Below are 115,343 nucleotides of genomic sequence, written 5' to 3'. Positions count from 1 at the left end.
GTACCGCGTCGTCGTGATCACCGCGCGCGATCTGGGCGCTGGGGCGAATGAGCTGCGCACGCGGCTGACTCGGATGATGTGTCGCCCGTGAGATCCCGACTTGAGAGGGTGCGCGAGCGTTCGGATCGGGGCAAACCCGGATCTCAGCAAAGGTGGGGGGTCAGCCGAGGCGCTTGTCGACGTAGCACCAGCGCCAGCCCTCGCCGGGCTCGAAGGAGCGCATCACCGGGTGCCCGGAGTTGCGGAAGTGCCGGTCGGCGTGCGACCCGACCGAGGAGTCGCAGCACCCGACGTTGCCGCAGTTGAGGCACAGTCGAAGGTGCACCGGCTGAGTGCCCTCCCGGGCGCAGTCCGGGCAGCCCTCGGGCGTCTGCGGGTCGACCGCGACCGGCGCGGCCTCGAGGTGGTCGCACTCGAAGGTGCGCGACTCGGGGGTGAGCAGCAGCTCGCGTCGGATCTGCTGCGTACGGTCCTCAGAGACGGCGATGGTGGACTCCTCGACGTCCAGGTACTGCATCGCCTCGTCCAGCACCACGTGGTCCATCACACCCTTGTCGCGCATGTGCAGCACCTTGGCGCGTTCGGACTGCAGCATCTGCATCCGTAGCCGGCGGTAGGTCTGCGTCGGTGTCTCCACCTGCAGCCCGCCCCCGAGCCGCTCCCAGACCAGGTTCGCGCGCCGGTCACCCTGTTGACGCAGCTGCTGCACGATCTCGTCGGGCAGGTCGTCCTCCTCCTGCATGATCTCGCCGAGCCGTGCCCGTCCCGCGGTCACGGCCGCCTGGACGAGCTGGGCCTGTTGGAGCGCGTCCTCCCGCGGATCGGGCGCGTGCAGGCCGAGCCGCCCAGCAACCCAGCCGAGCGAGAAGCCCTGCAGCAGAAGCGTGCCCACGGTCACGACGAGGGCGGTGAAGATGATGGCGTCGCGCTCGGGGGTGTCCTCGGGCAGCAGGAACGCCGCGGCGATCGTCACCACGCCCCGCATGCCGGCCCAGGACGCGACCAGCGCCTCCCGCACGGTGAGCTGCGGTTGCTCGAAGTCCACGAAGCGGTTCACGAACTGCCAGATCGCCAGATAGATCGGGCGCAGGACTATCACGGTGATCAGCACCACGAGGCTGATGAGCACCACCTTGACCACGCCGAGCCGGGAATTGGTGATGCCGTTGATGATCGAGTAGACCTGCAGACCGATCAGCAGGAAGACGGTGTTCTCCAGCATGAACGTGATCGACGCCCAGTTGATCCGTTCGGAGACTCGCGACTGCGCGGTCTGGATCAGCGGCGCGTCATGGGCGAGCAGCAGGCCTGCCACCACGACGGCGACCACGCCCGACGCGTGGATCTCCTCGGCGGGCAGGTAGGCCACCCAGGGAGTGAGGAACGACAGGGCGACGCTGGTGATGGTGTCCTGGATGTGCTTGCGCACCTCGGCGATGACCCGGTAGGCGATGTACCCGACCAGCACCCCACCGACCGAGGCGAGGATGGCGTCCCAGGTGACGCCGTACCAGGTGAGGGTCGCGCCGCCGATGAGCAGCTTGGCGATGTTGACCGTGCTGAGCGCCGTGGCGTCGTTGAGGAGCGACTCACCTTCCAGGATGAGTACGACGCGGCGTGGCAGCCCGATGCGTCGGGCGATCGCCGTCGCCGCGACGGCGTCCGGCGGCGCCACGATCGCGCCGAGCGCCAGGGCTGCCGCGAACGGCACGTCCAGCAGCTTCCAGGCGACCAGGCCGACCCCGAAGGCGGTGAACAGCACCGCCAGGATCGACAACCCCAGGATCTGGCGTTTGTCCCGGCCGATGTCGACCAGCGACGTACTCGACGCCGCCGCGAAGAGCAGTGGTGGAAGGAACCCGAAGAGGATCAGCTCCGGGTCGATCTGGATCGGATGGACGCTGGGCAGCAGGGAGTACGCGGCGCCGACCGCGACCAGCAACAGCGGGGCCGACGTGCCGATGCGGCGGGCGATCGTCGCCACCACCACCACGGTGATCGCAATGAAGAAGACGGCGAAGGCGACATGCACGCCGTAAGTCTGTCAGGGGCGGGCGCGCGCCGACGCTGCGCTGGAAACCTCAGGAGGTCGTGCGCGCCGTCTCCGGTCCGCCGAGGGTGCCGAGCACGGCCTGCCGCAAGGTGTCCAGACCGACCCCGCCGATGTCCAGCGCCCGGCGGTGGAACGCCTTGAGGTCGAACGACGCACCGTCGCGGTCCTGAGCCTGCTGACGGAGCTGCAGCCAGATGCGCTCGCCGATCTTGTACGACGGCGCCTGCCCCGGCCAGCCCAGGTAGCGGTCGAGCTCGAAGCGCAGGAACCCCTCGGCCATGTCGCAGTGCGCGGTGAGGAACGCCCACGCCTTGTCGTAGGTCCAGTCGCCGCCGCCGACCTCGGCCGGTGCCGGGAACCCGCAGTGCACGCCGATGTCGAGGACGACGCGCGCCGCCCGCATCGACTGCGCGTCGTACATGCCCATGAGCGTGCCCGGGTCGTCGAGGTAGCCCAGCTCCTGCATGAGGCGCTCGGCGTACAGGGCCCAGCCCTCACCGTGTCCGGAGGTCCAGGCGTCCATCCGGCGCCAGGAGTTGAGCAGACCGGATCGGTACATGGTCTGCGCGACCTGCAGATGGTGACCCGGCGCGCCCTCGTGGTAGACGGTCGTGAGCTCCCGCCAGGTGCCGAACTGTTCGACGCCCTTCGGCACCGACCACCACATCCGCCCGGGTCGGGAGAAGTCCTCACTGGGCCCGGTGTAATAGATGCCGCCGGACTGGGTCGGAGCGATCATGCACTCGATGCGCCGCACCGGCTCCGGGATGTCGAAGTGCGTGCCACCGAGGTCGGCGATGGCCCGGTCGGCCTTGTCCTGCATCCACGACCGCAGCTCGGCGGTGCCGTGCAGCTGGTACGCCGGGTCCGCGTCGAGCGCGGCCATCGCCCCCTTGACCCCGGCCCCTGGCGCGATCCGCTCGGCGACCTTGCCCATCTCACCGGTGATCCGCGCCAGCTCCTCCTGGCCCCACGCGTAGGTCTCCTCCAGGTCGACGGTGGTCCCGAGGAAATGGCGCGAGTGCAGGGGATAGAGGTCGCGTCCGCACGCGTCGGCCTCGGCAGCCTTGGGCAGGATCTCCTCCTTCAGCCGCTCTCCCACGGCGGTGTACGCCCGTGCAGCCTCGCCGACCTGGTCGGCGATGGCCGGGTGCTCGGCGGCGTAGGTCGTGAAGTAGCCGTCCTGCGCGGTGTGGTCCTTGGTCTGCTGGATGCACGCCAGGACCTGGCGCCTCGGCGCCACCATCCCGCGGTCGGCGGCCGCGTGCAGCGACTCCAGCCACTGGTCGAGCGCCTGCGGGATCGCGCTCATCCGCGCACCGATGGTCGCCAGCTCCTCGGCGCTGTCGGTGCCCATCAGGTCGATGACGTCGCGCACCTCCTGCATCGGCGACGCGATGACGTTGAGCGACATCAGGGGCGTGCCGGCCTCGAACTCCTCGACCTCCAGCTGCAGTCGCTCGGTCATCGCGGCGATGGTCACCTGGTCGACCTCGTCGGTCGCGGTCGCGGTCGCCAGCGCCTCCAACGTGTGCCTGGCCTGGTCCGCGACCTCGGCACGACCGGCCGGTGAGAAGTCGTCCAGCCGGTCGTCGTACCCCGGCACACCGAGCTCGGTGGCGAGGATCGGGCTCAGCCGCATCGACGCGTCGTGGTGCGCCTCCGCAATGGCGTCGACCGTGGTGGGCGTGCGGGCGGATGTGTCCTCGCTCATCTGGCCAAGCTATCGCGCGGCACCGACGACGGCGTCCGGTTCGCCGCCGGCCCAGCCCTGAACACGATGCTCGCGACCTGCTGAACGGCGCGGCTCACGCGCGGGGGAGGCCCGAGCCCTTCCAGCCGCCGCCGGAGCGGCCGGTCCACCGCGACGGGGTGGGCGCCGGTAGCGGTGCGGCACTCCCGGCCGCCGCCAGCACGGCGACCACCGCAGCGATCTCCTCCGCGGTGGCGTTGCCCGAGATCACCTGCAGCGCAGGCGCTTTCGGTGTCTGCTCGCTGCTCACAGCGGGATGTTCCCGTGCTTCTTCGGCGGCAGCGTCTCCCGCTTGGTGCGTAGGGTGCGCAGTGCGCGGATGACGTAGCTGCGGGTGTAGCTCGGCGGGATGACGGAGTCGACGTAACCGCGTTCGGCCGCGAGGTAGGGATTCGCCAGGGCGTCCTCGTACTGCTGGATCAGCTCCTGGCGGGTGGTCTCCACGGCGTCCGGATCGTCCGGGTTGGCCTCGGCCGCAGCCCTGATCTGCTTGCGATAGAGGATGTTGGCGGCGCCCTGCGCACCCATCACGGCGATCTGCGCCGTCGGCCAGGCGAGGTTGACGTCGGCACCCAGGTGCTTGGAACCCATCACGTCGTACGCGCCGCCGTACGCCTTGCGGGTGATGACGGTGACGAGCGGGACGGTGGCCTCGGCGTACGCGTAGAGCAGCTTCGCGCCGCGGCGGATGATGCCTCCCCATTCCTGGTCGGTGCCGGGCAGGAAGCCGGGCACGTCCACGAAGGTCAGCACCGGCACGTTGAACGCGTCGCAGGTGCGCACGAAGCGCGCGGCTTTCTCGGAGGAGTTGATGTCGAGAGTGCCCGCGAGCTGCAGCGGCTGGTTGGCCACCACACCCACCGGGTGGCCCTCGACGCGCCCGAAGCCGGTGATGATGTTCGGCGCGAACAACGCTGAGGTCTCGAGGAACTCGCCGTCGTCGAGGACGTGCTCGATGACGGTGTGCATGTCGTAGGGCATGTTCGCCGAGTCGGGGATGAGCGTGTCGAGCTCGCGGTCGAAGTCGTCGACCTCCAGGTCGGGCGTCGCGTCGAAGACGACCGGCTCGTCCATGTTGTTCGAGGGCAGGAAGGACAACAGCTCCTTCACGTACGAGACCGCGTCCTCCTCGTCGGATGCCATGTAGTGCGCGACTCCGGAGCGGGTGTTGTGGCTGCGGGCACCGCCCAGCTCCTCCATGCCGACGTCCTCGCCGGTCACCGTCTTGATGACGTCCGGTCCGGTGACGAACATGTGCGAGGTCTGGTCGACCATCACGGTGAAGTCGGTGATGGCGGGGGAGTAGACGGCGCCGCCGGCGCACGGCCCCATGACCAGGGAGATCTGCGGTACGACGCCCGAGGAGTGCACGTTGCGGCGGAAGATCTCGGCGTAGAGCCCGAGCGCGACCACGCCCTCCTGGATGCGGGCGCCGCCGGAGTCGTTGATGCCGACGACCGGGCAGCCGATCTTCGCGGCCAGGTCCATCACCTTGACGATCTTCTCGCCGAAGACCTCGCCGAGGGATCCGCCGAACACCGTGAAGTCCTGGGAGAAGACGCACACGGGGCGGCCGTCCACGGTGCCGTGACCGGTCACGACGCCGTCGCCGTACGGGCGGTTCTTCTCCTGCCCGAAACTGGTCGACCGGTGCCGCGCCAGCTCGTCGAGCTCGATGAAGGAGCCCTCGTCCATCAGCAGGTCGATCCGCTCCCGGGCCGTCAGCTTGCCCTTGGCGTGCTGCTTCTCCACCGCCCGCGCCGAACCCGCGTGCACGGCTTCGTCGTTGCGCTGGTACAGGTCGGCGAGACGGCCCGCGGTGGTGTGCAGATCGGGCTGGTCGTGCTGGGAGGTTTCTCGGACGCGGGCCCCATCAGTCATGCGACCAGACTCTAGCCTTGTGGCCGTGAGCCCCGATCTGCGAGCCGACGTGCTGCGCGACGCCCTGGCGGCCACGGTGTGGCGTGAGGTCGCCGTGCACGACGAGGTCGCGTCGACCAACGACCTGCTGCTGGCCGACCCACGGCCGTGGCGGGTGGTGACCGCGAACCACCAGACCAGCGGGCGGGGCCGACTGGACCGCACCTGGGAGGCGCCGCCGGCCACCTCGATCGCGCTGTCGTGCACGTTGCCGCTGCCCGCCGACCAGGCCCGGTGGGGATGGGTGCCGCTGCTGGTGGGGGTCGCCGTACGCCGCGCCGTCGCGGACCTGGCGGGTGTGCAGCTCGCGTTGAAATGGCCCAACGACCTGCTGGCGCTGACCTCCCCGGACGCCGACTGGCGCAAGGTCGCGGGCATCCTCTGCACGGTCGCCGGAGGTGAGGCGCCGGTCGTCGTGGTGGGCATCGGGCTCAACGTGCACCAGGGCGCGGACCAGCTGCCGACGCAGGTCTCGACGTCGCTGCGCGAGTGCGGTGCCGACGTCGCACGGGAGGACCTGATCGCCTGCATCCTGCGCGAGCTCATCGTCGTCCAACGACAGTGGGCCACCTCCGCCCTCGACGACGACTACCGGTCCGCGTGCATCACGATCGGCCAGCAGGTGCGCCTGCAGACCGGCGCCGAGGGCCACCTCGTCGGCGACGCCGTCGGCGTCGATGCCGTGGGCCGCCTGTTGATCACCACGGAGGGTCAGACGACGGCGTACGCCGCGGGGGACGTCGTGCACGTGCGGCCTACGGACGGCACGCCGGCGCCCCCGACCGTCGAGTCACCCGCGGCCATTCCGCCGGTCGGGACGGCGGAGCTGGATCCGGCGGACTTCGTCGACGCCATCGAGGCGCGCCTCATGGGCCACCCCCGCTCGATGCGCCGCAGCGAGATCAGCCGCGCCTCGGGAATCTCCCAGGCCCAGACCGCCACCATGTGGCGCTCGCTGGGGTTCGCTCGCGCCCGCGACGACGAGGTGTTCTTCGGCGAGGCCGATCTGGAGGCGTTGCGCAGGTTCGACGCGCTGGTCCAGGACGGGCTGCTCGACAACCCCACGGCGCTCGCGCTGACGCGGGCCGTCGGACGGTCCACCGACCGGATGGCGATGTGGTCGTTGCAGTTGATCGCCGACATGGTGAGCGGCGACCGCGGTGGGATCGACAGCGACGTCGCCCAACGCACTGCGGCGCTCACCGTCGACCTCGCGGAGCGGATGTCGCCGCTGGTGGACTACGTCTGGCGGCGCAACCTGTCGGTGGCGATCTCGCGGATGATCGCCGACTCCGAGCCGGAGTCGCATGTGGGCATCGTGCGCACCGTCGGGTTCGCCGACCTGGTCAATTTCACCCAGTTGGTCCGTCGGTTGAGTGAGCGGGAGCTGGCACAGCTGGTGTTGCGCTTCGAGTCGCTGGCCTCCGACATCGTCGGCGCCCACGGCGGGGCGATCGTCAAGACGGTGGGCGACGAGGTGCTCTTCACCCACACCGCCGTCGAGGGCGCGGTGGACATCGCGTTCGACCTGCGCGCCGCCGCGGAGGCCGACGATCTGGTGCCCACGATGCGGGTGGGAATGGCGCGTGGCAGGGTGCTGGCGCGCCTCGGTGACGTCTACGGCACTACTGTCAACCGAGCCAGCAGGCTGACCGGTGCCGCGAAGCCTGGCAAGATCATGGTCGATCAAGAGGTCATGGACGGCCTACCCGACGGAGCCGCAGTGCGCGTGCGACGTCGTAAGAGGGTCGACCTGGCCGGCATCGGTTCGACCGACGCTTTCGTCATCGAACGACCTCCGCAATGAACGCAGAAGACGCAGATAGGGTCACTACATGACCAAGGTCCTACTGGCCGAGGACGATCCGACGATTTCCGATCCCCTGGCTCGCGCCTTGCGCCGCGAGGGGTACGACGTGATGGTGCGTGCCGACGGGGTGTCGGCGCTCGCCGCCGCATCGACCGGCCCCGATCTGGTGATCCTCGACCTCGGCCTGCCACAGATGGACGGCCTCGAAGTGTGCCGCCGGATCCGCTCCACCGGGATCGTGGTGCCGGTGCTGATCCTGACCGCGCGCGCGGACGAGGTCGACACGGTCGTCGGTCTGGACGCGGGCGCGGACGACTACGTGACCAAGCCCTTCCGCCTCGCCGAGCTCCTGGCGCGGGCCCGCGCGCTGCTGCGCCGTTCGAGCTCCGACGAGGGCCAGGGCGCCCGGGTGCGCATCGATGCCGCCGGACGACGCGCGTTCAGCGGTGATCGTGAGCTGCAGCTCACCGCCAAGGAGTTCGACCTGCTGCGGGTCCTGGTGCGCGAGGGCGGCAAGGTCGTCTCCCGCGAGGACCTGATGCGCGAGGTCTGGAACACCGTGTGGGTGGGCTCGACCAAGACCCTCGACATGCACGTGTCGGTCCTGCGGCGCAAGCTGGGTGACGACGCGACCGACCCCCGCTTCATCACCACCGTGAGAGGCGTGGGTTTCCGGTTCGAGACCGACGACGGCGACTTCTAGGTGACGCTGCAGAACCGCCTGGTCGGAGTCATCGTCCTCGCGGTCACCGTCCCCCTGGTGATCGTCGCGACCGTCGCCGCCATCGCGGCACCCGCCTGGTGGATCTCCCTGTTGGTGGTGGGAGTCGCCCTGGTGTTCGGCGTCGGCTCGGTGCTGCTGTCCGCCTCCCGCGTGGAGTCGGTGGTCGATCCCGTGCGCGAGCTCGCCGACCGCGCCGATCGCCTCGCGGGCGGTCCGATCACCTTCACCCCGCTACGTACGGGGATGGACGAGGTCGACCGGATCGCGGCCTTCTACGAGATGCGCTCGACCGAGCTCACCCGCATGCTTGCCGCCGAGCGTGAGTTCGCCTCGGATGCCAGCCACCAGCTGCGGACGCCGCTCACCGCGCTGCTCATGCGGCTGGAGGAGATCTCCTCGGCCGACGACCTCGGCGCCGCCCAGGAGGAGGCGCAGATCGGGATCGCGCAGGTCGAGCGGCTCACCCAGGTCGTCGACGAGCTGCTCGCGCGGTCCCGCGGCACTGTCGACGCACCCACGAACATCTCCCTGGACTCGGTCATCGCGGCGCTGCAACTGGAATGGCAGCCGGCGTTCGAGACCGCCCGACGCAGTGTGCTGGTGAGCGGGGAGCGCGGACTGCACGTGTCCGCGACCCGCGTGGGGCTCGCGCAGATCCTCGCGACCCTGCTCGAGAACGCTCTGATCCACGGCGCGGGCACCGTCGAGGTGCGTGCCCGGCGCAGCGGTCCGTCCGTCGTGGTCGAGATGAGCGACATGGGGATCGGCGTCGACCCCAACCTGGCGCCGCACATCTTCGAACGGCGGGTCACCACGGGTGGCACCGGCTTGGGGCTGGCCCTGGCGCGGGACCTCGCGGAGGTGAGCGGCGGCCGGCTCGAGTTGCGGAACGCTCAGCCGGCGGTCTTCGCGCTCTTCTTGTCGGCGGCCACGACGGACTGAGCAGGACCGTCGGGTACGTCCTGCGTCGCACCGTCGTCGGGAGACCCGCCCTCGGATCCCGCCTCGCCCTCACCGGTCACATCCGGCTCGTGGGCGAAGACGAACCGCCGGTACGCCCAGAAGCGGAACAGCGTGCCGAAACCGATTCCGATGAACGCCGCGAAGTTCAGCGCGAGCGTGCCGCGGGCGTGGAAGGCGTAGTGCGCCAGCGCGACCCATCCGGCGGAGACCGCCAACGCGATGCCGTTGACTACGAAGAACAGCACGACCTCGTGGTGCACCGGTCGGTTGCGACGGTGCCGGAAGGTCCAGTAGCGGTTGCCCAGCCACGCGAAGACGGTCGCGACGGCGCCGCTCACGATCTTGGCGGTGGTGACCTTGTGCTCCAGCTCGCCGTTGACCAGCAGGTTGAAGCCGCCGAGGTCGATCACGAACGAGATGAGGCCGATGACGCCGAACTTCGCCAGCTCGCGCCAGAGCACGTCGAGGGTCAGGCGTAGGCGTTGCAGCACCAGGGAAGGGTAAGCCTCTCGGCGGCGATCGTTACAGTGACGGCGTGGATCGACCCCTTCCTGCTCCCGGTGGTTTCCCGATCGTCGGCATCGTCGGCGGTGGACAGCTCGCCCGGATGTGCGCCGGTCCCGCTGTCGAGCTCGGCATCACCTTGTCCGTGCTCGCCGAGTCGACGCAGGCCGCGGCGGCGCTCGCGATCCCGTCGGCGCCCGTGGGCGCCGCGGACGACCTCGAGGCGGTGCGCGCGTTCGCGCGCGACTGCGACGTCGTGACGTTCGACCACGAGCAGGTGCCGCAGGAGGTGCTCGCGGCGCTCGTGGCCGACGGCGTCGTCGTACACCCGTCGCCGGAGGCTCTGGTGCACGCGCAGGACAAGCTGGTCATGCGGGATCGCCTCTCGCAGATGGGGATTCCGTGTCCCGCATGGGCGCAGGTCGACGACGTGGCGGCGTTGCGCGCGTTCGGTGACGCGCACGGGTGGCCCGTCGTGCTGAAGACCCCGCGCGGCGGGTACGACGGCAAGGGCGTGCGCGTCGTACGCGCCGCCGACGAAGCCGACGACTGGTTCGCGCACGGTGAGCCCCTGCTGGCCGAGGAGAGCGTCGACTTCGTCCGCGAGCTGGCGGTGCTGGTCGCCCGCAGCCCGTCCGGGCAGGCGTCCGTCTGGCCGGTCGTGCACACCGTGCAGACCGACGGCATCTGCACCTCGGTGGTCGCACCGGCCGCCGACCTCGACGAGGACCTCGCCGGAGAACTCGCGCGGACCGCCCTGCGGATCGCGGGGGAGCTGGGGGTGACGGGTGTGATGGCGGTCGAGGTCTTCGAGCTCGCGGACGGTGACGGACCGGCGTACGTCGTGAACGAACTGGCCATGCGACCGCACAACAGCGGGCACTGGACCCAGGACGGCAGCGTCACCAGTCAGTTCGAGCAGCACCTGCGGGCCGTGCTCGACCTACCGCTCGGTGCGGTGACACCCCGCTCGCCGTGGACCGTGATGACCAACGTGCTGGGCGGCGACCCGGAGCGGCACGGGCAGCTCTACCCGACGTACAAGCACCTGATGGCGCGCGACCCTGCGCTGCGGATCCATCTGTACGGCAAAAGTGTTCGCCTCGGCCGCAAGATCGGTCACGTCAACACGTACGGCACCGATCTCGCCGACGTGAGCGCCCGCGGCCGGCACGCCGCCGACTATCTGCAAGGGGTGATCGACGAATGAGCCCAGTGGTCGGCGTGGTGATGGGCAGCGACTCGGACTGGCCGGTGATGAGCGCGGCCGCGGAGGTGCTCGACCAGTTCGGCGTGGAGTACGAGGCCGATGTCGTTTCGGCCCACCGGATGCCGCACGAGATGGTGGCGTACGGCGAGCAGGCCGCCGATCGCGGGCTGCGGGTGATCATCGCCGGGGCCGGGGGAGCGGCGCACCTGCCGGGGATGCTGGCTTCCGTCACCACGCTGCCGGTGGTCGGGGTGCCGGTGCCGCTGAAGTACCTGGACGGGATGGATTCGCTGTTGTCGATCGTGCAGATGCCCGCGGGCGTTCCGGTCGCCACGGTCTCGATCGGGGGCGCGCGCAACGCGGGCCTGTTGGCGGTCCGCATCCTGGCGGCCGGCGACGGCGTCGAGGCGGGTCGGTTGCGCGCCGTGATGGCGACGTTCCAGGCGGATCTGAAGACCCAGGCGCAGGACAAGGGCGCGGCCCTCCGGTCGCGCCTGGCCGACGCTACTGACGAGTAGGATGAGCGCTGTGAGCGGCAACAAGGATTTCGACCTCTTCCGGATCAACGAGGACCACGAGGCGCTGCGCGAGGCGGTGCGCGACATCGCGGACGACAAGATCGCGCCGTACGCGGCCGAGGTCGACGCCGAGTCGCGCTTCCCGCGCGAGGCGCTGAAGGCGTTGGTCGCCTCCGACCTGCACGCGCCGCACATCGGTGAGGAGTACGGCGGCGCCGGAGCCGATGCGCTCGCAACCTGCATCGTCATCGAGGAGGTCGCCCGCGCGTGCGCGTCGTCCTCCCTGATCCCGGCGGTCAACAAGCTCGGCTCGATGCCGATCATCCTGGGTGCCTCGGACGAAGTGAAGAAGAAGTACCTGCCGCGGATCGCCTCCGGCGACGCGATGATCTCCTACGGCCTGTCCGAGCGGGAGGCCGGCTCGGACACCGCGTCGATGCGCTGCAAGGCGATCGCCGACGGCGACACGTACGTGCTCAACGGTCAGAAGTCCTGGATCACGAACGCCGGTGAATCGCAGCTCTACACAGTGCTCGCCGTGACCGACCCCGACGGCGAACGCGGTCGCAACATCTCGGCGTTCGTCGTGGAGAAGGACGACGAGGGCTTCGACTTCGGCGCCAAGGAGCGCAAGCTCGGCATCAAGGGCTCACCGACCCGGGAGCTGCACTTCGACGACGTACGGATCCCCGCCGACCGGATGATCGGAGCGCCCGGCGAGGGCCTGAAGATCGCGCTGCGCACCCTCGACCACACCCGCGTGACCATCGGTGCGCAGGCGGTCGGCATCGCGCAGGGCGCGCTCGACTACGCGCTCGGTTACGTCAAGGAGCGCACGCAGTTCGGCAAGGCCATCGCGGAGTTCCAGGGCCTGCAGTTCATGCTCGCCGACATGGCGATGAAGCTCGAGGCGGCCCGGCAGATGGTCTACGTCGCGGCGTCCAAGTCCGAGCGCGGTGACGCCGACCTGCCCTTCTTCGGTGCGGCGGCCAAGTGCTACGCCTCGGACGTCGCCATGGAGGTGACCACCGACGCCGTACAGCTGCTCGGCGGCGCCGGCTATGTGCAGGACCACCCGGTCGAGCGGATGATGCGCGACGCGAAGATCACCCAGATCTACGAGGGCACCAACCAGATCCAGCGCATGGTGATGGCGCGCCAGCTCCTCAAGCGCTGACCTCTTCGAAGTTCCTGAGCTGTGGGAACGAACGCGCTGTATAGAGCGCGTTCGTTCCCACAAGTCGTCTTACGATGCCCATCCACGCCGCCGTAGGGCGTCGGTGAGTTGTGCCATGAACGCAGCAGGCGAGGTGCGCAGCCCCAACACCGGAATGCGCAGCGTGCTGGTCCCCGCGAGCGCCATCGCGTTGTCGCGCAGGACGTCGTCGACCATCGCGAGGCCTTGTGAATGCTGGAACCCGTCGATCTCCACAGCCAGGTCGTAGTCGTCCCACGATGCATCGAGATAGATGCGCCCCGTCGGCCCCGGGCGCACTGCCTGTCGACTGGGTTCGGGCACTCCGTACCGGCGGCACAGGCGTCCGAAGTCGATCTCGGACAGGGCCTGCGCGCCGCCTCGTACATCAGCGACGACTTGGCGGATCACTCCGACACGGTGCACAGCGGGAGCGTCCTGCAGAGACTCGTCAAGTCGATCACCCGTGGTGAGTCGTTGCTGGACCACCATCGCCAGAATCGTGGTGGCCACCCGGTCGGTCGAGGCCCAGGACGCGGCATTGAGCGCAGCCCGCTCGACCTCCGCTCGAGGCGGGTCGCCCGTGCACCGGTAGTTCCGACATCGCAGTTGGTGGATGCGCACGCCGTCCACGGGTTTGACGCTGCTCCCGGCCGGCACGCTGACATGGGTGATGGGCTCCTCCCATCCGGTGAAACCCGCCGCGATCAGCGCCGTGACGCCATCGAGCCAGGCCGCACCACGCGTCTCCCACACCGCACGATGCCACGCGGCGCGATCGCCGCCACCCGATCGCAGCTGCACCGTGTGCCTTCCGGATGTCGTCCACCGGCCGGCCGCCACCTCGTAGCGGACGTCGTCGCGCGTCACGCCGAGAGCACGCAGTTGGGCGCGGTGACACACGCCGCCCTGTCGGGCAGCGAGGTCGGCGGTCACCGTCTCGCGGAAGCGCCGCCGGCTGGTCCCTGCGGGCGGTGGAGCCACCGAGGATTGGGTCATCCCCCAACTCTGGGGTCTCCCGGCCTACCGATGAACACAGCCAGAGCCGGTTGTGGACAGCGGATAGGGATGTGGACGGAGCGCGCGCTGGCACTTGTGGAGAGGTACGCGCTCTATAGCGCGCGCACCTTCCCACAAGTCGTACGGGCGCGGGGGCTAGGGGGCGACGTTGGGGGAGCGGTCGTTGTTGAGCGCGTCGAAGAGGGCCCGGGACCTGGTCTGGTCCCAGAGGACCGCCTCGCCCACGGAGGTCTGGTACGCGGCGTTCGCGATGGGGACCTGCACCGAGTTGCCGCCGCTGCCGATCTTCTTCAGCGTCCAGAGGATGCGCAGCGCGGTCCAGGAGTGCATGCCGTTCTCGACCGCCAGCCCCTGGGCCCCGGACTCGCCGACGTTCTTCAGCCGCCACGGCACCAGCAGGTTGCCCGGTGAGGCGACCTTCTTGGTGAGCGCGGCCAGGAATTCCCGCTGTCGCTTGACCCGGGCCAGGTCGCTCGTCGCGTCGACGTGCCGGGAGCGGACGTACCCGAGCGCGTTCGCGCCGCTCAGGTTCTGGCAGCCGGCGGGGAGGTTGATGTGCGCGTAGGTGTCGTTCATGGCCTTCGGCAGGCACATCTGCACCCCGCCCACGGAGTCCACGATCCCGGCGAACCCGCCGAAGCCGATCTCCATGTAGTGCTCGATGCGCAGACCGGTGACGTTCTCGACGGTCTGCACCAGCACCTTGGGCCCGAAAGCGAACGCCGCGTTGATCTTGTTCGCGCGGTGCCCGGGGATCTGCACGTAGGTGTCGCGGGGGATGCTCACCAGAGTGGGCTCGCCGCTGTCGGGCATGTGCAGCACCATGATGGAGTCGGTCCGCGAGCCGGTGATGTTCGAGCCGCCGGTACGCAGCGCCTTCGCCTGCGCCGAGGTGAGGCCGGCGCGACTGTCCGAGCCGACCAGGAGCACGTTCGTGCCCTTGCCCGCCGCGGGCTGGTTCCCCGTCGGAATGGCATCCACCCGCGCCACCTTGTGCCAGGCGGCGAGTCCGGCCCAGAGCAGCAGGCCGGCCCACAACGCGACCACGACGACGAACGCGGCCAGCACGCGCGGCCAACGGCGTCGCCGTCGGGGCGCTCGTCCGGCGGGACGCTGGGGCTGTGCCGGCCTGTTCGGCGGCTGGTCGTACCCGCCGCCGTCGTACCCGCGACCGCGACCGTCGTACGCGGATCCGCCGGCACGGGGGTCGGCGTAGGGACGAGCCGCCTGCGGACGGGCGGCCTGCGGACGGGCGGCCTGCGGACGGGCACCGGACCGGGGGCCGGTGGGCATCACCCGAGTGAAATCCCCGTCATCGCGCGACGGTCCTGCCGGGGGACGAGGACGACGCACCGGCAACGGCTGAGCGATGGTCTCGTCGCGACGCGGGCGACCGCTGCGACCGTCACGGCCGTCGCCTGCACGGCCGCGGCTGCCGTGGTCGAAGCGCTGCTGATCGTCGTCCGTCATCGGCAAAGGGTAACCGGGGGACCTTGGTGCGCCGTGTAACCTGGCGCCCGTGCAACCTGAGGATTCCCTGTCATTGCAAGGAATTTCAGTCGTGATGCCGATCCTGAACGAGGAACGCCACCTGGCGGAGTCGGTCGGCGCGATCCTCGACCAGAAGTGGGACGGGCCGCTGGAAGTGGTCCTCGCGCTGGGCCCGTCACAGGACCGCACCGACGAGGTGGCCGCGCAGCTGCAGGCCGCGGACGCCCGGGTGCGCACCGTCGCCAACCCGACCGGACGCACCCCCGACGCCCTCAACGCGGCCATCGGCGTCGCGTCGTACGACGTCGTGGCGAGGGTCGACGGGCACGGAATCCTCTCGCCCGGCTACCTCGAGACCGCCGTCACGACCCTGCAGGACACCGGCGCCGCCAACGTCGGCGGCATCATGGACGCCGAGGGCACGACCGACTTCGAGCGGGCCGTCGCCGTGGCGATGAAGAGCAAGATCGGCGTCGGCGGCGTGAAGTTCAAGCAGGGTGGCGCCGCGGGTCCGGCCGACACGGTCTACCTGGGGGTCTTCCGGCGGGACTGGCTGCGCCGGGTCGGCGGGTACGACCGGCGCTACATCCGCGCGCAGGACTGGGAGATGAACTTCCGCATCCGCCGCCAGGACGGCGTGGTGTGGTTCACCCCCGACCTGCGCGTCACCTACCGGCCGCGCGGCAGCTTCCGCGCCCTGTCGCGGCAGTACCGCGAGTACGGCCGCTGGCGCCGGGTCGTCGCCCGCGAGCACAAGGGCTCCATCAACGCCCGCTACCTCGCGCCCCCCGTCGCTCTCGCCGCCATCGCCGTCGGAACCATCGGCGGGTTGGCGTGGCGGCCGCTGTGGCTGGTGCCCGCGGCGTACGCCGGTGGCGTCACCGTCGGCGGCGTCGCGATCTCCCGCGGCTCCGCGGGCGCCGTGCGGGTGCTGGTGCCCGGCGTCCTCGCCACCATGCACCTGTCGTGGGGGTGGGGCTTCCTCACCAGCAGGGTGCGGCTTGCCGGCGACGTCCAGCGGACTTCCAGCGACGCCCCGGTAGCCTGACTCGCAGAATTCAGCCGGCGCCGCCGGACAGCCAGCTCAGCAAAGGAACCCATGTCGTTCGCGCAACGCCTCCGGCGTATCGTCGAGTACCGCGCGGTGCTCTGGACCCTGGTCAAACGCGACCTGCGGATCCGTTACGCCCGCAGTGTGCTCGGGTACCTGTGGACCCTGATCGACCCTCTCGCGATGACCTTGGTCTACTGGTTCGTCTTCGGGGTCATCTACGGGATCGGCACCGGCGCGAGCGCGGAGAGGCGCAGCGACGGCATCCCGTTCGTGGTCTTCCTGGTCGCCGGCGTGCTGGTCTGGAACTGGTTCAACAACTCGGTCAACGAGACCGCGCGGGCGCTCTACTCAGAGCGCCTGCTGGTCCGCTCCACGAACCTGCCGCGGGAGTTGTGGGTGATCCGGGTGGTGCTCTCCAAGGGCATCGAGCACCTGCTGTCCCTGCCGATCCTGGTGCTGTTCGTGGCCTTCTTCGCTGCCCGTCACGACATCGTCCTGAACTGGAAACTCGTCTACTGGATCCCGGCGCTGGTCCTCGAGCTCGTCCTGTGCATCGGCGTGGGCCTGGTGATGGCACCCGTGACGGCGCTGGTCGACGACTTCGTCCGCATCGTGCGGATCGTGCTGCGTATCGGCTTCTACCTGACGCCGATCGTGTACTCGCTCAACTACCTGCGCACCAGGGGCCAGCAGCCTCATGAGCACGCGCTGCTGGTCATCGCGCGCATGCTGGAGTTCAACCCCCTCTCGGCCATCAACGACATGTACCGGCAGGGGATGCTGGTGCGGGCGACCCCCGAGTACCGCATCTGGCTCATCGGCACGGTGATCAGTTTCGGATGGTTGTTCTTCGGCATGTGGGTCTTCGCCCGACTGGAAAAACCGATTTTGAAGGAGATCTGAGGTGTCGCTCCCCGCTGCCGACAAGGTCAAGTGGAAGTCCACGCCCGACCAGCCGGTCATCAGCGTCGACAACCTGGGCATCGAGTTCCTCACCGGTCGCAAACGGAACCTCTCGCTCCGCGAGATCGTCTTCCGCCGCGGCACGTCGTACAAGAAGGAGACGTTCTGGGGGCTGAAGAACATCTCCTTCACCGTCGGACGCGGTGAGGCGGTCGGCCTCGTCGGCAGCAACGGTGGTGGCAAGTCCACCCTGCTGAAGATGATCGCCGGCACGCTGCTGCCCGACGAGGGCGCGGTCAACGTCCGCGACGGAGTCGCGCCGCTGATCGAGCTCACGGGAGGTTTCATCGGCGAGCTGTCCGCGCGGGAGAACATCTACCTCACCGGCGGCCTGCACGGCATGAGCAAGGACGACATCGACGAGCGGTTCGACGACATCGTCGACTTCGCCGGACCGAAGGTGCGCTCCGGGCTCGACCTGCCCTACCGGCACTTCTCCTCCGGTATGCAGGTGCGGCTGGGTTTCGCGGTCATCACCTGTCTGGACGAGCCGATCATCCTGGTCGACGAGGTCCTGGCCGTCGGCGATGCGGCGTTCCGCGACAAGTGCTACCAGCGGATGGAGGGGCTGCTCGAACAGGGCCGCACCCTCTTCCTGGTCTCGCACTCCGAGGGCGACCTGCTGCGCTTCTGCACCCGCGGCATCTACCTCAGGGAGGGCCAGATGGTCGCCGACGGGTCGATGGAGGAGATCATGCAGCAGTACATGGAGGACCTCCTCGGCGTGCCGTGGATCCCGCCGTCGGAGCGCAACGCGGTGGACGCGCTGTTCAACCGTCGCGACCGCGAGGCCCCCGGCTACAAGGCCGACTGAGTCTCAGGCGCGGGCGAGCGGCGCTGCGGTCGCGGACCGTACGTCGTCCTCGCTCACGCCGGGCGCCAGCTCGATCAGCACGAGGCCCGCGGGTGTCACGTCGATGACGGCCAGGTCGGTGATGATGCGCTGCACCACACCCTTGCCGGTGAGCGGCAGGGTGCACTCGGGGAGGATCTTCGGCGAACCGTCGCGGGCCACGTGCTCCATGAGCACGATGACCTTCTTGGCCCCGTGCACCAGGTCCATGGCCCCGCCCATGCCCTTCACCATCTTGCCGGGGATCATCCAGTTGGCGATGTCGCCGCCCGCGGACACCTGCATGGCGCCGAGGATCGCCGCATCGACCTTGCCGCCGCGGATCATCCCGAAGCTGGTCGCCGAGTCGAAGATGGAGGCGCCGCGTCGCAGCGTGATGGTCTCCTTCCCCGCGTTGATCAGATCCGGGTCCTCCTGGCCCGCCACGGGGTAGGCGCCGACCCCGAGGACGCCGTTCTCGGACTGCAGCACCAATTCGGTGTCGTCGTCGACGTAGTTGGGCACCAGGGTCGGCAGCCCGATCCCGAGGTTGACGTAGTCGCCGTCGGACAATTCGCGCGCGGCCCGTGCCGCCATCTGCTCGCGGGTGAGTGCCATCAGCGACCGACCTCCTGGACCGTGCGCTTCTCGATGCGTTTGTCGTCCGCCTGCTCGGGGGTGAGTGCGAGCACCCGGTGCACGTAGATGCCGGGCAGATGCACGTCGTCCGGGGCGATCTCGCCGGGCTCGACGAGCTCCTCCACCTCGGCGATCGTGTGCCGGCCGGCCATCGCGGCGAGCGGGTTGAAGTTGCGGGCGCTCTCGTGGAAGACGAGGTTGCCGTGCCGGTCGCCGCGCCGCGCGCGCACCAGGGCCACATCGGTCACGATCGCCTCCTCGAGGACGAACGTGCGGGACTCGCCGTCGACCTCGAAGCGCCGGGTCTCCTTCGGCGGCGACGCCAGCGCGATGTCGCCGTGGGCGTCGTACCGCCAGGGCATGCCGCCGTCGGCGACCTGGGTGCCGACACCCGTCGCGGTGTAGAACGCGGGAATGCCGGCGCCGCCCGCGCGCAGTTTCTCCGCCAGGGTGCCCTGCGGTGTCAGCTCGACCTCCAGCTCGCCTTCGAGGTACTGCCGGGCGAACTCCTTGTTCTCACCGACGTACGACGCCGTCATCCGCCGGATTCGCTTCTCCCGCAGCAGGATCCCCAGCCCCCAATCGTCGACGCCGCAGTTGTTGGAGACGACCGACAGGTCGGTGACTCCCTTGGCGAGGAGTTCGGCGATGAGCACACTCGGGATGCCGCAGAGCCCGAATCCGCCCACGGCGATCGAGTTCCCGCTGACCACGCCGGCGACGGCGCGTGCTGCCGAGGAGACGACTTTGTCCATTTGCCGGACCTTACCGGTCGCCCTCACCGGGGTAGACGACACCGACGTCCCGGCGTGCCTGGTCCAGCAGTTCCATCACCCGCAGCGTGGCCGAGGGCGGCAGCAGCGGCGACTCGCTCGCACCGTCGGCGACGAGCTGTGCGAGATGCGCGGCCTCATACGCCATGGCCTGGTGACCGCGGATGGTCCCGCCGTCGTACGACGCGCTCTCCCCGTCTCGGGGCACCAGCGTGATCCGGGTCGGCTGGTAGAAATCGGGCTCCAGTTCGACGCGCGCCAGCGTGCCGCTGATGGAGGCGGTGGTCGGGGTACGCGCCGCCAACGTGGTGCTGAGGGTGGCGTACGCCGCGCCGCTGCGCAGGGTCATCGACACCTGCCGGTCGACGCCGGTGTCCGTCAGGTCGCCGGTCGCGGCGAGCTCGCGCTCCTCACCGGGCAGCGCAAAGTCCGCGAACGAGAGGGGATAGACGCCGAGGTCGAGCAGGGCGCCGCCGGCGAGTCCGGGTGCGAAGAGGCGGTGCGACGGATCGGGTGCGAACCACTGGCCGTGGTCGGCCAGCACAGTGGTCACCTCACCGAGGGCGCCGCCCTCCAGCAGCTGCCGGATGACATCGGTGCCGGGGAGGAAACGAGTCCACATGGCTTCCAGCGCAATGAGATTCGCTGCGCGGGCGGTGTCGAGCACCTCGCGCGCCTGCTCGGCGTCCTGGGTGAACGCCTTCTCCACCAGCACGTGCTTCCCGGCGTGCAGGGCGGCCATCGCGTCGGCATGGTGCTGCGAATGCGGTGACGCGATGTAGACGATGTCGACCGCGTCGTCCGCCAGCATCGCGTCGATCCCCTCGTACGCGCGAGGGATGTCCCAGGCGGCGGCGAACCGGTCGGCGGAGCCCTGGGACCGGGAGCCGACCGCCACCAGTTCCTGGCGGGTATGCCGACGGATCGCGTCCGCCATGGAGGCGGCGATGCCGCCGGTGGAGCTGATCGCCCATCGCAGCGGCGGGGCCTGCGACGGTTCGGGGGTACGGGGTGCGGGCAGCGATGCGGGGGTGCTCATGGGCGGGGCGCAGCTCCTTCGGTGGTGAGACGCCGGTCGACGTCCTCGGGTCGTACGTCGCGCAGCAGCACCACCGAGCCGTCGTCGGCCCAGACCGCTAGCGCCTCGCGCAGGGCGTGGGTGAGGTCGCCGGTGACCTGCACCCGCCGACGCAGGGCGCCGCCGACGACGACGAGGTCGGCGTACAAGGTGTCGTCCAGTGCCGGGTCGGCATCGACCGGCGTGCGGTAGGGCACGAACACGTCGCCGTACGAGGACAACTCGCGCGCCTCGTCGATCCCGCCCGCGGGTACGTCGCTCGTCGCCCGCCGGGCGAGCGCGGCCAGGGTGACGACGATCTCGGTCTCACCGGACCCGTCGGCCGTGATGCCGACGGCGATGTCGCTCGGCGCATCGGTGGTGGTCAGGTGCGCACCGACCGACCAGGCGGCCAGTGCCCAGTAGTAGGTGCGCCAGTGGTCGGCGGGCAGGTGCAGGGCCACCGTCGTGCCGGGGCCGGCGTCCAATTCGTCCTGCAGGAGGTTCGCCGCTTTGGACACCCAGTTGGCGAGTACCTTCCCGGACAGTTCGATCCGCTCGCCGGTGCCGTCGTCGTAACAGGTGATCCGGGGTGAGGTGGGGTCCGAACGCAACAGCCCGGTGAGGACCTCGGCGGGTGTCATGCGGTGTGCATCCCCTCGTCGACCTGCCGGATCTGGTCCGGCGACAGCGGTTCTCGCGCGCAGAGGTCGAGGTTGCGACGCAGTTGGGCGCGGTCCAGGGAGCCGACGGCGACCGCGGACACCTCGGGGTGGCCCAGGGCGTACGCCATCAGCAGGTCGTCGGCCCCGTCCCGGCCGAGCGAGTCGGCCAAGGCGACGATCCGGGGGTCGGTGATCAACCGGCCACCGGCGTACACGCTGCGGGCCAGGAGTTCGACGCGCGCTGAGCGAGCGGCGGCGCGCAGGTCCTCCGGCAGCGGCGCATCCGGGTGCACAGGAAGCTCGAGGAGCCCGATTCCTTTCAGCGACAGTGCTGCTCGCGCCTCTCCTGCCGAGCCGACGCTCACGCCGATCGCCGCGACGGTGCCCTCGTCGCGATAACGGGTCAATCGGGCCCAGACCTGAGGTCCGGCATCGACGAGACCGTCGATCAGGACCGCGGTGGCCGTTCGCCGCCCGATGGTCGCGAACGACCGCTCCAGCCCGGCTTCGGCCGCGGACGCGCCCCCACCGGCGAGCGGGTGCAGCCGGCTCACGACCTTCATCCGCTGCACCAGCTGAGGGTCGGCACAGGCCCGCAGGACGGCCTCGGCGGCGCCATCGGCGCGCCCCACCTCCACGTGGGTGACACCTCGCGCCACCGCGTCCGACAGCATCACCCGGGTCTCGGGTGCCGGGGACTCGGCGAGCCGGCTCCCGCCGTACACGAACGAACTGAGTCCGAGGGCCGACTCGCGTTCGGGGACGCTGACTCCCGCGGCGCTCACCTCCTTCGCCAGCAACTCCATGAGCTGCGTCCACGGGGCGGCGACCGGGTCGTCGACCTGTGCGAACAGGCGGCTGGCGCGGTCGAAGTCGTCGAGGGTGTCGACGGTGCACCGGAAGCGCTTCGGGTCGCCGGGGTTGGCAGCGGGTGCGAAGAGCAGCTCGCCGAGATGGCGGCGCAGCCACGGCGTCACGTGCTCGCGGTCGTATGGGTCGCTGGTGGCCTCGGCCGCCCGGCGCAGGTCCCGCACCCAGAATCCCTCGGCACCCAGACCCTCGGGGACCACGTCGATGTCGACCCGCCCGTAGTCGTCACCGGAGGCGTCCATGGCCGCGAGCAGTTCGTCGATGACGTCGGCGTCCATCACCGGGTTGTCACCGGTGAGGCGCACCACCCGGTCGTCCGGGTCGAGGTCGGACGTGGCGTGCACGAACCTGCCGAGCACGTCGTCCAGCTCCCCACGCATCACCGGGATACCGGCGGCGTGCAGGTGCTCGGCGATCCGGGTGTCGTAGTGCTCGTCGCTGGTGGCCACGACCACCTCGTGCCCACCGCGGCTCGCCCGACGCGCGACCAGCTCGACGAGGGGCATCCCCCCGATCGTCATCAGCGCCTTGCCGGGCAGTCGTGAAGAGTTCAGACGCGACTGGACGACCACTCTGGTGCGGGTCACGGGGAGCCTTCCGGTGCGGGGAGTTCGAGCGGGTAGCGGCTTGTCCGAAGGCTAACGGGCTGGGTGCAGGCGGTAGATCGTCACGTCCGTCTGATGGAACACTTGGTCCGCCAGGTCGGCCAACCTGGGGGAGACCGGGCCCGCGCCCGCGTCGGCGAAGAGCACGCGCACGCCGGCACGGTAGAGCCGGGCCAGTCCCTCCGGCGTGGGAGCGGTGAAGGCGCCGTCGTTGAGGCGCAGCCGAGCCTGGTCGAAGAACGGTTGCCGCGCGTAGGAGATCTGTGGTGTGCCCGGGGGCCGTACGGCGGTCGCCGTCGCCTCCGCCTGGTCGGTGTAGCCCCAGGACTCGACGTACGCCTGGTGCGCACCGAGCCCGGTCACCCAGAACGCCCGGGAGTCGCAATGCACCCTGGTCGGCGTCGGCTGGCAGTGCACGTTGGTGGCGATCGTCTCGTCGGCCGCGACGTGCAACCGCAGCCAGGTCGTCCCGGCGATCTCGCCCGCGGTGAGCTGGGCGGGATCGGTGACAGGGGGCGGTCCCGGCAGTCGACTCGCAGCGATGATCGAGCTCGGGATCAGGGTGGCGCTGAGGATCACGACGGCCACGAACATCCGCGGAGCCGCCGCGCGGGAGCTACGGCTCAGCAGCAGGGCGACCAGGATTCCGAGCGCGACGAGGACGATGACCACCACGATCGCGCTCCGAGTGACGTCGTGACCCGTCGTCGCGCGCATCGGCCCGACCCGGCGCAATGCGTACGGCGCGACCGTCCCGATCACCACGGCACAGCTCAGCAGGATCACCTGCGCCGCAGGGGCCAGGACGAAACGCGCCCACCCCGCGATCATCACGAACCCCCAGGCGATCACGACATCCACCAGGGGCACGACACCGCGCATGAAGTACAGCTCGGAGAGGCTCGGGTGGTCGATCAGCAGCATGGCGGCCGCGCCGGCCAGCGTGACCCCGACCAGCAGCAGGGCAGCAGGGTCGGCCAGCAGCGGGAGAGCGAACAGCAGCGCGCTGAACTGCACGAGGATCACCACCGCCACCAGGACGAGGACGGCCGCGACTTGGAAATGCGAGGTGCCGGGCATGACAGCGCTGCCCTGTTGGTTGCGCACGTAGTGCGCCAGCGACAACAACTGCAGCGTGGACGCCTGGCTGCCGCCGGCCAGGAACGGCGCGGTCACCGCCAGCGCCAGCCCGACGAGCACGGTCGCGACGACCTTGCTGCGGCTGAGTTCCCGACGCAAAGCGGACACCGCGATCACCAGCAGCAGCCCTCCGAGCAGGACCGGCAGGTTCGACGACTTCGATCCGGCGCAGGCGAGCAGCACCAGCGCGAGCAGGATCCAGGCCGGCCTGTTCCAGCGCTCGCCGCGCACGAGCTGGGCGATCCACCACGTCGCGAGCAGCAGCATCGGCAGGCCGAAGATCTCCGATGGGGACGAGGCGACGAAGGCGCTGTTCGCGATCCCGGTCAGCCATCGCAGCGGGGTGAGGACCGAGGAGCTCGCGAGCAGCGCGACGGCCAGGACCCCGGCCGCGGGGGTGCGGGCGATCCTGGTGGCGAGCACGTAGGTGAGGCCCAGCACCACGGCGTACAACGGCAGGTACCAGAGGCGGGTCGTCACGACGAGCACGCCTACATGGCCGATGAGGGAGTCCGCGGCCATGTGCGCGTTCGCGAACCAGTGGTAGTCGAAGCGCTGTCCGGAGACCTGCGGCACCTGCGGCGGTGCGCTGTGACGGGCCTCCGCGGTGATCGCCGCATGCCAGTAGATGTCCTGGTACCACCGGGTGCGCCCCGGCGGGAGCGGGATTCGCGCGAACGTGTATCTGCCCAGCATCACCAGCACGTACGCGTAGGCGCCGGTGATCGTCCAGGCGGCCCACACGGGTGGGTGGTCCAGGTACGGCTCCGTGCGCAGCCGCCGACGCAGCGCCGGGACGGCGACGCCCGGCACGATGAGCAGCAGCGGGAAAGCCACGAGCCACCCGCCCGCCCCGGCGCGCACGAACACCCCCCAGGCGATCAGCTGGACGACCAACCCCACCACGAAGGCGACGCAGAGGTCGTCGAAGAGCGCGCGGCCGCGTGGGCGACACCAGCGGAGCACGAGGAACCCGGGCAGCAGCACCGACCACAGGATGGTGGCGGTGTACTGCGCCAGCAGCGCCACGGACACGCCGTAGTGCAGGGCGACGCCTGAGGCGACCGCGGCGGCGACGAGCGCCGGCAGCAGACGGTACGCGGTGCGCCAGTTCATGACGCGCGCAAACGGTAGGCGGAGATGGGCCCGTCGGAGAAGACCGGGTCGGCCAGCTCCTTCAGATGCGCCGATACGGGACCGGATGCGCTGTCCGCGAACAGGACCCGGACGCCCGCGTCGTAGAGCCGCCGCAGCACGGCCGGGGTGGGCGCGCTGAACGCCGCGTCGTTCAGCCGCAGCCGGGCCGGGTCCCAGAAGGCGGTGTCGGAGTAGATGTGCCAGGGGACACCGCGTCCGAGACCGTGCCCGGCGGTCGCCTGGGCCTGGTCGGTGTATCCCCACGCCTCGACGTACGCGCGGTGCTCGCCGAGGCCGGTCACCCAGAAACCGCGCGAGTCGCAGAACGGCCGGTTCGGCCCGAACGCGCAGTGCACGTTGGTGGCGATCATCTGGTCGGCGGGCACCCTGGTGCGCAGCCAGGTGGTCCCCGCGACGGCAGGTGCGGGCAGTAGGGCCGCGAACCGCGTCCTGGACGGCGGGAGCACGTTGTGCGCCGTGGCGTACGCGCTGGGTCCGGTGACCGCTCCCATCAGGACGGCCGCCGCGAGCGCGGCGCCCACCGAACGACGTGCCGCCGCCGTGCGGCGCAGTGTCACGGCCACCACGGCGAGCACCACCAGCAGCACGGCCACCATCCCGATGACGCGCACCAGCACGCCGTCGGCGTTCCCGCGGTAGGCGGTGATCCACCGGGCGGCCTCGATGAGGAGGAAGCCGGCCACGGCGGCCGCCAGCAGCCGGGCGGCGGACAGCCGCGAACGGTGCACGAGGACCGCGAACCCCCAGGCGATCAGGACGTCGGCCACGGGCAGGACGCCGAGCATGAAGTAGATCTGGGACTGCGCGGGGTGGCGGATGAGGAGCATCGCCACCAGCCCGCCGACCACGGTGCCGAGCAGGAGCACCGCCGCAGGGTCGCGGCGCAGCGGGATCGTCAGCAGCAGGCCGGCGTACTGCAGGACGATCACGAGGGCCAGCAGGACGAGGAGCGCCGTCAACGGACCGGCGTGCTGCTCAGCCATCTGACCCAGTCCGATACGCGCCCGGAAGACCCGGAGGCTGTAGCCGGCGTCCAACCGCGACGCCGCGCTCCCGCCGGCCAGGAACGGGGCGGTCACGACGAGCACCGCCAGCACCAGGACGGTGAGGGCGACGAACCGCAGCGCGAACCGTCGCCGCAGGATTTGCACCGCAAGGACCAGCAGGATCCCGCACACGAGCACCGGCAGGTTGGAGGACTTCGAGCCGGCGGCGGTCACCAGCATCAGCCCGAGCAGCACCCATTCCGGCCACCGGGCGGGTCGTCTGCGCACCAGTTCGGCGACCCACCAGACGACGAGCAGCAGCATCGGGACGCCGAGGACCTCCGACGGGGAGACGGCCACGAACGCGTTGGAGGCGATGCCGTGGATCCAGCGCACGGGCAGCAGCGCCTGGGGGGCGAGGAGCAGCACCAGGGCGATCACCCCGGCCTTGGGGGTGCGCGCCAGCCGGGACGCCACGAGATAGGTGAGACCCAACGTGAGCGCGTACACCGGCAGGTACCAGAGCCGTGCCAGCACGACCAGGACCCCGACGTGGGAGATCAGGGAGTCGGCGGCCATGTGCGCGTTGGAGAACCAGTGGTAGCTCATCCGGCCGCTGTCCACCTGGGGCACGACCGGCGGTGCGGTCCGCTTGGCCTGCGCGCTGATCGACAGGTGCCAGTAGAGGTCGCCGTACCACCGGCCGGTGGCGGGCGGCAGCGGCGTCGTCCGGAAGAGACCGGTCGCGAGCAGCGCGACGCTCAGGACGTACGCCGTCACGAGGGACCAGGCGGCCCACCACGGGGTCCGTTCGGCGTACCCCCGTCGGAGCACCCGCCGTCGCAGGGCCGGGACGGCGGCGCTCAGGACCAGCGGCACCAGGGGCCAGAGGATCAGGTACGACGGCGCACCCGTCCCGACGAAGATCCCCCACCCGACCAGCTGGGTCATGAGCCCGACCGCGCCCCCGACGCAGGCCTCCTCCAGCGCGGTGCGCGACGGCGGCCGGCACCAGCGCAGCACCAGGACACCGGGCAGCAGCACCGACCACACCGTCGCGAGGACATAGCGGGCGATGTCGCCCGCGCCGACACCGTAGGCACCGGCCACGATCACGGCGGCCAGGAAGGCCACCAGACCGGGTGACCAGCGTGTCAGCGAGTCGCGCAGCCTCACGGGAGGAACGCGTCCACCACGCGCTCGCGGCCGTGACCGTCCACGAGCGCCTGGCCACGGGCGGCGTATCCGTCACGGGTCGCCGCGTCGGTGACGAGAGTGGTGAGGGTGGCGGTCGCGGCGGCGGCATCGAACCGGCCGAGGTGCCCGAGACCGGCGACGACACCGCGGTCCAGGCACTGGCGGTACCCCTGCTCCTGGTTGTCGACCACGCACACGACGGCCGCGGGCACTCCCATGCACAACAGCTCCCAGACCGAGCTCCCCGACGCGCTGATCACCAGGTCGGCGTCGGCGACGAGAGCCCCGAAATCGGGTGCCGGCGCCACGACCCGGACCTGCTGCCCGGCCGCTGTCGGGATCGCCCGGACGGCGTCGATGCTCTCCGGGCGGGTCGCGACGACGGTCACGTCCAACGGCGCACCGGTCGCGAGCAGGGCCGGCACGACGACCGGCGCCGCCCCGAAGGCATCTGTGCCGCCGAACACGGCCACCACCCGCACGGGGTCGCCCGTGTCCCGCGGGGCGGCCGGAGCGACCCGGCGGCGGTCGCGGACGGTGTCCCGGAAGAGCGCGTACTCGATCCCGGCCAGCGCGGTGGCACCGGCGGGAAGATCGGGGTACGTCTCGGCACCGAGGTTCTGGTCGACGTAGACGTCGGCGTATTGATGCACGCCGAATTCATAGTCGACCAAGGTGAGAAGACGCCGAGAAGGTGTCACGAGCGCCGCTCCGAGGCCGTCGTCGAGGTGGTAGCCGTCCAGGACCACGGCGTCGAGGCCGAGGAGGTCCGCTGCCCTTGCGCACGCCGCCGGGTCGCCGAGCGCCGGGACGACGTCGTACCCGTGCGCGGCGACCAGCGTCTGCAGCCAGCCGATGCCACCGAGGTCGCCCCACAGCAGGACCTCGTGTCCTCGGGCCGTCAGCTCCTCGCCGAGCGCGACGCACCGCATGACGTGACCGACTCCCAGCGTGGCACCCGCATCGCAGCGCAGCGCGACGCGCGCACCGCTCAGCTGAGGCATCCCGGAATGCTAGCCTCGTCGCTGGTCTGCGCCGGTCGCGGTCCGCATCGCGGTGCGGTACGCCGGCCGTGTCACGCCGACGTCAACGTCCACCCACGGTCAGTGCAGCAGGAGTCGCCAGAGTGAGCATTCTTGAAGGTTCGTCCATCCTCGTCACCGGTGGCACCGGATCTTTCGGCAAGGCGTTCATCACCCGACTGCTGGCCGATGTCGGCCCGAAGCGGGTGGTCATCTACTCACGCGACGAGCTCAAGCAGTGGGAAGCGCGTCAGTTGTTCGGCGACGACCCGCGGCTGCGCTGGTTCATCGGCGACGTGCGCGACCTGGACCGCCTCAAGCGCGCGATGCACCAGGTGGACTACGTGGTGCACGCCGCCGCGCTGAAGCAGGTCGACACGGGCGAGTACAACCCGTTCGAGTTCGTCAAGACCAACGTGCTCGGCAGCCAGAACGTCGTCGAGGCCGCCATCGACTCCGGTGTGCAGAAGGTCGTCGCGCTGTCGACGGACAAGGCCTCCAGCCCGATCAACCTCTACGGCGCGACGAAGCTGACCGCCGACAAGCTCTTCATCCTCGGCAACCACTACGCCGCGGCGTACCCCAGCCGGTTCGCCGTGGTGCGCTACGGCAACGTCACCGGCTCGCGCGGCTCGATCATCCCCAAGTTCCGCGCGCTGCACGCCGCGGGGGAGTCGCTGCCGATCACCGACCTGCGCTGTACGCGCTTCCTGATCACCCTGCCCGACGCTGTGCAGATGGTGCTCGACACCTTCGACATGATGCAGGGCGGCGAGCTGGTCGTGCCGCACATCCCCTCGCACATGGTGACCGACCTGGCGCAGGCCGTCGCGCCCGGCGCGAAGATGCACGACATCGGCCTGCGGCCCGGCGAGAAGCTGCACGAGGAGATGATCAGCCCGGAGGAGGGGCGCCGCGCGGTCATCGTGATGGACGGCAAGTACTACGTCCTCGAGCCCGAGCTCGGCACCTGGGGCTACCAGCCGATCAAGGACGCCGTCCGGGTGCCGGAAGGCTTCCACTGCTCCTCGGACAAGAACGACCTGTGGTACTCCGCCGAGGACATCCGCAAGGTGCTCGAGTCGGGTATTTAATGGTCGTCCCATATGGACGTCAGTCGATCGACGAGTCGGACATCGAGGCCGTCGCGCAGGTGCTGCGCGGTGACTGGCTGACCACCGGTCCGGCGGTCAGCCGGTTCGAGGACGACATCGCCCGCGTCGCCGGGGTGAGCGGATCCGCAGTGGCGGTCAGCTCGGGCACCGCGGCGCTGCATACGGCGTACGCCGGTCTCGGCATCGGCGCGGGCGACGAGGTCGTCACGACGCCGCTGACCTTCCTCGCGACCGCGACCTGCGCGATCTGGCAGGGCGCCGACGTGGTCTTCGCCGACGTGTCCGAGGACACCGGCAACCTCGACCCCGAGGCCGCGCAAGCGGCCGTGACCGGGCGTACCAAGGTGATCGCCGGCGTCGACTTCGGCGGACACCCCATCGACGCGCCGGCCCTGTCGAAGGTCGCGCACGACGCCGGCGCACTGCTGCTGCAGGACGCCGCGCACAGCATCGGCGGCGCGCTGGACGGCGTCGCGGTCGGCTCGATGGCCGACGTGACGACGTTCTCCTTCTTCCCGACCAAGAACCTCACCACGGCCGAGGGCGGTGCAGTGGTCGCACTCGACCAGGAGGTCACGGACCGCGCGCGCCGGTTCAAGGGCATCGGCATGGTGCGCGACGAGGCGGACCTGCGGCACGAGTCGCCCGGCGCCTGGTACTACGAGATCTCCGAGCTCGGCCTCAACTACCGATTGCCCGACGTGCTCGCCGCCCTCGGTTCCAACCAGCTGAAGCGGTTGCAGCAGTTCAAGACCCGTCGTCAGCAGATCGCCGACCGCTACAACGCGGGGCTCGCCGGGATCGAGGAACTGCGACTGCCCGGGCACCGCCCCGAGGCCGACCCGATGTGGCACCTCTACCCCCTGCGGATCCGGGACGGTCGTCGCCGCGAGCTGTTCGATCACCTGCGCTCCCAGGGCATCCTGGTCCAGGTCAACTACATTCCGGTGCATTGGCAGCCCTACTTCGCCGACCGCGGCTACCGTCGCGGCATGTGCCCGGTGGCCGAGACCTATTCCGAGCAGGAGCTCAGTCTGCCGATGTTCTCCGACCTGCGCGACGATGACGTCGACAAGGTCATCGACCTGATCGCCACCTTCTTCCGGGGTTGAGATGCACCACGCGAACCACTTCTACGGACACGCCCACATCCTGGCCCGGTACGCCGGGCTGGCCGAGGTGCCGCGCATCTGGGGCTACCTGCAGCACGGCTGGAACACCCACGACGGCTTCGCGGTGGGCACCTACTTCGCGCCCAATTTCCCCAAGTTCGTGTGGGCGGACTCGGTGGCCCGCCGTGCCTGGGCGACCGGGCTGCGCGACGTGGAAGTGGTCGGCTCGCCGTGGGCGTACCTGCTGAAATCCGAGGAACGCTACGGCGACACGCCCGAGCCGGAGCGCGAGGGCACCATCGTCTACCCGTTCCACGGCTGGGAGCAGCAGAACGTCATCGGCAGTCACGACTCCTACGTGCGTGACATCCGCCGGGTGGAGGGCGATGTGCCCATCACCATCTGTCTGTACTGGAACGAGTTCAAGGACGCCTCGGTGCGCCGGTCGTACGAGGATGCCGGGTTCCGGGTGATCAGCCACGGCTACCGCGGACACATGTGGAAGGGCACCGACGTGCACTTCCTGGACAAGCAGCTGGACGAGCTGCGCCGGCACAAGCGGGTCGTCAGCAACCGGCTCGGCAGCGCGCTCATCTACGGCGCGAGCGTGGGCGCGGACATCGGCATCTACGGCGATCCGATGATCCTGCAGGCCGAGCGCGCGGCGCTGGGCGGCCGGGAGAAGCAGATCCGTCTCTACCAGCAGCTGCATCAGCCCTTCGTACCCCGCGACTACGCGCAGCGGTTGGCCCGGTACGAGCTCGGTCAGGACGTCCTGCTCACCCCGCGCGAGCTGCGCTCGGTGCTCGGCTGGGAGGACGCGCGTCAGGCCGTCCCGGGGACGGCGCCGCTGGCGAGTCTGTCGATGATGGCCGGGTCGGGCATGAAGGGGCACGAGAAGCTTGCCCGGATCCCCACCGACGACCAGGTGATGGCCGATCCGGAGCCCGCACCGGGATCCCCGGCCGACGACACCGCCCTGATCTGAGGCGCCGCCGTCGGCCGGCGCTCAGCGCCGCGCCGACAGGCCCCGTATCGCCCGCTCGACCTTGGACATGATGCCGGGAGGAAGCGCCGAGAGCGCTGCACGGCGCCCGGACTTGACCACGGCGCGACCGGGCAGCGTGACGCCGCGGCCGATCTTGAAGCTGACGGACGCGCGAACGGACGCCAGGGTGTTCTCCAGTTCCCCGACCTGCACGTCGCGCTGCCGGACGGTGCTCTCCAGCCACACGACCTGACCCCCGCGGTCGAACAGCTCCGAGGACATCCGCCCCGTGAGATCCAGGCTCTCGCGGTACCCGCGGGAGGGTCCGGGCGTGGAGGAGAACTGGGACACTCCGGACTCCAAGTTGGTGGTGAACGACTGGTTCTCCGCCAGGGAGTCACCGCCGAAGACCGCCACCTGCAACTCCGCCTCGCGGGAGGCGATCTCGTTGGAGGTCCCCGACGACCATGGGAGGTCGGCCATGACGCAGAGCGTCTGGGCCAGGGCGTCCGGGCTGATGTCGGGCTTCCAGGGGTGCTCACCGCCGGACCGCAGGAGGCGTCGGGCGAAGACCCGCAGACCGCGCTGGACGCTGAGGTCGGCGGAGATGTGCTCGGCCCAGTACCAGCTGGGGTCGAAGACGTCGAAGTCCCCGTCGGCGCCCTGCATCACGTTGTCGGGCGTCGCGAAGAAACGCCGTCGGCCGGCCGTGCCCGACCACCGGTCCGCGTCGGTCAACCACTCGGCGTAGCCCTGCACGATCCGCCGGATCGTGGCGATGTTGCCGCCGGCGCACGCTTCGCGTAGCACGGCTTCCAGGATGCGACCGGTCGGGACCCTCTGGCCCACGATGGACAGGTCGCGCCCCACGCGGCGCTCGGTCATCTCGCTGGTGTTCTGGGGCGAGTGCACGCCGCGGGCCCAGCCGTCGGGCGTCGAGGACATCGTGCTGACGGCGGTCCACTCCGGCAGCGTGCCGTCCTCGCCGGCGATCACCGACGGCAGGACGGGTCCGCTGTCGATCGACGCCTCGCTGCGCTGCGCGACGATCAGCCACAGCGGGGCCAGGTCGAACGCCATCCCGGCATCGATCATGGTGCGCGAGAGCTGGTAGGGGTCGACCAGGGACGGACGTTCGGAGAAGTGGCGGCCCTCGGTCGCGTGGATCAAGGCGGAGAGGTGCCCGCCGACCAGCGGATCGTCGAGGACGTCGGTCGACGCGAGCAGCGAGGGCTCGGTCGGCGACGGGAAGACGCAGTACCGCGACGAGGCACGCAGGCCCGCCTGCTCCAGCAGGTCGCCGAGCTCACGCGGGTACGGACGGCGGACGTCGAAGCCCGGGGCACCGCGGTACCACTGGTCGTCCGCGTCGTACATGCTGCGCATCTCGAGCCGGAAGAGGTGGTCGAGGCCGAGCTGGTTGGAGATCGTCGCGATCAGCAACCCGTCCAGGTTCGTGAACCGTGCGCAGCGGGACAGCGCCTCGGCGTGCGACATGCCCTGGGAGTCCGGGGTCTGCAGCACCTCGGGACCGTCGAGGCACACGACGAGGTCGTACGCCGCGGACGGGTCGAAGAAGTCGAAGCCGCCGCAGTACACGTTGAGGTGGCTGCGCAGTCCGCTGAGCGCGGACAGGGCGCGGGCATCGGGGAGTCCGCGGACGAGCACGTCGACCTTGAGATGCGTCGGAAGGCCGGCGAGCAGCGACCCGGCCCGCGGGCCGAGGAGCAGCACCGAAGCCGCATCCTGCAGGCGTGCCACCCGCGACATGAGGTAGCCGACAGCGGTGAGCGTCGGCACGGCGGGCAGGTCGGCCCAGGCGAGCATGTCGCCGCCGATGAGCCGGCTGCCCGTGGACTCGTCGACTTGGTACGGCTGCAACTGCAGGTCCTTTGTTTCGATGGATCGCCGTCACCCTCCCGGTGACGCCGCGGCCAGCGGACAGCCTAGACGAGCATCCGGCGGACGCTCAGCCGCGGACCAGCCTGTCTGGATATGGTCACGGGATGCACCTGGTGGCGGACGGCTGACCGCCGTGCACCACGCCAACGTCTTCTACGGACACGCCGCCATCCTGGCCCGGTACTGCGGGCTGAGCACTCCGCCGTACATCTGGGGCTACCTGCAGCACGGCTGGAACACCCACGACGGCTTCGCGGTGGGCCACGAGTTCGTCCCGGGCTACCCCAAACTCGTGTGGTCGCACTCCGTCGCGCGCCGCGGGCGGTCCCTGGGAGTGCGCGACTATGTCGTCATCGGCTCGCCGTGGGCCTATCTGCTGAAGCTGCACGACCTGCAGGGCACGGTCCTCCCCGACGCGCGCGGCACGATCGTCTACCCGTTCCACGGCTGGGAGGAGCAGGACGTCGTGGGGGACCACGCGGCGTACGCCGCCGAGATCCGCCGCGTCGAGGGCGACGTGCCGCTGACCGCCTGCCTCTACTGGAGCGACCACGAGAAGCCCGCCGTGCGCCGGGTCTACGAGGAGGCGGGATTCCGGGTGATCACGCACGGGCGGCGCGGCCACATGTACGTCGGCGGCGATGCCGACTTCCTGGACCGCCAGCTGCTGGAGCTGCGCAATCACCGGCGTGCCGTCAGCAACCGGATGGGGTCGGCGCTGCTGTACGCCTCGTCGCTCGGGCTCTCTACCGGCGTGTACGGCGACCCGATGGTGCTCGCCGGCGATCACGCGGTGCTCGGCGGCGTGGAACGTCAGCGGCGGTTGTTCCCGACGCTGCACCAGGTGCAGGTCCCCGAGCACGCGGCGCGGGAGGTCGCCTGCGCCGAGCTCGGACTGGACCTGACGCTGCCGCCCGCGTTGCTCGCGCACGCGTTGTCATGGGATAAATTCGCCTGACATGGACTCCAGCAACCACTGGTACGGGCACGCGCACATCTTCGCGGCGTACTGCGGCCTCGACGGGACCAATCCGCCTCGCATCAACGGGATCCTGCAGCACGGGTGGACCTTCGTGCACGGCTTCGGGTACGGGCACAACCCGCCGAAGGGGTTCGCGCGGTTCGTGTGGTCGGACGTGTGCCGCCGCCGCGGCCAGGCCATCGGCTGGCGGGACTACGTCGTGACCGGCAGCCCGTTCCTCTACCTCGACGGCATGCTGCCTCCCGAGCCGGACGCACCCGAGCCGGAAGGCACCATCTGGTACCCGTTCCACGGCACGGCCGACTACGAGGGTGTGAGCGGCGACCACGACCGCCTCATCGCGGAGATCAAGGAGACCGAGCCCGGGCCGGTCACCATGTGCCTGTACTACGTGGAGTTCGAGCAGCCGCAGATCCGCGCCAAGTACGAGGACGCCGGTTTCCGGGTGATCTGCCACGGCAAGCGCGGCACCTTCTGGACCGGCGGCAACCACGACTTCCTGCACCGGCAGCTGCGTGAGCTGCGCCGGCACACGCGGGTGGCGTCCAACCGGCTCTCGACCGCCACGTTCTACGGCGCCGCTCTCGGGCTGGAGCCGGCGGTGTACGGCGACCCGATGGAGTTCATCGGGGTCAAGGACGGCTTCAACGGCGAGCAGCTGCTCGAGTGGACCTTCCACGACCTGCACGGCAAACACACCGACGTGGAGGTCGCCCGCCGGATCGCGGACCGCGAACTTGGCCGGGACGCGATGATGTCGCCGGAGGAGCTGCGCGAGGTGTTCGGGTGGCAGGACGAATGGGCCTTGACCGAGGCGATCGACCAGGAAGTTGTGACCGCATGACCACCACGGCGCTCCCCGCGGGCGGCACCAGCCGCCCGCACAACGTGCAGCTCGGCCCCGGGGCCATGCAGAACTGGTCCGACCTGGAGCACCACCCCGCCGGCGGGAGCGCCGCGCAGCGGGCTCTCGTGCAGGAGCTGGTGCAGCCCGGGCACCGGGTCGCCGTTGTCGGTCCGCACTCGCTGGACCTGATCACGGGGCTCGCGCCGCAGGTCTCCCACCTCAGCGTCATCACCCGTTCGATCCCCGACGCCGTCACCATCGGCAACGCGCTCCTGGAGCACGAGTCGGTCGAGGTGCAGTGCGCGAGCGCGGCGACCCTGCTGCAGCAGCCCGAGCCCTACGACCTGGTCGTGGCGCTGGACGACGTCACCCGCATCTGGTCGCCGGAGAGCGAGCCGATGACGTGGGCGCAGGTCTACGACGGGGTACGCCGTCTGGTGGCTCCCGGCGGCCGGCTGCTCCTCGGCGTCGAGAACGAGCTCGGCCTGCAGCGCATCACCAGCCTGCACTCCCGCTACACCAGCGACCACGACGAGGACTGGTCGGTGACCACGACCTTCGACGCGAGTCGCCCGCGGTCGCTGCAAGCCCTGACCGAGGTCGCGGCCGATCTGGGCTCGGTGCAGGTGCTGGGTGCGCTGCCCACCTGGCAGGAGCAGACCGTCCTCGTCAGCGGGATCGACCACCTCTCGCCGGAGCTGACCACCCTGCTCGGCGCGCTCACGCTGGGCTCACCGGCCTACCGCCGGGTCGGTGCCGATCCCAGCCGGATGACCCGGGCCGCCGTGCTGTCCGGGCGTCTGCCCCAGCTCTGCTCGGGCTGGGTGCTCATCGCCGGGCCGACCCCGGTGGACGCGTACGACGGCGCCTGCATCCTCGCGGACGACGCAGCCGGTCGGGTCGCGACGTACACCGATGCGGACGGTCGGGTGCTGCGCCGGGTGCCGGGCGCTCCCGACGCCGTCGTGCCGGTCAGTGCCCGCGCCGAATCGCTCTCGGGCGTGGCGCTCGACGCATGCGCGGCGCAGGACGTCGCTGGGCTGCGGGCACTCCTGGTGCGGTACCGGGGGTGGCTGGTCGGGCGCGCGACGGACGGTGTGCTGCCCCGCGATGTGGCGGACACCCGGGTCGACAACGTCGTGCTGGACGAGGACGGCTTCCAGGTGCTGGCCCCGGCCGAGGACGACCGCCCGGTCGACGACGCGACGTGGGCTGCGCTCGCCGATCTCGTGCTCGTCATCCGGGCGCGCGGTTCGCGGCACCCCTGGCCGGCGGCCACCGACGACACCACCATGCTGGCGACGCTGGGTGCGATGGTCGGGCTGCCCGCTGACGACGTACCCGAAGGTCTGTTGCCTGCCGCCGACGAACCGGCCGGTCTGCCCGCCCACGACGTCTCCGGTCTGCTGGCCGTGGTCGAGCGGCTCACCGAGACCAACCAGGCGCTGGCATCGCGCTCGCGCTGGTTCGAGGAGCGGCTCAACGTGCGCGAACGGGAGATGCGCGCACGTGCCGAGCGGCACCGTAAGGAGTTGGAGCTGGCGGTGAAACAGCAGCGCATCCTGCAGGATTCGGCCGAGGACCTGCGCCGCTCGATCACCTACCGCGCGGGTGCCGCGATCATCAACCCGATCCGCAAGTTCGGCGGCAACCTGCGTCCCTGACACGTCGCCGTCGTTTGGGCCCGCTCAGTCCCGAACGCAGCATCTACGGGCGTTCGCGCCGTCGTTTGGGCCCGCTCGGTCCCGAACGCAGCGCCTACGGGCGGTGGCGCCGTCGTTGTGGCCCGCTCGGTCCCGAACGCGGCACCTACGGGCGGTGTCGCCGTCGTTGTGGCCCGCTCGGTCCCGAACGCAACATGTATGGGTCGAGGCCGTCTGAAATCTGCACGCGGGACCGCAACCGAACCACGTACGGGCGGTGGCGCGGTCGTTTTGGCCCGCTCAGTCCCGAACGCAGCACGTACGGGCGGTGGCGACCTTGTTGTGGCCCGCTCAGTCCCGAACGCAGCGCTGGCCGTGCTTGCGCCTCGCCAGGGTCAGCGCATCCGGCGGTACGCGCGGATCGCGCCGTCGGCCCGCTTGAGGGCGACCCGGGCCAGCTTCTTGGGATCGCGCAGGTCGGCGACCTGACTGGCGCGTCGGGCCAGCTGGTAGGTGCGTCCGGACTTGAGAGCCGCGGTTGCCGCGACGGCCGCCTCGCGGCCCTCAATCTCGGTCAACAGGTCCCGGCGCAGACCCCGGATCCGCGCCTCGCGCAGCTGCAGGGCGGTGTCGCGATCGGCGAGGACGCGTGTCGTGGTGTCCAATTCGGCGCGCAGCGACTCCACCAGGTCGTGTTCGCGCCGCGCGCGGTCCAGCGCCGAGCGCAGATCGTCCGGCAACGCGGGCAGCGGCGGAGCCTGCGCGTCGACGACCGGCTCCAGGACACCCGACATCCCGAGCCACAGCTGGACCAGCTGCTCGGTGGACATGGTCGCGGGCCAGGGGTGCTCGTACGCCGACTCCTGCAACCGGTGCGCGAAGCGTCGCCAGGCCCGGTCGAGCAGCACGGGCGACGACGCGGACGCGCCGTGCTCCGGCCGGTCGCCCAGGCCCAACCCGGGTGCGAAGCCGTCGTCGACGGGATGGATGTCGTCGAAGTCCACCGGGCCTCCGGCGAACGACGCCGCGGACTCCCGCATCCACGATCCCAGTCGCGCGGCCAGCGACCTGAACTCCTCGGTCTGGGCGAGCGCCACGTGTCGCAGCAACAGGTGCTCCACGGTCGGCGACGTCGGAAGGGTCACCGGAAGCGCACGCCTGCTGCTCCCGCCGGTGACGAGACCGTCGGTCGACGAGTCGAGCCAGATGGCGTCGTCCCCGTCGCGCAGGTACGCCGACCTGCCGCGTCCTCCAGCGACCGCGATCCAGCCGGCCGCCGCGCTGGGCAGCGAGCCCGCGAGGGACAAGCGCTGCACCAGGGCTGCGGGCGGCAGGACCCGCGGACCGGCGGTGCGCTCCAGCGCCCGCTGTGCCACCGAGGTGGTGACGGTGCCCGGGCCGCCGTCGGCCAACGCACGGACCGAGACCAGGGTCCGCAGGTCGCGCGGGTCCCCGAAACCGCAGTGCACGCTGGTGATCGGGAATCCCTCGGCCGCGAGCGCGGCCTCCAGGTCGCCGACGGCGGCAGGGCGGGAAGCATCCTGCCCGGCCGGCGCCAGCTCACGTTCGGCCGCGTCCGGCGCGGCCGGCACGGCCAGCAGTTCGTCGAGCCGTGCGGGGTTGCGTGCGCCGACCACGAGCGTGCCACCGGGCCGCAACTGGCCGCACAGCAGGTGCAGCGCCTCGGCCCAGCTGGTGGCCGCGCCGGCGAGGTCGCCGCTGCGGTCCAGCCCGTCCACCGCCACGACCGCGTCGTACGACGCGTGGTCGCCGACCGCGAACGCCGCGAGCGAACCCGCCACGACGCGCACTTGAGCCGGCGCCTCGGCGGCGATCCGGTCCGCGTCGTCGTGGGAGCGGACCAGCACCGTGACGGACCGACCCAGTGTCCACAGCACGGGAAGAAGAGCAGGATCGGTCGCGCCGACCACGAGGAGCGAATCGGACTGCGGGAGAACGTCGCTCAACAGATCGAGGAGGACCGGCCCGGCGATGACCGGGTGGTCGTGCACGGCGCGCAGAGCGCCTTCGATGACATCAGTCATGGCGGTTCCAATCCAGGAGGGTGCGCAGTTCATCGGGCGGCACCACGTGCGCGATACCCAGCTCTCGGTCGGCGTACTCCCGCCAGCCGGTCTCGTCCAGCGCCGCCAGGCGTCGTCCCAGATCTGTCAGGACGGGGTCCTGCTCACCGACGGCCGGCCCCTCGAGGGCGACCGGGAGGCGGGTCGCCGCGGCGAAGAGCAGCTCCGCGCGGGGCGCGTTCGCCGCAACGCGCTTGTGGCGGGCGAAGAGGTCGCGCAACCGCACCAGACGGCGCGGTTCGTCGGTGCCCGGGTCGTCCTGCGTGCGGCCGAGCGGGACGACCTCGTGGCCGAGATCGGTGTAGGCAGCGCGCAGCGCCGGGACCGCCTCGTCGGCGGGCGACAAGCCCACGGTCACGGAACCGCAGGTGCGCCGCAGGTGGGTCGCGAGCCTGCGGGCCAGGTGCTGACCCTGGATCCCGTGGCTGGGCAGGAACAAGGTGCCGCGCGGCACGACCGGTGCGGGCGGCTCCTCCTCCCGCAGCGTGAGCTCCTCCTCGCTGCGGAACGCATCACGATCCAGCGTCTGCAGATAGGCCCACGGGGCGCCGAGAGCGAAACCCGATGACCGTCCGCTCGCCAGGCGACGCCGACGTGCCACGTCGCTCCAGACGAACACCGGCAGGCTGTCCTGCGCATCCGCCGGCCGCTCCCAACGCGTCGTGAGGTCCCACTCCGGCTGCAGCCGTCCTCGGATGCTCGGCGGGCTCCACGGGTCGAGGCGCTCGTGGTCGGGGTTGACGTAGACCGCGAGGATCTGCGCGTGGCCGAAGCGGTGGTTGTCCGGATGCATCAGCGCACCTGAGCCCGCACGGTCTCGGCGCTGGTGGTGAGGATGAGCAGCCGCCCGCCCACCTCCAGCTCGTGAGGAAGCCCGCCGGCCGCCCCGGGCTGACACGCTACGGGGAAGTCACCGCCCTCGATGTGCGCGAACAACGTCCAGTCGGCTGCGGGGGCCCCGGGGACGACCGGCTCGTCCACGAGCGGGATCAGGAGCGCCGATCCCGCGGTTGCGGTGAATTCTCCTGCTGCGACGTCGTATTCACATGGGACCTCGACGAAGTCGTCGCTGCCGGGCAGATACCTGCGCCACGCCATCCCGCTCACCGCTATGCCCTGCCAGACGACGCCGTGCACCACGACGTCGCCTTCGTCGTGCTGCACCAGGTACGCGGACGGACGGGCCGGGCCGTGGGTCAGGCGCATCAGCCCGAACGGCGTGCGCGTGAGACTCACGAGCTCATCGGCCACCTCGACGGCCACGTTGCGCCGGTGCTCCGGCCACGACAGCGGCACCGGGCCGATGTCGGTGATGAGCTCCACCGAGCGCACGGATGTCTGGGTGAACGGATCGTCGGCGTGGTCGCCCTCGAGTACCTGAGCGGCAGGGACCCGCACCTCGAAACGGGTGCTGCCGCGCTGCTGGTGCAGCACCGCAGGGAAGGTCGCCGGCGGCAGAGGTCGGGCCCTGCCGATCTCCAGGGTGGCAAGGGTGGACCGGTCGGGGATGGACCCCTCGATGACCAGATCGGTGCCGTCGGCGCGTACGTCGGTGACGATCGTCGGTGCGTAGACGCGGAAGACCGCGAGCACCCCGCCCTGGGACGCCGCCGGCTGCAGCAGTGCGTCGCCGCCCAGCCGACGCGACGGCGCGTAGCGCGGGCTGCCGTCGTAGAGCCCCTTCAGCATGCCGATGCGGTGGATGCCGCCGTTGGTCAGGTCGACCTCGAACCGCAGCGGCCAGACCATGTCCGAGCGCTGCGCCAGCCGGGTCACGTCGACCCGGGTCTCGAACCCGACGTCGCTGACCCCGCCGCGCAGGTTCCTGGTACGCCGCCTCGTCACCTTCAGGGGGTACCGGTTCAGACCGCACACCGCGCTCACGCCCAGCTCGTAGTCGGGCGCGTCGGGGAAGTGCTCGAGCTCGACGCGGCCCTGGATGACCAGGTCGTCACCGTCCCAGCGCAGGTGCGTGACGGCCGTGGACAGCTTGAGGGCGGTCAGGGGATAGGAGTAGGTGCGCTCCGGGGCGGTGGACCGGTCGTGACCCGGGTACGCCGCGGCGTACCGCCAGGGCCTGCGCAACGATCGGCGCAGCGACACCCCGCCGACCAGTCCACCGTCGTCGCGGAAGCGGGCGAGCTCGCGCAGCAGCGGCACGTCGGAGGCCCGCAGCGCGTGGTACTGGATCTGGTCGAGCCGCGGGCGGGCGGCGGCGTCGAACCTCAATCGCGAGGTCAGCCGGTGGCCGAGCTGCAGCAACGCCTCGACGTCCTCGTCGGGCACCACGGCGAACGCGGCGCACAGCGCGGCCAGGTCGATGCCCGCGAGATACCAGTGCAGGTTCTCCCGGATCTCGGGCGTGCCCTTGCGGTCGGCCAGGTCGAGCACCATCTCGGCCGAGATCACCCGGTCCAGCAGGTTGTCGTACCGGAAGACCTGTTGGGTGATGGAGTCGCCGGATTCCCTTTCGCGCCAGTAGTACCCGTGAGCGGAGATGATGTCGACGGTGACGGCGTCCAGGTGCGCGCCGAGCGTCACGGGGTAGTCCTCGTAGCGGATCGGCGGGAACTCGTAGCCGTAGTCGTCCCAGAAGCTGCGCCGGTAGACCTTGTTCCACACCATCCGGTCGCCCACCAGCCCGGGGCGCTCGAAGATGTCTGTGCCCGCGACGGTGTCGCGGCAGATGCCACCGTGGGTCCAGCTCTGCCGCACTCCGGAGGTGCGGCTGAACCGACGCGCGTTGCTGAGCGCGAACGATGACCCGCTGCGCTCCAGGGAGGACACCATCAGCTCGAAGCTGGAGCGGCTCACCAGGTCGTCGCTGTCGATGAACGTCAGATAGCGCCCCGTGGCGTTCCGGGTGCCGGTGTTGCGCGCGGGTCCGAGCCCGGCGTTCTCCTGGGTGACGATCCGGAACCGCTCGTCGCGGTCCGCGTACTCCCGTGCCACCTCGACGCTGGCGTCGGGGGAGCCGTCGTCGACGAGGATGACCTCGACGTCGCGCAGTCGCTGCACCCGGATGGACTCCAGGCAGGGCGCGATGTAGTTCTCGACGCCGTAGTAGGGGACGACGACCGAGAGGAGCGGACCGGACACCGGCGGTTAGATCAGATCCAGGGACAGCGCCGTGCCACGGGCGACGTCATGGGCGAAGGTCCGCCCTACGACGTTCTGGAAGTCGTCCGGCGGGAGGCCGTTGGCGGGGCGGATGGACCGCACGTTGTCCGCCGTCACGGTGTCGCCGGCCTTGACGTCCTGCACCACGTAGAGGGAACGCCGGAAGCGCAGCCCCTCCTTCTCCTGCTGGCGGGCGCCGATGCGGGGTCGTCCCAGGCACTTCCAGGCGATCTCGGTCTGGCTGACCAGGGCCGCGAGCTCGTCGGGCTCGGAGGAGAACGCCGAGTCGACGCCGCCGCCCTCGCGCGAGAGCGTCACGTGCTTCTCCACGACGACCGCACCGAGCGCCACGGCCGCGATCGGCGCGCCGATGCCGATGGTGTGGTCGGAGTAGCCGATGAGGGTGCCGAACGCGTCGCGCATCACCGGGATCCCGCGCAGGTTGGACTCCGCGGGGTCCGCTGGATAGTTGGCGGTGCAGGCGAGCACGACGATCTGGTCGTTGCCCGTGCTGCGGGCGGCCTCCACGGCGGCGTAGATCTCGCCGACCGACGCCATGCCGGTGGAGATGATGATCGGCTTGCCCTTGCTGGCGGCCAGCCGGATCAGCGGTAGGTCCACGATCTCCGAGCTCGCGATCTTGTACGCCGGGGTGTCCAGCGACTCGAGCAGGTCGATGGCCGTGGGGTCGAAGGGGGAGGAGAAGACGGTCAGGCCGTGCTTGCGCGCCTCGGCGAAGATCGGCTCGTGCCACTCGAAGGGGGTGTGGGCCTCGACGTACAGATCCCACAGGGTGCGTCCGCCCCACAGTTCGTGGCCCTGGGACAGCCGGAAGTCGGGGGCATCGGACTGGATGGTGATGGTCTCGGGCTTGTAGGTCTGCAGCTTGAGGGCGTGCGCACCGGACGCTGCGACCATCCGGACGATGTCCAGGGCCTTGTCCAGGGAACCGTCGTGGTTGCCGGACATCTCGGCGATGATGAACGGCGGCTGGTCGGGGCCGATGTCGTGGTTGCCGATCCGGATGTTCGAAGTGGTCGGGCTGTCACTTGCTGATGTCATGGGGCTGCCTCCTGCGTCGGATGGTGTGCACGAGCACGCGTTCGCCATCGATGGTGTGCTCGGTCGCCGAGATCTCCTCGAACCCGTTGCGGGTGTTCATCCGTCGGACCGCCTCGTTGGCGTCCAGCACCTCGCCGTCGAGCTGGTCCAGGCCCAACTCGCCGAACGCGTACCGCACCGCCTCACGCTGGATCTGGATCCAGGCCGGGAGCAATTCGCCGCGCGCGTCGAGCCCGTCGTTGTCCAGGTAGTACCCCCATGCGGCCCGGCGTTCGTCGGGGCCGTCCTCAAGGTCGAAGAAGGTGACGACGCCGGAAGGGGTGTCGCCGCGCTCGTACACGAGCACGATGCGCGTCGGATCGTCCTGCAGTGCGGCCCAGTAGCGGTCGTGCTCCTCGGGGGAGATGACACCTCGTGTGAGCGACACGGCACGCACCGCGGGGTGGTTGCGCCAGGCGCGCACGGACTCCTTGTCCACCTCGGTGGCAGGGCGCAGCATCGAGCCTCCGGCAGGGCTGGTCAGGGACGGATCACGGGTGGCGGACGGATGTCTAGACTACATCGCCATGACCACCCTTCCCCGTGACCAGGTCCGCAGCATGATGGGCGAGGTCCTCGCCGCGCAGGGCAAGGAACTTCCCGCCGAGGACGCCGCGCTGCTGGAGACCATCGGCTTCCGCTCCCTCGACTTCTCCGAGCTCGCGCTGCGTGTCGAGGACGAGCTGGACGAGGAGCTGAACTTCGATGCTCCCGGCCTGCGTTCGATCGAGACGGTGGGGGACGTACTGACATTCATCGACCAGTTGCAGCAGGCGTGAGCGACCGGCTGCCTGCCGGCGCGGACAACCGCGTCGTCTCCCGCGGGTACGTCGGCCGGTGGCGTGACATCGAGGCGGCGCCCGACGTGCCGGACGCTGCGGCGTACCTCGTCCGCGACAACGCGCAGGCGGCCCGTGCCGTGTGGCAGCACGTCCTGGAGGCCGACCGCCGCGAGACGCTCGTCGCGGCACAGTCGCGCATCGGCGCCGAGCAGGAGCAGGGCTTCCGCGAGTCCGGGCTGGCCGTCGTACGGCCGCCGGACATCGAGCCCGCGGTCACCGAGCGACCCGCCGATCCCGGTCGCATCTGGCTGCTGACGAGCGGCTCGACCGGGCGTCCGAAGCAGGTCGCACACACCCTCGACTCCCTCACCACGGTGGGCACCGACCAGCCGGCGCGCACCTGGCTGTGCCCCTACGCCACCGGCGCCTACGCCTGGTGGCAGGTGGTCACCCTCTCGATCCAGGTGCCCGGACAGGACGTCGTCTTCGTCGAACCCGACCAGATCGACGGGTGGCCGGCGCTAGCCGCCGAACACGGTGTCACCGCCGCGTCCGGCACGCCGACCTTCTGGCGGCAGGCCATCTTCCGCGCGGTCGACACCCTTTCCACGGTGCCGTTGCAACAGGTCACCCTCGGCGGCGAACCCGTCGACCAGGCGATCCTCGACCGGTTGCACGAGGTCTACCCGGACGCGCGCATCTCGTGGATCTACGCCTCCTCCGAAGCGGGCGCCGCGATCGCGGTGCATGACGGCAAGGCCGGGTTCCCGGCCGCATGGCTGGACCGCGAGACCCCGGGACGGCCCCGGCTGAGCGTGCAGGACGGTGAACTGATCATCGCCTCGGCCAAGGCCGCCGAGGGGATGGACGCCCAGATCCACACCGGCGACCGCGCCGAGATCGTGGACGACCGGGTGCTGATCACCGGACGGATCGCGTCCGACGAGATCAACGTCGGCGGCTCCAAGGCGTCCGCATCGGGCGTACGCGCCGTGCTGCTCTCCCACCCGGGCGTCGCCTGGGCCGCCGTGAAGGGACGCCGCGCGCCCCTGGTGGGCAACGTCGTGACCGCGCAGGTCGTGCTCTCCGGCAGCGGCGACCTTGTGACCGAGGCCCAGTTGTTGCAGTGGTGCGCCGCGCGGCTGCCGGACTACTCCGTGCCGCGCCGGTTGCGCGTGCTGCCCGAGATCCCCATCAAGGAGTCCCTGAAATCTGATGTCTGATCACCCCACGAAGTTCTCCGCTCCGCTCCGATACTTCGCGGGGACCCCGATCCTTGTGAAGGAGATTGCGAACTTCCATGTCTGAGAGTTCAACTGCCATTCCGCGCGCCAGCTGTGTCCTGGTGTCCGGCGGTTCCCGCGGGCTCGGGCTCGCGCTCGTGCAGGACGCGCTCGACGCCGGCGCGAAAGTCGCGACGTTCGCGCGCACCATCACTCCCGAGCTGGAGAAGCTCGCCGCGGACCGGCCGGACGACGTGCACATCGGGTCGGTCGACATCACCGACGAGAAGGCGGTGCGCACCTTCATCAAGGAGGCCGCCGCGCACCTCGGCCCGATCGACGCGTTGGTGAACAACGCTGCGATCGGCCAGGACTCGCTGCACGTGCACACCTCGCCCGAGCGCATCGCGGCCATCGTCGCGACCAACCTCACGGCCCCGCTGCTGGTGGTTCGCGCCTTCCTGCGGCACGCGATGGCCAAGTCCGGACGCGGCCGCATCGTGATGGTGACCTCGGTCTGCGCACAGCGCGGCTACTCCGGTCTGGTGACCTACTCCGCCACCAAGGGCGGCCTCGACTCGGCGATGCGCACCCTGGCGCGGGAAATGCACGGCCGCTTCCTGGTCAACTCCGTGGCACCGGGATTCTTCGCCTCCGAGATGTCCTCCGTGCTCGGCACCGAGCAGTTGTCGACGATCACCCGGCGCACGCCGACCGGCCGCCTGGTCGAACCCGAGAACATCGCGCCGGTCGTGCGCTCGCTGCTCTTCGACGACACCAACATCAACGGCCAGGTCCTGACCATCGACGGCGGCGGCAGCATCTGAGTCCGCTCGACCCGGCGGCCTACGTTGCGGCGTATGCCGATCCGGCGCACCTGCAGCTGGCGCCATCGCCGACGGCGGCGCGGGCGCTCGGTGGGGTGCGGTCCTATCTGCCGGACGGACGCGGCGTCGTGTGGGTGGCCCCGGGCCGACCGGGCGTGGATCGGGCGATCGACGCCGAGCCCGCCGGAGCGGTCGTCTCGGCGCGACTCGCACGTCGTGCGGGCACCGACGACCCTGCGGTCGTCTGGCCGCGGTGGACCCGCGCGGAGACGGTCGCCAAACTGCTCGACCTGCCGGTGCTGTCCTGGCTGGCATGGCCGGGGCTCGAGGTCCCCGACGAACTCGCGGCGCGGGTGGCGTTGCGTACGGTGCTGCTAGCTGACGAGGTGACAGGCGGCGTAACAGTGTCCTGTGGCGCCGCCCGTACACCCTGAGTCTCAGCCGTTCGCGAGCGCGCCCATCGGGTCCCAGGCAGGCAGCACGATCGGCTCCTGCTGCAAGGCGTCCTGCAGCTCCTGCGGCAGGCGGCTCTTGTGCGCGGCGATCTCGAAGACGTACGGCGCGAACCACGAGTCGTTCATCGTGTAGAAGCCCTGATCGGCCTTGCTGTCGCCCCAGGAGTTCTCCACCCGCCACTTGCGCGGTGTGTCGCCGTCCAGGTCGACACCGGTGAGCAGCATCGCGTGGGTCATGAGGGTGTCGTGGAACTCCAGACGACCGGCCTTGTCCAGCGCGAACGACGTGTCGTAGATGCCGTCGTAGTCGTAGAGCCGCGCGTCCCAGATGCCCCGGTCGCCCGCCATCATCTTGCCCACGTCGCAACCGAACCAGACCGGCTCGCCGTCGCGGATCGAGGCGGCCGCGATGCTCTTCAGCAGGTCGGGCTCGACGTTGAGGTAGCGCACGGGCACGCCGCCCACGACGTTCCCCAGCTCGTCCACGGTGAAGGTCGCTCCGCGCGGGCTGCTCTCGCGAGGATCGTCGACGAGGCAGACGTAGTCGCCGAGATCCTGCTCGACGTACCGGTCGCGGAACTCCTGCGGGGTGAGCACGCCGTCGCGGTGGAACTGCTTGTCGGTGTCCGTCCACTGCCACTCCACGCTCTCCGGCGGAGTGCCGAGGTGCATCGCGAGGATCCGGTACGCGGTGGACATGACCTGGGCGCGAACCCCTTCGACGTCCTTGGTCTTCGCGGCGCGCAGGTCGCGCGCTGCCTGGCGCAGCAACGAGCGCAGGACACCGTTCATCGGGCCGGTCTCGGAGGACGACCGCGTCTCCGGCATCGCCGACTTCGGCACCAGTCCGTGCTTGTGCACCAGTGCGACGAACATGTTCCACTGGCCGCCGTCGCCCATGACCTCGTCGAGCACGAAGCCGAGCGTCCGGTCGTCGGCCGGTCGGTCGCGCAGCCGCACCACCGAGTCCATGAAGTAGTTGCAGCGTTCGAGCTTGTCCCAGAAGAGCAGGTGGTTCTGGGAGAACTCGAAGTCCTTCAGTCCCATCCGCCGCGCGGCGCCGACGCGCAGCAGGTTGAGCCCGGCGAAGAGCCAGCACCGCCCGCTCTTCTCCTGGTTGGTGACCTTCCAGTCGTCCAACCGATGCGACATCGAGGTGTCGGTACGGGTCACGATCCCGCGATCGAGCGCCACGTCCGAGAGCGCGGCGTTCGTCAGCGCGTTCTGGACGATCCGATGCGTGGGGGAGGCGTCGAACTCCTTGCGCAGCAGGTCGAGATCGTCGGAGGTCAGGGCAGAGGTGGGCACGTCGCTCATCGCGTCATCGTCCCACGCATCGCTCAGCCGGACTTGTTGATCCGGTTCCGGGCCGCCTCGACCAAACGCGACGTGGGCGCGGTCATGACGAAGAGCGCCTGCCGGGCGCGCGGCCCGTGCTCGGTCTCGATCGCGTGCTCGAGCGCACGGATCCGGCGATCCTGCCGGGTGGCCAGGTCCTCCAGGTAGTCGATCTTCACCTGACGCTCTCGCAGCGCACTCTCCAGTTGGGCGATCCGCGAGTTCTCCTCGCCCGTGACGGTTCGCAGGTGGCGCGTGGGCAGCGCCACCTCGTAGCGCAGCTTCTCCGCGTGGCGCCACGCGTCGTCGTCCAGGCCGGCCTGGCCGGTCAGCATGCCCAGCTCGTGTGCGACCCCGGCGGTATTCAGCTCCGGAGGGTAGGGGTGCGCCGCGGTGCCGGCGACCAGAGCGGCGACGTCCCACAGGCCGTGCGCCACGGCCACGGGTGCGGCCACGGGCTCCGCCGCGATGCTCACCCGGGGGGCGAGGGAGCCGTCGGCCACCACCACCGTGTTGCGGGGCACGGCATGCCCTCGATACTCGTCAGGCAGTCCCTCGACGTGCTCGCGGTAGAGAACCACGAAGCGACGGATCCGATCGTGGTCGCCGGCCCGCAGGGCGGCGATGAGCGGCACCTCGAGCGGTTCGCCCTCGGTCTGGGAGGAGTCCGGCAGCGTCGGGGCGAAGACGGCCGGCCGGGTGGCCAGCTCCCGGCCGCGGACCAGGACCCAGCCGGTGGCGAGCTGGCGCACGGCACCGGCGTGGACGACGTCGAGCCACTCCTGGTGGGCCGCGAGTGCGGCGCGCACCGTGGTGGTCGCGAGCGGGTCGGTCACCTGCGTGCTGTCCAGGACCACCGTGTCGCCCAGCACGAGATGGGACGCGGACTCGGGCAGGTCCGCGCGCACCGGCGGGCGGTCGTCGTACCCGGGAGTGCCGACCCACCAGGACGCGTCGCCCGATGCCCGACCCTGTGAAAGGTTCTCGGCAGCAAGGGCGTTCGGCACGTAGGCGATGAACCGGCCGTCGGCGTGCGACACGGCGAGGTCGAGGACGTCGAAGTGCCCGAGGCCCGGGGAGTCGGGGGTGAGCACGCGCTCCGGTGGATCGAGGACGACCACCGTGTCGTACGCCGATCGCAGCGGCAGCCGGTCGAGTCCACCGCAGCGCACGTCGATGCCCTCGGCGTGCAACCGGACCGCGTCGATGGTGCCCCGCACCAGCACCGTGGCGCGGTCGCCCAGCCGGCGCGCGAGCGTGGCCGCCCGGGGGCCGATCAGCAGCACGCTGCCCTCGGCCTCGGCAAGGACGGCGGCGACCCACTCGGTGAGCGCCGTCGGAGGGTCGATGCCGTCGCGCCACCCGGTCATCTCGCCGCCGAGGAGGGTGGGACCGACGCCTGGGTGCTGGCCGTCGTTGGTCATCCTCGTAGCCTAGGGCGGTCCCGCACCGATCGAGGAGGATTCGCGGCTGATGGCGACGACCCCCACGATCGGCGTGGTGCTGCTGCACATGGGCGACCGTCCGGTGCAGCTCACCGAGGCGCTGCGCACGCTGCGGGCTCAGGAGGACGTCGATCTCGACGTCGTCCTGGTCGGCAACGGCTGGGAGCCGAGCGGCCTGCCGGACTGGGTGCGCACCGTGCACCTGCCGGAGAACGTCGGCATCCCGCAGGGCCGCAACGTCGGGGCGCACGAGGCCCGCGGCGAGTTCCTCTACTTCTACGACGACGACGCGTCACTGCCGACGACCGACGTGCTCTCCCGGCTCGCTGCGGTGATCGCGGCGGACGCGCGCGTCGCGGTCGCGCAGCCCCGGGGTGCCGATCCGACCGGCAAGCCCGCGCCGCGGCGGTGGGTGCCGCGGTTCGACGTACGCGACGGTGGTCGGGCCGGGTCGGCGACGTGGTTCTGGGAAGCCGTCTTCATGATCCGGCGCACGGCGTTCGAGCAGGTCGGCGGATGGCCGGGCCTCTTCTTCTTCGGCCACGAGGGCATCGACCTGGCGTGGCGACTCGTCGACGCCGGCTGGCGCATCGAGTACGTACCCTCCGTCGTGGTGCACCACCCCTCCACGGACGCCGCACGCCACGACATCTTCTACCGCACCAACGCCCGCAACCGAGTGTGGGTCGCGCGGCGGCGGCTGCCCCTCCCGCTGGTGCCCGTCTACCTCGCCACGTGGACCGGCGTCATGATGCTGCGGGTGCCCGACGCGCGGTCGCGCTCGGTCTGGCTGGACGGCTTTCGCGAGGGCTGGACCACCGATCCCGGCGAGCGCGCGCCGATGTCCTGGCGCACGGTCGGCCGGTTGACCCGGGCCGGTCGGCCGCCGGTCATCTGATGCGGGTCGTCGTCACCGGCGTACGCAGCCGCACCCACCTGGTGCACGTGTCCGCCTACCTGCGCACCGCCCTGGACGCCACCGCTCCGGGTGACCTCGTCGACGTCGGTTACCTCGGCGGCGGCACGTTCCTCGGCACTGCCACGGTCGACGCGTCCGACGTCGCGCGGCTGCTGCCGGACGATCCGCGGCTGCGGATCCGGATGCTCGACCGCCTCGATGCCGTGTCGCCCGGCGGCGAGGAGCTCGTCTATGTGGCGGTCGGCGCTCCCGGGATCCGCCCGTGGGTCGAGCTGCGCCGGCGCGCCGGCCTGACCCGGATCCGGGTGGTGGTGACCGACGAGGGGATCGGCAGCTACGGCACCTGGCGCACCCGGCACGACGCCTGGCTGCGGCAGGGCGTGCGCGAGCCGTGGTGCTCGGTGCGCACGAGCGCCGTGCAACTCGCCGACCGGGTGCTGACCACCCGACGTTTCGCGATGTACGACGCGGCCCGCGACTGGGCCCTGGACCCGGTGATCGCCGCGGAGTTCCGATCCCGCACGAGCGAGGGTGACGGCGACGGCGCCGACCGTGTCGTGCTGCTCACCCAGCCCTGGGTCGAGATGGGTGCGCTGCCGCAGGCCTCCTACCTGGCGCACGTGGCAGAGGTCCGCGACCGGGTCGCAGCGACGGGTCTGCGACTCGTCGTACGGCCGCACCCGTCCGAGGACCCTTCCCGCTACGCCGGTTTCGAGACCCTCGTCAGCGATCTGCCCGCGGAGCTGGACGGGCGGGTCGTGGGCAGCGCGGCCGTCGTCGGCGGATCGAGCACCGCCCTGCTCAACCTCGCGGCCCTGCACGAGCTGCGCGCATGGCGCCTCCTGGTGCCGGGCCTGGAGCACCTGGAGGAGCAGCTGGGTGCCGACCAGCGCGGACTGTTGCGGCGCTACCTTCCCGCGGCGGTCGAGGCCGGTGACCTACCCGCGGGCTAGAGTCGACGGGGTGATAGGTAACTCCACCGCGGCGGGTCGGATCGCGACCTCGCCGACCGTGCAGAAGGCTTTCGGACGAGCTCGCGCAGCCGCGCTCGGTGCCCGGGGCGCGGCCGGGAAGATCCCCCGGCCCCCTGAGGCGGCCACCTCGCTGGGGGCCGCCAACGTGTCCGACGTACGCGTGACGGCGTTGCTCGTGGACGGTGCCGACGCTCGTGCCGCCCGTCGCCGTGCGCGCCGCCTCGGCCTGCCGCGCACCCTGGACGACACCGCCGCCTGGGCGGCACTCGGTGGCCTCGCGGCCCTCCTGCGGGTCATCGACGACGGTCGACGCCGAGCCGTGGTGGTCGACACCGCCGGCGCGCGATCGGTGTTCTCCCGGTGGGCGGTCACGGCCGGGTTCGAGCCCGTCCACGTCGACGTCATGCGCCCGGAGGTCGTGGGGACCACGATCGATCCGCAGTCGGTCGACCTGGTCGCGCGGCTGCACCCCCACTCCAGCGTCGCCGAGACGGTCGACGCCGACCTCGCGCGCGCGGCCGGCGCGCTGCGCCGCGGCGGGGTCGTCGCGATCACCGTGCGGCTCGGCCCGTCCGACGTGGGCGCCCTGTCGGTCGCCGACCTGCGCTCCCTGGTCGCCCGTGCCGACGAGCAGGGCCTGTCGCTGCTCGGCGACCTCGACCTGCACGAGGGCGCCCGCGCCCGCCAGGTGGCGCGCATCGATGAGAGCGACACCTTCGGTCTGGCGCTGCTGGCCTTCCGACGCAGGTGAGTCCGGGGCCCCAGACCGCCACGTGGGAGCCCGGCCGGCCGGTGCCGATCCGGGCGATCCTCGGCCCGCTGCGCCGCGGCGCGGGCGATCCCACCTGGCGGGTGCACGACGGTGCTCTCTGGCGCGGTCTGCTCACCCCCGATGGGCCGGCGACGGTGCGGGTGTGGCGCGAGGCCGACGGCGAGCGAGCCCATCGGGCACTTCTGCAGGCCTGGGGGCCCGGCGCCGCCTGGTGTGCGGCTGCGCTGCCCGCCTGGCTGGGCGACGGCGACGACGTCAGCACCTTCGAGGTGCACCACGACGAGCTGCGTGATGCCGCGAAACGGCTGCAGCACTGGCGGGTCGGCCGCACGGGCCTCGTGCTCGAGGCGTTGGTGCCCGCGATCATCGAGCAGCGGGTGACCGGTAAGCAGGCGTTCGCGGCGTACCGGACGCTGGTACGCCGCTACGGCAGCCCCGCACCCGGCCCCGGCGCGGACCTGGGCCTGATGTGCCCGCCCGACGTCGCGGGCTGGCGCCGGATCCCGTCCTGGGAGTGGCTGCGCGCCGGCGTCGACGCCCAGCGCGCCGACACCGTGATGCGGGTGCTGCAGGTGGCGCACCGGCTGGAGGAGCTGGAGCGGCTGCCGCTGCAGACCGCCTGGCGGCGTCTGGGGTCGATCCCCGGAGTGGGGGTGTGGACGGTCGCCGAGACGGTGCAGCGGGCCCTGGGCGACGCCGACGCGGTCAGCTTCGGCGACTACCACGTGGCCGCGGACATCGGCTGGGCGCTCACGGGGGACGCTGTCGACGACGTGCAGTTGGAACGGTTGCTCGTGCCGTACGTCGGGCACCGTTACCGGGTGCAGTACCTCGTCACGGCCGGGGGCCTCACCAAGCCGCGTCGCGGAGCGCGGATCACCCTGCCGACCCACCTGCCGTAGAGGCCGACCGCTCGCGCACCCGCAGCGTGACGACCAGGTCCGCGGGCGACCCTTCGCAGCCGAGCCGTTCACCGGCCAGTGCGACCTCCATCCGGGCCCACACCCGGCCGAGGGCCAGCAGATCGCCCGCGGTCAGCGTGACGGACTCGCCGGAGGCGTCGAGGTCCACGCCCACCTCGTCGTCGGCGCTCAGTGCCACCCGCACGGCGCGGGCGACGCGGTCGACCAGCGGCTCGGGCAGGACCGACTCGATGCCCAGCTGCCGGGAGAGATCGCTCCCCGCGGGTACGCCGAGTGCGTCGCGGACCGCCTCGGCACGGCCGAGCGCGAACCAGTCGCCGGGCCCGGAGCGCACCAGGTCCCGAGCCGGGATGCCGTCCTGAGGTGCCTGCACCAGATGGTCGAGCCCGCGCACGATCGCCACCGGCACCCGGTCCAGCTTGCCCTTGACCAGGTCGGCTGCGGACGCGATCTCGTCCGCGAGGTTGCGCACCGTCACCGCGAGATCGCGGCCGTGGGTGTCGGCGTGGCCGCGCAGATCCTCCAGGGCGGCCAGCCCGCTGCAGCCGAGCGCGAAGTCCGTGAGGCCGGCGCGCCACGCGCGGCCGGAGGTGTCGCTGAGCACCAGAGCGAACCTCGTCGGTACCAGTGCCGCCAGCCGCTCGTGCAGGTCGCGCGCGGCCCCGTCCGGGTCGCGGGGGAGCAGCAGCAGCCGCTCGTCCTGCGTGTCGGAGGCGTTGGAGGCGTCGATGCCGGCGCCGGCCATGACCGGGCCGCTGCGTGCCGCGACGACCCGGGTGATCGCGTCAGGCGTGCGACGTTCGGCCACCACCGACGACGACTGCGCGAGCACCAGGGACTCGCGGTCGGTCGGATCGGCATAGAGGCCGAGGGACTTGGAGACGATCTTGCTGGTCACGACGAGGATGTCGCCGTCCTGCAGCGCGAGGTCCGCGGCCGTCAGACCGGCCGCGATCACGGTGGCGAGGTCGTCACCGGCCGTGATCTCCGGCAGGCCCGCCAGCGGGGTGACCCGCAGCTCAGCGGTGGCCACCCCTCAGTCCCGTCGGGGCAGCTCGGCCGCCAGGTCGAGGGCGGCCCCGGCCATCGCGCCCGCCGCCTCGACCGAGGTCATCAGCAGGGGTACGGCGCGTACCTGCAGCCGGGTGTCGTACCGCGCGGCCGCGTCGCCCTCGTCGACGAGCCATCCGGACAGGAAGTCGGCATAGAGACCGGCGACACCGACGGGCGTGACCGGCACGTCGAGCGCGGCGAGGCAGGCGTCCGCGTGCCCGCGCACGGGTGCTCCACCGACGAGGGGCGAGACGCCGACCACGGGAGCTCCCGTGCCCCGCAGCGCATCCCGGACGCCGGGCACCGACAGGATGATGCCGATCGAGACGACGGGGTTGCTCGGCGGCAGCAGCACCACGTCGGCCTGCCGGATCGCGTCGAGCACGCCCGGTGCGGGCGTCGCGCGGTCCAGTCCGGCCACCACGAACCGCTGCGCGGGCACCGCGGCCTGCATCCGCACCCACCACTCCTGGAAGTGCACGGCGCGCTGCCCGTCCTCGTCGTCGATCACGACGTGGGTCTCGACCGGTGTGTCGGTCATCGGCAGCAGCTCCACGCCCTGGTCGGGCAGTCCCCAACGGGTCGCGAGACGCCCGACGACCTCGCTCAGGGTGTGCCCCTGACCGAGCCACTGACTGCGCACGATGTGCGTGCCGAAGTCGCGGTCACCGAGACCGAACCACTGCGGCGACGCTCCGTACGCCGCGAGCTCGCCCTGCACCGCGTGCGTCTCGTCGGCGCGGCCCCAGCCCTGGCCCTCGTGGACCCCACCGCCCAGGGTGTAGAGCAGGGTGTCGACGTCCGGGCAGACGCGCAGTCCGAAGAGGGTGATGTCATCGCCGGTGTTGGCGATCACCGTGACCTTGTGCGGGCCACCCGGACGGGTCTGCAGGTGGTGCAGCAGGCCGCGCAAAAATCGTGCGCCTCCTACGCCCCCAGCGAGAGCAGTTATGTGCATGGTCGCCATCATCACCTGTGCCGTCGAAAAGCAGCGCAGTGGACCACGATCCGGGCTTGACTCGGGGTAATGACACGCGTGTAATTAGCGGTGTCGTTTCCGGTCGGTTTTGGAGGACCCCGTGCAGGAATTTGCTTTGATCGATGGAGACGGCGCTGACGACGAGGGGGAGCTGTCCTGGCAGGAACGCGCGCTCTGCGCGCAGACCGACCCGGAGGCGTTCTTCCCCGAGAAGGGCGGTTCGACCCGCGAGGCCAAGAAGGTCTGCGTGGGGTGCACCGTGCAGGCCGAGTGCCTCGAATACGCGCTCGCTCACGATGAGCGGTTCGGTATCTGGGGCGGCCTCTCTGAGCGTGAGCGCCGCAAGTTGAAGAAGCGCGCGGTCTGAGCACGCTGCAGACCCGCTCGTCCCGGCCGCCGTCAGAGGACGAGCGCACCGGTGGTCTCGTGACGGCCCTGCTCGTCGTGCGCGGCGGGCACACCGACGGCCTGGACCGCCCCGCCTTCCTCGACGCCACCTGTGCGGCGCTGGTCGAGCAGACGCGGCCACCGGATCGTCTGGTCGTCGTCGACGCCACCGCCGACCGGATGATGCGCGGCTACGTCGACGATCACGAACGGCTGCGCGACGCCTACCCGCAGGTGTCGGTCGTCGTAGTCCCGCGCCACGCGTCGTTCGCCGCGATGGTGGACACGGCTGTCGATGCCCTCCCCGCACCCGGCGAGGACCTGGTCGTCGCCCGCCGGGCCGGTGGCCGGGCGGGTCGTCGCCCGGTCCGGCCGCGTGATCGCACGCACTGGCTGTGGTTACTGCACGAGGACTCCGCACCGGATCCCGCTGCCCTCGCACAACTGACCGCCGTCGTCGCGCAGTCCGAGCGGGTCGGCATCGCGGGGTGCAAGGTGGTCGATGCGGCCGACCCGACACTTCTGCTCGACATCGGCACCGACGTCACCCGCGCCGGGCGGCACGTCGGTGCCGCGACGCGTGAGACCGACCAGGGCCAGCACGACCACCGCCGCGACGTGCTGTCGGTGAGCAGCGCCGGCATGTTGGTGCGGCAGGACACCTACAACACCCTCGGCGGCTTCGACCCGGCCTTCGACGGCGAGGGCGACGGCCTCGACCTCGGCTGGCGCGCGCACCTGATCGGTCACTCCGTCGTCGTGGTCCCCGCGGCACGGGTGCGACAGGTCGCCAGCGACGCCGGTCGTGACGCGACCACGCTGCGTCGACACCGCCAGGTGGCGCTGGCCCGAGCCAGCCTGCTCGGCATGCCGTTCCTCGCGATCTGGACCATGCTCAGTTCGCTGCTGCTGGCCCTGGTGCTGCTGCTCGGCAAGCAGCCCCGCCGCGCCGGAATCGAACTGGTCCAAGCCGGCGCACCGCTCGGGATCCTGCGCATCCTCGGCGCCCGTGGCCGCTTCTTCCGCCGCGGCACCACCCGCCGACGCAATCTGCGAGGGCTCTTCGTCCCCGCCGCGGGAGCGGTGCGTGCGGCGTACGACGGTCTGCGCGATGGGACGGGTGGGCGTTCCCGCAGTCCGTGGGGGAGCGGCACCGTCGCCGCGGAGACCGGCCCGGTCCCCGCCGACGCCGAGGAGCTGCGGGTCGAACGCGGGCCCGTCGCCCGTTCGCTTCTCGGCCCTGCCGGCCTCCTCGTGCTGCTGCTGGCCGTCGCGAGCGGCGTCCTGTGGCGTGACCTGCTGACCAGCGGAGCCCTGACGGGCACCGGGCGTGGTCTGGCCGGCGGCCAGTTGCTGCCCTTCGACACCGATGCGACCGGCATCTGGCGCACCTACCGCGACGCGTGGGTCGGCCCGGGCCTCGGGCATGCCGGGACGAACGCGCCCTACCTGCTCGTTCTCGCGCCGCTGGCGTGGCTCGTCGGTCTGCTGCCGTGGGTCGACCACGACGTGTCCGGTGCCGTCGCCGTGGCCTGGCTGCTGGTGGCCGCCATGCCGCTGTCCGGGCTCGTGGCCTACCGGGCCGGCCGGGCCGCGACCGCCGCGCGCTGGCCGCGGGTGGCCGTCGCGGTGCTCTGGGCGACACTGCCCACTCTCACGACCGCGGTCGCTCAGGGCCGCCTCGGTGCCGTCGTGGGGCACATCCTGCTGCCGTTCGCGCTGGCAGGCGCCCTCGCGGCCGTCCGGCGGCACGCGAGTGGTGCCATGACCTTCGGCGCGGTGCTGGCCGTCACCCTCACCGGCGCGTTCTCGCCCGTCCTGCTGATCGCCTGCAGCGTCGTCGCGTTCGCGGGCGTGGTCCTCGCGCCCGGCGCCGGCCGGTTGCGTGCGCTCGCGGTCCTCGTCGTGCCGTGGGTGCTGCTGGCGCCCTGGACCCGCGACGTGCTCACCGGCGACCGCCGCGCGCTGCTGGCGGGCCCAGGTGCACTCGACCCAACCCGGGGCGGCGGCATACCTGCGTGGGAGCTGGCTCTGCTGCACCCCGGCGGTGCCGGGTCGTACGCCGTTCTGGCCGCGGTACCGGTGCTGGCGATCGGCCTGATCGGGCTGCTGCGCACCGGCCTCGGTCGAGCCGGCGCGGCACTGATCGGCGTCGGCCTGCTCGGGCTCGCAGCAGCGCTCGCCGCGCCGCACGTGCTGCTCGCCGCGACCTCCCAGGGTGATGCCACGCCGTGGTCCGGGCCCGCGCTGGACGTCTACGCGTTCGCGCTGCTGGGCGCCGGGCTGCTGGGGATCGCCGGGCTCGACGACGGCCGGTGGCGCCCTTGGGTGCGCACCATCGCCGCCGTGGCGTGCGTAGGAGCCTGCGTCGTCGGCGGGTTCGCCGTGTGGACCGCGACGGCGAGTGACCTGGTGCCGGCCGTCGGCGCTCTGCCACCGGTCGTGCAACGCCAGCTGACGACGAGCCACGCGCCGCGCGCGATCCTGCTGACCGCGGCGTCCAACGACGCGGTCACCTACCAGCTGATCGGGCGGGAGACCGGGCTGCCGGCGCGCGACCTGCGCAGTCCTGATCCGTCGTACGACACCCGCACCGCGTCCACCGTCAGCGCGCTCACCTCGACCGGTGCAGGCGGTCGGGCTAACAGCTCGCGCCTGATGCACCAGTTGGCCGTCGGGTACGTCGTAGTGCGCGGGTCCGCGGCAGTGGAGCGACTGAACGCGCCGCTCGCGGCGACCGCCGGACTCACCCAGCTCTCCGGCAACCGGGCGATGTCGGTATGGCGGGTGGAGCCGGCCGCCACCGCTGCCGGAGACGTCGGCAGCAGCCGTCTGGTGATCGCGCAGGGCGGGAGACCGGTGACGGAGATCGCCTCCCGTGCCCAGCACGGACGCACCGACGTGACCGTGCCGGCCGGGCAGCCGGGGCGCACCCTGGTGCTCGCCGAGGGCCGCGGTTGGGCCGACCACGGCCGGGTCACGTTCGACGGTCGCGTCCTGTCGGCGTCGACGTCCGCCAACCAGCCGACGTACGCGCTTCCCACCTCCGGGGGCCACCTCGTCGTTGAGGCCGGTGTCCGTCACGAGTGGCTGGCCTGGATGCAGCTCGGTCTGTTGATCCTGGTGCTCTATCTGGCGATCCCGTTCGGCGCTCGCGGCGCCCGGGCAGAGCAGGGGAGCGGCTCGTGAAGGTCGGCGGCGCGCTGCGCGTGCTGGTCGCCGGTGGTGTCGCGGCGGGCCTGGTCTACGGCGCGGGGAGGGCCGACGGGCAGGTGCACCTGGCGCGTGCGGCCGACCGCACGGTCGTTGCCGCCGGTGTGTCCTCGGCTCTGCGCAGCGCCTCGGTCGCCTGCCCCGGACCCGATCGTGGCGGGCTGCACGGCAGCACCGATCCGCAGGCCGCGCGGCAGCAGGTGACCCTGTTGTCCACCAGCGCACCGCTCGGCGTCCTGCCGGCAGGCGTCCGCGCCGCGGGCGATGGTGGGGCGAGCGCCGTGTCGTTGCCGGGCGCCGCGGCGGCCGTGCGGACGACGCGGGCCGGCACTGTGGCCACCCTCGTCTCAGGGGACCGGGCGATCCGACTCGACACGACCGGCGGCCTCGCGCCCGGCAGCACGTCGACCCAGTACTCCTACGACTCCATCCGCTCGGCCCGCGGGATGTCGTTCCTGCAGTGCACTGCCGCGGTGCAGGACGCCTGGGTGCTCGCCGGTGGCGACGAACCCGGCCGGGTCACCCGTCTGGTGCTGGCCAACCCCGGCAGCTCCGCGATCACCGTCGCCGCGACCGTCCTGGGGAGCGCCGGACGCGATCCCGGCTCGGTCGCCGGCACCGTGGTGGCGCCTGGGCACCGGGTGGTCCTCACACTCGGCACGCTGCGCAGCGGACGCGATCCGGTGATCCATGTGACGTCGTCCGGCGGGCCGGTCTCGGTCGCCGCCACCGATGTCTGGATGGACGGTGAGACCCAGATCGGGGAGGAGACCGCCGGAGTCAGCGCGGCCCCCGCCACCACCCAGGTGCTGCCCGCCGTGACGGTTCTCGGCCCCGAGCCCGTGGTCCGCGTCGCCGATCCCGGCACCCAGGACGCCGTCGTCCGCGTTCGCGCCACCGGCTCCGACGGGGCCATCGCCACCGAGCAGGTGCTCACCGTGCCGGCCGGCCGCACCGGCTCGATCGGCCTGCGAGGACTGGTGCCCGGCGACTACAGCGTGCAGGTCCTGTCCGACGAGCCGGTGGTCGCGGCCGCGTCGGTGCGCAGCACGGCCACGGGCGTCGGCGACATCACCTGGGCCACCGGCGTCCCCGTGACGCGCACGCTCACCGGCACCGGGCTTCCCGTCGGGCTGGCCGGCGGCGACGCGCTGCTCGGAGTGACCGCCACGAGTTCCACTGCTCAGGTGGTGGTGAGCACGGTCGACGCCCGGGGCGGGGTCACGTCGACGACACGGTCGTTGACCGCGGGTGCCCCTCTGCTGCAACGGCTCCCGGCCGCCACGTCGGTGTGGGTGAGCGTGCGGTCCGGATCGGTACGCGCAGCCGTGAGTGTGCGGGGCAAGGACCAGGGAGGTCCGTTGTTCGCGACGACGGCGCTCGCGCCGCTTCCGTTGACCGCACAGATTCCCGCGATCCGTCCGGCCGGCGGCTGAGCGTCACTCGATGGCGCGGTCGGCCCACCACTGCGCGTAGGAGCGGCCGCCCCGGGTCGCCTGCTCACCGGGCAGGTTCGAACCGGTGCCGAGCGCCGTGAGAGTGCGGCCGATGCGGGGGATCCGGATCTGGTGGGGTGTGGGGCGCCCCGACAGGTGCGCGGTGAGCACGGCGATGTCGCGCGCGCTCAGCACCTCCGGGCCGGCCAGCTCGACAGTGCCGCCGACCGCCGTCGTCTCCAGTGCCACGTCCACGAGCCGCTGTGCCACCCACGCGGTGTCGCACGGGGCGAACCGCAGCCCGCTCAGTCCGATGCCCACGGGCCCGACGTGCACGCCGCAGATCCGCTCGACGAACTCGTGGAACTGGGTGGCACGCACGATCGTGTACGGGCGCTTCGACTCGCCCACGACCCGTTCGGCCTCGGCCTTCACGCGGTAGTAGGGCAACGGGCTGTCCCAGCATCCGACGATCGAGACCTGCACCAGGTGGGCGTCCGGATTGTGCTCGGCCAGCGCGTTGCACAACCGCTCGAGCCCGTCGACATCCACCTCCTGGCCCCGCGGACTGGTCGCGCAGTGGATCACGGCCTGCACGTCCTGGACAGCCTCGGTCAGTCCCGCGCCGGTGCGCAGATCACCGACGTACACCTGAGCGTCGGTGTCGGCCTCCGCGCGGCGGGTCAGGACCCTGGCCGGTACGTCGGAGTCGAGCAACTCGCGGACCACGGCACGTCCGAGGGTGCCGGTACCCCCGGTGACGAGGACGGGCGCGCGGCCGACGTGGGGCAGTCCGGACAGCAGATTCGGCGCGGCGGTGGGGTCGGTCACGGCCGGTCAGTCCTGCAGGTCGTCGGGATGGATGCCGACGACGCCGGCGACCTGCTCGGCGACGATCTGCTCGATCAGGTCGGCCAGCTCGTCCTCACCCACGGCCCGCGCCTCGATGGGCCGGCGGTAGATGACGACCCGCGGAGTGGCCTTGCCGGTGCCGGGGAAGGTACGGCCGAGGGCGACATCGGACTCCCAGGGCGCCGGGTCGTGCGTCGGCACGTCCTCCACGGCGACCTCCAGCATGTCCAGGGGTCGGCCGAGTCGGTGTTCGACCCGCTCGAGTGCGCTCAGCACGGTCTCGTCGAACTCCTCGGCCCGGGTGCGCATCGCCGGCACGCGCGGCCAGGCCAGGGGTCCGCGGATGCCGCGGCCGTGCCGCTCCGAACGGGCGGGGCGGCTCGCGTGTCCTGCTCGTCCAGCTCGTCCTGGTTCCGCTGCGTTCTCTGCGGTGCTGCGGAGGTCCTGCCAGGCGGCGTACCCAGTCATCCCGCGAGCCTATCCAGCGGCTGGGAGATGTCGACCTCACCGTCGCGCGGCGCGCCGATCGCCGTGTGTCGAGGCCCTCGCCTAGGGTCACGACGTGATGCACCCGAGCCCCCGCGTGATGATGCGCCAGTGCAACCGCAGCGCCTGTCAGGGGCCGGCGGTCGCCACCCTGACCTATGTGCACGCGGACTGCACGATCGTGCTGGGCCCCCTCGCGACGTACGCCGAGCCGCACTCATACGACCTGTGCGCCGCCCACACGACCCGGTTCACGGCGCCGCGCGGCTGGGACGTCGTGCGACTCGCGGTCGACCTGGAGCCCCCGACCCCGTCCGGTGACGACCTGGCGGCGCTCGCCGACGCGGTGCGCGAGGCCGGACGGCGGGTGCCCGCACGTCCGGCGCCGGATCCGGCGGCCCAGGCGGGACGGCCGCGGTTGCGCATCCTGCCGAGCTCCTGACCCCCGTTAGGCTGCGGCCATGACCTCCCCCCGCCTCGCCGACTTCGTCAAGGCGTACGACGTACGGGGCCTGGTGCCGCAGCAGCTGTCGCAGGACGTGGCCCGCGCGATCGGCGGTGCGTTCGCCGAACAGGTCGCGATCCCCGAGGGCGCCGATGCCGTCGTGATCGGCCACGACATGCGGCCCAGCTCACCGCAACTGGTTGCCGCATTCGCCGAGGGTGTGGTGGCGCGAGGGGTCGACGCGCTGCTCATCGGACTTTGCTCGACCGACGGTCTCTACTACGCCAGCGGCACGCTGGATCTGCCCGGGGCGATGTTCACCGCGAGCCACAACCCCGCGGAGTACAACGGCATCAAGCTGTGCCGTGCGGGCGCCCGGCCGATCAGCACCGACACCGGCCTGGACCAGGTCCGCGACCGTGCCCAGGAGTGGCTCGACCAGGGCGAGCCGGCGGCCGTCGCCACGCCCGGGGTGGTCCAGGAGCGCGATCTCCTGGCCGAGTACGCCGCCCTGCTGCGCCAGCTGGTCGACCTGCGGGGCATCCGTCCGCTCAAGGTCGTCGTCGACGCCGCCAATGGGATGGGGGGACACACCGTTCCCGCCGTCCTCGGCACCGGGGCAGGGTTGGAGGCGCTGCCGCTGGAGATCGTGCCGATGTACTTCGAACTCGACGGCACCTTCCCCAACCACCCGGCGAATCCGCTCGAGCCGGACAATCTGCGCGACCTGCAGGCGGCCGTCCGGATGCACGGTGCCGATCTCGGGCTCGCCTTCGACGGCGACGCCGACCGGTGCTTTGTCGTGGACGAGCACGGTGACCCGGTCAGCGCGTCGGCGGTCACCGCCCTCGTCGCCTGCCGGGAGATCGAGCGGGCGGTCGCCGCCGGCACTCCTGCCGACGAGGTCCGCGTCGTGCACAACCTGATCTCCTCCCGGGCGGTGCCCGAGATCGTCGCCGAGCACGGGGCCCTCGCGGTGCGCACTCGGGTCGGCCACTCGTTCATCAAGGCCGACATGGCCCACCACCAGGCGATCTTCGGCGGGGAGCACTCGGCGCACTACTACTTCCAGGACTTCTGGTACGCCGACACCGGCATGCTCGCGGCGCTGCACGTACTGGCCGCCCTGGGCGCAGACCGGCGTCCGCTCTCGGAGGTCATGCGGGAGTACACCCGTTATGTGACGTCCGGCGAGATCAACTCCTCGGTCGCGGACAAGGCCGCGGCCGCGGCACGGGTCCGCGAGTGGGCGCTCGGTCAGGGCGGGGTCGTCGAGGACACCCTCGACGGGCTGACCTACGTGCACGAGGAGGCACCCATGTGGTGGCTGAACGTGCGCGGCAGCAACACCGAGCCCCTGTTGCGACTGAACGTCGAAGCCGCCGACGAGGCGACCATGGCCGCCGTACGCGACGCGGCGCTGACCCGGATTCGTATTCACGACAAGGAGATCCAACCGATATGAGCACTATCGAACCGCGTCTCGAACCGTGGCTCCGCGAGATCCTGCGATGCCCCGTCTGCCGCGGGGCGCTGGTCGACGCGACCTCCCCGGACGGGTCGCCGGAGTTGCAGTGCGCGCAGTCGTGTGACGCCGAGGGTGTGCGGCGTGGGTACCCCATCACCGATGGCATCCCCGTCCTGCTCGCCGACGAAGCACGGCTCATCCGCGGCTGAGCACGGTGCCCTTCCTCGAAGAGTCCTGGATCGACGATCCGGAAGAGCTGCGCTGGCGCGACTCGCGCGACAGCCTGCGCTCGCTGGCGACCGCGGGCGCGCAGGTGCGCGAGGCGGTCACCCTCAGTCGGGAGGCCGGCGTCGAGCGCGTCGCGTACGGCGAACGCCCCCGGTCGGTGCTGGTGGCCGCCCTCGGCGGGTCCTCGGTCGTGGCCGACGTGCTGGAGCTCCTCGCCGAGCCCGGTTCGCCGGTACCGGTCACCGTGCGGCGCAACCTCCCGCTGCCCGGGTGGGTCGGCCCGCTGGACCTGGTCATCGCCGTATCGCTGTCGGGGACCGCGGACGGGCCGGTCGCGATCGCTCACGAGGCGGCACGCCGCGGCACCGCGCTGCTGACCGTCGGCGCCGACGACTCTCCGCTGGCCGAGGCCGCGCACCGGGCCCGCGGCGTGCACGTCAGTGTCGGACGCGGTCGCACCTCGAGCCGGACATCGCTGTGGTCGTTGCTGACTCCGGTGCTGCTGGCCGCCGACGTGCTCGGCCTGGCCGACGTGCCCGATGCGGTCTTCCCGCAGATCGCCGCGCGGCTGGACGAGCAGGCCGAGACCTGCCGACCGTCGTCGGAGTCCTTCGTGAACCCGGCCAAACTGATGGCGGTCCAGCTGGCCGAGACGGTGCCGGTGGTCCTCGGGGACAACCCGCTCACCGGTGTCGCAGCGCAGCGGGCGGCGTCCATGCTGGCCCGGACCGCGCGGATGCCGGCCACGTGGGGCGAGTTGCCGGATGCCGCGTCGCAGGTGGTCGCGTGCTTCGACGGTCCCTTCACCGCCGGTGGCGGTCAGGGGCTGGCCGGTCGCACGGGGATGGACATCTTCGCGGACCCGTTCCTCGACGGACCGGCGCAGCCGAGTCTCGGGCTGCTGATGTTGCGCGACGCCCCCGCCGCCCCACCGACCCCGGAAGGTGACGAGGCCGCGGCACTGACCGACGACCTCCTGGCGACGGCGCGACAGGCCGACGTGCGCGTGGTCGAATCCGTAGCAGCGGCAGGGCATCCCGTCGTACGCCTGGCCGAGCACATCGCGATGGTCGACTTCGCCTCGACGTACCTGGCCATCGGCCTCGGCGTCGACCCCGCGGTGTCACCGCACGTGGCGGATCTGCGCGACCGCCGCCGCGGTCGCGGCCGGCCCTCCGCGGGATAGGTGCGTGGCGTGAGCACCGACCCGCACCGCGCCGCCGCGATGTCGTACGCCGACTACCTCGGCCTGGACACGCTGCTCGCCTCCCAGCACCCGCGCGCGGTGCCGCCGCAGCACGACGAGTTGCTCTTCATCATCCAGCACCAGACCAGTGAGCTCTGGTTCAAGCTCGTCCTGCACGAGCTGCGATCTGCGCGGGACCTGTTCGCGGCCGACGAGTTGCAGGCATCCCTGAAGCGACTGGCCCGCGTCAAGCACATCCAGGCCACTCTCACGCAGCAGTGGTCGGTGCTGGCGACGCTCACCCCGAGCGAGTACGCGACGTTCCGCACCTTCCTCGCGACCTCGTCCGGTTTCCAGTCGGTGCAGTACCGCGCGGTCGAGTTCCTGCTCGGCAACAAGAACGCCGACATGCTGCGGGTGTTCGACGCCGAGCCGGGCGCGCGCGACCTGCTCGCCGGGATGCTGGGCGAACCGAGCATCTACGACGTGTTCCTGCAGTTGCTCGGCCGGCGCGGGTTCGCGATACCGCAGGAGGTGCTGGCCCGCGATGTGGCGACGCCGTACGTGCCGCACGGCGCGATCGTCGAGGTGTTCCACGAGATCTACTCCGACCCGGCGCGCTACTGGGACATCTACGAGACGTGCGAGGAACTGGTCGACCTGGAGGACAACTTCCAGCTCTGGCGCTTCCGGCATCTGAAGACGGTCGAGCGCATCATCGGCGGCGCGCCCGGCACCGGTGGATCGAGCGGGGTGGCGTTCCTGCGGCGGGCGCTGGACCAGACGTTCTTCCCGGAGCTCTACACCGTCCGCGGACAGATCGCGCAGGGGCGCTGACCTCCCGGTCCTGCCGGGAGAACCCCCGCCCTACGCTGGCACCGTGACTCACTTCGACCTGGCCATCGTCGGTAGCGGTTCGGGCAACTCTCTCGTCACCCCCGATTTCGACGGCAAATCCGTCGCGATCATCGAGAAGGGCCTGTTCGGCGGCACCTGCCTCAACGTCGGGTGCATCCCGACCAAGATGTACGTCTACGCCGCTGAGGTGGCCGACACCGTCCGCGACGCGGGCACGTACGGCGTCGACGCGCATCTGGACGGAGTGCGCTGGCCCGACATCCGGGATCGCATCTTCGGTCGGATCGACCCGATCGCGCAGGGCGGCAAGGACTACCGCGTCAACGGCACGAACACCACGGCCTACCTCGGTGAGGGGCGCTTCACCGGCCCCAAGACCCTGACGGTGTCCGTCGACGGTCGTGAGGAGGAGGTCTCGGCCGACCAGATCGTGCTCGCCAGCGGCACACACGCCGTGGTCCCCGGGGAGATCACGTCCTCCGGCGTTCCCTTCCACACCAGCGACACGGTGATGCGGATGGAGCGGCTGCCGTCCTCGATGGTGATCCTCGGTGGCGGGTTCATCGCCGCCGAGTTCGCCCATGTCTTCTCCGCCCTCGGCGTCACCGTGAAGGTCGTCGCCCGCGGCAAACAGCTGCTCACCAAGGAGGACGCCGACATCTCGGAGGCCTTCACCGAGCAGGCCCGCCGGCAATGGGACGTACACCTGGGTTCGCCGCTGGTGAGCGCCGAGTCGGTGGACGGTGGGGTCGCGCTGACCCTCGGGAACGGTTCGCGGATCGAGGGTGAGGTGCTGCTGGTCGCGACCGGGCGGGCACCGAACTCCCCGTCGCTGCATCTGAACGTCGCGGGCGTCGACACCTATCCGGACGGCCGGATCGTCGTCGATCCGCACGGCCGCACGTCGGCCGAGGGCATCTGGAGCCTGGGGGACGCGAGTTCGCCGTACCAGCTCAAGCACGTGGCCAACCACGAGGCGCGGATCGTCGCGCACAACCTCGCGCACCCGGACGACCTGCAGTCCTTCGACCATCGCTTCGTCCCGCAAGCGGTCTTCACCCGGCCGCAGATCTCCTCCGTCGGGCTGACCGAGGAGCAGGCCCGCGCGACAGGGCGTGACATCACGGTCAAGGTGCAGAAGTACGGGGACGTCGCGTTCGGGTGGGCCATGGAGGACACCACCAGCATCGTGAAGCTCATCGCCGACAAGAAGACCAAGCTCCTCATCGGCGCGCACTTCCTCGGCCCCGATGCCAGTTCGCTGATCCAGACCTCGATCCAGGCGATGTCGTTCGGACTGACCGCACCCGAGATGGCGCGCGGGCAGTACTGGATCCACCCGGCGCTGGCGGAAGTGGTCGAGAACGCGCTGTTGGGGCTGGAGTTCGACGACTGAGCCCCACCTAGACTGCGCCCATGTCGACCGACGGTGGGAACAAGGCGATCGTCGCGGCGCTCGGTGCCAACCTCGGCATCGCGGTCACCAAGTTGATCGCGTTCGCGCTGACGGGGATGAGCTCGATGCTCGCCGAGGGGATCCACTCCCTCGCCGACTCCGGCAACCAGCTGTTGCTGCTGGTCGGCGGGAAGCGTGCGAAGAAGGCAGCCACCCCGGAGCACCCGTTCGGATACGGCCGCGAGCGCTACGTTTTCGGCTTCGTGGTCTCGATCGTGCTCTTCAGCCTAGGCGGCCTTTTCGCCTTGTACGAGGCGTACCACAAGGCGCACGAAGCGCACGCCGGCAAGGGGGAGCGGCCGGGTCTCGATCAGAACTGGTGGTGGGTGCCGCTGGTCGTCCTGCTCGCAGCGATCGTGCTGGAGGGGATGTCCTTCCGTACGGCGGTCCGCGAGAGCAACCCGCACCGCGGCGAGTCCTCCTGGCTGGAGTTCATCCGGAAGGCCAAGGCGCCCGAGCTGCCGGTGATCCTGCTCGAGGACTTCGCGGCGTTGATCGGCCTGGTCTTCGCGCTGTTCGGCGTGGTCCTGTCGGTGCTGACGCGTAGTTCGTACTGGGATGCCGCGGGCACCGGACTCATCGGTCTGCTGCTCGTCGCGGTCGCCGTCGTCCTGGCGATCGAGACCAAGTCCCTCCTCGTGGGGGAGTCGGCGAGCCCCGCCGTCGCCCGCTCGATCGTCGCGGCGATCGAGGGCGCACCCGGGGTGGACCGGGTCATCCACGCCAAGACGCTGCACCTCGGTCCGGAGGAGTTGCTGGTCGCGGCGAAGATAGCGGTCGGCGCCGCCGACACCGGCGCCCAGGTCGCGCACGCCATCGACGCGGCCGAGGAGCGGGCCCGCGCGAGCGCGCCCGACCTGCGGCTCGTGATGTACCTCGAGCCGGATCTCGACGTCTCGCCCGCACCGTGACGGGCGAGCGCATCGCCCTGATCTCCGACGTGCACGGCAATCTGACGGCGCTGCGCGCGGTGCTGGACGACATCACCGCCCGGGGGATCACCCGCATCGTCAACCTGGGGGACTTCGTCGGGAAGGGCCCGCGGGGACAGCAGGTGGCCGATCTGTGCCGTGAGGTCTGCGAGGTCAACCTGCGGGGAAACTGGGAGGACTTCCTGCCCGCCGAGAGGCCGCAGTACCGCGATCCCACGCTGTGGTGGTGGCGCGAGGAGCTGCGCCCCGATCAGTGGCCCTGGTTGCGCGCCCTGCCGTTGTCGCACGACCTGCTGGTCGGCGGCCGCCGGGTGCGCCTGCTGCATGCCAGCGCTGGTGACGTCCACACGAAGGTGCACGCCGACCTGTCGCCGCTGGAGTTTGACGGGATGTTCGCCAACACCCCCCTCACCGGTTTCGGGCCGGCACCCTCGGTCGTGGGGTACGGCGACATCCACGACGCCTACCTGAGCGTCCATGACGGACGGACCCTCTTCAACGTCGGCAGCGTCGGCAACGCGCTGGACGAGCCCATTCCGTCGTACGCCGTCCTCGAGGGTGACATCGGCGGCGACGGGCCGAGCCCGTTCGGCCTGCAGTTCGTGCGGGTGCCGTACGACGTGGAGGCCGAGGTCCGAGTGGCCGAAGCGGTCGGGATGCCCGGTCTGTCGTTCTGGGCGACCGAGCTGCGCACCGGCGTGTACCGATCCCGGCAACCGGGCTGGCGATAGTCAGGCGGCGGGCCGGGGCACCAACCGGAGAACGGGGATGACGCGGCTCGTCTTCGCTTCGTAGCCTTTGAAGCCGTCCGACATCGCGGTGAACTGCGCCCAGGCCGCGTCGCGCCCGTCGCCGGTGTCGACCGCGGTCACCGCAACGGTGCTGATCCCGCCGCCCTCGTCGGGCTTCTCGATCGTGACATCCGGTCGTGCCAGCAGGTTGTGGTACCAGGCCGGGTTCTTGTCCGCCCCCGCAGCAGACGCCGCGATGAGCCAGGACCCGTCGTCCTGCGGAATGGCCGCCACCGGATTGATGCGTTCGACGCCCGACTTGGCGCCCACATTGTGAACGAGCACCAACGACCGTCCGAATCCGTTGGTGGCCACCGTGCCACCGTTGCTGCGGAACTCCTCGATGATCGTTGCGTTCCAGTCGGACATGCCGCCTCCTGCGTTGCCGGTCTGTACCTACGGGGAATCCGTCACGCGTCGGCGGCGGCCTGATCCGGTTCGTCCTCGTCGGGGCGCTCCTGGTCGTCCTTGATGCCGATGCCGCTGGCGTCGCCTGCCTGGTCCTGGGAGGCGCCGCTGGTTTCCCGGCCGTCCTTCGCGGAGTCGTCGGTGAAGACCGGGCGGTGCTTCTCCTCGTCGCCCTCGCCGGCGTACTCCTCGCTCACCTCGTCCCACTTCGCCAGCTTGTCCTGGTCGACGTCGATCTTCAGCTCGTCGGGGATCGGTTGCTGGGGGGTTTCATCGCTCATACCGTCGACTCTAGCCAGCGCGAGATGTGGATGTCGGGGCTCGATCGGCCTGGTGTCCGGATACTCGCGCATCTCGAGATCGGGCGGCTCGCCGGTGCCGCCCGCGAGCACCCACAGCCGACGGAAGTCCAGCACCTCGGCTGCTGACGGGTTCGGCGCGAACCGCACCCAGTCGGGATGCAGCGCCTCGCCGGATGCTCCGCGGTACGGGGTGACGTCTGCTTCGATGGCGGGATCAGGCGGGATCCCGGGAACGGGCCCGAGAGTGACGCCGTTGCGGTCCAGGAACCGGAACTGGCCAGGGTGACCGTGCACCGGCTCGATCGCGAAGTCTCCGCAGTGGTGCCGGTCGTGGTGGTACGGGCACAGGCTGATCAGGCCGTTGAGATCGGTGTCGCCGCCCTCGGCCCAGTGCGTCACGTGGTGGCACTCGACGTGGTGGGTCGCGAAGCATCCGGGGTGACGGCATCCGCCGTCGCGGTCCTCCACCAGACGGCGAGTGCGCCGCGGCACGATCCGCTGGGTGCGGCCGACGTTGACCGGCGACCCTTCCGTCTCCCAGACCGGCTGGACGAGTCCGTCACAGGACCACTTGCGCAGCAGGTGCCGCGGCAGGGAGCCGCCCTTGGTGACCCATCCACGACCGGAGGTGTCCAGGTGCAGGTAGATCCGGAACTTTCCGGCTCGACCGCTCGAGAGCGCGCCGCCTGCGTCGAGGGAGCGGGTCGCGACCTCGGTCAACGCGTCCGCCAGCGTGACCTGCGGCTGACCGGCGAGGAAGAGCGCGTCCTTGGCCTCGACGATCGCGCGCTGCACGAGGGCGCCGACGTCGGCCGGCGCCTCGTAGGTGAGATGGAAGCGGCCGTCGCGGGTCTGCATCGACAACTGCGGGCGCAGCACCGCGGGGTCGAACGGGTCGTGCGGCGTTGCCTGCGCAGGCGTCGCGGTGGATGCGAACTCGTACCGGCCGAGTGCCCGGCGCAGTTGTGTCACCGTCGCGTGCCGCGCGAGCTCGACCACGCCGTCATCGAAGCCGTCGGGGGTGTACTTGGCGATCACTGCTGCCTGCCCGATCGACAGCTCGCCCTCCTCCAGGCCGCGGGCCAGGGACGGCAGCGACCGGGCGCGCCGCGCGACGTCGGTGATCCGTGCGGCGTCGCCGTGCGACAGCCCCGCGTAACAGGTCAACCAGTGTTCCGGGGAACGGATCCCGCTGAGCGCCCAGGACTCGTCCTCGATCACCTGCGCGACCAGCGTCACGAGATCCGCGTGCGCTGCATTGAGTCGGCCCACCACGCGCGACAGCGTCGTGCGCGGGTCGGGCGGCGTCAGCACCGCGGCGTTCGAACTCATGTCCCCATACAAGCACCGACCACCGACAACGCCTGGGCTCCCGGAAGCCTCCGTCCCTGCGGGAGAGTGCAGGTTCAGCGCTGAGCGGGCCGAGACGCTACGTGCCGCACCGAGTCAGTCGTCGGCCGGGACCGATCGCCGGTAGAATCGCGAATGCCGGCGTGGGTGATAACCCGTGCCACGCAGCCCAGCAGGGCGCGCCGGGTCCATCAATCAGACCATTTCGATCAGCCATGGCTGCTGCCGTGGCGGAAGGAGAACGAGCACTGTGTCGTTCGACTACAAGGTCAAAGACCTGAGCCTCGCCGAAGCAGGCCGCCACCAACTCCGCCTCGCCGAGCACGAGATGCCCGGCCTGATGTCCCTGCGTGAGGAATTCGGCACGAGCAAGCCGCTCAAGGGCGCGCGCATCGCCGGTTCGCTGCACATGACGGTGCAGACTGCCGTCCTCATCGAGACGCTCACCGCGCTGGGCGCCGAGGTCCGCTGGGCGTCCTGCAACATCTACTCCACCCAGGACGAGGCCGCCGCCGCCTCCGTCGTCGGGCCGAACGGCACCGTCGAGGACCCGCAGGGTGTGCCCGTCTTCGCCTGGAAGGGCGAGACGCTCACCGAGTACTGGGAGTGCACCGACAAGATCCTCACCTGGCCCGGTGGCGAGGGTCCCAACATGATCCTGGACGACGGCGGCGACGCCACGATGCTGGTGCACAAGGGCCGCGAGTGGGAGCTCGCCGGCGCCGTGCCTGCGACGACCGAGGCGGACTCCGAGGAGTTCGCGGTCTTCAAGGACCTGGTTCGCAGCACCATCGCGACCGATCCGCACAAGTGGACCACGATCTCCGAGGGCATCCGCGGCGTCACCGAGGAGACCACCACCGGTGTGCACCGCCTCTACGAGCTGGCGCGTGCGGGCGAGTTGCTCTTCCCGGCGATCAACGTCAACGACTCGGTCACCAAGTCCAAGTTCGACAACAAGTACGGCTGCCGGCACAGCCTGATCGACGGGCTCAACCGCGCGACCGACGTCCTCATCGGCGGCAAGGTCGCGGTCGTCTGCGGCTACGGCGACGTCGGCAAGGGCTGCGCGCAGTCGCTCGCGGGCCAGGGCGCTCGCGTCATCGTCACCGAGGTCGACCCGATCTGCGCGCTGCAGGCCGCGATGGAGGGATTCCAGGTCGCCCGCCTCGACGACGTGCTGGACATCGCCGACATCTACGTCACCACGACCGGCTGCTTCGACGTCATCACGGCCGAGCAGATGTCGAAGATGAAGAACAAGGCGATCGTGTCCAACATCGGGCACTTCGACAACGAGCTGGACATGGCCGGTCTGGCCAAGGTGGCCGGGATCACCAAGACCGAGATCAAGCCGCAGGTGCACGAGTGGACCTTCACCTCGGGCAACAGCATCATCGTGCTGTCCGAGGGCCGCCTGATGAACCTGGGCAACGCGACCGGCCACCCGTCGTTCGTGATGTCCAACAGCTTCGCGAACCAGACGATCGCGCAGATCGAGCTCTTCACGAAGCCGGGTGACTACGAGAAGCAGGTCTACGTGCTCCCGAAGCACCTGGACGAGAAGGTCGCGCGGCTGCACCTGGACGCGCTCGGCGTGCAGCTCACCGAGCTGACCAAGGGCCAGGCCGAGTACCTCGGCGTGGACGTCGCCGGCCCGTACAAGCCGGAGCACTACCGCTACTAGTCACCCCACGAAGTTCTCCGCTGCGCTCCGATACTTCGCGGGGACCCCGACAGCGAGATTACGACGTGCTGTGAATGACAGAAGGCGGCCCGGGAGATCAGTGATCTCTCGGGCCGCCTTCTGCGTACGACGGGTCTCAGGCGGTCGCCGCCACCGGCAGCTGCGCCCTCACCCACGCGTTGTCGAACTCGACACCGCTGCGCACGAAGAGCTGGGAGACGGGGCAGCGCCGCTCGGTCTCGCTGGCCAGCTTCTCGAACTGCGCATCGTCCGCGTCGGTCTGCACGGTGACACGCACGGTCACCTTGTCGAAGTTGGCGTTGCCCTCGGCTCCGCCGACCAGGACCGCGGTGTCCAGGTCGCCCACGACCTCGAAGTCCCACGCGCCGAGGGAGATGCCGAGGTCCTTCGCGACCAGGGACGCCGTCACCTGGTTGCACGAACTGAGCGCTGCGAGCACGTAGAAGAGCGGGCTCGGGGCCTCGTCCTTGCCGCCGAACGCGGGGTAGGCGTCCGTCTCGAAGTGGTGTCCGCCGGCCTGCACGGACTGGGCCACGCCCGTGCCGGTGCCGGTCACGGTGAAGGGAACGACGGTGGGCTTCACGGTGGTCGTCATGGTGTCTCCAGTCATGTCGTCGAATGTACGGTGTCCATAAGTTATGGATATCAATGAGAAAACATAACGTTATCTCAAGCCGGACGCGAATCCCTGGTCTCGTCAGGGGGCGTCTCGCACTGTGGGAAACTTGCCGCTACGTCGTCCTATGAGAGGGAGATCTGCTCGATGCCCATGAGGGGACAGGTCCTGATCGTCGACGACGACCCTTCGCTGGCGGAGATGCTCGGCATCATCCTGCGCGGCGAAGGACTGCAGACGAGCCATTGCGCCGACGGCGCCAAGGCGATGCAGGCGTTCCGGGACAGCTCGCCCGACGTGGTGCTGCTCGACGTGATGCTCCCGGGGATGAGCGGCGTCGACGTATGCCGCGCCATCCGCTCGGAGTCCGTCGTCCCGATCGTCATGCTGACCGCCCGCACGGACACGATCGACGTGGTCGCGGGGCTGGAGTCCGGCGCCGACGACTACATCACCAAGCCGTTCAAGCCGCAGGAGCTCATCGCTCGCGTCCGGGCGAGGTTGCGCCGCAACGACGAGCCCGAGACCGAGCACCTGACCCTTGCCGACCTGGACATCGACGTATCGGGCCACAAGGTCACCCGCGCAGGAACGGCGATCTCCTTGACGCCGCTGGAGTTCGACCTGCTCGTCGCACTGGCGCGCAAACCCTGGCAGGTCTTCACCCGCGAGGTGCTCCTGGACCAGGTGTGGGGTTACCGCCACGCCGGGGACACGCGCCTGGTCAACGTGCACGTGCAGCGGTTGCGCTCCAAGGTCGAGCAGGACCCGGAGAATCCCACGATCGTGCTCACGGTCCGCGGGGTGGGTTACAAGGCGGGTCCGGCATGAGCTGCGGCGGCGCCCGGGCGGCCGACGCCCCATGAGCGACACGGCGCTGCTGACCGGTGCGCGGCCCTCCCGGGTGGGTCGCGCCTGGCGGTTGCTGCGCCGCACCTGGCGCCGCTCCATCCACGCGCGGGTCATCATCATCACCGTGACTGCGGGGGCGGTCCTCACCTTCGTGCTCGGCAGCTACATGTACCAGCGGATCGCCGACGGCCTCGTGGACAACAAGGTGCACTCCTCCGAGCAGGACGCGCTGTCGCAGCGCGCCACCGCGCAGAAGTACCTCAGCGCCAGCGACAAGCCCGATCACGCCTCGTTGGAGCAACTCGTCCGGCAGACCGTCCAGTCGGTGGCGTCCCCGGGGGACGACCTGTCCCGGCGGGTGATCTTCGAGCAGGGTCTGGGCTCGGTCACCCAGCGCCTGGGCAAGGTCAGCACCGGGCCCAGGAACACCGTGATACCGCGGGCGTTGCTGCAGGCCGTCCTGAAGGATCCGCAGCATCAGCAGACCCAGATCGTCACCGTGCCGCGCTACGCCTATGGCACCGGACACATCCCGGCCGTGATGGTGGGGGCCCAGGTGACCGTGCCCGGCGCCGGGGCCTACGACCTCTACCTGGTCTATCCGATGGACGCCGAGGAGGACACGCTCGGCATCGTCAAGAGCGCGTTCGCCGTAGGTGGTGTGCTGCTCATCCTGATGCTGGCCTCGCTCGCCTACCTGGTGACCCGCCTCGTGGTGGCACCCGTGCGCTCCGCGGCACACGTCGCCGAGCGGTTGAGCGACGGCGCGCTCAACGAGCGGATGCCCGTGCGGGGCGAGGACGACCTGGCGCGCCTCGCGACGTCCTTCAACGGGATGGCGGACAGTCTGCAGCGCCAGATCCGGCAGCTGGAGGAGTTGTCGACCCTGCAGAAACGCTTCACCTCCGACGTGTCGCACGAGTTGCGCACCCCGCTGACCACCATCCGGATGGCCGCGGACATGTTGCACGACCGCCGGGCCGACTTCGCCGAGCCGGTGGCCCGGTCGGCGGAGCTGCTCAACCGTGAGCTCGATCGGTTCGAGACGCTGCTCACCGACCTCCTCGAGATCAGCCGGTTCGATGCCGGCGCCAGCTCTCTGCAGGACCAGCCGGTCGACATCCGCGACGTCGTACGCCGGGTCTGCGACGGGTACGAGTCCCTCGCCACCCGCAATCACACGCGGCTGCGCGTGCACGGACGGCGGCCCGCGATCGCGCCGATGGACCGGCGCCGCGTCGAGCGCATCGTGCGGAACCTGGTGAGCAACGCGATCGAGCACAGCGAGGGCCGACCCATCGACATCACGGTCGGCAGCAACGCCACTGCGGTCGCCGTGTCCGTGCGCGATTACGGCGTCGGCCTGGCCCCGGGTGACTCGGCCAGGGTCTTCAACCGTTTCTGGCGCGCCGATCCGGCCCGCGCCCGTACGACGGGCGGCAGCGGCCTCGGGCTGTCGATCTCGCTGGACGATGCCCGCCTGCACGACGGCTGGTTGCAGGCCTGGGGCGAACCCGGCCAGGGCGCCTGCTTCCGGCTGACGCTGCCGGCGAAGACCGGCGTCCCCATCGCCCGTTCACCGCTGAACCTGGCGCCGGACGACTCCGCCGTCGGCCGCATCATGCCGCAGGCGGACAGCCTCACCATCGGTACCAGGACCGCCCCCGGTTCCACCCAGGCTGCGGCTGAGATCACTCGGATGGAGAGGGACCGGTCGTGAGGGTCGGGGCCGTTCGCGTCCGCTGGCTATGGGCTCTCCTGCTCCCGGTCACCCTCACCGGGTGCGCTGGACTCCCGACCAGCGGCGCGGTCCATGCCGAGCAGCCCATCAACAACGCCGCCGCGCCCCACGTGGATGTCCAGGTCCTGGGTCCTGTGGACGGGCAGAGCCCCCAGGACGTCGTCAACTCCTTCTTGCTGGCCGGGGTCAGCCTGGACGACGACTACGGAGTTGCACGTCAGTACATGACCGCGACGGCCTCAGCGAAGTGGCAGCCCGCCGAGGGCGCGATCATCACTGGTGCGGGTGACTTCCGGGTGGCGGCGCCGAAGTCCGGGCGGGTCGTGGTGTCCGCGGTGCAGCAGGCGGTGCTCGACACGACCGGGCATGTGAGTGCCCGTGTGCCGGGCGTCAGGTTCAACGCGTCGTTCGGGGTGACCAAGGTCCGCGGTCAGTGGCGGGTCAGCAGCCTGCCGACCGGCTTCCGCCCATGGATCAGTGACGCCAACTTCCAGCAGGTCTTCACCGCTCAGCGGATCTACTACCCCAGTGCGTCGTCGCGAGTGCTCGTCCCCGACGTGCAGTGGTATCCGTCGGCCGGTCTGGCCACGGCCGTCGCCCGCGCGGTGCTGGCCGCGCCACCGCCCTGGCTGCGCGGGGTCCTGCGTACCCCGAGCCAGTCCCACATCGGGCTCGCGATCAACGCAGTGCCGGTGGACCCGAACACTAATGTGGCCTCCATCGACCTGACGGCGTCGGCCCAGCGGGCGGACGCTGCCACCCGTACGGCGCTGTGGGCCGCGATGACGGCGAGCCTCACGGCGATGACGTCGAACCTCGCGGTGGTGCCATCGGTGACACGGGTGGAGCTCACGGTCCGCGGCAACCGGTTGGCTGCACCGCACCTGCCCGCCCAGCCGATGAGCGCCGCGGATCTCGGCTACCAGGTGGCGAGCTCCCCGAATGCGGCCCTCATCATCCGCAACGGGTCGGTGCTGACCCGGCAGCGTTCCGATGCGAGCGGTCCGCTGCGGGGGTCCGGCGACACGGGCGCCACCCCGGCACGGCTTCCGGTGGTCGGCTCGAAGTTCTACGACCTGAGCGCCGACGCCTCCGGCGGCGCGGTCGCAGCGCTGTCGACCGATCGTCGCTCCCTGGGGGTGTGGGTCGGCCGCACGCTGCACACCGTGCCGACGTTCGCGGGCAACCTGACCCGGCCCACCTTCACCGGCACGACCGCCCTGCTGGCCGGCATCTCCGGCACACCGCGACGCGGCACGGCCGCGTCCGGTGCCGGCGTGTGGGCCGCCGACACGACGGCGGGGTCCCGGATCGGCGCCCGTCGGCTGTCGGTGCCGTGGCTAGGCCGGTCCGTCCTCCTGGCCCTGAAGGTGTCGGCCGAGGGCGCCAGGGTGGCCATGGTGGTGCAGGACGATGAGGGTCGTACCTCTGTGCGGGTGGCCGGCCTCCTGCGCGATGCGCGCGGCGCGCCCACGGCCATCGGCACGCCGGTCGTCATGCCGGTCGGCATCGCCTCCATCAGTGATGTCGCATGGCTCGACGACGCCACGCTGGGGGTCCTCGGTGCAACCGCGCCGGCGAAGGGACGCGCCCGGGGTGCGGACCAGATCGCGCTCGTGCCACTGAGCGGTCAACCGGAGATCGTCGGCGCGCCGTCGGGTGTGCAGAACGTGGTGTCAGGGGGCAGCGGCCCGGACGACATCTACGTGCTCGACCACCGCGGCAGCGTGTGGACGCGGCAGGGTGCCGGCTGGGCGCGGATACCCGGTGCCGACGACCTGGCGGCACCCGGCACCTGAACATCACGAGCCGGTGGCCGGCAGGCAATCCACATCCCCGTCGCGCGCCGCGAGTGGTCCACACCCGATCGTCCACCGTCGGGGAGCCCCCCGCGCGGACTGGTCGACTGCTGCGATGCGCTGGGCCGAAGACCTGCTGGATCTCGTGGCACCCCGCCGGTGCGGCGGGTGTGACGCCCCGGGTGCGCGCATCTGCGGCGGATGCACGGCGGAACTGCGGGCCCGGCTGCAGCCGGTGAGCGTCCGGGTGCGGCCGACGCCGGAGCCGGACGGCTTTCCCCCGACGTGGTCGCAGGCCGCGTACGCCGGCGTGCTCGCGCAGGTGCTGCGCGGCTACAAGGACGACGACCGCCCCGACCTCGCGGATCAGTGCGTCCCGTTCATACGCGGCGCGCTCGCGGGATGCCTGCAGGAGGACCCTCTGGTCGCCGCGGGTGTCAGGTGCGCCGGCGGGGGCCGCGCGGGGACGCTGGCGATCACCACCGTGCCGTCGTCCGGGCGCGCGTTGCGCACCAGGGGACGGGACCCGTTGTGGGATCTGGTGACCCGCGCTCTTGCGCCACGGGGTGGACCGATCCCGTCACCGGAGCGGCTCCTGCGGATCGCACGCCCGACCCGCGACCAGGCCGGACTCGACGCGACCGCACGGGCCGGCAACCTGAGCGGCGCGATGCGCGTCCGCGACCACGCCCGTGCCCAGATCCCGGGACGCGTGGTCATCGTGATCGACGACATCGTCACGACGGGATCGACCCTGGTCGAGGCGACCAGAGCGCTGCGCTCGGCGGGGGCGTCCCACGTCGTTGCCTGCACCATTGCCGCCACCCCCCGGGCCGGTTACCGTCGGGGGATGGAGCGCACTGGCGGCACGCGACGTGCCGCCGGTCTGCCTGTCCCTGCATCGTCCGGGGGTGATCCGTCGGCCTGATCGGTCCGGCCCGCCACGAGATCTGCCCTATTTCACGATCAGGAGGTCGTTCATGGAGATCAGTGTGACCGGACGTCACGTGGCTGTGCCCGAGCGTTTTCAGCGACACATCGAGGACAAGCTGGCCAAGGTGCCGCAGCTTGACCCGGCGGTGCTCCGCTGTGAGGTGGTTGTGACGCACGAGGCCAACCCCCGCCAGGCCAAGGAAGCACAACGCATCGAGATCACCTGCTACGCCAAACGATCGGTCATCAGGGCGGAAGCGAGCGCTGACGACGAGTACGGCGCCCTCGACCTGGCCGCGACGCGCCTGGGGGAGAGGCTGCGACGGCAACACGACAAGCGGCGGGTGCACAGGGGCCGCCGCGTACCGGTGTCGGTCGCCCGGGCCACGGCGGCGCTGAGCGATTGGTCCGACACCTCGGGCCCGGACGGACCGGGTGGATCAGCGCCACTGGATGGAGACCCGGCCCCCCTGCCGGCGCATGTCGCCGCGCTCGGTGGCGACGAGGACTGCCCGATCGAACTGCGCGAGAAGGTCCACCACAGCGTCCCGATGAGCGTTGACCAGGCGCTGCGGGAGATGGAGCTGGTGGGACACGACTTCTACCTCTACCAGGATGTCGACACCGGTACGCCGAGTGTCGTCTACCGGCGCCGTGGCTGGTCCTACGGCGTCATCCAGCTCGAGGTCTCCGATGACGACGCGGCGCCGTCGAATTCGCGAACCCAGGGAGTCTCGGCCACAGCCTGAGGCACAATCTGGAAGCGTGAGCGACCAGCAGATCACCGTGCAGGTCGCCGCCGCCAGCCCGATCTACCGACGTGGCATCGCCGCCGTGCTCCAGGAACGCGGCATGGAGGTGGTGGCCTCGGCCGCCGACGGCACCGCGCTGTCGGCGGCCAGGCCCGCCCACGTCGTCCTCGTGCAGCCGGAGTTGCCGGGTCTGGTGGGGGCACTGCGGGCGCTGTCCACGGTCCCGGACCGCCCCAAGGTCATCCTGCTGGTGGGCCCGGCCGAGCCGCTCGCAGTCCAGGCCGCGCTGCGGCACGGCCCGGCCGGCCTGCTGCTGCAGGACGCCGGCGCGGACGAGTTCGAGGCCGCCGTGCGGGCGGTGTCCACCGGGGGCGGCTGGATCTCCGCGGCCCTCGTGCCCCTCGTGCTGCCGCTGGCGGTCTCCGGTGCGCTGCGTGCCGCGATCGAGGACTCGGCGGCCGGCACCCTCAGCCGTCGCGAACGAGAGGTGCTCGTGCTGGTCGCCTCCGGACACTCCAACCGCAAGGTCGCCTCCGAGCTGTTCATCGCCGAGAACACCGTCAAGAACCACGTGCGCAAGATCCTGGAGAAGCTGGACCTGAGCAGCCGCGTCGAGGCCACCTTGTGGGCGGTGTCGACCGGGCTGGTCGATTCGAGCGAGCGCAAGTAACCGGGCCGTCGGTGCCGACGGGCACAATGCCCACCATGTCTCCCGATCCGGTGCCCAGGGTGGTGCGCGCCGCGGCCGCCCGTCGGATCGCGTTGGCCGCGCAAGGTTTCCACGGCCTGCGACCCCAGGGTCCGGTGACCGTCCGCCATCTGCAACGAGTCGTCGACCGGGTCGGCGTGGTGCAGATCGACAGTGTCAACGTGTTGGTGCGCAGTCAGTACCTGCCGTTCTTCTCGCGGCTCGGCGCGTACGACAGGGCGCTGCTCGACCGGGCGCGGGACCGCGCCCCGCGCCGGCTCGTGGAGTACTGGGCACACGAGGCCAGCCTGATCCCTCCGGCCACCTGGCCGCTGCTGGACTTCCGGATGCAACGCGCGCACGCGGACGCGTGGGGCGGGATGCGTCGGGTCGCCCGCGACCACACCGACCTGGTCGCGCAGGTTCTGGCCGAGGTCGATGCCCACGGGCCCCTGACCACCCGGGAGTGCGAGGTGCGACTCGCGGCGGACGCGGAGCGCCCCACCGAGCACTGGGGATGGAACTGGTCGCTGGTCAAGAACGCCCTGGAGCACCTCTTCTGGGCCGGCGAGATCGGCTCTGCCGGGCGGACCGCCCAGTTCGAGCGACGTTACGACGCCGTACGCCGGGTGCTCCCACCCGCGCAGCGCGACGCCGCCGATGCGGCGTCCCGGCCCGCGGCGACGGACGCGTTCGTGGAACTGATGCGGATCGCCGCCCGGGCGCACGGCATCGCCACCGTGCAGTGCCTGCGCGACTACTTCCGGCTCAGCCCGGAGCAGGCAGCCCCGGCGCTCGCGGCCTTGGTGGCAGGCGGTGAGCTGGAGCCGGTGACGATCGAGGGTTGGAAACGCCCGGCGTACCTGCACGTCGACGCGGCCCGGCCGCGGGCCGTGCACGCCGAGGCCCTGCTCAGCCCCTTCGACTCGCTCATCTGGCAGCGGGACCGGACGCACGCGTTGTGGGACTTTCACTACCGGCTGGAGATATACGTCCCCGCGGCGCAGCGGGTGCACGGGTACTACGTCCTGCCGTTCCTCTTCGGTGACCGGCTGGTCGGCAGGGTCGATCTCAAGGCGGATCGCGCGGCGGGGGCGTTGCTGGTGCAGGCGGTGCACTGGGAGGTGCACGCGGATGGCGATGCGCGCCGCGCCCTGGGCCGACAGTTGGAGCAGATGGCCGGCTGGTTGGATCTGAGCAGGGTGACCGGACCCGGCATGGAGGAGACACGATGAGCGAGCTGACCGTCCGACGCGAGGAGGGGCGGGGCCGGTACGAGGCCTATCTCGGTGACGAGCAGGTCGGCGTCGCGGACTTCGTCGAGGTCGGGGGCAGCGGGGACGTCGGGGACGCCGTCGTGCTGCCGCACGTCGAGGTCGCACCGCGTCACCAGGGCCAGGGCTACGCCTCCCAGCTCACTCGCGCGACCCTGGACGACCTGCGCGCGCGCGGCGTGACCAGGATCGTCCCGCAGTGCCCCTATGTGCGGGCGTGGGTCGGCAAGCACCCCGACTATCAGGACCTCGTGGGTTCGTAGTCCCGGGCGAGCAGCTCGAAGTAGATGCTGTCGCTGATGGAGCCGTCGGCGCGGGTGTAGTCGGAGTGCGCACGCCCCCACTCACGGAATCCCCTCTCCCGTAACAGCTTCTGGGAAGCGGTGTTCTCCGCATCGGTGTCCGCGTCGATACGGATGAGTCCCAGGCCGTCCTGCGTCGGCGACGCGAAACCGTGTGCGAGCGCCGCGTCGATCGCCTCGCCGGCGTACCCGTGGCCCCGGGCGTCCGGGTACAGCCAGTAGCCGATCTCGGCACGATCGCGCACCGGTGCGGCACGGTCGAAGAGCGTCACGGCGCCGAGGGCCTCGTCGGTGCGGGCGTCCGCGATGCACCACATCACCTGTCCTTCGTCGGTCTGCCGAGCCCGACGGTGGTACCACTCGTCCCAGGTGGAGTACGTCGGCTGCGCACCGGGCGGCATGTACCGCAACGACGCCCGATCGAGCTCGACGTCCTCACCGGGGCGGTCCTCGACGGTCCAGGGCCGCAGCACGAGCCGGGCCGTTCGCAGCGTCGGGACCACGGCGGGCTCGATGTTCTGCGCGAGTCTGTCGTCGGCCTTCAACAGTTCGAAGGTGAGCGCTCCGGTCGGCGAGCGGTCGGGGCGCGCGAGCACGGCGCGCTCGGTCGCCACCTGCCGGAAACCCGCCCGGCGCAGCGCGCGCGCCGAGGGCCGATTGTCGATGTCGGTGCCGGCCTGCAGCCGGTGCAGGCCCAGTCCCGCTGCGCCCGAGTCGTCGGTCAGGGGCGAGAAGGCGTGCGCGATGACCAGATCGAGCGCCTCCTGCAGGATCCCGAGGCCCCGCGCCGACGGGTAGAGCCAGTAGCTGAGCTCGCCGGTCCCGCGGGTCATCGCGGCCCCCAGGTGCTGCAGCGCGATGTGTCCTAGCGGCTCGTCGAGGTCGGGGTCGACGATGCACCAGTAGATACCGGCGCCGGCGGCCATCCGCTCGCGCCGGGTGAGCAGCCAGTCGGTGTACGACGCGGGGCTCGGCTGGGTGCCCATCATGAAGCGCGCGCTCTGCTCGTCCGGTCCCCGGCGTGGTACGTCGTCGTCGCTCCAGGGCCGCAGCACGAATCGGCCGCCGTCGAGCACCGGTGGCTGCCACCAGGGGTGGCGCGGTGCGCGCGCCTCGCCGGCGTGCAGGTGCCCCACCCAGACCCCGTCGACGACGCCGCCGTCGGACACCGGGTGCGGTACCTCCCAGGTGCCGTCGACGGCGAAACCGCACGCCCACGCCACCCGCCGGGAGGCGAAATTGCCCCGTGCGGCACGCCAGGCCAGCCCCGAGACGCCGAGTTCGTCGAACGCGTACGCCGCGAGCCGCTGCACCGCGCGACGGCATACCCCGGTGCCGCGGGCCTCGGGGTGCACCAGATACCCGACCTCGAAGGTGTCGCCGCGCCGGTCGTGCAGCCCGACGTTGCCGACCCACCGACCGCCGCGCTCGATCGCCCACTCGATCTGGGTGCCCTCGACGCGTCCCCGATCGATCCTGGCGATGAAGTCGCGGGCATCGGACTCCTCGTACGGCGCGGGCAACGGCAGCCACGCCCTGGCCGCGGGATCCCGGCACGCCTGCGTCATCCGGGGCGCGTCGTCGAGGTGCTGGGCGCGCAGGGTGAGGTCGCCGTCGACCAGGACGGGCACGTCGTGGGGAAGGTGGGGCACGATGCCACTCAACCAGCCGTTGCACATCAGACGCACATCGATTTAGTGGCCCGCAGCACAGGGCCCTAAACTCGACGGCGGTATGCCCACTCACGAGGAGCTTTCGTGCCCAAAGTAGTCGAGAAGGTCCTTCGCGCCGGTGAAGGTCGCCTGCTGAAGAAGCTGCAGGCGATCGCCGACCAGGTCAGCGTCCTGGAAGAGGACTTCGAGAAGCTCAGCGACGCCGAGCTGCGCGGCGAGACCGACAAGTTCCGCCAGCGGCTCGAAGAGGGCGAGACCCTCGACGACCTGCTGCCCGAGGCGTTCGCCGCGGTGCGCGAGGCGTCCCGCCGGACCATCGGCAAGCGGCACTTCGACGTGCAGATCATGGGCGGCGCCGCCATGCACCTCGGCAACGTGGCCGAGATGCGCACCGGTGAGGGCAAGACGCTCGTCGCCACGCTGCCGTCGTACCTCAATGCCCTGGAGGGCAAGGGTGTGCACGTCGTCACCGTCAACGACTACCTGGCGGAGTACCAGTCGGAGCTGATGGGCCGCGTACACCGCGCGCTCGGTCTGGAGACCGGCGTCATCCTGGCGTCGATGACCCCGGACGAGCGGCGGGTGGAGTACGAGAAGGACATCACCTACGGCACGAACAACGAGTTCGGCTTCGACTACCTGCGCGACAACATGGCGTGGTCGCAGGAGGAGTTGGTGCAGCGCGGGCACAACTTCGCGATCGTCGACGAGGTCGACTCGATCCTCATCGACGAGGCGCGCACACCGCTGATCATCAGCGGGCCGGCCGATGAGGCCACCCGCTGGTACGTCGAGTTCGCCCGGATCGTCGACAAGCTCACGCGGGCGCCCAAGAAGGACCCGAACAAGCCGAACGAGGTCCGCGACGGCGACTACGAGGTCGACGAGAAGAAGAAGACCGTCGGCATCCTGGAGCCCGGTATCGAGAAGGTCGAGGACCTGCTCGGCATCGAAAACCTCTACGAGGCCGAGAACACCCCGCTGATCGGCTACCTCAACAACGCGATCAAGGCCAAGGAGCTGTTCAAGAACGACAAGGACTACGTCGTCATCGACGGCGAGATCCTGATCGTCGACGAGCACACCGGCCGGATGCTCGCGGGACGGCGCTACAACGAGGGCATCCACCAGGCGATCGAGGCCAAGGAGGGGGTGGAGATCAAGAACGAGAACCAGACGATGGCCACCGTGACCCTCCAGAACTACTTCCGGATGTACGACAAGATCGCCGGGATGACCGGTACGGCGCAGACCGAGGCCGCCGAGCTGCACCAGATCTACAAGGTCGGGGTGCTCACTATCCCGACCAACAAGCCGATGATCCGCGAGGACAGGTCGGACCTGATCTACCGCTCCGAGAAGGCCAAGTTCGGTGCGGTCGTGGCCGACATCGTCGCCCGCCACAAGGAGGGCCAGCCGGTCCTCGTCGGTACGACCAGCGTCGAGAAGAGCGAATACCTGTCCGAGCAGTTGCGCCGCCGCAAGGTGCCGCACGAGGTGCTCAACGCCAAGCAGCACGAGCGTGAGGCCGCGATCGTGGCGCAGGCCGGGCGCAAGGGCGCCGTCACCGTGGCCACCAACATGGCCGGCCGCGGCACCGACATCATGCTGGGCGGCAACCCGGAGTTCATCGCCGTCGCCGCGTTGAAGAAGAAGGGCCTGGACCCGGCTGAGACGCCGGATGAGTACGAGGCCGCCTGGGACGAGGCGCTGGCCAAGGCCGAGAAGTCGGTCAAGGCGGCACACGAGGAGGTCCTCGAGCTGGGCGGTCTCTACGTGCTCGGCACCGAGCGTCACGAGTCACGACGCATCGACAACCAGCTGCGTGGTCGTGCCGGCCGGCAGGGCGACCCGGGCGAGAGCCGCTTCTACCTGTCGCTGCAGGACGACCTGATGCGGTTGTTCAACAACAAGCTGGTCGAGCGGTTCATGGTCAGCGCGGACGGCGAGGACGAGGTGCCGATCGAGTCCAAGATGGTCAGCCGCTCCATCCAGAGCGCCCAGGGCCAGGTAGAGAGCCAGAACTTCGAACAGCGCAAGAACGTGCTGAAGTACGACGACGTGCTGAACCGCCAGCGCGAGACGATCTACCGCGACCGTCGCCGGGTCCTCGAGGGCGAGGACCTGGAGGGGCAGATGCGCCACTTCGTCAACGACGTGGTCGACGCGTACGTCGACGGCGCCACTGCCGAGGGCTTCGCCGACGACTGGGACCTGGACACCCTGTGGGCGGCGCTGAAGGACCTCTACCCGGTGTCCGTCACGCTCGCCGAGGTCGAGGACGAGGTGGGCGGCCGGTCCGGGCTGACCGCCGAGGTGCTGGGCCAGGAGCTGCGCTCGGACGCCCAGCACGCGTACGACAGCCGCGAGAAGCAGCTGGGCGAGCGGGTCACCCGTGAGGTCGAACGACGGGTCGTGCTCTCGGTGCTGGACCACAAGTGGCGCGAGCACCTCTACGAGATGGACTACCTCAAGGACGGCATCCACCTGCGCCAGTTCGCCCAGCGCGACCCGCTCGTGGAGTACCAGCGGGAGGGGTATGAGATCTTCGCGGCGATGAACGACGGGATCAAGGAGGAGTCGGTCCAGAGCGTCTTCCACGTCGAGGTCGACCCGGACGAGCTGGAGGCGTCGCTGCCCCAGCAGTCCGACGAGCAGATGACGCTCGTCGCGCCGAACGAGTCCGGTCGCGCCGAGGCACACCTGATCGACGAGTCGGGCCGGATCGCCGACGAGGACTCCCAGCTGCCGCGGGCGCAGCGACGCGCCAAGGCCAAGCAGGAGAAGCGCAAGGGCTGATCGCGCGCCTAGCCCATCTCGAACGCGGTGATGAGCCAGCGGCCGTCCACTCCGCTGATCCGCAGGGCGATGGCGCGGACTCGGCCCTCGTGGTGCACCACCACGCTGGCCTCCACGACGCCGTCGGCGGGTTCGCAGGTCGCCACCTTGCGGATCAGGCTGCGTCGCACGCCGACCGCTCCGCGGCGACGGGCGACGGCGTGCCGGCGGGTGAGCGCGTCGTACAGGTCGTTGGTCATCGACTGGGCGAACTGCTGCGGCGGTCGGGCCCCGGTCATGCTCTCCAACAGCGCAGCGGTCATCGCCCGCACCCAGGCGACCGGTTCGGGCAGCTGGGCGCGCAGGGTCGCCTGCGGCCCGAAGTAGGTGTCCTCGTTCGCGGTGCGGAAGTCGACCGCGAGGCAGGACTGCACGTACCTCCTCCCGCCGCGCCCGGTGCCGGCCGCTTCGGCGTAGAGCCGGTCGAGCTCCGCCTCGCTGAGCACGCCGGGCTCCACGTCGACCGCGGGCCGGATGCGCAGGGGAGCCGGGGAGAGCGCGGTCGAACTCATCGTGGGTCTCCTGGTGCGGCGGGGCGATGCAGGATCTGACCGACCTGCAGCAGGTCGGGGTCGGGGCCGATGAGGTGCCGGTTGTGGGCGTACCAGCGCGGCCATTCGGCGGCGATGACCGCCGGGTCGTCGGTGCGCAACTGGCGGCCGACGAGGGACCACAGGCTGTCGCCGCGTCGTACGACGACTTCGGTGCCGTCGTGCGCGCTGCCGGCGCATCCGGTGACCAGGGGTGCGCTCGTCGCGCCACGGTGGTGGGTCCGGGCCGGCGGCTCGGCGGTCCAGCCCGGCGCGGGCATGCACGGGCTCGACGTCGCGAGGCGCAGGGGGACAGGGACGCCGAAGCCCGGCACCGGAGCTCGAACCCCGGCATCCGCGCTGTGCAGGGTCGCGGCAGCCGCCTCCGCAGACGCCGGTCGGCCGGCGTACGTCGTGGTCATCGTCGCGGCGAGCAGCAGCAGGGCGACCCGGCCCACCAACCCACCGGGCAGTTCCCGCGGGGTGCTGCCGACCACGCGCAGGCCGGCCACTATCAGGATGGTCGCCCAGGCCAGGGTCGCCAGCAGGGCGGCGCGGACCACGACCGGGACCGCGTCGACCGTGCTGAGCGTCGCGCGGTGGTCCAGGTCGGCGTACGCCGTGGCCAAGGACTTCAGCGACCAGCAGGTGGCGACGAGCAGCGCACCGATCGTGGCGGCACCCAGCAGGCTCGCACGGCCCGGATGGAGGTCGCCCGAGGCGAGGTCGACAGGTCGTGGCATACATGGACTGTAGGCACGTTCGATGTCGTCTGTCTACGTTTGATGCTTTTTAGTGACGTTTGATGACAACTGCCGTTGGAGACCGCGCGCGTGGTTAGCCTGGACGGATGCGATGGTCGGAGCTGTTCGCCGACCTCGAGGCGCAGCTGGCGCAGGCCGATCAGGCCGAACTGGACGCGCAGGTGGCCGACCGCACCCGACGAGAACGAGCGGCCGTGTCATGGACCGACCGTGCGGCCGCCGCACTCGGCGAACGGCTGACCGTGCACACACCCGTCGGCCCGGTCCGCGGGGTGCTGGAGGACCTCGGCGCCGACTGGCTGCTCCTGGACGAGGCCGTGCTGCCGTTCTCCGCGGTGCTGTCCGTGGCCGGGTTGCCGACGCGGAGCACCGACGGTCGGGGGCTGGGGCGCCGGTTCGGCATCGGCGTGGCGCTGCGAGGCATCGCCCGGGACAGGTGCGCCGTCGCGGTGCAGGACGTCCACCGGGGGGTCGTCGTCGGCACCGTGGACGCCGTCGGATCCGACCACGTCGAGATCGCCGAGCACCCGGCCGACGCGGTACGGCGGTCCGCGGTGCTCACCGGACATCGCGTCGTGCCCTTCCGGGCGATCGCGGTGATCCGGCGGGGTTGATCGGGAGGTTCAGTCGACGTCGATGGTGCCGGACTCCACCCGGGTGCGGGTGTCGGCGTACGCCCGCTGGATGTAGTTCTCCAGCTCGGCGACCTCGACGCGCCAACTCTTGCCCACCTTGATCGCCGGCAGCTCACCGGAGCTCACCAGCCCGTACGCCTGGCGAGCGGAGATGTTGAGCGTCTCGGCGACATCGGCGATCTGGACGAATCGAGCAGGCACCGGTCCATTGTGTCCCACCATGCACAGTTGTGCCGTTTCGGTTGTGGACGGCGATCGGTCCGGAGACACTGACGCCGGGAGGTTTCGGATGCCACAGCTTCGCCGACGGGGCAGTCATGTGCCGCTACCTGCGCCGGTCGCCGCCCGGCTGCAGAAGCCCTCGTGGCGCGACGGGCGGTTGGTCGCCGGAGTCCTGCTCGTGCTGCTGGCGATGCTCGGCGGCGCCGCTGCGCTCGCCCACTTCGACTCCACCGTCGAGATGCTGCAGGCGTCGCACACCCTCGTGCCCGGACAGACGATCGGGCGGGATGACGTGACGTCGGTCAAGGTGCGGATGGACGGCAGACATGCTGGGTATCTCAAGGCGGACGACGGCCTGCCGCGCGGCCAGGTGGTGCGAGCGGTGCAGAGCGGCGAGCTGGTGCCGGCGTCGGCGGTGGGCGACGGATCCTCGTTGCACGAGAAGACCATCGCCCTGCCCGCCACCACCGGGCAGTCCTCGATCCTGGTCGCCGGGTCGATCGTCGACCTCTACGTGTCGGCCAAACAGACCGCGGCGACCGGCGACACCGGCTATCAGGACCCTCGGCTGCTGATCTCCGGTGTGCTGGTGGCAAGGATCTCGCGGCCGTCAACCGGGCTCGGCGCAGGGACTGCGGACGACTCGGTCCAGGTCCAGATCCCCGACGCCCAGGTGCCCGCCGTCCTCGCGGCGGTCAACAAAGGCGCGAAGGTCGATCTGGTGCCGGCGGCGGGTTCGCCGGTGCAGGGCGGCTCGTGAGCACGACCGTCGTCACCGCGGTGAGCGCTCCGTCGGAGGCCGCGGTCGCCACCGCTCTCGGCTCGGAGGGCGAGCTGCGCGTCGTACGCCGCTGCCCGGACGTGGCCGACTTGCTCGCCGTCGCTCAGGCCGGGCGCGCGCAGGTCGCGGTCATCTCACCCGATCTGCCGGGCCTGCGCCGGTCGGTCCTGGCCGACCTGCGCTCCAGTGGCGTCGCGCTCGTCGGCGTCTTCGACCCGTACGACGAGGCGCAGGAGCGCACCTTGCGGCAGTGGGCGGTGCCGCGGGTGGTGAGCGTGCACGACCCACGAGCCCTCGTGGCCCAGGTGCTGCAGGCCGGTGCCACGCCCGGCTCGACCACCTCGCGTCCTGCGGGCGGTGACGTCGATGCCGAGTTCGCGCTGCTGGTGGGGGACACGGACGCCGGGGACGACAGGGACGACACGGATGACGATTCCGATCTGCCGCAGGGGCGGATCGTCGCGGTGTGGGGCGCCGTCGGATCGCCGGGACGCACGACGGTCGCGGTCAACCTGGCCGCGGAACTGGTGCTCAGCGGTCGCTCGGCGATGGTCGTCGACGCCGACACCTACGGCGCGTGTGTGGGCCAGTTGCTGGCCCTGCTGGACGAGGCGCCCGGGATCGCCGCAGCGGTGCGGCTGGCGGAATCCGGGCGTCTCGATGCGCCGGGCCTGGCCGGAGTGGCACCGGTGACCGACCCGGGGTTCCGCGTCCTGACCGGTATCTCCCGCGCGTCGCGGTGGCCGGAGATCCGAGAGGAGGCACTCACCGAGGTGCTGCGCACCGCCCGGGCCCTGGTCGACTTCGTCGTCGTGGACTGCGCGGCGCCGATCGAGGAGGACGAGGAGCTCAGCTACGACACGCTCGCGCCGCGCCGCAACGCCGCCACGCTCGCCACCCTGCGCGCCGCCGACATCGTCCTCGTGGTCGGCACGGCCGACCCGGTGGGTCTGCAACGCCTCGTCCGTGCCCTGGAGGATGTGCGCCCCCTCGTGCGGTCGGAGCCCAAGGTCGTCGTGACCAGGGTGCGCAGTTCCGCGGTCGGCGGTTCCCCCGAGACCAAGGTGACCGAGGCGCTCGAGCGGTTCGCCGGAGTCCGCGATCTGAGTCTCGTGCCCGAGGACCGGGACACCCTGGACGCCGCTCTGCTCGCCGGGCGCACCCTGGCCGCCGGCGCGCCGCACTCCGCGGCCCGCGAGGCGATCCGAGCCCTCGCGGGGCAACTGTCGGGTGTCCCATCGCGCAGTCGTCGTGGACGACTGCGCGCGCTGCGCCGGGGCACCGCCTCCTCCTGAGGCGTCTGGCAGCATGGCGTCGTGGCCGACCGACTGAGTTCTCTGGATGCCTCCTTCCTCTATCTGGAGCAGGCCACCACCCCGCTGCACGTCGGGTCGGTGATGATCTTCGAACCGGGACCGGACGGCTTCTCCTACGAGCTGCTGCTCGATCTGGTCGGCAACCGGATCTCCTACATCCCGCGCTACCGCCAGCGCGTGCGGGAGGTACCCGGCCGGGTGAGCCCGCCGGTGTGGGTGGACGACGAGGACTTCGATCTGACCTACCACGTACGCCGTTCGGCGCTGCCCCGTCCCGGAACCGTCACGCAGCTGGAGGAGTTCGTGGCCCGGATCCAGGCCCGTGCTCTCGACCGCGACCGGCCGCTGTGGGAGATCTACCTGGTCGAGGGCCTGGAGCGCGGCCGCTTCGCCCTGGTCACCAAGACGCACGAGGCCCTGGTCGACGGGCAGAACGCCGTCGACCTGACCCAGGTCATCGTCGATGCCGACCCGGGCCGGGACGTCGCGTTGCCCCGGCTGTGGCGGCCGGCGAAACCGCCCAGCGACGTGGAGCTGCTCGCGGCGGCGGCCATGGATGCCCTGCGGCGCCCGACCGAGATGGTGCGCGGCGTACGTGACGCGGTGACGGGTGTCAGATCGATTGCCACGCAAGCTCTCTCCACGATGGGGGACATTGCGGGAGTGCTGGCGCGCAGCGTCACCCGGCCCGCTCCCGCCAGCCCGCTCAACCGTCCCATCGGTGCACATCGGCGGTACGTGATGGTCGAGAGCGACCTCGCGGCCTACCAGGCGGTGCGGACGCGCGTGACGGCCGCGGACAATCGCGACACGACGCAGGACGGCGACGGGGCGCCCGTGACGTCGATCACCGTGCACGCGGTGGTGCTGGCGACCATCACCGGAGCCCTGCGCTCCTGGCTGATGACCCGGGGCGAGGGCATGGCCGGCGCGGAGAAGATCCGCGCGATGGTGCCGCTGAGCGTTGCGGGGCGTGACGGGGGCGGGGGACTGGTGGTGCCGTGCTTCGTCGATCTGCCCGTCGGGGAGCCGCGACCGATGATGCGATTGCACCAGGTCGCCTACGACATGCAGCAGCAGGTGGAGGGCGGCGCGAGCGCGCGCTCGCTCGCGAGTCTCGGCGGCTACGCCCCGACGACGCTGCACTCGCTGGGCTCGCGACTCGGCAGCGCCATCTCGCGGCGGATGTTCAACCTGGTGATCACCAACGTGCCCGGCCCGCAGCAGCCGCTCTACGCTGCCGATGCGCAGTTGGAGAGCACGTTCCCGGTGATCCCGCTCGCGAAGGGACAGGCGCTGACGATCGGGCTCACGTCGTACGACGGGAAGGTCTGCTTCGGGTTGAACGCCGACCGCGACGCGATGCCGGACCTCGACGTGCTCGGGCAGTGCATCGAGGACGCGTTGGCCGAGCTCGCGCAGGAGGGAGCAGCATGAAGCGCGTCTATCTGCCGCTCACGGGGCCGCAGCTGCAGGCGTTGCGGGACACCCGCCGGGTCGCCGACGAGGAGCTGGTGGGTTTCTCCGTCACCACTGTGCTGATCGAGTCGCTGCCGGCGTCGGAGGACGTCGAGGGCCATGAGTACGCCGCGTTGCAGGAGGCGGCGCTCGAATCCGCCAGTCGCGGCGGCCGCGTCGTGGTCGCCGCCGACGTCGACGACGAACAGGTGCAGCGACCCGCCTCGGGCGATGAGGGGTCGCCGGGCCGGGTCATCGTGCACGAGGGTCTGGATCTACGGCGGGTCGTCAGTCTGCAGGTGCTGGACCCGGCGGGCGAGCGTGATCCGGACAGCGATCTGGACCTGTCGTGGTACGACGTGACCGAGCTGGCGGACCTGCTGGCCGAGCTCGGCGACGCCTGAGGCGGCCGTCCCCGGTCGGCGTACGACGGGCCGTCGTGCCACCATGGCGGGACCGTATGCAGGGCCTTCTCGGCCCTGCGCTGTCCCCGCACGAAGGAGCCACCGCTCATGGATGCCGTCACGTCCGTCCCCGCCCCCCGCAACGAGCCAGTCCTGGAGTACCGGCCGGGCAGTCCCGAGCGCGCGGACCTGGACGTCGCACTGGAGCAGCTGGCGGCGGCGCCCGTCGACCTGCCGCACACCATCGGCGGCAAGCGGGTGACCGGCAGCGGCTCGGCGATCGACGTCCGTCAGCCGCACGCCCACCGCAAGGTGCTCGGCACGATGCACAACGCGACGGCCTCCGACGCCCAGCTCGCCGTCGACGCGGCGAAGGCTGCGGCGCCGGGATGGCGTGAACTGTCCTTCGACGACCGCGCCGCGGTGCTCCTGAAGGCCGCGGACCTGCTCGCCGGTCCCTGGCGGGCCCGGATCAACGCCGCCACCATGCTCGGCCAGAGCAAGACCATCGCTCAGGCCGAGATCGACAGCGCCTGCGAGCTGATCGACTTCTGGCGCTACAACGTGCATTTCGCCCGCGACATCATGGCCGAGCAGCCGATGGCCAACGCGAACGGCGTGTGGAACCGCACCGACCACCGACCGCTCGAAGGGTTCGTCTACGCGATCACCCCGTTCAACTTCACCGCGATCGCCGGGAACCTGCCGACCGCGCCGGCGCTGATGGGCAACACCGTGGTGTGGAAGCCCTCGCCCACGCAGCAGCGGGCCGCGCAGCTCACCATGGAGGTGCTGGAGGCCGCCGGGCTGCCGGACGGGGTGATCAACCTGGTCACCGGCGACGGTCTCGAGGTGTCCAAGGTCGCGCTCACGGACCGCGATCTGGCCGGCGTGCACTTCACCGGCTCGACCCCGACGTTCCAGAGCCTGTGGCAGACCGTGGGCGCGAACCTCACCGGCTACCGCACCTATCCGCGGCTGGTGGGTGAGACCGGCGGTAAGGACTTCATCCTGGCGCACCCCAGCGCCGACCCGGACGTGCTGCGCACCGCCATGATCCGCGGCGCATTCGAGTACCAGGGCCAGAAGTGCTCGGCGGCGTCACGCGCCTACGTTCCCGCGAGTCTGTGGAAGCAGATCAAGGACGACCTGGTCTCGATCACCGACGGCCTCGCGGTGGGCGACGTCACCGACTTCTCCAACTTCATGGGCGCGGTCATCGACGACCGGGCATTCGCCAAGCACAAGGCCGCGATCGACATGGCGCACGCGCACGCCGACATCGAGGTGGTGGCCGGGGGCACCTACGACGACTCGGTCGGCTACTTCGTGCGCCCGACGGTCCTGCAGGTGAGCGACCCCGGTCACGAGATCTTCAGCACCGAGTACTTCGGGCCGATCCTCGCCGTGCACGTCTACGAGGACGCCGAGTACGACGCGGTGCTGGACCAGATGGAGTCGGTCGCCTCGTACGCGCTCACCGGCGCGATCCTCGCTCAGGACCGGATGGTCATCGCCGACGCCACGAAGCGGCTGCGCTTCGCCGCCGGCAACTTCTACATCAACGACAAGCCCACCGGCGCGGTCGTCGGGCAGCAGCCGTTCGGCGGCGGTCGGGCGTCCGGCACCAACGACAAGGCGGGCGCGCCGGTCAACCTGCTGCGCTGGACCAGCCCGCGCTCGATCAAGGAGACGTTCGTCCCGCCAACGAGTCACCCCTACCCCTCGATGGGCTGATCAGCGCGCGAGGTACTCCTTGCCGGTCTCGGACTCGGACCGGACGGCGGACACGATGGCCGGCGCGGCGGCCTGCTCGATCTTGCCGCCGATGAGCGGAATGCGTGCCTTGAGGTTGCCGGCGACGTCCATCACGGTGTCCTTGCCGCGGGCCCCCGACGGGGTGGCGGTGATGGTGCCGGTGAGTCCGATCGGCACCCCGGCGATGGCCACTGTCAGCTGGGCCTCGCGCACGCCGTCCGCGTCGGGTGCGCCCCAGTCCTGGGTCTCGGTGATGTGCAGGGAGTCGCCGATCATCGACTTGAACTGCGACGGGAACGACGCCGTGGACATCGTGCGATGAGTCACCACGGTGTGGCCGTCACCGTCCGGCTCGATGTCGACGGAGTGCTCGATGGCCTTGGTGGCCACGCACTTGGCTTCCTGGAACGCGGGGTCGACGATCATCGCGTAGACGACGTCGCTGGAGGCGGGATAGACCCACTTCTCTTCGATCTTCATGGCGTCAGGGTAACCATCGCCACGCGGGCCAGTCGGTGCTCGCCGCGCACCACCCGCGCCAGCACCTGATCGCGCTGCTCGGAGGACTCGGCGTTCGCCAACCGGTCGCCCTCGACCTGCAGCAGATCCGCATGCGTATCCAACTCCGTTGCGAGACAGAGGCACTGATCGACGATCGCGCTCGCGCCTCCCGCAGCGGGATCCGTCAGGTCCGCTGTCGCGGCCGTGATCCGGCGTACGGCGGCTCGCAGTTCCGCCGCCGCCAGGTGCAGCGTGACCGGCCGCCCGGGGAGCCGGCCGCGACGTACACCGGCCCGCAGTGCCGCGGACGCACGCGGGGTGGTGCGGTCGTCGTCCGGCAGGGGGACCTGCGGCGGCGGAGCGGCAGCCGCCCCGGCCAGGTCGGCACCCAGCGCCAGCCGGTCGTGCCAGAGCAGCAGGCCCTCGGCGATCCGTTCGATGGCACCGGCGACGGCTTCGGCGGCCGCCGTATCGGCCGTCTCGACCTGCACTCCCAGCAGTTGCGGCACCGTCGCGACGATGCTTCGCGCTGCGCGCCGCCGGTCGTCCATGGCGCTCACCCTAAGTGCCGGGGGGTCGGGGATAGGGTCGGACCGGACGTACAACGAGGTGCGTCCGACCCCGCACAGTGAAGGTTCTGAAGGCATCCCGATGAGCGCGGCTTCGAGCTCCCGCACCGACCTGTTGCGCGACTGCGCGACGCTGACCGACCGACAGTCCGACCCGGCTCCGCCGTGGCTGATCGAGCAGTACTTCCGGCACGTGGCGGACGAGGACCTGCGAGCCAACGGGCCGGCGTCGCTGGCCGGCATCGTGCACAGCCACCTGCAGCTCGCCGCCGATCGCCCGGCGGGCACGGCCGGACTGCGGATCTTCTCCCCGCAGGAACAGACCGACGGGTGGTCCTGTTCGTACGCGGTGCTGCAGATCGTCACCGACGACATGCCTTTCCTCGTCGACTCCGTGCTCGCGGCGCTCGGCGAGCGTGACGTGCACCTGCTGATCCATCCGCAGCTGCGGGTACGCCGTGACGCCGACGGCGTGCTGCAGGAGGTCGTGCGGGGCGGCGGCGAGGGCATCGCCGAGGCGTGGATGCACTTCGAGATCGACCTGGCGGCGGACAGCGCCGACGACGACGAGCTCGCCGACCGGTTGCAGGGGGTGCTGCACGACGTCCGCGCCGCCGTCACCGACTGGCACGCGATGAGTGCGCGGTGCACCGAGATCGCCCAGGAGCTCGCGGACCAGCCGCCGTACCCGGTGCCCACCGAGATCGTCACCCGCACCACCAACTTCCTGCACTGGCTGGCCGACGGGCACTTCACGTTCCTCGGCTACCGCGACTACGTGCTCGACGAGGTCGACGGGGAGGTGGTGCTGCGGGCGACCCCGTCCGGTGGTCTGGGCATCCTGCGCGGTGCATCGGACGAGTCGCGATCGTTCGCGCGGCTGACTCCCAACGCCCGTGCCAGCGCTCGCGATCCGCGGTTACTCACCGTGACCAAGGCCAACACCCGGTCCACCGTGCACCGACCGCAGTACCTGGACTACATCGGCGTGCGCACCTTCGACGAGCAGGGTGTCGTCGTGGGGGAGCGGCGCTTCCTCGGGCTTTTCACCTCGACCGCCTACACCGAGTCGGTCCTCGCGGTGCCGATCATCCGGGACCGGGTCGCCGAGGTCATCCGACGCTCGGGCTTCCTCGCGGAGAGCCACTCCGAGAAGGACCTGCTGCAGGTTCTGGAGTCCTTCCCGCGCGATGAGCTCTTCCAGACCGGCACCGAGGAGCTGCACCGCACGGTCGCCGCGGTGATGCGGTTGCAGGAGCGCAGCAAGCCGGGCGTCTTCCGCCGGATCGACGAGTTCGGGCGCTTCGTGTCCGTGCTCGTCTATGTGCACAGAGACCGCTACAACACCTCGGTGCGCCTCGCGATCGAGAAGGTGCTGCGCACGGCGTACGACGCACGCTCGATCGACTACACGACGAGCGTCGGCGACTCCTCGCTGGCCCGGCTGCATTTCGTGGTGCGCCCCGCGCCCGGCCGGCCGATCCCCGAGGTCGACCTGGGGGACCTGACCGAAGAGGTGCTCGAGAGCACCCAGAGCTGGGGCGAGCGGCTCGGCGTGGTCAGCCGCGAGGAGGACGGCGAGGACGCCTCGGCGCGGGTGATGAGCCTCTACGCGCGGGCGTTCCCCGAGGCCTACAAGGAGGACTTCACGGCCCGCCAGGGCGTGGCCGACCTGCGTCGGATCGAGGCGCTGGCGGACGACGACGACACGAAGCTGACGCTCTACCGCGAGCCCGGCGCCGACCCCCGGGAGCGACGGTTCAAGCTCTTCCGTCGCTCGCGGCTGATCCTCACCGACATCCTCCCGGTCTTCACCGGCCTGGGCGTCGACGTGACCGACGAACGGCCGTACACGATGAAGCGCGCCGACGGCGCGATCGTGCACATCTACGACTTCGGTCTGCGCGCCGCGAGCGAGCGGTTCTGGGGCACCGAGCAGGACGCTGCGCAGGTGCGCGAGCGCTTCCAGGACGCCTACCTCGCGGTAGTGGACGGGCGCGCGCAGAGCGACGGACTGGGCGCGCTGGTGCTGCGTTCGGGCCTCAACTGGCGACAGGTCGCGGTGCTGCGCAGCATCACCAAGTACCTGCAGCAGATCGACTTCGGGCGCAGCCAACGCTTCGTCGAGGAGACCCTCACCACCAACGTCGACCTCACCCGGGCGCTGGTGGCGCTCTTCGAGGCCCGATTCGACCCGACGTACGAGAAGGACCGCGCAGCGGGCCAGGAACTCATCGTCGGGCGGATCGAGCAGGGGCTCGCCGACGTGAGCAGCCTGGATGAGGAGAAAGTGCTGCGCACGGTGATGGAGGTCGTGCTCGCCACCACCCGCACCAACGCCTTCGCGCGCAAGGCCGACGGCGCGCACCGCGACGTCCTCAGCCTCAAACTCGACCCCCGGGCGATCACCGGCATGCCGAGCCCGAAGCCGCGGTTCGAGATCTGGGTCTACAGCCCCCGCGTCGAGGGCGTGCACCTGCGCTTCGGGCCGATCGCCCGCGGCGGGTTGCGATGGAGCGACCGTCGAGAGGACTTCCGCACCGAGGTGCTGGGCCTGGTCAAGGCGCAGACGGTGAAGAACGCGGTCATCGTGCCGACGGGGTCCAAGGGCGGTTTCTTCGCCAAGGCCCTCCCCGACCCCTCCGATCGTGAGGCCTGGCTGGCCGAGGGGATCACCTGCTACAAGCACTTCATCAGCGGACTGCTCGACCTCACCGACAATCTGGTCGACGGCGTCGTCGTCCCGCCGCGCGACGTGGTGCGGCACGACGGGGACGACACCTACCTCGTCGTCGCGGCGGACAAGGGCACCGCGTCGTTCTCCGACATCGCCAACGGCGTGGCCCAGGACTACGGCTTCTGGCTCGATGATGCGTTCGCCTCCGGTGGGTCGGCCGGCTACGACCACAAGGCCATGGGCATCACGGCCCGCGGGGCGTGGGAGTCGGTCAAGCGGCACTTCCGCGAGATGGGGCTGGACACCCAGACGCAGGAGTTCACCGTCGCCGGCGTCGGCGACATGAGCGGGGACGTGTTCGGCAACGGCATGCTGTGCTCGCCGCACATCCGGCTCGTGGCGGCGTTCGACCACCGGCACATCTTCCTGGACCCCACACCCGACGCCACAGCGTCGTACGCCGAGCGCCGACGGCTCTTCGAGCTGCCGCGGTCCTCATGGGCCGACTACGACACGAGTCTGTTGTCGCACGGCGGCGGGGTCTACCCGCGGTCGATGAAGTCGGTGCCGATCGGTGCCGAGGCGCGCGCCGCGCTCGGGCTGCCGGACGGCGTACGCGCCCTCGCACCGTCGGATCTGATGCGCGCCATCCTGCTGGCCCCGGTCGACCTCTTCTGGAACGGCGGGATCGGCACCTACGTGAAGTCGGCGGTGGAGAACAACGCCGACGTCGGCGACCGAGCGAACGACCCGATCAGGGTCGACGGGAAGATGTTGCGCTGCAAGGTGATCGGCGAAGGTGGCAACCTCGGCGCGACCCAGCTGGGCCGGATCGAGGCCGCGCAGTCGGGCATCCGGGTCAACACCGACGCCATCGACAACTCCGCCGGCGTCGACACCTCCGACCACGAGGTCAACATCAAGATCCTCGTGACCGACCTGATGCGCCGAGGACGCTTCGACCGTGCCGAGCGGGACGTGCTGCTGCACAGCATGACCGACGAGATCGGGCAGCGGGTGCTGCGGGACAACTACGAGCAGAACGTGCTGCTCGGCAACGCCCGCGCGCAGCGGCACGCCATGGTCGGGGTGCACCGCCGGTTCACCGACTGGCTCGTCGAGCGCGGTGAACTGGACCGGGAGCTGGAGTTCCTCCCGAGCGATGCCGAGATGGCCGATCGGGAGGCGCACGGCGGCGGCCTCACCTCGCCGGAGTTCTCCGTCCTGGTGGCCTACGCCAAGCTGATCCTCAAGGCGGACCTGGCCAGCAGCGGCCTGACGGACGACCCGTGGTTCGACGCGACATTGGTCGACTATTTCCCGCGCCAGCTGCGGGACACCTACGCCGCCGACCTGGCACAGCACCCGCTCCGCCGGGAGATCGTGATCAACGCGGTCGTCAACTCGCTGGTCAACCGCGGTGGGATCACCTTCGCGTTCCGGACCAGCGAGGAGACGGGTGCCTCGTCGGAACGGGTCACTCGCGCGTACGTCATCGCGCGCGAGATCTTCGACATGGCCGGGTTCGTGCGGCAGGTCGAGGCGCTGGACAACCTGGTGCCCACCGACGTGCAGACCAGGCTCTACCTGGAGTTCCGCCGGCTGATCGACCGCACCACGCGTTGGCTGTTGCACAGCCGCCCCGTGACGCTCGACATCGGCAGCGAGATCGCCCGGTTCGCCCCCGTTGTCGCGGACCTCGTGCCGCAGCTGCCGCAGCTGTTGCAGGGCACCGAGCACGACCGCTGGTCGGAGAACGCCGCCCACACGTTCGGCGCTCCGGGCGTGCCCGACGAGCTGGCCGGACGGGTGGCTGCCCTGCTGGACGCGTACTCGCTGCTCGACATCACCGAGCAGGCGCACCGCACAGGCACCTCGGCGCAGGACATCGCGCAGGTCTACTTCGCGCTGTCCGAACGGCTGGGGGTCGACCGGATGCTGCACGCGGTGTCCGCCCTGCCACGCGAGGACCGGTGGGACGCGCTCGCTCGCGGCGCGGTCCGGGACGACCTCTACGGCGTCCTGGACTCGTTCACGGCGGCCGTCATCGCCGGTACGCCGGACGAGCTGCCCGCGGCGCAGCGGCTCGAGAGCTGGGTGCAGGCCAACGAGGAGTCGGTGACCCGGGCGGGGCAGGCGCTCAAGGGCCTGTCGGAGCTGGAGCAGCCCGGTCTGGCGCCGCTGTCGGTGGCGCTGCGCACGCTGCGCTCGGTGATCAGATCGGGGTCGGCCACGTAAGGCTCGCTAGGCTCACGCCGTGCCCTCACTGAAGGACGTCGTCGCCGAACGCACGGTCCTGCAGGAGTCGGAGGTCGAGTGGCTGCACCTGCTGGTCGCGGACTGGCAGTTGATCGCCGACTTGTCCTTCGCCGACCTGGCCCTGTGGGTGCCCTCGGTCGACGGCACCTGGGTGGCGGCCGCGCACGTCCGCCCCACGACCGGGGTGGGCGTCTTCACCGAGGACCTGGTCGGGCGAGAGCTGGACCTGCCCCGGGACGAGTTCGTGCTGCAGGCGTACGCCGAACGCCGGCAGATCCGGTCGGCGATGCCGCTGTGGCGCAGCGAGGCGCCGGTGCGGTCCGAGGCGGTGCCGGTGGTGATGGACGGTCGCGCGATCGCCGTCCTCACCCGCTACACCAACCTCGCCGCCATGCGCACCCTCAGCCGGCTCGAGGTGACCTACCTCGCGACCGCCGACGCGCTTGCCCGAATGATCGCGAACGGCGAGTTCCCGCAACGTGGTTCGGCCGCGCAGGGACGCCGCGGTGCGCCGAGGGTCGGCGACGGTGTGCTGCGACTGGACGGCGAAGGGGCGGTCACCTACGCCAGCCCCAACGCGGTCTCGGCGGCGCACCGGCTCGGGTACGCCGGTGAACTGGTCGGGGTGCGGCTGGTGTCCGTGCTGGAGCAGGTGCTGCCCGACCGGGGACCGGTCGACGAGGAGTTGATGCTGGTGGTCGCCGGGCGGGTGCCGTGGCACACCGAGATCGACTCCGGTGACGCCATCGTGAGCGCGCGAGCGATCCCGTTGGTCGAGGGGGGCACGCGGGTCGGCGCGGTGCTGCTCGTGCGGGACATCTCCGAGCAGCGCCGCCGGGAGCGGGAACTGCTCACCAAGGACGCCACCATCCGCGAGATCCACCACCGGGTGAAGAACAACCTGCAGACGGTCGCCGCGGTGCTGCGACTGCAGGCCCGTCGCCTGGACGACCCGGCGGCACGCGCGTCCCTGGAGGACGCCGTACGCCGAGTGGCGACGATCGCGGACGTGCACGACACGCTCAGCGCCCGCCTCGACGACCACGTGTCCTTCGACGAGATCGCCCAGCGGTCCATCTCCGCCGCCATCGAGCTCGCCAACCGGTCCGGCACCCGGGTGGCCGGCACACTGACCGGATCGTTCGGTTTCCTGACCGCCGAGGACGCGACCACCCTCGCGATGATCCTCGCGGAACTGGTGCAGAACGCCGTCGAGCACGGTTTCGCCGATCGAGGCGGGCAGGTGCAGGTGGACGTGCGACGCACTTCGTCACCCAGCGGCAGGGACGACCTGGTGATGGAGGTCCGCGACGACGGCAGTGGACTGCCCGCGCACTTCGAGGTGGACGACGCCGGGCTCGGAAGTCAGATCGTGCAGTCCCTGGTCACCGACCTCGCGGGGTCGATCTCCTGGGAACGCGGAGCGGAGTCCGGCACGGTCGTGCGGTGCCGGGTGCGGGTGAGTTCCGGGTGACGTCAGCCGGCGCGGCGGGCGCGGGCGTTGCGTCGCTTGAGAGCGCGACGCTCGTCCTCGGACAGTCCACCCCAGACGCCGGCGTCCTGGCCGGACTCCAGGGCCCACTTCAAGCAGGTGTCGATGACGGGGCAGCGACGACAGACGGCCTTGGCGTCTTCGATCTGCTGCAGGGCGGGGCCGGTGTTCCCGATGGGGAAGAACAGCTCGGGGTCCTCGTCCAGACACGCAGCGCGGTTGCGCCAATCCATGTGGTTTCGCTCCTTGCACATCAAACCCCGTGCGCTAGCGCACACGGAGCTACCTTGGTCCGTCAGCTTGGTGATCCGGCGTAGCGGCTGAGGCCGCAAGCAACGACCTGTTGCATAGCCCAACGACGCGCCACGCACGGATGTTCCTACCTTCACAGACTCCAACACGTAGGCACAAGGGTTTCCGTGCGGCATTTCGGTCTCGAAGGTGAGTCCTTGGTCACACGCGGTCCCCGCCTACCATCGTCGGGTGTCTCTCGACGACCCCGACATGCAGCGCCCGCCTCCCTCTCCGGCATGGCGACGGGCCCTCCCTGCAGCCCTGATGGCGCTGCAGGGCGTGGTGCTGCTCGTCCTCGGCGTGCTGCTGGTCGTGCGCACGATCGGTGGCAAGGAATCCGACGCGGGCCGGTCGCTGACGCTCGCGATCGTGGTCCTGGTCTTCGCTCTCGGCGCCGGCCTCATCGCTCGGGCACTGCTGCGCGCGCAGGACGGCGCCCGCAGCCCGACCCTGGTCTGGGGCGTGTTCGTCGTCCTGATCGGGGTGACCCTGGCACGCGGCGGGGCTCCAGCGCTCGGAGTCCTCGTCGTGGTCGTCGGGGTGGCCACCCTCGCCGGGGGCTGGACGGCCACCGCCGGTAGACGCGACGGGGGCCTCAGGACGCGGTGACGGTGACGGGAACGCCGGTGCTCGCTCGGGGCAGCCGGCCGACCAGGTCCTCGACCAGCACGGGGAAGACCTGGGTGCGCAGCCCCGTCAGGGTCTTGTCCGCGTTGTTGCCGAAGGCCTGGTAGAAGCCGGAGAAGTCCAGGTCGATCCACGCGGCGTTGTCGCCGTTGGAGACCAGCACCGAGGAGTGCATGTTGGACAGGAAGTAGCTGCCCTTGGCGCCGAAGGTGCCGGAGGTGAAGAAGACGTCACCGGTGATCCTGCCGGTGATCTGCGTGCGTTCGTCCGCGATCCACGCCGCGGTCATCGGACCGTCCGCCCCGAACCCGTGGAAGGACAGCATCACCGTGCTCACGGTGCCGCCGGACTCCGGCAGCGACACCGACCAGGTGCACGCGCTGTTCTTCGCCGTCCTGGTGCCACCGGGGAGCGTGAGCTTGCTGCACGTCGGGGTGGCCACCGTGGCCGCCTCGGGGAACAGGGTCGCCAGCTGCTTGTCGGTGAACACCCCGGCCGCGTCGGGCCAGGACGCGGAGTCCACGTTCGGGTCGCCGTGGGTGCCGCGTTCCACGGTCCAGGTCGACGGGGCGGAGACGGCCGCCCGGGCGCTTGACCCGGAGTCGACCGCCCCGGTCGTGAAGACGCCCGAGGGAGCCTGCGCCGGCCAGCTGGTGGGACCGCCGTACGACGCCGCGCCGCCGCCGCACCCGGTCAGCAGGAGGCCTACGGCACCGGCCAGGCACCCGGCGGCCGCTGCCCGTGCTCGGTTCATGCGAGATCGAGCACGATCAGCAGATCGCCGCCCTCGACCGGCCCGGGGCCACCGAGGGCGACCCTGCGCACGGTCCCGACGACCGGGGAGGTGATCGCGGCCTCCATCTTCATGGCCTCGATCGTGCCGACGGCGGTCCCGGCCGTGATCTCATCGCCCTCGGCGACCGACAAGGTCACCACCCCGGCGAACGGCGCCGCGATCTGCGCCTTGTCGTTCGGGTCGGCGCGTTCGGTCTGGGTGACCTCGACCTTCGCGTTCTCGTCCTTGACCTGTACGGGCCGCAACTGCCCGTTGACCAGGCACATCACGGTGCGCAGACCGCGCTCGTCCGGCTCGCCGATCGACTGGATCGACAGCAGCAGCCGCTTGCCGGGCTCCAGGTCGAGTTCGTACTCGGTGTCCGGCTCCAGGCCGTAGAGGAACTCCCGGGTCGCGAGCAGCGACAGGTCGTAGTAGCGCTCCTTGGACTGCTCGAAGTCCTTCGTCGGTCCGGGGAAGAGCAGCCTGTTGAGGGTCCGTCGCGGGGTCTGGGCCAGTGCCTGCTCGTCCTCCTCGGACAGGGTCGCCTGCGGCGGGGTGATGGTGCGGCCCTGCAGCGCCTTGGTGCGGAACGGCTCCGGCCAGCCCCCCGGCGGGTCGCCGAGGTCGCCGGCCAAGAAGCCGACCACCGAGTCGGGGATGTCGAAGCGGCCAGGATCCTGCTCGAAGTCGGCCGGGTCCACGCCGGCCCCGACCAGCGAGAGCGCGAGATCCCCGACGACCTTGGAGCTCGGGGTCACCTTCACGATGTGCCCCAGCATGGCGTTCGCGGCGGCGTACATGTCCTCGATGGCCTCGAAGCGGTGGCCGAGGCCGAGCGCGATCGCCTGCTGGCGCAGGTTGGACAGCTGGCCGCCGGGGATCTCGTGGTGGTAGACCCGCCCGGTGGGGGAGGCCAGGCCCGACTCGAACGGTTTGTAGAGAGCGCGCACCGCCTCCCAGTAGGGCTCCAGGTCGCAGACCGCCTGCAGGTCCAGTCCGGTCGCCCGCGGGGTGGCGTCGGTGGCCGCGACCAGGGCCGATAGTGACGGCTGACTCGTGGTCCCCGCCATTGACGCGCTGGCCGCGTCGACCGCGTCCACGCCGGCATCGATCGCGGACAGCAGCGTCGCGAGCTGACCGCCCGCCGTGTCGTGGGTGTGCAGGTGCACCGGCAGGTCGAAGCGTTCGCGGAGGGCCCCGACCAGCACCTTGGCAGCGGGGGCACGCAACAGACCGGCCATGTCCTTGATCGCCAGGATGTGTGCGCCGGCGTCCACGATCTGCTCGGCGAGCCGAAGGTAGTAGTCGAGGGTGTAGAGCTTCTCGCCGGGGTTGCTGAGGTCGCCGGTGTAGCACAGGGCGACCTCGGCGATCGCCGACGTCGAAGAGCGCACCGCGTCGATTGCCGGCCGCATCTGCTCGATGTCGTTCAGGGCGTCGAAGATGCGGAAGATGTCGACCCCGGTGTGGGCGGCCTCCACCACGAAGGCGTCCGTGACCCGGGTCGGATACGGGGTGTAGCCGACGGTGTTGCGGCCCCGCAACAGCATCTGGATGGGCAGATTCGGCATGGCGGCACGCAACTGCTCCAAGCGGTCCCAGGGATCCTCGGACAGGAAGCGCAGAGCGACGTCGTACGTCGCGCCGCCCCAGGCCTCGACCGACAGCAGCTGGGGCGTCAGGCGCGCGGTGTAGGGCGCGACGTGCAGCAGGTCGCGGGTGCGGACCCGGGTGGCGAGCAGCGACTGGTGGGCGTCGCGGTAGGTGGTCTCGGTGACACCGACGGCGGTCTGGGCGCGCAGCGCCCGGGCGAACGCCTCGGGTCCTTCGCGGAGCAGCAGGTCCCGCGCGCCGACCGGGACAGGCGCGTCCAGGTCCGCCGTGGGCAGCTTGCTGCGGGCGGAATGCGTGATGGCCGAGGAGCCGTACGGGCGATTGACGCTCTGGTAGGCCAGGTAGGTGAGCAGCTTCGTGCCGCGGTCGCCGGGGACCCGCGCGTTCAAGAGTTGCGGCCGTTCCTCGATGAACGAGGTGGTGACCCGACCGGCCAGGAAGTCCGGCTCCTCCAGCACGCTCTGCAGGAACGGGATGTTGGTGCTCACCCCGCGCACCCGGAACTCGGCCAGCGCGCGACGCGCCCGGCGGACGGCGGTCGTGAAGTCGCGCCCGCGGCAGGTGAGCTTGACCAGCATCGAGTCGAAGTGCGCGCTCACCTCGGCGCCGACGAAGATCGTGCCGCCGTCCAGGCGGACCCCGGACCCGCCGGCCGAGCGGTAGACGGTGATGGTGCCGGTGTCGGGCCGGAAGCCGTTCGAGGGGTCCTCGGTGGTGATCCGGCACTGCAGCGCGGCGCCCCGCACTCGGATGTCCTCCTGAGCCAGCCCCAGGTCGGCGAGGCTCTCGCCCGATGCGATGCGCAACTGCGAGGAGACGAGGTCGACGTCGGTGATCTCCTCGGTCACGGTGTGCTCGACCTGGATGCGCGGGTTCATCTCGATGAAGACGTAGCGACCCGACGGGTCCAGCAGGAACTCGACCGTGCCCGCGTTGACGTAACCGATCTCGCGGGCGAAGGAGACCGCATCGGCGCAGATCCGATCGCGCAGTTCCTCGGGCAGGTTGGGGGCGGGCGCGATCTCCACGACCTTCTGATGGCGGCGCTGCACCGAGCAGTCGCGCTCGTACAGGTGCAGCACCGTGCCCTGGCCGTCGGCGAGGATCTGTACCTCGATGTGCCGCGGATCCACCACCGCTTCCTCGATGAAACAGGTGGCGTCGCCGAACGCCGCCTGCGCCTCGCGCATGGCTGCCTCGAGCGACTCGCGTAGATCCTCGGCGCGCTGCACCCGGCGCATGCCGCGACCGCCGCCACCGGCGACGGCCTTGACGAAGACGGGGTAGCCGATCTCGGCGGCGCCTTCGAGCAGCGTCTGCAGGTCGTCGCTGGGCGCGATGCTGCGCAGCGTCGGCAGGCCGGCTGCCTTCGCGGCCGCGATGGCGTGCGCCTTGTTGCCGGTGAGGTGCAAGACCTCGGGCGGGGGGCCCACGAAGGTGACTCCGGCGGCCTCGCACGCCTCGGCCAGGGCCGGGTTCTCCGAGAGGAAGCCGTAGCCGGGATAGACCGCGTCGGCCTCGCATTCGAGAGCGACCCGGACGATCTCCTGCGGGTCGAGGTAGGCACGCACGGGGTGCCCGACCTCGCCGATCTGGTAGGCCTCGTCGGCCTTCATGCGGTGTTCGCTCTTGCGGTCCTCGTACGGGAAGACCGCGACGGTGGCAGCACCGAGTTCGGTGGCGGCGCGGAACGCGCGGACGGCGATCTCACCTCGGTTGGCGACAAGGACCTTGCGGAACACGGGGGACTCCCTCATCCGGCTGCGGTGCAGACACGTCGTACTCGTGCGCAGAACCCTAATCGGTGGGCGCCGGGCGTCGCCTCGCATCTCGTACCCCGGTCTGCGGACGAGGAGAGGGCCGCCACACCGGTCGGTGTGGCGGCCCTCTCGGGAACCGGATCGATCAGGCCGCGGCGACCGCGGCGTTGCCGTCGGTCTGCAGGTGCTCGTGGCTGACGGTCAGGAACGCGAACAGGCTGAGCGCGCCGATCAGGATCATGCCGGCCGCCACCCAGTAGACGTGCGACGAGGCGTACGTCTGGACGTGCAGCGCGATCTGGTGCTTCCCCGCGGCCACCTGTGCGGACGTCGGGGTCTGGCCGGCGGCGGCTGCCGCCTTGGCCTTGGCGGCCGCAGCAGCCCCGAGCACCTTGCCGTGCGCGGTGGCGGCATGGGTGAACACCGTGGTCAGCGCCGCGATGCCCACGGCACCACCGACCTGCTGCATGGTGTTCAACGCGGACGCCGCTGCTCCTGCGTCGTCACCCCGCACGCCGGCGGTGGCCGTCAACGTCAGCGGGATGAAGACCAGGCCCATGCCGAGCGACATGACCACGATGTACGGGAACAGGTGGCTCCAGTAGCCGGAGTCGACCGACAGGTGGGTGAAGCCCCACATGCCGAACGTGGCGAGGATTCCACCGAAACCGGCGATCCAGCGCGGATCGATGCGGGCGACGACATTGGTGGCGATGCCCGCGGCGACCACGATGCCGGCGCTGAACGGCAGGAACGCCAGACCGCTCTTGATCGGGGAGTACCCGAGCACCTGCTGCAGGAACAGACCGAGGAAGAAGAACATCGCGAACATCCCGGCACCCACGATGAGCATGGCGAACAGGCTCACCCCGCGGGTGCGGTCGGCGACGATCCGCAACGGCAGCAACGGGTGCTGCACGCGGCTCTCGACGATCACGAAGATGACGAGCAGCGCGATGCCGAGTCCGAGCGGCACCAGGGTGAGTGCGTCACCCCAGGAGTGCCCGCCGGCGTGCGACAGGCCGTAGACGATGCCGAACAAGCCGGCGGTGGCGGTGACGGCACCCGGAATGTCCAGGCGCCCGTCATGTCCTTCTGACTCGACCAGCACGCGCGGCGCGGCGATCGCGACCGCCAGCCCGATCGGGACGTTGATGAAGAACGTCCACTCCCAGCCGAGTGCCTGGGTGAGGGCCCCTCCGAGGATGAGGCCGACAGCGGCGCCCATGCCGGACATGGCGGCGTACACCGCCATGGCCCGGTTGCGCTCCTTGCCGACCGGGAACGTGGTGTTGATCAGTGCCAGCGCGGCCGGCTGGGCGAGTGCGGCGCCGACGCCCTGCAGGACCCGGGCGGAGATGAGCAGCGTGCCGGTGGGCGCAAGGCCGCCGAGCAGCGAGGCGATCGAGAAGATCCCGACGCCGACGACGAACATCTTGCGGCGGCCGTAGAGGTCGCCCAGGCGCCCTCCCAGCAGCAGCAGGCTGCCCAGGGCGAGTGCGTAGGCCGTGACGACCCACTGCACCTGGTCGGCCTGCGACAGATGCTGCGACGCGTCGCGCTGGATGCGCGGGAGCGCGATGTTCACGATGGTGGCGTCGAGCACGATCATCAGCTGCGCGAACGCGATGACGATCAGTGCGACGCCGAGATGACGGGTGCCACCAGGTGGCGGTTCGGTCGTCTCGACCGACTTCTGAGTGCTGACGGACATTGGAACTCCTTCGGGGACGGTCTGTGACGGGTGGTGAGTGTGCGGGTGGTGCGGGGTGGGGTGGATTCCTGTGTCGTCGGGAAAAACGCTAGGCGTCGGCACCGACAGCGCTGCGGTCTCTGCCGGCGGCGCACGCCGGGAGGAGGACCTGGTCGATGATCTGGTGCAGTCCGGCGGCCGTCGGACACTGCCCGCGCACGACGATGTGGTGGAACTTCAGCGCGGGCAGGATCGAGGCCAGCAGATCCAGGTCGGCACCCTTGCCGACCTCGCCACGACGTTGCGCCCTTTCCAGAACGATACGTAGCCCCTGCATGCGCGGCGCAATGAATTTCTCGGTGAACAATCGGGTGAACTCGCTATCGCGATGCAGCGCCGGCAGGACGGCGGCCATCACCTCCGACAGCTCGGTCGGCTCCTCCTCCGGGGAGGGGCAGAAGATCGCGAGAAGGTCGGTCTTGAGGCATCCGCTGTCGGGTAGCTCCGCGACGCCGTCCGAGCACGCCTGGGCCTCGACCGCAGCCACGACCAGGTCCGCCTTCGACTTCCACCGGCGGTACAAGGTGGCCTTGCTGGCCCGCACCTGCGCGGCGACGGCGTCGAAAGTGAGGCGGTCGTAACCGGTCTCGAGCAGGACGGCGATCGCTCCGGCCAGGATCTCGCGTTCGCGATCGCCTTCGACCCGCGGCCGAGCGGCGGCAGGCGCCGCGGAGGCCGTGTCTGTCGAGCCTGGCGATCCCATGGAATACCTCTGGTCGGTGGGAGGTTGGCCCCGTGGTCCGCACGGAAGGACAACCAGATGGAACGGTACTGTTTCGTTTCATCTTGCATCTTTCCGGAACAACGCGCAACCGGCCGGGGTGTGAACGCGCTCACAGTCCGCTGCGCCGGTCCTGAATCAGTTCGGGGGCGCGGCTGAACGTCGCTAATGTGCGATAGCGCGATTTCGAGAACACCGACGGAAGGTCGAGGCGAGCCCGGTGGCAGCAGCAGGGGCAGGAACGATCGGCTGGCGAGCGCACACGGAGGCTGCCGCTGGGCTGGTCGATCAGCTGCGGCGGATCCCACTCGGTCAGCCGGTGCGGTTGGCGAAGAAGACCTCGAACCTGTTCCGCACCCGCGACGACACGCATCACCCCGGCCTCGACGTGTCCCGTCTCAATGGCGTGATCGACGTCGACCCGGTGGCACGGACGGCCGATGTCCAGGGCATGACGACGTACGAGTCGCTTTGTGCCGCAACACTTCCGCACGGACTGATGCCGTACGTCGTGCCGCAGCTGCGCACCATCACCCTCGGCGGGGCGGTGACCGGACTCGGGATCGAATCGAGCTCGTTCCGCAACGGGCTGCCCCACGAGTCGGTGCTCGAGATGGACATCCTCACCGGCGCGGGAGAGATCGTCACCGCCACCCCGGACGGCGAGCATTCCGACCTCTTCCACGCCTTCCCCAACTCCTACGGATCGCTCGGCTACAGCGTCCGGTTGAAGATCGCGCTCGACCCGATCGAGCCCTACGTGCACCTGCGCCACGTGCGATTCGACCGGTTGGCGGCCCTCGTCGACGTCCTGGGGTCGGTGGTCGCGGACCGCGAACACGACGGACAGCGCGTCGATTTCGTCGACGGGGTCGTCTTCTCCGGCGAGGAGAGCTATCTGGTGCTGGGCAGCTTCACCCGGCACGCGCCGTACACCTCCGACTACACCGGGCAGCAGATTTTCTACCGCTCGATCCAGCAGCGCACCGAGGACTACCTGAGCACGCTGGACTACATCTGGCGGTGGGACACCGACTGGTTCTGGTGCAATCGCGCGCTCGGTCTGCAGAATCCACGCGTGCGCCGCCTTGTCCCGCGGCGCTACCTGCGCAGCGACGTCTACTCCAAGGTCATCCGCTTCGAGACCCGGCACGGGGTGATGGCGGGCATCGACGCCCGCCGCGGCAAGCCTGCGCGCGAGCGCGTCGTGCAGGACGTGGAGCTGCCGCTGGGCCGCACGCAGGAGTTCCTCGAGTGGTTCCTTCGCGAAGTCCCCATCGAGCCGATCTGGTTGTGCCCCATGCGTCTTCGTGACGTCCCGGAGGCGACGACGGGTGAGGGGCGGCCGTGGCCGCTCTACCCGATGCGCAGCGGTGAGACCTACGTGAACGTCGGCTTCTGGTCGACGGTGGCGATCGCGGACGGCGCGCGGGACGGCGACGTCAACCGCGAGATCGAGCGCGTCGTCCACGCGCTCGACGGGCACAAGTCCCTCTACAGCGACGCGTACTACGAGCCCGAGCAGTTCTGGGCGATGTACGGCGGCACGACATACGAAGTGGTCAAGAAGGCCTACGACCCGGACGGGCGACTGCCCGACCTCTACACGAAGGCGGTGAAGCGTCGATGAAGATGACGATTGGTGAGGTGTTCGACGAGCTGTTCGGCACGCAGTTGCCACTGCGGGTGACGGCGTACGACGGCTCGACGGGTGGAAATCCCGACGCGCCGTACGCGATCGAGCTGCGCAACGAGCGCGCGCTGCGCTACATGGTGACCGCGCCGGGCGAGTTGGGGCTGGTCCGCGGCTACATCATGGGCGACCTGGAACTGCACGGCGTCTCACCCGGCAACCCGTACGACTTCCTGAACCTGTTCATGACCGACTTCCAGGTCAAGCGACCGCAGGTGACGCGACTGCCGAAGATCGCGAAATCGTTGGGGATCAAGAACTTCCAGGTGCCGCCGCTGCCGGAGCAGGAGCAGCCGCCGCAGTGGCGCCGGGGCCTGGAGGGCCTGCGGCACTCGCGCAAGCGGGACGCCGATGCGATCCGCTACCACTACGACGTCAGCAACGAGTTCTACGAGCTGGTGCTCGGGGACTCGATGACCTACACGTGCGCCTGCTACCCCTCGGACGAGGCGACGCTGGAGGAGGCGCAGGCCACCAAGTACGACCTGGTCTGCCGCAAGCTGGACCTGCAGCCCGGACAGCGTCTGCTCGATGTCGGCTGCGGGTGGGGCGGCATGGTGCGGCATGCCGTCGAGCACTACGGCGTCAAGGCGCTGGGTGTCACTCTGTCGCGCAACCAGGCCACCTGGGCCGACCAGAAGATCAAGGAGCTGGGTCTGGACGACCGCGCCGAGGTGCGCTACCAGGACTACCGGGACGTGTCCGAGTCCGATTTCGACGCCGTCAGCTCGATCGGTCTGACCGAGCACATCGGGGTGAAGAACTACCCGGCGTACTTCCAGTTCCTGCACTCCAAACTGCGTCCCGGCGGCCGGCTGCTCAACCACTGCATCACCCGCCCGGACACCAGGACGCCGTCGCTCACCCGCGGTGGTTTCATCAACCGCTACGTCTTCCCCGACGGCGAGCTGACCGGGGTCGGCGTGATCACGTCCGCCATGCAGGACGAGGGCTTCGAGGTGCGTCACGTGGAGGATCTGCGGGAGCACTACGCGCGTACCTGCGCGGCTTGGGCGCACCGCCTGGAGGAGCACTGGGACGAGTGCGTGCAGGACGCGGGACTGCCGATCGCCAAGATCTGGGGTCTCTACCTCGCCGGCTCGTCGCTGGGTTTCGCGCGCAACAACATCCAGCTGCACCAGGTGCTCGGCCAGAAGGTCGCGGCCGACGGTGTCGCGGACTATCCGCTGCGCCCGTCGTACGTCTGAGCTCGGTTCTGCCCCAGGGCGGTTCGGGCGATCAGCGAGGAATGTGTTCGCCCGGGGGAGCGTTGACGCCTACGATGGATCCCGCCGGCCCTTGTGGTCGGCGACAACTCAACAGTGCGACGTGCCCGCAACTTGGGGGTGATCGGTTTCGACGTTGACCGACCTTTCAGGGGAAGCGGGTCGAGGATGCACAGTTATCTCGTTAACGATCTGTGCAAAACCAATAGGTGCCAATTCCAAGCGCACCGACTTCGCCCTCGCTGCCTAAGCGAGCCTCGAAGTCCGTCAGCCTGAGGTAGTTCTCGACTCAGAGTCTGGCGTCAGCTAGAGAACTTGCTGTGTCGTCACGCCGAGGGGCGACACGGGACTCTTACTCGGCTGGGCCTGTCAGGGAACGTGTGCGCGCGAGCCCTGGGGCCGAGAAAATCCTTTGCGCACTGCACCCGGAGAAGCCCTGGAGCGCGTTCAGCGGACGCGGGTTCGATTCCCGCCACCTCCACTCCCGGCACGTCGCACTGTTGAGCCACCACCACCCGGACTGCCCGGTACGGCCGGGATGAACTTGAATGTGGGGCATGCCTGCCATGCCTTCGGTTTCGAACTCCATCATCGTCCGGCTGGAACTGCCCGGTCGCCCCACCGCCGTCAGCGAGCTGACGGGTGCGGTCGAGCGCGCCGGCGGCCTCGTGACCGCTCTCGACATCAGCTCCTCGGACACCGCCCGCATGCAGGTCGACGTGACCGCGGCGGCCCGGGACGCCGACCACGCCGACGACCTAGTCGAGGCCATGCGTTCGATCGAGGGCGTCGACATCCGCAAGGTCAGCGACCGGACGTTCCTCGCACACCTCGGCGGCAAGCTGAAGATCGAGTCGAAGGTGCCGATCCGCAACCGCGACGACCTGTCGATGATCTACACCCCGGGTGTCGCGCGGGTCTGCATGGCGATCTTCGAGCACCCCGAGGACGCACGCCGGCTCACCATCAAGCGGAACACCGTCGCCGTGGTCACCGACGGCACCGCGGTCCTCGGACTGGGCAACATCGGGCCGCTGGCCGCCATGCCGGTGATGGAGGGCAAAGCGGCGCTGTTCAAGCGGTTCGCCGACATCGACGCGTTCCCGATCTGCCTGGACACCACCGACGAGGACGAGATCGTGCGGACCGTGAAGGCCATCGCCCCGGTCTTCGCCGGCATCAACCTGGAGGACATCTCCGCGCCGCGCTGCTTCGACATCGAGCGCCGGCTGAGGGACGAATTGGACATCCCGGTCTTCCACGACGACCAGCACGGCACGGCGATCGTGGTGCTGGCCGCACTGCGCAACGCGCTGCGCGTGGTCGGCAAGGACCTGGCCGACGTGCGCATCGTGCAGAGCGGTGCCGGCGCCGCGGGTACGGCGATCACCCGCCTGATGCTGCACGCCGGCGCCCGCGACCTCGTGCTGGCCGACATCGACGGTGTCGTGCATCGCGACCGCCCCGACATCGCGGGCGACACGTCGTCCACTCTGGCGTGGGTGGCCGATCACACCAACCCGCGCGGGGTGACCGGCAGCCTGAAGGACGCCGTACGCGGCGCCGACGTCTTCATCGGGGTGTCCGCGCCCGACCTGCTCACCGGTGACGACATCGCCACGATGGCGCCGGACTCGATCGTCTTCGCGCTGGCCAACCCCAAGCCGGAGGTCGATCCGACGGAGGCGGCCGCGCACGCCGCGGTCGTCGCGACCGGGCGCAGCGACTTCGCCAACCAGATCAACAACGTGCTGGTCTTCCCCGGTGTCTTCCGGGGGCTGCTGGACGCGGCGGCCACCGACATCACCCTCGACATCATGCTGGCCGCCGCAGTCGCTCTGTCCGGAGTGGTGAAGCGGGAGGAGCTGAACGCCGCGTACATCATCCCCAGCGTCTTCCACCCGGGGATCTCCTCGGTGGTCGCCAAGGCGGTTGCCGACGCGGCCGGGGGCCGGGACCACCGGATGGCGGTCAGCCAACCGGATGAGGCGACGGTCTGACCGTCCGCGGTCAGCGCCTGCGCTGCTGCGTGCCGCGCCGCACCCGGGAGGCGACGGCGCGCCGGGCGATGGGTCCCAGGTCGTCGAACACGTCGAGCAGAGCGGCAATCTGGTCCAGGGTGGCGAGCGCGGCGTCCGCGCCGTCCGCTTCGACACCCTGCATCAACTCCACCCCGACAAAGCCGCACGTCACGGCATGCGCCAGGCCGCCGACGTCGATGAGGTCGGCGACGGGGTGACCCGTCAGCACTCGACGTAGGACGCGCTCGACCTGCTCGGACCACTGACCCAGGCAGTACCTGGCGGTGCTCGCCAGCGCCTCGTCGTGCTGGCCGGCCGCGAGCAGCTGGGCCATCATCGCGACGTTCCCGGCGCGGCGTTCCGTCGCGTTCAACTCCCGTGCCAGCACGAGGAAGGCCTCGATGTCGTCGATCGCGTCGAAGCGGTCGGCGTACGCGGCGACCCGGGCGTCCAGGGCGGTGCGGCAGGCCAGGTCGACCAGGTCCGCGACGGTGCCGAAGTGGTAGAAGACCAGTGCCTGATTGACTCCCGCCCGCGTGGCTACAGCCCGCGCGGACACCGCACCGAGGCCGTCCTCGCGCAGCACGGCGTCGGTGGCGTCCAGCAGCTTGGTCCTGGTGTCGTTCATCGCACCGCACGCTAGGCCACCGTGGCGTGGGCTCGTGCTGATCGTCGGCCTGATCTTCGGCCGACGGCAACGAACACCACGATGCTGATGAGCAGGAGCGACGCGCCGGTCGCGATGTAGGGCCAGGCGTGCTCCCACTGGAATCCTGCCGCCAACTCGCCAGGGTGGTGTGGTGTCGTGTCGGTCGCCACACCGGAGGCATCCACTTCGCCCGAGCTCTGACACGTCACACCGCCGGCCACGCGGTAGCAGTGGTCGCCGGAGGAGTTCGAGGCATATGTCATCCACGATCCGAGCCAAGCGACAGCGATCGCGGGTCCGGCCATGATGCCCGCCACACAGTGCGGGCGCGCGCGGGGGACGGCTGTGCGCCGAGCCGCGACAGCGAGGGCGAGGCCTGCGAAAGGCAGAACCAACGGGCCGATGCTGAGGATTGCAAGGAGTGTGACGACGCCGAGCACACTCGTCAGTGACCAGAGCAGGTACACCCCGAAGTCACCGACCCACCGGCGGCGGCCGACACTATTTGAGCGCCTGCTCAAATCAGTCATGCTGAATTTGAGCACGTGCTCAACGCGCGGTCAAGGTGGTGTCGAATGCCCCGGGTGTCGTGACGGGTGAGATGGGTCACTTCATGGCGTATTCGAGCCGTTCGAGACGTTTCGGATTCGAAGGTGACCGCGAGATCGGCTACGGTTGTCGAGTATTCACGCGATCTTGCGTTCTCTCTTTTGATCGGCCCACCTACTCCTGCATGTCTGCAGCGGGCCGACTTTCATGTATGGGCGCCGAGATCTTCGACGGCGCCATGCGCTCCCGCTCCTGTCGACACGGACTCATCGGTCCGGTCACTTCGACACGTTCAGCGGTGGTCTGTGCGCGCCCATATCTGAGAGGCACGAGAGATGAGCACCCCCAAACAGTCCGGCCCCAAGAAGCAACGCTGGAGCCGCGCCCAGAAGCTCGAGGCGCAGCGCGCACCCGTCCGCCGCGCGGACGGCCCGCCCAGCCGCTCGGCCGACGGTCCGCGATCCGCAGACCGCCGACAGGGCTCGGCAGGTGGCCCGCGCTCGTACGGCAGCCGCGACCAGCGCCCGTCCTACAACCGCGACGACCGCCCTTCCTACAACCGCAGCGACCGCAGCGAGCCCCGTTCGTACGGCAACCGGGATGACCGCCCGT

100 protein-coding genes, 1 other RNA gene and 1 pseudogene (1 of these 102 running past the window's edge) are annotated in these 115,343 nt (G+C 70.6%); 59 read left to right on the top strand and 43 right to left on the bottom strand.

Annotated features, from left to right (window positions below):
* A protein-coding gene (locus tag J4030_RS11055) for a DUF559 domain-containing protein (RefSeq protein ID WP_208049276.1) crosses the window boundary here: on the top strand, window positions 1–91 show its 3' end. 782 nt of this gene lie to the left of the window's left edge; only the last 91 of its 873 coding nucleotides appear in the window; the start codon falls outside the window, past its left edge; it ends in the stop codon at window positions 89–91.
* A gap of 69 nt (window positions 92–160) precedes the next feature.
* Here J4030_RS11055 and J4030_RS11050 read toward each other — a convergent pair whose 3' ends face one another.
* From J4030_RS11050 to J4030_RS11035, 4 genes are all read right to left on the bottom strand, one after another.
* Window positions 161–2,032 (bottom strand): Na+/H+ antiporter, encoded by a 1,872-nt coding sequence (locus J4030_RS11050; protein ID WP_208049275.1) that lies wholly within the window; start codon window positions 2,030–2,032, stop codon window positions 161–163.
* Between the two features lie 49 nt (window positions 2,033–2,081).
* Window positions 2,082–3,767, bottom strand: coding sequence for a DUF885 domain-containing protein (locus J4030_RS11045; protein ID WP_208049274.1), 1,686 nt, complete (start codon window positions 3,765–3,767; stop codon window positions 2,082–2,084).
* Between the two features lie 94 nt (window positions 3,768–3,861).
* Complete coding sequence (locus tag J4030_RS11040; protein ID WP_208049273.1) at window positions 3,862–4,056, bottom strand: acyl-CoA carboxylase epsilon subunit; 195 nt, start codon at window positions 4,054–4,056, stop codon at window positions 3,862–3,864.
* Window positions 4,053–5,687, bottom strand: coding sequence for an acyl-CoA carboxylase subunit beta (locus J4030_RS11035; protein WP_208049272.1), 1,635 nt, complete (start codon window positions 5,685–5,687; stop codon window positions 4,053–4,055). The genes J4030_RS11040 and J4030_RS11035 overlap by 4 nt, the downstream gene beginning before the upstream one ends.
* 25 nt (window positions 5,688–5,712) lie before the next feature.
* On the opposite strand from J4030_RS11035, the gene J4030_RS17990 reads away from it, so the two are divergent.
* The 3 genes from J4030_RS17990 to J4030_RS11015 are packed head-to-tail and all read left to right on the top strand — an operon-like array spanning window position 5,713 to window position 9,202.
* On the top strand, window positions 5,713–7,533 hold the full coding sequence (locus J4030_RS17990; protein ID WP_307864661.1) for a biotin--[acetyl-CoA-carboxylase] ligase: 1,821 nt from the start codon (window positions 5,713–5,715) through the stop codon (window positions 7,531–7,533).
* 28 nt (window positions 7,534–7,561) lie between these two features.
* Window positions 7,562–8,239, top strand: coding sequence for a response regulator transcription factor (locus tag J4030_RS11020; RefSeq protein WP_179479477.1), 678 nt, complete (start codon window positions 7,562–7,564; stop codon window positions 8,237–8,239).
* The gene (locus J4030_RS11015; protein WP_208049271.1) at window positions 8,240–9,202 is read left to right on the top strand and encodes a sensor histidine kinase KdpD; all 963 of its coding nucleotides are present in this window, start codon (window positions 8,240–8,242) and stop codon (window positions 9,200–9,202) included.
* Here J4030_RS11015 and J4030_RS11010 read toward each other — a convergent pair.
* Entirely contained in the window at window positions 9,154–9,714 is a 561-nt protein-coding gene (locus tag J4030_RS11010) for a GtrA family protein (RefSeq protein WP_307864660.1), read from the bottom strand. The genes J4030_RS11015 and J4030_RS11010 overlap by 49 nt on opposite strands.
* Window positions 9,715–9,758: 44 nt before the next feature.
* On the opposite strand from J4030_RS11010, the gene J4030_RS11005 reads away from it, so the two are divergent.
* The 3 genes from J4030_RS11005 to J4030_RS10995 are packed head-to-tail and all read left to right on the top strand — an operon-like array spanning window position 9,759 to window position 12,632.
* Window positions 9,759–10,937, top strand: coding sequence for a 5-(carboxyamino)imidazole ribonucleotide synthase (locus J4030_RS11005; RefSeq protein WP_208049270.1), 1,179 nt, complete (start codon window positions 9,759–9,761; stop codon window positions 10,935–10,937).
* Complete coding sequence (gene purE, locus J4030_RS11000; protein ID WP_208049269.1) at window positions 10,934–11,455, top strand: 5-(carboxyamino)imidazole ribonucleotide mutase; 522 nt, start codon at window positions 10,934–10,936, stop codon at window positions 11,453–11,455. The genes J4030_RS11005 and purE overlap by 4 nt, the downstream gene beginning before the upstream one ends.
* A 1-nt stretch (window position 11,456) precedes the next feature.
* The gene (locus J4030_RS10995; protein ID WP_208049268.1) at window positions 11,457–12,632 is read left to right on the top strand and encodes an acyl-CoA dehydrogenase family protein; all 1,176 of its coding nucleotides are present in this window, start codon (window positions 11,457–11,459) and stop codon (window positions 12,630–12,632) included.
* 69 nt (window positions 12,633–12,701) lie between these two features.
* Here J4030_RS10995 and J4030_RS10990 read toward each other — a convergent pair whose 3' ends face one another.
* Window positions 12,702–13,649: a hypothetical protein gene (locus J4030_RS10990; RefSeq protein ID WP_208049267.1), complete on the bottom strand. Its 948-nt coding sequence runs from the start codon at window positions 13,647–13,649 to the stop codon at window positions 12,702–12,704.
* Window positions 13,650–13,805: 156 nt separating this feature from the next.
* Window positions 13,806–15,140: an LCP family protein gene (locus J4030_RS10985; protein ID WP_243763202.1), complete on the bottom strand. Its 1,335-nt coding sequence runs from the start codon at window positions 15,138–15,140 to the stop codon at window positions 13,806–13,808.
* Window positions 15,141–15,213: 73 nt separating this feature from the next.
* On the opposite strand from J4030_RS10985, the gene J4030_RS10980 reads away from it, so the two are divergent.
* Genes J4030_RS10980 through J4030_RS10970 form a run of 3 tightly spaced genes read left to right on the top strand, consistent with a single transcriptional unit; the run spans window position 15,214 to window position 17,992 of the window.
* Entirely contained in the window at window positions 15,214–16,209 is a 996-nt protein-coding gene (locus J4030_RS10980; protein ID WP_374221995.1) for a glycosyltransferase family 2 protein, read from the top strand.
* 51 nt (window positions 16,210–16,260) lie between these two features.
* Complete coding sequence (locus J4030_RS10975) at window positions 16,261–17,118, top strand: ABC transporter permease (RefSeq protein WP_208049265.1); 858 nt, start codon at window positions 16,261–16,263, stop codon at window positions 17,116–17,118.
* A gap of 1 nt (window position 17,119) precedes the next feature.
* The gene (locus J4030_RS10970) at window positions 17,120–17,992 is read left to right on the top strand and encodes an ABC transporter ATP-binding protein (RefSeq protein ID WP_208049264.1); all 873 of its coding nucleotides are present in this window, start codon (window positions 17,120–17,122) and stop codon (window positions 17,990–17,992) included.
* Between the two features lie 3 nt (window positions 17,993–17,995).
* Here the strand turns inward: J4030_RS10970 and J4030_RS10965 are convergent, their stop codons facing one another.
* The 8 genes from J4030_RS10965 to J4030_RS10930 are packed head-to-tail and all read right to left on the bottom strand — an operon-like array spanning window position 17,996 to window position 28,104.
* A complete protein-coding gene (locus J4030_RS10965; protein ID WP_208049263.1) occupies window positions 17,996–18,628 on the bottom strand; it encodes a CoA transferase subunit B in 633 nt (210 codons plus the stop codon).
* Window positions 18,628–19,404 carry a CoA transferase subunit A gene (locus tag J4030_RS10960; protein ID WP_208049262.1) on the bottom strand — a complete coding sequence of 259 codons (777 nt, stop codon included), beginning with the start codon at window positions 19,402–19,404 and terminating at the stop codon, window positions 18,628–18,630. The genes J4030_RS10965 and J4030_RS10960 overlap by 1 nt, the downstream gene beginning before the upstream one ends.
* A 10-nt stretch (window positions 19,405–19,414) precedes the next feature.
* Window positions 19,415–20,461 (bottom strand): Gfo/Idh/MocA family protein, encoded by a 1,047-nt coding sequence (locus tag J4030_RS10955; RefSeq protein WP_208049261.1) that lies wholly within the window; start codon window positions 20,459–20,461, stop codon window positions 19,415–19,417.
* Window positions 20,458–21,123, bottom strand: coding sequence for a TIGR03089 family protein (locus tag J4030_RS10950; protein ID WP_208049260.1), 666 nt, complete (start codon window positions 21,121–21,123; stop codon window positions 20,458–20,460). Before J4030_RS10950 ends, J4030_RS10955 begins: the two co-directional genes overlap by 4 nt.
* The gene (locus J4030_RS10945; RefSeq protein ID WP_208049259.1) at window positions 21,120–22,601 is read right to left on the bottom strand and encodes an aldo/keto reductase; all 1,482 of its coding nucleotides are present in this window, start codon (window positions 22,599–22,601) and stop codon (window positions 21,120–21,122) included. The genes J4030_RS10950 and J4030_RS10945 overlap by 4 nt, the downstream gene beginning before the upstream one ends.
* A gap of 51 nt (window positions 22,602–22,652) precedes the next feature.
* Window positions 22,653–24,875, bottom strand: coding sequence for a hypothetical protein (locus J4030_RS10940; RefSeq protein ID WP_208049258.1), 2,223 nt, complete (start codon window positions 24,873–24,875; stop codon window positions 22,653–22,655).
* Entirely contained in the window at window positions 24,872–27,079 is a 2,208-nt protein-coding gene (locus tag J4030_RS10935) for a hypothetical protein (protein WP_208049257.1), read from the bottom strand. The genes J4030_RS10940 and J4030_RS10935 overlap by 4 nt, the downstream gene beginning before the upstream one ends.
* Window positions 27,076–28,104: a PseG/SpsG family protein gene (locus J4030_RS10930; protein WP_208049256.1), complete on the bottom strand. Its 1,029-nt coding sequence runs from the start codon at window positions 28,102–28,104 to the stop codon at window positions 27,076–27,078. Before J4030_RS10930 ends, J4030_RS10935 begins: the two co-directional genes overlap by 4 nt.
* A gap of 122 nt (window positions 28,105–28,226) precedes the next feature.
* Here J4030_RS10930 and pseB point away from each other — a divergent pair, with 122 nt between their 5' ends.
* From pseB to J4030_RS10915, 3 genes are read left to right on the top strand one after another with little or no spacing between them, the layout of a single operon-like run.
* The gene (gene pseB / locus J4030_RS10925) at window positions 28,227–29,216 is read left to right on the top strand and encodes a UDP-N-acetylglucosamine 4,6-dehydratase (inverting) (protein ID WP_208049255.1); all 990 of its coding nucleotides are present in this window, start codon (window positions 28,227–28,229) and stop codon (window positions 29,214–29,216) included.
* On the top strand, window positions 29,216–30,349 hold the full coding sequence (locus J4030_RS10920; RefSeq protein ID WP_208049254.1) for a DegT/DnrJ/EryC1/StrS aminotransferase family protein: 1,134 nt from the start codon (window positions 29,216–29,218) through the stop codon (window positions 30,347–30,349). The genes pseB and J4030_RS10920 overlap by 1 nt, the downstream gene beginning before the upstream one ends.
* Before the next feature lies 1 nt (window position 30,350).
* Complete coding sequence (locus tag J4030_RS10915; protein WP_208049253.1) at window positions 30,351–31,337, top strand: hypothetical protein; 987 nt, start codon at window positions 30,351–30,353, stop codon at window positions 31,335–31,337.
* Between the two features lie 21 nt (window positions 31,338–31,358).
* Here the strand turns inward: J4030_RS10915 and J4030_RS10910 are convergent, their stop codons facing one another.
* A complete protein-coding gene (locus J4030_RS10910; RefSeq protein ID WP_208049252.1) occupies window positions 31,359–33,218 on the bottom strand; it encodes a hypothetical protein in 1,860 nt (619 codons plus the stop codon).
* Window positions 33,219–33,372: 154 nt separating this feature from the next.
* On the opposite strand from J4030_RS10910, the gene J4030_RS10905 reads away from it, so the two are divergent.
* Genes J4030_RS10905 through J4030_RS10895 form a run of 3 tightly spaced genes read left to right on the top strand, consistent with a single transcriptional unit; the run spans window position 33,373 to window position 36,732 of the window.
* Window positions 33,373–34,197: a hypothetical protein gene (locus tag J4030_RS10905; protein ID WP_208049251.1), complete on the top strand. Its 825-nt coding sequence runs from the start codon at window positions 33,373–33,375 to the stop codon at window positions 34,195–34,197.
* 1 nt (window position 34,198) lies between these two features.
* Window positions 34,199–35,065: a hypothetical protein gene (locus J4030_RS10900; RefSeq protein ID WP_208049250.1), complete on the top strand. Its 867-nt coding sequence runs from the start codon at window positions 34,199–34,201 to the stop codon at window positions 35,063–35,065.
* Entirely contained in the window at window positions 35,062–36,732 is a 1,671-nt protein-coding gene (locus J4030_RS10895; protein ID WP_208049249.1) for a hypothetical protein, read from the top strand. Before J4030_RS10900 ends, J4030_RS10895 begins: the two co-directional genes overlap by 4 nt.
* 374 nt (window positions 36,733–37,106) lie before the next feature.
* Here the strand turns inward: J4030_RS10895 and J4030_RS10890 are convergent, their stop codons facing one another.
* The 5 genes from J4030_RS10890 to J4030_RS10870 are packed head-to-tail and all read right to left on the bottom strand — an operon-like array spanning window position 37,107 to window position 43,476.
* On the bottom strand, window positions 37,107–38,756 hold the full coding sequence (locus J4030_RS10890; protein WP_208049248.1) for a hypothetical protein: 1,650 nt from the start codon (window positions 38,754–38,756) through the stop codon (window positions 37,107–37,109).
* Window positions 38,749–39,588, bottom strand: coding sequence for a hypothetical protein (locus tag J4030_RS10885; protein WP_208049247.1), 840 nt, complete (start codon window positions 39,586–39,588; stop codon window positions 38,749–38,751). The genes J4030_RS10890 and J4030_RS10885 overlap by 8 nt, the downstream gene beginning before the upstream one ends.
* A complete protein-coding gene (locus tag J4030_RS10880; protein ID WP_208049246.1) occupies window positions 39,588–41,894 on the bottom strand; it encodes a glycosyltransferase in 2,307 nt (768 codons plus the stop codon). Before J4030_RS10880 ends, J4030_RS10885 begins: the two co-directional genes overlap by 1 nt.
* A 6-nt stretch (window positions 41,895–41,900) precedes the next feature.
* On the bottom strand, window positions 41,901–42,977 hold the full coding sequence (gene pseI, locus J4030_RS10875) for a pseudaminic acid synthase (RefSeq protein ID WP_208049245.1): 1,077 nt from the start codon (window positions 42,975–42,977) through the stop codon (window positions 41,901–41,903).
* A complete protein-coding gene (locus tag J4030_RS10870; protein WP_208049244.1) occupies window positions 42,961–43,476 on the bottom strand; it encodes a GNAT family N-acetyltransferase in 516 nt (171 codons plus the stop codon). Before J4030_RS10870 ends, pseI begins: the two co-directional genes overlap by 17 nt.
* Window positions 43,477–43,543: 67 nt before the next feature.
* On the opposite strand from J4030_RS10870, the gene J4030_RS10865 reads away from it, so the two are divergent.
* The 4 genes from J4030_RS10865 (at window position 43,544) to J4030_RS10850 (ending at window position 46,282) form a co-directional block, all read left to right on the top strand.
* On the top strand, window positions 43,544–43,795 hold the full coding sequence (locus J4030_RS10865; protein ID WP_208049243.1) for an acyl carrier protein: 252 nt from the start codon (window positions 43,544–43,546) through the stop codon (window positions 43,793–43,795).
* Window positions 43,792–45,021: an AMP-binding protein gene (locus J4030_RS10860; RefSeq protein WP_208049242.1), complete on the top strand. Its 1,230-nt coding sequence runs from the start codon at window positions 43,792–43,794 to the stop codon at window positions 45,019–45,021. Before J4030_RS10865 ends, J4030_RS10860 begins: the two co-directional genes overlap by 4 nt.
* A 77-nt stretch (window positions 45,022–45,098) precedes the next feature.
* Entirely contained in the window at window positions 45,099–45,848 is a 750-nt protein-coding gene (locus J4030_RS10855) for an SDR family NAD(P)-dependent oxidoreductase (RefSeq protein WP_208049241.1), read from the top strand.
* Between the two features lie 95 nt (window positions 45,849–45,943).
* A complete protein-coding gene (locus J4030_RS10850; RefSeq protein ID WP_208049240.1) occupies window positions 45,944–46,282 on the top strand; it encodes a hypothetical protein in 339 nt (112 codons plus the stop codon).
* Between the two features lie 3 nt (window positions 46,283–46,285).
* Here J4030_RS10850 and J4030_RS10845 read toward each other — a convergent pair whose 3' ends face one another.
* Together J4030_RS10845 and J4030_RS10840 are read right to left on the bottom strand one after the other, a co-directional pair.
* Window positions 46,286–47,620 carry an aminopeptidase C gene (locus J4030_RS10845; protein ID WP_208049239.1) on the bottom strand — a complete coding sequence of 445 codons (1,335 nt, stop codon included), beginning with the start codon at window positions 47,618–47,620 and terminating at the stop codon, window positions 46,286–46,288.
* Between the two features lie 23 nt (window positions 47,621–47,643).
* Window positions 47,644–49,065: a hypothetical protein gene (locus J4030_RS10840; RefSeq protein ID WP_208049238.1), complete on the bottom strand. Its 1,422-nt coding sequence runs from the start codon at window positions 49,063–49,065 to the stop codon at window positions 47,644–47,646.
* Window positions 49,066–49,114: 49 nt separating this feature from the next.
* On the opposite strand from J4030_RS10840, the gene J4030_RS10835 reads away from it, so the two are divergent.
* Genes J4030_RS10835 through J4030_RS10820 form a run of 4 tightly spaced genes read left to right on the top strand, consistent with a single transcriptional unit; the run spans window position 49,115 to window position 52,653 of the window.
* Window positions 49,115–49,984, top strand: coding sequence for a glycosyltransferase family 2 protein (locus tag J4030_RS10835; RefSeq protein ID WP_243763201.1), 870 nt, complete (start codon window positions 49,115–49,117; stop codon window positions 49,982–49,984).
* A complete protein-coding gene (locus tag J4030_RS10830) occupies window positions 49,984–50,958 on the top strand; it encodes a polysialyltransferase family glycosyltransferase (protein ID WP_208049237.1) in 975 nt (324 codons plus the stop codon). The genes J4030_RS10835 and J4030_RS10830 overlap by 1 nt, the downstream gene beginning before the upstream one ends.
* Before the next feature lie 10 nt (window positions 50,959–50,968).
* The gene (locus tag J4030_RS10825) at window positions 50,969–51,730 is read left to right on the top strand and encodes a hypothetical protein (protein WP_208049236.1); all 762 of its coding nucleotides are present in this window, start codon (window positions 50,969–50,971) and stop codon (window positions 51,728–51,730) included.
* Complete coding sequence (locus J4030_RS10820) at window positions 51,727–52,653, top strand: DNA-3-methyladenine glycosylase 2 family protein (RefSeq protein WP_307864658.1); 927 nt, start codon at window positions 51,727–51,729, stop codon at window positions 52,651–52,653. The genes J4030_RS10825 and J4030_RS10820 overlap by 4 nt, the downstream gene beginning before the upstream one ends.
* Here J4030_RS10820 and J4030_RS10815 read toward each other — a convergent pair.
* Entirely contained in the window at window positions 52,628–53,707 is a 1,080-nt protein-coding gene (locus tag J4030_RS10815; RefSeq protein WP_208049235.1) for a coenzyme F420-0:L-glutamate ligase, read from the bottom strand. The genes J4030_RS10820 and J4030_RS10815 overlap by 26 nt on opposite strands.
* A 3-nt stretch (window positions 53,708–53,710) precedes the next feature.
* Window positions 53,711–54,685: a 2-phospho-L-lactate transferase gene (gene cofD, locus J4030_RS10810; protein ID WP_208049234.1), complete on the bottom strand. Its 975-nt coding sequence runs from the start codon at window positions 54,683–54,685 to the stop codon at window positions 53,711–53,713.
* A gap of 121 nt (window positions 54,686–54,806) precedes the next feature.
* On the opposite strand from cofD, the gene J4030_RS10805 reads away from it, so the two are divergent.
* From J4030_RS10805 to J4030_RS10795, 3 genes are read left to right on the top strand one after another with little or no spacing between them, the layout of a single operon-like run.
* Window positions 54,807–55,073, top strand: a complete 267-nt coding sequence (locus J4030_RS10805; RefSeq protein WP_208049233.1) for a WhiB family transcriptional regulator — start codon at window positions 54,807–54,809, stop codon at window positions 55,071–55,073.
* A 59-nt stretch (window positions 55,074–55,132) separates the two neighbouring features.
* Entirely contained in the window at window positions 55,133–58,282 is a 3,150-nt protein-coding gene (locus J4030_RS10800; RefSeq protein ID WP_208049232.1) for a glycosyltransferase, read from the top strand.
* Window positions 58,279–59,742 carry a DUF5719 family protein gene (locus J4030_RS10795; protein ID WP_208049231.1) on the top strand — a complete coding sequence of 488 codons (1,464 nt, stop codon included), beginning with the start codon at window positions 58,279–58,281 and terminating at the stop codon, window positions 59,740–59,742. Before J4030_RS10800 ends, J4030_RS10795 begins: the two co-directional genes overlap by 4 nt.
* A 3-nt stretch (window positions 59,743–59,745) precedes the next feature.
* Here J4030_RS10795 and J4030_RS10790 read toward each other — a convergent pair whose 3' ends face one another.
* Together J4030_RS10790 and J4030_RS10785 are read right to left on the bottom strand one after the other, a co-directional pair.
* Complete coding sequence (locus J4030_RS10790) at window positions 59,746–60,573, bottom strand: SDR family oxidoreductase (RefSeq protein ID WP_208049230.1); 828 nt, start codon at window positions 60,571–60,573, stop codon at window positions 59,746–59,748.
* A gap of 6 nt (window positions 60,574–60,579) precedes the next feature.
* Window positions 60,580–61,062 (bottom strand): metallopeptidase family protein, encoded by a 483-nt coding sequence (locus J4030_RS10785; protein ID WP_243763200.1) that lies wholly within the window; start codon window positions 61,060–61,062, stop codon window positions 60,580–60,582.
* Window positions 61,063–61,159: 97 nt separating this feature from the next.
* On the opposite strand from J4030_RS10785, the gene J4030_RS10780 reads away from it, so the two are divergent.
* The 8 genes from J4030_RS10780 to J4030_RS10745 are packed head-to-tail and all read left to right on the top strand — an operon-like array spanning window position 61,160 to window position 68,384.
* A complete protein-coding gene (locus J4030_RS10780) occupies window positions 61,160–61,522 on the top strand; it encodes a DUF3499 domain-containing protein (RefSeq protein ID WP_208049371.1) in 363 nt (120 codons plus the stop codon).
* Window positions 61,523–61,541: 19 nt separating this feature from the next.
* Window positions 61,542–62,990 carry a phosphomannomutase/phosphoglucomutase gene (locus tag J4030_RS10775; RefSeq protein ID WP_208049229.1) on the top strand — a complete coding sequence of 483 codons (1,449 nt, stop codon included), beginning with the start codon at window positions 61,542–61,544 and terminating at the stop codon, window positions 62,988–62,990.
* Window positions 62,987–63,202, top strand: coding sequence for a Trm112 family protein (locus J4030_RS10770; protein WP_208049228.1), 216 nt, complete (start codon window positions 62,987–62,989; stop codon window positions 63,200–63,202). The genes J4030_RS10775 and J4030_RS10770 overlap by 4 nt, the downstream gene beginning before the upstream one ends.
* Window positions 63,203–63,207: 5 nt before the next feature.
* A complete protein-coding gene (locus J4030_RS10765) occupies window positions 63,208–64,407 on the top strand; it encodes an SIS domain-containing protein (protein WP_208049227.1) in 1,200 nt (399 codons plus the stop codon).
* A gap of 39 nt (window positions 64,408–64,446) precedes the next feature.
* Window positions 64,447–65,244, top strand: coding sequence for a tryptophan 2,3-dioxygenase (locus tag J4030_RS10760; RefSeq protein ID WP_208049370.1), 798 nt, complete (start codon window positions 64,447–64,449; stop codon window positions 65,242–65,244).
* A 43-nt stretch (window positions 65,245–65,287) separates the two neighbouring features.
* A complete protein-coding gene (locus J4030_RS10755) occupies window positions 65,288–66,661 on the top strand; it encodes a mycothione reductase (protein WP_208049226.1) in 1,374 nt (457 codons plus the stop codon).
* 20 nt (window positions 66,662–66,681) lie between these two features.
* Window positions 66,682–67,632, top strand: coding sequence for a cation diffusion facilitator family transporter (locus J4030_RS10750; protein WP_208049225.1), 951 nt, complete (start codon window positions 66,682–66,684; stop codon window positions 67,630–67,632).
* Window positions 67,629–68,384: a metallophosphoesterase gene (locus J4030_RS10745; protein ID WP_208049224.1), complete on the top strand. Its 756-nt coding sequence runs from the start codon at window positions 67,629–67,631 to the stop codon at window positions 68,382–68,384. The genes J4030_RS10750 and J4030_RS10745 overlap by 4 nt, the downstream gene beginning before the upstream one ends.
* Here the strand turns inward: J4030_RS10745 and J4030_RS10740 are convergent, their stop codons facing one another.
* Window positions 68,385–68,813 carry a nitroreductase/quinone reductase family protein gene (locus tag J4030_RS10740; RefSeq protein WP_208049223.1) on the bottom strand — a complete coding sequence of 143 codons (429 nt, stop codon included), beginning with the start codon at window positions 68,811–68,813 and terminating at the stop codon, window positions 68,385–68,387.
* 41 nt (window positions 68,814–68,854) lie between these two features.
* Window positions 68,855–70,486, bottom strand: a complete 1,632-nt coding sequence (locus J4030_RS10735; RefSeq protein ID WP_208049222.1) for an HNH endonuclease signature motif containing protein — start codon at window positions 70,484–70,486, stop codon at window positions 68,855–68,857.
* A gap of 268 nt (window positions 70,487–70,754) precedes the next feature.
* Here J4030_RS10735 and ahcY point away from each other — a divergent pair, with 268 nt between their 5' ends.
* A complete protein-coding gene (ahcY, locus tag J4030_RS10730; RefSeq protein WP_208049221.1) occupies window positions 70,755–72,191 on the top strand; it encodes an adenosylhomocysteinase in 1,437 nt (478 codons plus the stop codon).
* A gap of 136 nt (window positions 72,192–72,327) precedes the next feature.
* Here the strand turns inward: ahcY and J4030_RS10725 are convergent, their stop codons facing one another.
* Window positions 72,328–72,822 (bottom strand): OsmC family protein, encoded by a 495-nt coding sequence (locus tag J4030_RS10725; protein ID WP_208049220.1) that lies wholly within the window; start codon window positions 72,820–72,822, stop codon window positions 72,328–72,330.
* A 159-nt stretch (window positions 72,823–72,981) separates the two neighbouring features.
* Between J4030_RS10725 and mtrA the strand changes: the two genes are divergently transcribed.
* The 8 genes from mtrA (at window position 72,982) to J4030_RS10685 (ending at window position 81,130) form a co-directional block, all read left to right on the top strand.
* Complete coding sequence (gene mtrA, locus J4030_RS10720) at window positions 72,982–73,659, top strand: MtrAB system response regulator MtrA (protein WP_208049369.1); 678 nt, start codon at window positions 72,982–72,984, stop codon at window positions 73,657–73,659.
* A 31-nt stretch (window positions 73,660–73,690) separates the two neighbouring features.
* Window positions 73,691–75,400: an MtrAB system histidine kinase MtrB gene (gene mtrB / locus J4030_RS10715; RefSeq protein ID WP_208049219.1), complete on the top strand. Its 1,710-nt coding sequence runs from the start codon at window positions 73,691–73,693 to the stop codon at window positions 75,398–75,400.
* Window positions 75,397–77,220: an LpqB family beta-propeller domain-containing protein gene (locus J4030_RS18525; protein WP_208049218.1), complete on the top strand. Its 1,824-nt coding sequence runs from the start codon at window positions 75,397–75,399 to the stop codon at window positions 77,218–77,220. The genes mtrB and J4030_RS18525 overlap by 4 nt, the downstream gene beginning before the upstream one ends.
* 115 nt (window positions 77,221–77,335) lie before the next feature.
* Entirely contained in the window at window positions 77,336–78,148 is an 813-nt protein-coding gene (locus J4030_RS10705; RefSeq protein ID WP_208049217.1) for a ComF family protein, read from the top strand.
* 52 nt (window positions 78,149–78,200) lie between these two features.
* Window positions 78,201–78,902: a ribosome hibernation-promoting factor, HPF/YfiA family gene (hpf, locus tag J4030_RS10700; protein WP_208049216.1), complete on the top strand. Its 702-nt coding sequence runs from the start codon at window positions 78,201–78,203 to the stop codon at window positions 78,900–78,902.
* A gap of 16 nt (window positions 78,903–78,918) precedes the next feature.
* A complete protein-coding gene (locus J4030_RS10695) occupies window positions 78,919–79,575 on the top strand; it encodes a response regulator transcription factor (RefSeq protein ID WP_208049215.1) in 657 nt (218 codons plus the stop codon).
* 35 nt (window positions 79,576–79,610) lie between these two features.
* On the top strand, window positions 79,611–80,828 hold the full coding sequence (locus J4030_RS10690; RefSeq protein WP_208049214.1) for a winged helix-turn-helix domain-containing protein: 1,218 nt from the start codon (window positions 79,611–79,613) through the stop codon (window positions 80,826–80,828).
* Window positions 80,825–81,130 carry a GNAT family N-acetyltransferase gene (locus J4030_RS10685; protein WP_208049213.1) on the top strand — a complete coding sequence of 102 codons (306 nt, stop codon included), beginning with the start codon at window positions 80,825–80,827 and terminating at the stop codon, window positions 81,128–81,130. The genes J4030_RS10690 and J4030_RS10685 overlap by 4 nt, the downstream gene beginning before the upstream one ends.
* Here the strand turns inward: J4030_RS10685 and J4030_RS10680 are convergent.
* Complete coding sequence (locus tag J4030_RS10680; RefSeq protein WP_208049212.1) at window positions 81,109–82,821, bottom strand: GNAT family N-acetyltransferase; 1,713 nt, start codon at window positions 82,819–82,821, stop codon at window positions 81,109–81,111. The two genes, J4030_RS10685 and J4030_RS10680, sit on opposite strands and share 22 nt — an antisense overlap.
* Window positions 82,822–82,926: 105 nt before the next feature.
* On the opposite strand from J4030_RS10680, the gene secA reads away from it, so the two are divergent.
* A complete protein-coding gene (gene secA, locus J4030_RS10675; RefSeq protein WP_208049211.1) occupies window positions 82,927–85,641 on the top strand; it encodes a preprotein translocase subunit SecA in 2,715 nt (904 codons plus the stop codon).
* 8 nt (window positions 85,642–85,649) lie between these two features.
* Here the strand turns inward: secA and J4030_RS10670 are convergent, their stop codons facing one another.
* Together J4030_RS10670 and J4030_RS10665 are read right to left on the bottom strand one after the other, a co-directional pair.
* On the bottom strand, window positions 85,650–86,192 hold the full coding sequence (locus J4030_RS10670; protein ID WP_208049210.1) for an Rv3235 family protein: 543 nt from the start codon (window positions 86,190–86,192) through the stop codon (window positions 85,650–85,652).
* Complete coding sequence (locus tag J4030_RS10665) at window positions 86,189–86,953, bottom strand: LysM peptidoglycan-binding domain-containing protein (protein WP_208049209.1); 765 nt, start codon at window positions 86,951–86,953, stop codon at window positions 86,189–86,191. The genes J4030_RS10670 and J4030_RS10665 overlap by 4 nt, the downstream gene beginning before the upstream one ends.
* 107 nt (window positions 86,954–87,060) lie before the next feature.
* Here J4030_RS10665 and J4030_RS10660 point away from each other — a divergent pair, with 107 nt between their 5' ends.
* Window positions 87,061–87,588, top strand: coding sequence for a hypothetical protein (locus J4030_RS10660; RefSeq protein ID WP_208049208.1), 528 nt, complete (start codon window positions 87,061–87,063; stop codon window positions 87,586–87,588).
* Window positions 87,589–87,597: 9 nt separating this feature from the next.
* On the opposite strand, the gene J4030_RS10655 is transcribed toward J4030_RS10660, so the two are convergent.
* Complete coding sequence (locus tag J4030_RS10655; protein ID WP_208049207.1) at window positions 87,598–87,810, bottom strand: helix-turn-helix domain-containing protein; 213 nt, start codon at window positions 87,808–87,810, stop codon at window positions 87,598–87,600.
* A gap of 88 nt (window positions 87,811–87,898) precedes the next feature.
* Between J4030_RS10655 and J4030_RS10650 the strand changes: the two genes are divergently transcribed.
* From J4030_RS10650 to pruA, 5 genes are all read left to right on the top strand, one after another.
* Window positions 87,899–88,591 carry a hypothetical protein gene (locus J4030_RS10650; RefSeq protein ID WP_208049206.1) on the top strand — a complete coding sequence of 231 codons (693 nt, stop codon included), beginning with the start codon at window positions 87,899–87,901 and terminating at the stop codon, window positions 88,589–88,591.
* Window positions 88,588–89,907 (top strand): hypothetical protein, encoded by a 1,320-nt coding sequence (locus J4030_RS10645; RefSeq protein ID WP_208049205.1) that lies wholly within the window; start codon window positions 88,588–88,590, stop codon window positions 89,905–89,907. Before J4030_RS10650 ends, J4030_RS10645 begins: the two co-directional genes overlap by 4 nt.
* Before the next feature lie 21 nt (window positions 89,908–89,928).
* On the top strand, window positions 89,929–91,365 hold the full coding sequence (locus tag J4030_RS10640; protein ID WP_208049204.1) for a wax ester/triacylglycerol synthase family O-acyltransferase: 1,437 nt from the start codon (window positions 89,929–89,931) through the stop codon (window positions 91,363–91,365).
* Window positions 91,362–91,790, top strand: a complete 429-nt coding sequence (locus tag J4030_RS10635) for a hypothetical protein (RefSeq protein ID WP_208049203.1) — start codon at window positions 91,362–91,364, stop codon at window positions 91,788–91,790. The genes J4030_RS10640 and J4030_RS10635 overlap by 4 nt, the downstream gene beginning before the upstream one ends.
* A gap of 108 nt (window positions 91,791–91,898) precedes the next feature.
* Complete coding sequence (gene pruA, locus J4030_RS10630) at window positions 91,899–93,527, top strand: L-glutamate gamma-semialdehyde dehydrogenase (protein ID WP_208049202.1); 1,629 nt, start codon at window positions 91,899–91,901, stop codon at window positions 93,525–93,527.
* On the opposite strand, the gene J4030_RS10625 is transcribed toward pruA, so the two are convergent.
* Both J4030_RS10625 and J4030_RS10620 read right to left on the bottom strand, forming a co-directional pair.
* Window positions 93,528–94,028, bottom strand: coding sequence for a DUF2505 domain-containing protein (locus tag J4030_RS10625; protein ID WP_208049201.1), 501 nt, complete (start codon window positions 94,026–94,028; stop codon window positions 93,528–93,530).
* A complete protein-coding gene (locus J4030_RS10620) occupies window positions 94,025–94,600 on the bottom strand; it encodes a hypothetical protein (protein ID WP_208049200.1) in 576 nt (191 codons plus the stop codon). Before J4030_RS10620 ends, J4030_RS10625 begins: the two co-directional genes overlap by 4 nt.
* Window positions 94,601–94,700: 100 nt before the next feature.
* Between J4030_RS10620 and J4030_RS10615 the strand changes: the two genes are divergently transcribed.
* Window positions 94,701–99,533 (top strand): NAD-glutamate dehydrogenase, encoded by a 4,833-nt coding sequence (locus J4030_RS10615; RefSeq protein WP_208049199.1) that lies wholly within the window; start codon window positions 94,701–94,703, stop codon window positions 99,531–99,533.
* A 19-nt stretch (window positions 99,534–99,552) separates the two neighbouring features.
* Window positions 99,553–101,028: a sensor histidine kinase gene (locus J4030_RS10610; protein ID WP_208049198.1), complete on the top strand. Its 1,476-nt coding sequence runs from the start codon at window positions 99,553–99,555 to the stop codon at window positions 101,026–101,028.
* Between the two features lie 2 nt (window positions 101,029–101,030).
* Here the strand turns inward: J4030_RS10610 and J4030_RS10605 are convergent, their stop codons facing one another.
* On the bottom strand, window positions 101,031–101,279 hold the full coding sequence (locus J4030_RS10605; RefSeq protein ID WP_179479604.1) for a WhiB family transcriptional regulator: 249 nt from the start codon (window positions 101,277–101,279) through the stop codon (window positions 101,031–101,033).
* A 250-nt stretch (window positions 101,280–101,529) separates the two neighbouring features.
* Between J4030_RS10605 and J4030_RS10600 the strand changes: the two genes are divergently transcribed.
* Window positions 101,530–101,949, top strand: a complete 420-nt coding sequence (locus tag J4030_RS10600; protein ID WP_208049197.1) for a hypothetical protein — start codon at window positions 101,530–101,532, stop codon at window positions 101,947–101,949.
* On the opposite strand, the gene J4030_RS10595 is transcribed toward J4030_RS10600, so the two are convergent.
* From J4030_RS10595 to J4030_RS10580, 4 genes are all read right to left on the bottom strand, one after another.
* Window positions 101,936–102,721 (bottom strand): hypothetical protein, encoded by a 786-nt coding sequence (locus J4030_RS10595; RefSeq protein ID WP_208049196.1) that lies wholly within the window; start codon window positions 102,719–102,721, stop codon window positions 101,936–101,938. The genes J4030_RS10600 and J4030_RS10595 overlap by 14 nt on opposite strands.
* The gene (locus tag J4030_RS10590; RefSeq protein WP_208049195.1) at window positions 102,718–106,101 is read right to left on the bottom strand and encodes a pyruvate carboxylase; all 3,384 of its coding nucleotides are present in this window, start codon (window positions 106,099–106,101) and stop codon (window positions 102,718–102,720) included. The genes J4030_RS10595 and J4030_RS10590 overlap by 4 nt, the downstream gene beginning before the upstream one ends.
* Window positions 106,102–106,264: 163 nt before the next feature.
* Window positions 106,265–107,833, bottom strand: coding sequence for a DHA2 family efflux MFS transporter permease subunit (locus J4030_RS10585; protein ID WP_208049194.1), 1,569 nt, complete (start codon window positions 107,831–107,833; stop codon window positions 106,265–106,267).
* An 88-nt stretch (window positions 107,834–107,921) separates the two neighbouring features.
* Window positions 107,922–108,575, bottom strand: a complete 654-nt coding sequence (locus J4030_RS10580; protein ID WP_208049193.1) for a TetR/AcrR family transcriptional regulator — start codon at window positions 108,573–108,575, stop codon at window positions 107,922–107,924.
* A gap of 238 nt (window positions 108,576–108,813) precedes the next feature.
* Here J4030_RS10580 and J4030_RS10575 point away from each other — a divergent pair, with 238 nt between their 5' ends.
* The 4 genes from J4030_RS10575 (at window position 108,814) to J4030_RS10560 (ending at window position 113,512) form a co-directional block, all read left to right on the top strand.
* Complete coding sequence (locus J4030_RS10575) at window positions 108,814–110,223, top strand: FAD-binding oxidoreductase (protein WP_307864657.1); 1,410 nt, start codon at window positions 108,814–108,816, stop codon at window positions 110,221–110,223.
* Window positions 110,220–111,494, top strand: a complete 1,275-nt coding sequence (locus J4030_RS10570; protein ID WP_208049192.1) for a class I SAM-dependent methyltransferase — start codon at window positions 110,220–110,222, stop codon at window positions 111,492–111,494. Before J4030_RS10575 ends, J4030_RS10570 begins: the two co-directional genes overlap by 4 nt.
* Before the next feature lie 134 nt (window positions 111,495–111,628).
* Window positions 111,629–111,996, top strand: a transfer-messenger RNA (tmRNA) gene (ssrA, locus tag J4030_RS10565).
* A gap of 73 nt (window positions 111,997–112,069) precedes the next feature.
* On the top strand, window positions 112,070–113,512 hold the full coding sequence (locus J4030_RS10560) for an NAD-dependent malic enzyme (protein ID WP_208049191.1): 1,443 nt from the start codon (window positions 112,070–112,072) through the stop codon (window positions 113,510–113,512).
* Between the two features lie 10 nt (window positions 113,513–113,522).
* On the opposite strand, the gene J4030_RS10555 is transcribed toward J4030_RS10560, so the two are convergent.
* Together J4030_RS10555 and J4030_RS10550 are read right to left on the bottom strand one after the other, a co-directional pair.
* On the bottom strand, window positions 113,523–114,161 hold the full coding sequence (locus tag J4030_RS10555) for a TetR/AcrR family transcriptional regulator (RefSeq protein WP_208049190.1): 639 nt from the start codon (window positions 114,159–114,161) through the stop codon (window positions 113,523–113,525).
* Window positions 114,162–114,172: 11 nt separating this feature from the next.
* Window positions 114,173–114,445 carry a hypothetical protein gene (locus J4030_RS10550; protein WP_208049189.1) on the bottom strand — a complete coding sequence of 91 codons (273 nt, stop codon included), beginning with the start codon at window positions 114,443–114,445 and terminating at the stop codon, window positions 114,173–114,175.
* Between the two features lie 621 nt (window positions 114,446–115,066).
* Here J4030_RS10550 and J4030_RS10545 point away from each other — a divergent pair.
* Window positions 115,067–115,343, top strand: a pseudogene (locus J4030_RS10545) (hypothetical protein); the annotation flags it as partial.

The organism is Allobranchiibius sp. CTAmp26 (genome assembly GCF_017565405.1).
GTDB lineage: Bacteria > Actinomycetota > Actinomycetes > Actinomycetales > Dermatophilaceae > Allobranchiibius.
This window is presented reverse-complemented; position numbering and strand designations above follow the sequence as displayed.

Coding starts and splice junctions, on each gene's coding strand:
- hpf (WP_208049216.1), top strand. CDS start 78,201: ATGGAGATCAGTGTGACCGGACGTCACGTGGCTGTGCCCGAGCGTTTT.
- J4030_RS10835 (WP_243763201.1), top strand. CDS start 49,115: ATGGCGACGACCCCCACGATCGGCGTGGTGCTGCTGCACATGGGCGAC.
- J4030_RS10560 (WP_208049191.1), top strand. CDS start 112,070: ATGCCTGCCATGCCTTCGGTTTCGAACTCCATCATCGTCCGGCTGGAA.
- J4030_RS10690 (WP_208049214.1), top strand. CDS start 79,611: ATGTCTCCCGATCCGGTGCCCAGGGTGGTGCGCGCCGCGGCCGCCCGT.
- J4030_RS10975 (WP_208049265.1), top strand. CDS start 16,261: ATGTCGTTCGCGCAACGCCTCCGGCGTATCGTCGAGTACCGCGCGGTG.
- J4030_RS10990 (WP_208049267.1), bottom strand. CDS start 13,649: ATGACCCAATCCTCGGTGGCTCCACCGCCCGCAGGGACCAGCCGGCGG.
- J4030_RS10580 (WP_208049193.1), bottom strand. CDS start 108,575: ATGGGATCGCCAGGCTCGACAGACACGGCCTCCGCGGCGCCTGCCGCC.
- J4030_RS10895 (WP_208049249.1), top strand. CDS start 35,062: ATGACCACCACGGCGCTCCCCGCGGGCGGCACCAGCCGCCCGCACAAC.
- J4030_RS10760 (WP_208049370.1), top strand. CDS start 64,447: ATGTCGTACGCCGACTACCTCGGCCTGGACACGCTGCTCGCCTCCCAG.
- J4030_RS10605 (WP_179479604.1), bottom strand. CDS start 101,279: ATGGATTGGCGCAACCGCGCTGCGTGTCTGGACGAGGACCCCGAGCTG.
- J4030_RS10660 (WP_208049208.1), top strand. CDS start 87,061: ATGCGATGGTCGGAGCTGTTCGCCGACCTCGAGGCGCAGCTGGCGCAG.
- J4030_RS10735 (WP_208049222.1), bottom strand. CDS start 70,486: ATGAGTTCGAACGCCGCGGTGCTGACGCCGCCCGACCCGCGCACGACG.
- J4030_RS10585 (WP_208049194.1), bottom strand. CDS start 107,833: ATGTCCGTCAGCACTCAGAAGTCGGTCGAGACGACCGAACCGCCACCT.
- J4030_RS10770 (WP_208049228.1), top strand. CDS start 62,987: ATGAGCACTATCGAACCGCGTCTCGAACCGTGGCTCCGCGAGATCCTG.
- J4030_RS10670 (WP_208049210.1), bottom strand. CDS start 86,192: ATGAGTTCGACCGCGCTCTCCCCGGCTCCCCTGCGCATCCGGCCCGCG.
- J4030_RS10550 (WP_208049189.1), bottom strand. CDS start 114,445: ATGACATATGCCTCGAACTCCTCCGGCGACCACTGCTACCGCGTGGCC.
- mtrA (WP_208049369.1), top strand. CDS start 72,982: ATGAGGGGACAGGTCCTGATCGTCGACGACGACCCTTCGCTGGCGGAG.
- J4030_RS10595 (WP_208049196.1), bottom strand. CDS start 102,721: ATGAACCGAGCACGGGCAGCGGCCGCCGGGTGCCTGGCCGGTGCCGTA.
- J4030_RS10950 (WP_208049260.1), bottom strand. CDS start 21,123: ATGACACCCGCCGAGGTCCTCACCGGGCTGTTGCGTTCGGACCCCACC.
- J4030_RS10965 (WP_208049263.1), bottom strand. CDS start 18,628: ATGGCACTCACCCGCGAGCAGATGGCGGCACGGGCCGCGCGCGAATTG.
- J4030_RS10665 (WP_208049209.1), bottom strand. CDS start 86,953: ATGCCACGACCTGTCGACCTCGCCTCGGGCGACCTCCATCCGGGCCGT.
- J4030_RS10840 (WP_208049238.1), bottom strand. CDS start 49,065: ATGACCAACGACGGCCAGCACCCAGGCGTCGGTCCCACCCTCCTCGGC.
- J4030_RS10870 (WP_208049244.1), bottom strand. CDS start 43,476: ATGCTGCGCCCTGCCACCGAGGTGGACAAGGAGTCCGTGCGCGCCTGG.
- pseI (WP_208049245.1), bottom strand. CDS start 42,977: ATGACATCAGCAAGTGACAGCCCGACCACTTCGAACATCCGGATCGGC.
- J4030_RS10920 (WP_208049254.1), top strand. CDS start 29,216: ATGGTCGTCCCATATGGACGTCAGTCGATCGACGAGTCGGACATCGAG.
- J4030_RS11045 (WP_208049274.1), bottom strand. CDS start 3,767: ATGAGCGAGGACACATCCGCCCGCACGCCCACCACGGTCGACGCCATT.
- J4030_RS10635 (WP_208049203.1), top strand. CDS start 91,362: ATGAAGCGCGTCTATCTGCCGCTCACGGGGCCGCAGCTGCAGGCGTTG.
- J4030_RS10995 (WP_208049268.1), top strand. CDS start 11,457: ATGAGCGCTGTGAGCGGCAACAAGGATTTCGACCTCTTCCGGATCAAC.
- J4030_RS10830 (WP_208049237.1), top strand. CDS start 49,984: ATGCGGGTCGTCGTCACCGGCGTACGCAGCCGCACCCACCTGGTGCAC.
- J4030_RS10985 (WP_243763202.1), bottom strand. CDS start 15,140: ATGACGGACGACGATCAGCAGCGCTTCGACCACGGCAGCCGCGGCCGT.
- J4030_RS10740 (WP_208049223.1), bottom strand. CDS start 68,813: ATGTCCGACTGGAACGCAACGATCATCGAGGAGTTCCGCAGCAACGGT.
- J4030_RS10570 (WP_208049192.1), top strand. CDS start 110,220: ATGAAGATGACGATTGGTGAGGTGTTCGACGAGCTGTTCGGCACGCAG.
- J4030_RS10750 (WP_208049225.1), top strand. CDS start 66,682: ATGTCGACCGACGGTGGGAACAAGGCGATCGTCGCGGCGCTCGGTGCC.
- J4030_RS10885 (WP_208049247.1), bottom strand. CDS start 39,588: ATGCATCCGGACAACCACCGCTTCGGCCACGCGCAGATCCTCGCGGTC.
- J4030_RS10625 (WP_208049201.1), bottom strand. CDS start 94,028: ATGAAGATCGAAGAGAAGTGGGTCTATCCCGCCTCCAGCGACGTCGTC.
- J4030_RS10685 (WP_208049213.1), top strand. CDS start 80,825: ATGAGCGAGCTGACCGTCCGACGCGAGGAGGGGCGGGGCCGGTACGAG.
- J4030_RS10890 (WP_208049248.1), bottom strand. CDS start 38,756: ATGACTGATGTCATCGAAGGCGCTCTGCGCGCCGTGCACGACCACCCG.
- mtrB (WP_208049219.1), top strand. CDS start 73,691: ATGAGCGACACGGCGCTGCTGACCGGTGCGCGGCCCTCCCGGGTGGGT.
- pruA (WP_208049202.1), top strand. CDS start 91,899: ATGGATGCCGTCACGTCCGTCCCCGCCCCCCGCAACGAGCCAGTCCTG.
- J4030_RS11020 (WP_179479477.1), top strand. CDS start 7,562: ATGACCAAGGTCCTACTGGCCGAGGACGATCCGACGATTTCCGATCCC.
- J4030_RS10785 (WP_243763200.1), bottom strand. CDS start 61,062: ATGACTGGGTACGCCGCCTGGCAGGACCTCCGCAGCACCGCAGAGAAC.
- J4030_RS10725 (WP_208049220.1), bottom strand. CDS start 72,822: ATGACTGGAGACACCATGACGACCACCGTGAAGCCCACCGTCGTTCCC.
- J4030_RS10865 (WP_208049243.1), top strand. CDS start 43,544: ATGACCACCCTTCCCCGTGACCAGGTCCGCAGCATGATGGGCGAGGTC.
- J4030_RS10780 (WP_208049371.1), top strand. CDS start 61,160: ATGCACCCGAGCCCCCGCGTGATGATGCGCCAGTGCAACCGCAGCGCC.
- J4030_RS10955 (WP_208049261.1), bottom strand. CDS start 20,461: ATGAGCACCCCCGCATCGCTGCCCGCACCCCGTACCCCCGAACCGTCG.
- J4030_RS10620 (WP_208049200.1), bottom strand. CDS start 94,600: ATGGACGACCGGCGGCGCGCAGCGCGAAGCATCGTCGCGACGGTGCCG.
- purE (WP_208049269.1), top strand. CDS start 10,934: ATGAGCCCAGTGGTCGGCGTGGTGATGGGCAGCGACTCGGACTGGCCG.
- J4030_RS10650 (WP_208049206.1), top strand. CDS start 87,899: ATGCCACAGCTTCGCCGACGGGGCAGTCATGTGCCGCTACCTGCGCCG.
- J4030_RS10845 (WP_208049239.1), bottom strand. CDS start 47,620: ATGAGCGACGTGCCCACCTCTGCCCTGACCTCCGACGATCTCGACCTG.
- J4030_RS10855 (WP_208049241.1), top strand. CDS start 45,099: ATGTCTGAGAGTTCAACTGCCATTCCGCGCGCCAGCTGTGTCCTGGTG.
- J4030_RS10915 (WP_208049253.1), top strand. CDS start 30,351: ATGCACCACGCGAACCACTTCTACGGACACGCCCACATCCTGGCCCGG.
- J4030_RS10960 (WP_208049262.1), bottom strand. CDS start 19,404: ATGGACAAAGTCGTCTCCTCGGCAGCACGCGCCGTCGCCGGCGTGGTC.
- J4030_RS10555 (WP_208049190.1), bottom strand. CDS start 114,161: ATGAACGACACCAGGACCAAGCTGCTGGACGCCACCGACGCCGTGCTG.
- J4030_RS10900 (WP_208049250.1), top strand. CDS start 34,199: ATGGACTCCAGCAACCACTGGTACGGGCACGCGCACATCTTCGCGGCG.
- J4030_RS10615 (WP_208049199.1), top strand. CDS start 94,701: ATGAGCGCGGCTTCGAGCTCCCGCACCGACCTGTTGCGCGACTGCGCG.
- cofD (WP_208049234.1), bottom strand. CDS start 54,685: ATGCACATAACTGCTCTCGCTGGGGGCGTAGGAGGCGCACGATTTTTG.
- J4030_RS10775 (WP_208049229.1), top strand. CDS start 61,542: ATGACCTCCCCCCGCCTCGCCGACTTCGTCAAGGCGTACGACGTACGG.
- J4030_RS11035 (WP_208049272.1), bottom strand. CDS start 5,687: ATGACTGATGGGGCCCGCGTCCGAGAAACCTCCCAGCACGACCAGCCC.
- J4030_RS10930 (WP_208049256.1), bottom strand. CDS start 28,104: ATGCCTCAGCTGAGCGGTGCGCGCGTCGCGCTGCGCTGCGATGCGGGT.
- J4030_RS10940 (WP_208049258.1), bottom strand. CDS start 24,875: ATGAACTGGCGCACCGCGTACCGTCTGCTGCCGGCGCTCGTCGCCGCC.
- J4030_RS10705 (WP_208049217.1), top strand. CDS start 77,336: ATGCGCTGGGCCGAAGACCTGCTGGATCTCGTGGCACCCCGCCGGTGC.